This is a genomic window from Methylomonas sp. MK1 (assembly GCF_000365425.1).
Taxonomy (GTDB): Bacteria; Pseudomonadota; Gammaproteobacteria; order Methylococcales; family Methylomonadaceae; genus Methylomonas.
This window is the reverse complement of the sequence record NZ_AQOV01000001.1, coordinates 634,386-748,926: the sequence shown is the minus strand read 5'-3', so window position 1 is coordinate 748,926 and position 114,541 is coordinate 634,386. Positions and strand designations below refer to the sequence as shown.

The window sequence follows — 114,541 nt, the reverse complement described above, 5'->3', positions numbered from 1 at the left end:
TTTCGTACCTTTGGCCTTCGTCTTCGGAATTCCGGGGCTTTTCTTTAAACAGTTTGCGATCACAATTTCTGCTTCCACAATAATCTCGAGTTTTGTATCTCTCACGCTGAGCCCAGCGCTTTGCGCGATACTGCTAATACCGCATAAGACTGGCGAGTTATATGAGAAGCCACGCGGTGTAGCACGCTTTAAGAACCCTCTCTTCGACCGCTTCAATCGTGGATTCGCATGGCTCTCGATCAGTTATGGCAATATGACCAGCCGTTTTGTGCGTGTTACTGCGAGTATTCTTATAGTTTATGTCGGGTTAATCAGCGTAACAGGCTTCCAAATGTCGCGTATGCCAACCGGCTTTATTCCGGATCAGGACATTGGGTATGAGGCGATCATCGTTATGTTACCGCCCGGTTCCAGCCTGTCCCGCACGGACGAAGTAGTACGTGAAGTCAATGATATGGCATTGAGCATACCTGGCATAAAACATACATCGCCCACAGCTGGATTCGATGTGACGACAAATACAATTGCCTCTAATGTTGGGACGATCTTCACGTCACTTCCCTCACTTTACGGTGAGTATATACCCGGTACCACTGCTGCGGAAATGCTGGTGAAAATGCGCGAAAAATTCGCGGATTATAAGAAAGCCTATCTGATCGTAATCAATCCTCCTGCGGTACAGGGGTTGGGGGCGGCTGGTGGTTTTAAAATGATGATCCAAGATCGTGAAGGTCTTGGGCCACAAGCTCTCGCAAAAGCGACCAACGATCTCGTTGCTGCCGCGAATAAAGATAAAACCTTTGCTGGAGTGTTCACGCTATTTAATGCTGGTGCGCCGTCGCTTTATGCCGACATCGATCGCTTAAAGGCTGAAAAAGTCGGGCTCACGCCAACGGATGTGTTCTCGACTATTCAGTTATATCTTGGTTCGCAATATGTGAATGATTTCAATTATTTGGGTCGCACTTATCCCGTATTCGCCCAAGGGGATGCTGAATTCCGTAAAACTCCAGGAGATATTGGCAAATACAAAGTGAGAAATGCTGCCGGTGAAATGGTGCCGCTGAGCGCTGTGACCGATTTCAAAGAGCAATCCATGCCTTATCGCATCCCGCGTTACAACATGTTCCCAGCCGCGGAAATCATGGGCGCTGCTGCGCCAGGAATCGCTTCTGGTACGGCTATGGAGCGGATGGAAGAACTGGCTAAACAAACGCTTCCGCAAGGTATGTCGTTTGAATGGACAGAGCTTTCACATCAACAAGCGCAGCATGGCGTGCCTACACTGGCGATCTTTGCGGCTTCTGCCTTGTTCGTGTTCCTTGTTCTGGCTGCGCAGTATGAAAGCTGGCGTACACCGTTGGCAGTCGTGCTGATCGTACCTATGTGCTTGCTAGCAGCTATTATCGGGCTGGACATGCGGAGTATGCCGATCGACATTCTTGCGCAAATAGGCTTCATCGTACTGGTCGGGTTGGCTGCGAAAAACGCGATCTTGATAGTGGAATTCGCCAAGCACCATGAAGATCATGAAGGGCGGACGCCGGAAGATGCGGCAACGCTTTCGGCAAAAGAACGTCTGCGTCCGATCTTGATGACCTCATTTGCCTTCATCCTTGGCGTATTCCCTCTTGTAGTAGCCAAAGGTGCGGGTGCTGAAATGCGCCAATCCCTTGGAACCACAGTGTTCTTTGGAATGCTCGGAGTAACAGCGTTTGGACTCTTATTCACACCAGCGCTTTACGCCTTTGTACAAAAATTTAGCAAAAAGGAAATTAGTCATGACTAGTATGCTCAAAATATTTGTAGCTTTACTTGCTGGTTTATTTTTCAGCACAACTTTCTCTGGTTGCGCAGTAGGTCCGGATTATGTGGCTCCTAATATCGAATTAGTGCCATTTCACAATAAAGTCGAAGTTGTCGACAAGGAAATGGCTGTCTCACCTAGTTTAGATCGATGGTGGATGGGATTTAATGATTCAGAGTTGCTTAAAGTAGTGCAACGAGTGTTGGATCAGAATCTTTTTCTTGATGTAACGAAAGCAAGGGTAATTCAGGCGCGAGCTATCTCAGATGGAAGTAGCGCAAAGCTTCTGCCAACCATTGAGTTTAATGGCTCCGTTACCCGCCAGACTCTGAGCAAAGAGGGGCTGTTTGGCTCAATTGCTAGAAATTCACCTAACTTTAGCCGCGATTTTACCAATTTTACGATTGGACCTGCAGCAAGCTGGGAAATAGATTTTTTTGGTGGCTTGCAGCGCGGTGAAGCGGCATCAAAAGCGGAATTCCAAGCTTCAGAGGCAGATCAAGCTGGAGCACGAATCCTTGTCGTGGCAGATGCGGCGGATGCTTATTTCCAAATAAGAGGATATCAAGTACGTCTCAATATCGCAGAGCAGCAAATTAAAGATGATGAGCATCTTTTAAGCTTGGTACATGATCGCCATACTGCGGGGAGCGCTACCGGGCGAGAAGTTGCGCAGGCCGAGGCTCTTTTAAAACAGGCTCGCGCATCTGTTCCGTTGCTTCGAATTGGCCTTGAGCAACAGATGAACAGATTAGATGTTTTGATGGGTGTTCAGCCTGGCACATATATGAGAGAGTTGCATCCTGTTACTGAAATAGTGTTTCTTCCGACTATTCCTGGCGATCAACGTCCTGTTGATGTTTTGCGTCGTCGTCCAGACGTTATTGCGGCTGAACGACATCTTGCCGCTTCAAATGAAAGAATCGGTCAAGCTATTTCAGAATATTATCCCAAAATCTCGCTGTCTGGCCTACTAGGCTTCGATAGTATTTCGAGTGCTAATTTATTTACAGGTGGTGCATTTCAGGCTATTGCCAGAGGAACACTACGATGGCGTCTTTTCGACTTTGGCAAAATTGATGCCGAAGTGATGCGGGCAAAAGGGGCTAATGCCGAGGCGTTGACAGTGTACCGACAAGCTATTTTGCGCGCCGCTGAAGACGTAGAAAATTCGCTAGTCGTCTTTGCTCAAACACGAATTCATATTGATGAACAAGAGGGCGAAGTACAAGCGTTGATGAAAGCCCGCGACCTCTCCGAGCAATCCTATAAAGCGGGTTCTATTACGTTGACCGATGTATTGGACGCGGATCGCCTGCTACTAGTAGCTCGTGATCAACTCAGCGCAAAGCAAGTGGATATAGCGCGCGCTGCCGTAGGCGTATTTCGCGCGTTAGGCGGTGGGTGGGATTCATAGTTTCATCAATTCGAAAAAAAACAAAGGGAAACAACCCGTGAAAATCTATGACCGTTAAGGCTTCTCAGACCCTATTTGGGTAAGAGCAAGCACGACTGTTATTAGATCAATCAGCGGTAAACGTTATGCAGATCTGTTATTTAAAAAATAGGAGAACAAGATGAATATGAACGTCATACAACAAGAACACTATGAACAATTCAAAGCCCTTCACGAACGACCAGAAGGCTTCATTATGCCAAACGTATGGGATGGAGGATCGGCTCTGATAATGATGGATGCGGGATTTGAAGCGCTTGCAACATCCTCTGCTGCTTTGGCAACTACGCTCGGACGAATAGATGGAAGGCATGCAGTCAGTCGGGAAGAACACCTTGCGCACGCACGCCTCATAGTGGATGTCACCGGTTTACCGGTAAATGGCGATTTGGAAGATGGATTTGGGCCAGAACCTGAAGATGTTGCAGCTACCGTGAAAGCTGCAATCGCTGCGGGTCTCGCTGGGGTAGGCATCGAGGACACTACTGCTAATCCGGAAAATCCGATTCACGATTTCGATAAAGCAGTAGCTCGCATCAAAGCTGCTGCCAAAGTCGCCAAAGGTCGCATTGTGCTTACTGGTCGTACTGACAATTATATTCAGGGGCGGCCAGATTTGGATGACACAATTCGACGACTGACTGCCTTTGCCGAAGTCGGAGCGGATGTGCTTTTTGCACCGTATCCTTCCGATATTGACGCCGTGCGCGCGATCGTGAAAGCAGTGGCCCCCAAACCCGTCAATCTGCTGATCGGAACAATGCAAGGTATCGTGCCATGGGCGGAGTTACAAAAAATAGGAGTGAAACGATTGAGCCTAGGCTCACGGCTTTATGCCCGTGCTATTTGGAGTGCTTACCAAGCGGGCCTCGATCTGCTGGAAGAGGGAAATATCAATCAAGCAGTCGGTAAAACTTCATCCACATCGATGAATTACGGTCACGAAATTATTGCCAAAAAAATAAAGCTTTCTACCGGTTTATGGGGGCAACCATAAAATATGGTGCAAGCCGATAAATGAAAATATTCAGTATTCGATTTAATACTATTTACAATTATTGAAAAATGTGATTCTGAGACGGATTCTATGTGAATAACTTTAAAAAACAAATGAATAAAAATATAACTAACTTTAGTTATTAGTGCTTTTATTTGAAGTTAGACAGACTATCTCAAAATCAAAAAACAGAGTAATTATTATGAGCATTCAATCTTCGAAAAAACTATTTAGCCCACTAAAAGTTGGCGATATCACTCTTAATCACCGTATTGTTATGCCACCAATTAGCCGATTACGTGCAAATTGGCCTAACGCTATACCGAGCAATATGATGTTAGAACACTATAGTCAGCGTGCTACCGAAGGTGGCTTGATTATCGCAGAAGCCACGGCCGTATCTGCTGAGGCACGTGCGTATCACACAGCTCCAGGTTTATATACGGATGAACAAGTACTAGGGTGGAAACGAATCACTGACTTGGTTCATGAAAAAAAAGGCGTGATATTTGTGCAATTATCTCATGCAGGTCGTGCTACAAATGCACTTTTGACCGAAGGAAAACTCCCTATAACCGCCTCTGTTAATCAAGAATTTTTACAGAATAAAAATATCGTGGTTTCGACTCCGAACGGCTTTGAGCTTCCTTCAGAACATCGAGCATTACAAACCAATGAAATTCCAAATGTTATTGAGCAATTCAGATACGCTGCAGAAAATGCGAAAAATGCAGGTTTTGATGGTATAGAGATACAAGCAGGTCAAGGTCATATCATCGAACAGTTCTTACAAAATAAAAGCAACAACCGGATTGATGAGTATGGCGGATCTATTGAAAATCGCGTACGTTTACTTACAGAAATACTTGAATCAACCATCAGTGTTTGGGGGCAAAATCGTGTTGGTGTGCGTATTTCACCAAGTAGTACCTTTAATGGTATGGGAGACAGCGATCCGCGCGCCTTGTTTCGTTATCTAGCTAGTCGGATGAATAATTATGCCTTGGCGTATCTTCATATTATTGAACCTCGCATTAGCGGGGCGGATACAATAGCCGAAAACCAAGATGCCATTGCGACAAAAGAATTACGTGGTATCTATGAAGGTATTATCATTTCTGCCGGTGGTTTTACACCTGCAACCGCAGAAAATGCAATCGACAACGAGATTGCTGACTTGATTGCTTTCGGCAGACATTTTACTTCCAATCCTGATCTTCCCAACCGAATTTTCCACGACTTTCCATTGACGCATTATGATCGGAATACATTCTATGCATTCGATGCCAATGGGTATACCGATTTTAGCGTTTATGATTTCTCTAAAGGCAATCAAAAGGCATCAGTTGAAGTTTGACCTGCAATAAAAACTGATTTCAATGAAGTTGATTGCAGAAAATGGTACTAAAATCGGGTAGTAAAAATAATTGTTTTTATTACCCGATTCCAGGTGATTATTTCTATTTCTAATGAAAAAAACAGCCGCTTCATTTGAATTACCTAAGGAACCTCTGAAAAACGCCCATTTTGAGCGGCAGTTACTGTCAAAGTGGGTCAAAAACTTCAATATACGCTCGATTTTTGATCAAAACAGCGGTTGTTCTCTACATAAACTGTACCGATTGGTATAGAATGTAATTTCTGGCAGATACGTTTTCCACGCGTCTGCGATTTTATTGATTTGATTAAGAGGTAATTCATGAATATTTTGCTGTTGGGAGCGGCTTTTTGCATAACCGCTTTGATCGTATCCGCTTGGATAATGACATTTGCTCGTTGGTTTCCAATTGAAGGTATAGATGGGAAGTTTTTAGTTGATTACAAGACAATGATCCGAGCACATATAGATTATGCTTTGATGGCATTATTTAATTTGGGATTTTACGGTATCGGGATTGATTTGCCGGCGTTTGCTTGCTGGTGCGTAGCAATTGGAGGTTTTGCTAATCCGACGGTTTTTACTATAGCAGCTTTTGATCCTGATTTTTGGAAAAAGAAACATTGGCGTTTATATACTATATCTTCATTCCTGATAACAACAATTGGATTTTTAGGCATAGGTTATGCGCTATTAATTAATGGCGTTAATTGAAATTAAAAAACTAGACAGTGCTCTTTTCAAAGATACTAAAATTTACAGTTAATATAATATTGTTTTTATTTTAAATATTCCTATTGAAATTTAGAATTAATTTTATATACAACTTTGTTGCATAAATTTATAAGAAAACGAAAACTCGAGACTACAGCCAATATTTGAAGTTGCGAAACTCAATGCTGTTATAAGTTGATTAAGAGATAAGCGATGAAATTCAATAATAGAATGTCGTAGCATATGAAATAGTACTTCTATTAGCTAACTTCTAAAGCGTACCAATTTATGAAACAGAACCTTGTTGAAATTGAATCATGCATTTCTTCGCAACACTCTTTTAGAAAAAATGTTGCAATTGGGCTTTTAACGATCTCTAAAGTTGTGAACAACTGCAAACGCTGCGTTATCGAATTAAGATTGAGCGGTCTCTGAAAGCTGCAGAGCCGGTAGGTTTTTCGACTAGGAAACTGCAAAGTATCGCGAAATGGCGTGGCGTCGTTATGGGAGAGCCAAAGCTTTGATCCCCTTGCTGGGTCAAAGCCGATGTGACGCGGACAATCTGGGGCGTTTCAGGTAATCACGTGGCGGTGTAGGCGCGATTGCTAGTCAGGAATGGCTAGCAATCTTTCCCGCCGGAAGCCGACACTCGCCAGAAATAAGACAAGATAAAACAATTAAATAATTTTAATATGCACAGCTTTAATTATTATGAATGAAAATAATGCACTAAAAAACCATATCTTAAATGTAGCGTCTGATCTTTTTTATAAAAAAGGAATCAAATCTACAGGTGTAGATGCTATAGTTAAAAGCTCAGAAGTTGCCAAAATGAGTTTTTATAAATATTTCCCATCAAAAAATGACTTAATAAAAGAATACTTAGAAAAAGATTGTAAAGTGTTAGAGTATAGATTACGTGCCGAATTGCAGAAAAAAAATATATGCACTGAAAAAGCGCTTGCAATATTTAGTTATTTTGCCGAACTATCTTCCATGGAAGGCTATCGTGGATCAGCTTTTATTAATGTCTTTATTGAAACATCAATGGACCTTGAATTTATTAAAGATCAATCCCTAAAGTTTAACAGTACACTCATAAAATTATTTTATGAGCAGCTTAATTATGATTTCTCTAAAGATGTTTCAACAAAAATGGCTGAACAATTCACGCAGTTACTGATTGGCGCTATAATTCAAGCCCAAATGAAAAATAGTTGCGATCCTGTATTATTTGCACTATCAACTGCTAAAGAGTTGATTGAGAAAAATTATGCGGAAAATTGTTACTGCTCCTGAAGAAAGTATTGTCACATGCCAGCATATTGACACTCAGGGTGTTTAAAGAAAGATTTCACGACTTGGGGGAGTTTCTGTAATCGATGCATGGCGGATTGAACGAGTTTCTTTAATTAGATTTTATTTTCCGGCATCTGCTTGGCGATGCGCGGTTTGATATGGCCCCAGACCTGTTCGTCCGGATTGAGTTGTGGCGCGTAGGGTGGCAGAAAAACCAACTGCAACCGGCCTTGCTGTTGCTCCACAAATGTTTTAACGCTCTTAGCCTTGTGAATCGGATGGCCGTCGACGACCAAGATGATCGGTTGTTCGGCACCGCGTAGTAGACGTTTCAGAAATTCGATAAACACCTCGGCGGTGACGTTGCATTCTTGCACCATGAAGCGAAAATCGCCTCGCGCGCTGACCGCCGAGATCAGATTCAATCCATATCGACGCCCGGTCATCTTCACGGTCGGCGTCCGATCCACCGGCGCCCAGGTCGTACCGGCATGAAAGTCAGAACGAACGCCGGCTTCATCGGCAAAATAAATCACCGCACCCGTGCGTTTCGTTTCAGCCTTCAATGCCGGAAATTCGTCGGCCTGCCACTTTTCCACCAAGACCGGGTCCCTGCGGTAATCTCCCATTTTTAAGCAAATTCAAAAGTAGAGGTTATGCGGCCTGGGCTAATTTTTGTTTCGGTGTCACACTATGGTTATCTTCTGTCTTAATTTTTATTTTGCAGCATTCAGTGGAATGCCGCGCTCTTTAAGACGCTTGATTTTACCTGGCGAATTAGCTGGTCCGCCTGCATAGATGATTTTAGTGAAGTCGATCTCTTTACCAGTTTCTCGATCCACGATAATGGGAACGACTTTTTTGTGCGTCTTACTATCAACCAGCTGCGTATCAATACCATTTGGCGAAGCATGCTTGTTGCCCCACATCATGATGATAGCCAATACTGGCAAGAAATCCTTACCAATATCTGTAAGTACATATTTTGCGCGAGGCGGATTATCTTGGTAGATTTCTTTTGTCAACAGTCCTTCTCCGACCAACGCAGACAAGCGTTTGCTCAGCGTAGCAGGGGGAATTTCGAGGCTATTCTTAAGCTCTTCATATTTTGATAGGCCATTACTCAAGTCACGAAGTATCAAAAGGCTCCAAGAATCTCCAATTTTGTCAATCGATCGAGAAATAGAACACATATCACGGTGTTTTTCACATAATGCGTTATTTTTTTCATTCATAAATTCTCCTTAATTGACTACTTGATCAAATTTATCAATCACAAAAGCATACTACATTCAAAAAGTGAAGTCAATATAGATATTGGCAATGGATTCATAATATATAGTAAGTTTATATCGTGAAGTCACTAACGATATGAGTCAGTTTGATTAGAAAACTTCTGATTAATTCGTAACATTGTCATTGTTTTATAACAAAATCAATTCCTTGCATATAAAACGGTCTTAAAAAACTGAATTAATCAGCGATATAATTTAGAGAGTCAGTCCCCGTTTTGGAGATGACGCGCATGGAACAATACGAGCAGCTCAGTTTCACTGATGCCGAATACGACAACAAAGGCAAAGTCATGCGGCGAGAAAAGTTTCTCAATCAACAAGGACACTTATTGCCGTGACAGGTGATGATGGCGGTGATTAAGCAACTATATGTATCAGGCAAGGGGTCAATGCCGTTAAGTTAAGCAATTCGTGTTACAATGATCCGCATAACACACTGAAAAATAAGGACAAATCAATGAAGCCGACTTAGCAGTATCCATGCCAGTATTCTTACCCATCTTTCAAAGCTTCTCCACTCGCCCGACTTCATCATCGCGCATCGGACTCACGACAAAGCCTTTACCCGGCAGCGCGTTCTTACCTTTCCTGTGTTGGTTTCGTTCCTGCTCTGCGCCTTCAAAGGCAGCTTGCAAACCCTGCTGGACGATTTGTTCGCCACAGTGGATGGCCATTCAGTGCGCGCCGTGAGTAAAAGCGCTGTCTCGCAAGCTCGACAAAAACTCAAGGCCACAGCCTTCGAAGCGCTGAACGACAGTTTGATCGGCTTACTCAGTGATCTGCTACCCGAACCGCGCTGGCAAGGCCTGCGGTTAGTCGCCACCGATTCAACGACCTTACGCTTGCCGCCCTGGCAGGAGAATCAGGCCGAATTCGGCGTCCAAACCGACAGCGGCGGCCAGCCTTATGTGTTGGCGCGCGCCTTATGTGTTGGCGCGCGCCTTGGGGTTGTTTGCCACCACCTCAAAGCTAATGATCAAAACCGTTCTAGGCCGTTTCGACGACGCCGAGCGGGCGCTACTGGTGCAACTGCTGCCTCATCTGGCCAGCGACGATCTATTGGTCATGGATCGCGGTTTTCCGGCGGTATGGCTGTTTACCCTGATGCAACAACGCCAATTACCGTTTCTCGCTCGTATAGACGGCAATCAATGGCCCGCGGTGGAAAACTTTTTACGTTCAAACCTCTCCGAAACCGTGATCACGCAGCCGGTATCGGCCAGCGCCCGCCGTCAAGCACAGGCTGTCGGAATGACTTTGACGGCCAAAACCTTGACTTTTCGCCTGATCAAAGTGGTCTTGTCCACCGGCCACATCGAAGTCCTGGCGACATCGCTCATCGATGCCAACGCTTATCCAAGCCAGGCATTCGCCGAGTTGTACCACGCGCGTTGGAACATCGAAGAAGCCTTCAAAGTCCTCAAACACAGACTCTACCTGGAACAATTCACCGGCGAATTACCCGAATCGATACGCCAGGATGTGCATGCCAAAATCTTCACCGCTAATCTGGCGGAAGCCCTCGCACGCGAGGCTTACGACACGCTACCGGACAATAAAGCGGCGCGTTATTATCCCAACGTCACCTACATCCTCAACTCCCTGAAAACCAAGCTATTCAGTTGGCTTATCCAGCGTGTGCCCCACGATCAAGTGTTGGAACTGATAGCTCTCTACGCCAGAACTCTCGAACGCAAACGCCCCGATCGAAAAGCGTCTAGGCTCAAAAACCGGATCAGTCCCAAGCCCAGGCGGCAGTACCGGTGAGGCTTAACTTAACGGCATTGGGCAAGGGGTGGGGCGTAGGCCGTTTTGAATGCCATGCGACATGTTCGCTTGGCACGGATTGTTTACAACTACCCCGACCCTGGCATGGAAGACGCGTTGTACGAGATTGATTGAATCGTTGCAGCGCTTTTGCGGTATTCGACTGGACGCTGTGCCGTATGAAAGCCCGATTTTGCAGTTTAGGCATTTACTGGAGCAGCGCAGTTTGACCGAAGAAATTTTCCAAGCCATCAGCTGTCGGGGCGTAGCCAAAAACGCCGCCTGTTTGACCTTTCTGACAGCTAATTGCCAATGTCATCCGGGGTGATGGCTATGAACGTCGGCGTATTATTGCATCAGAAATTCAAAAATAGGCTCAGAAAGAGGCTTATTTTGGGAAAAAACAGGCCGTTTTGATGGAAAAATGGTCGAATATTGAAATTATTTTACGGAATTCTAAATTAATATCGTTCAAAACGGCTGTTTTTTAGATGCGTCTTAAGTTTATAATTATTCGCTAACTTTTTGACTTGTATTGATAAAACCTATTTTTTTATAGGAAAAAATTATTTTACAAATGGCGAGATTGGATTCTAATATAAATTGACTTTTAACTCTTTTGGAAAATTTATGAAACAGTCAAAATTAATTGTGATATATCCAGTTCCTAGTAATTTAGAAGATTTCGAGCGTCGTTATGCTGAAGAGCATATACCAATGGCAATTGAAAAATTAGTCGGAAAAACGAAAGTTGTTACTTCACTAATAACCTCTAATGTTAATAACGCGCCAGCAATGTATCATCGTGTAGCAGAGATTTATTTCAATTCAACTGCTGATTTAATAGTATGTTTAGGCTCACCTGGAGGCCAAGAAACTGCGGCTCATGCTATTGAAATATCGAGTGGCGGAGCGCCGTTATTTTTAATGGCGGAAGTGGAAGTTATCGATTTTTAGAATGGGTATAATTATGTGGAAATTACTATTTTAGGAGTATGTTATGCTAGAACTCCGACCCAATTGCGAATGTTGCGATAGAGATCTTCCTGCTGATTCATCGGAAGCTATGATATGTAGCTTTGAATGCACTTTTTGTCGAGAATGTGCAGATACCAAACTGGGAGGGCGTTGCCCAAATTGTAATGGCGAATTTCAACTTAGACCAATTCGTTCTGTCGAGCTATTAGAAAAATATCCCGCTTCTTCAGTACGCATTTATAATCCGCAAGGATGTGACCCGAATAATGAATAAAAAAGATGCACGAATCATTAAACCTATAGTCGGTTTGCTGAATCTGGCCGAGTAATGGAGTAACGTATCTAAAAGCCTACAAAGTCATGGGGGCTGTCGCTAGATACGTTTTATCGCTGTGAAACGGCAGTAGAATCGGGAGATGTCGACAATCTATTTGATAATGATAAAAGCCATTGCCAGTCAAATCTGAAAAATCGGGTTGACGACGTCACCGAACTAGAAGTGTTGTCTTTTGTGCTGGATTTTCCTGTTTACGGTCGATTACGCATCATTAACGAGTTACGTAAAGCGGGGACGACTTTCGTATCGTCGAGTGGGTTGCGTAACTAACACGCCCTGGCTTCGTTGTAACGCGGCCAACGCGTTTTCTAGATGTTGGTGCGCATCATCGTAAAGTCTGATTCATGGTAATGCTCCGAAAAAAGTTATGGAAACACCAGGATCAGGGCTGAAAAAAAATTAACGAGCAAGAATAAATCTTCCAAACACGGTATGTGAATGGGCCACCTTACGCTGTACTCTTTTATTCAGACTATCACCGTCGGCGTCGGCATCTCACCAGATCTGCTGACCTGGATTTCCAATTTCGGAAACTGCGGCGCTCGCGGATTCCCCGGATTGGCCTGGATACCGTTGGTGGGGAATTTCGCCCCGCCCTGAGTACAATCACCGTCATTTAAAGAGAAGTAGGCAGTGTCGCCAAGGTAAATAAGCTCTACTACTGGTATTTATGAGTTCGGTTTTATTGCCAAATATCGAATACGAAGGTCAAAAATTCACGCGTATTTTTTCCAGTAGCTGATTAACTTCAGGGTTTGCTGTCGATGATGGTTGAAAAAAAACTTGTACTGTGCGAAGTATTTCAGGATCGGACAGATAACGAAAATTAAGGTTGTCCGCTTTTTTGGGTATGGTGAATTCAGGCATCAATGCTATACCGATTCCGGCCCGTACCATACTCAATATCCATTCCTCACTATTACTCCTGTATGCGGCATAAAGATTGATTTGTTTATCTTGACAGACGTTTCGTAACTCTTCGCGTAACTCGCAGTTGAGACGATCAAGGTAGGGTTCTTGCTGAATCGCTACCAAATCGATTTGCTCAAATTGATTGAAACGGTGTTTGTCGTTGAAGACCACTACATAGCGTTCTTCATAAAGCTTTAACGAATGATAGTGTCCAATCGGTGGCGTGCTTGGTGCGCTGATGACCAAATCAAGAGTATCGTCATCGAGTAACTTCAACAAATTGCTTTCGCAATCCACTATCAATTCCAACTCTACATGTGGCCGCTCTTGCTGAAAGTCAGTAAAAAAAGGACTCAAATATTGCGCAGAAATGGTATTCATTACGCCGATACGCAACGGTACTGTGTTCAAACGATTGAATCGAATGGCATCGGCTTTGATACTTTGCGTTTCGCGAAATATTTGCCGCATGGTTGGCTCGACGAAACGCCCCAGAGGTGTAAGTTGGCAACCGCTACGATCTCGAATAAACAAATCGCCGCCTAGCTCTTCTTCCAGTTTCTTTATTGCTTGTGTCAGGGAAGGTTGTGCCACATAGGTCGATTGCGCTGCACGGGTAAATGAACTCTTATCACAGACTGCCAGAAAGTAACGTATTTGTTGTATTTCCATGTTAGTGTCCATTGAATAGGAAAAATCTATTATTTCATGGAAAATAGAATTTTGCTAATACAAGCCTGAACAATGCGACGAGTTCTCTTCTAGACATTAATCTGAAAGTGAAAAAGCTGAGACAGAAATGCTTCAATGCTCAGATTAGAGTGATGTTTTCGACAATATCGGTGTGATCCAAACTTAGAAATCACTGAACTGTGAAGATATAAAGAATTAAAAAACCAGGAAAACTGTCGTCGGCATTGAGTTGTAGTGGATAAAGTCAGGTGAATTTACTTTAAAACTGCGCGAGCAGGTGTTAACTCTAACTATCAATGAAAACCTCACCAAACAAAGAGCGTGGAAAGATTGGTTATACCCTGAAAAGTAACGGGTCATTTTGTTAAATGGTAGTTTGGTTTTTGTATCATTTCTTTATATATAGGTTGAATCTATTGATCGATAGGAAATTGGTATTTAACAATCTTGTGGAGTTACAGTAAATTTTAGCCAACTGCTACATCTCGACTCTCTATTAGAAGCGTTAACCATGCCTAGTAGAGGCGATTGATAATCAGTAAAAACAAGTTTAAGAGGCTAAAAATGAGCAAAGAAACGAAATGGGTCATCTGCAGTACCTGCGATATCAATTGCGGACTTCTTGTCACCGTTGAAGACGGTAAGGTGAAATCGATCAAAAAAAACCCAGATCACCCCCTTACTCCGAATTCGATCTGCATCAAGGGAGCTAACGCAAATAAATACATTACCCACCCAGACCGATTAACGCATGCGCTGAAAAGAGTCGGTGAGCGCGGCTCGGGTCAATGGGAACAAATTAGCACGAAACAAGCTTTAGATGAAATTGCCGATAAGATGAAGAAGTTGATAGCCGAAGATGGGCCGGAAACAATCGGCAGCACTTATGGTTGGAGCTCTAATGCTGGTGCGGCCTCACGAAGATTTATGAACTTACTGGGGAGTCCGAACTGGACTTGGACGGGATACGTGTGTTTAGCCAATTCCACAGTGCCCAGTAAAGCGACTTACGGTTTTTGGCAGTTTCCAGACTTTCATAATACCAAATGCATCGTACTTTTAGGCCACGCTCCGGGTCCGCAAAGATGGACGGCTGAGTATCTGTGGATTAAGGATGCCCTGGATAAAGGAGCAAAACTAATCGTTACAGATCCACGCCGTAATAGCTACAGTGATCAAGCGGATATTTTTCTGCAGGTTAAACCTGCTACGGATAGCGCCTATTTACTGGCCTGGATCAATGTGATCATCTATGAAGACCTCTATGACAAAGAATTTGTAAAAAAATGGACGGTTGGTTTTGAACAACTCACTGAAAGAGTGAAGGATTACACTCCGGAGTGGGCATCAGAAATAACTGGAGCACCAGCGGATAAGATTCGTGAGTCTGCCCGTATGTATGCTACTACTGGTCCGGCTGTGATCCCCTGGGGAGCAGTGCCTGATCATCATGCCAATAGCACTCAGACTTTGCGAGCCTTAACCATATTGAGATCCATCACCGGTAATCTCGATGTACCCGGAGGCGAATTGTTGATGGGGTACCATCCGGAAATTTCATCGGATGATGAATTCGAACTCAATGAGAGGCTATCTCCTGAACAACGCAAGAAACAACTCGGTGTAGATCGCTTTAAGCTCTTGAGCTGGGAAACACTCGAAAAGACCGGCCCAGCAATGGAAAAGGTCTGGGGCAAGAAATATTCAAACCAGGTATCCGGCGGCGCAATGGCGCATCCTGCAAGCATGTGGGAGGCAATGAAAACTGGCAAGCCTTACCGCTTGAGGGCACTTATATCGCAATGTAACAACACCTTAAACAGTTACCCCAACACTACTCACATTTACGAAGGGTTGATGAATCTGGATCTGTTAGTTGTCATGGATCTTATTAAGTCACCCACGGCCCAAATCGCCGATTATATTTTGCCGGCCACCCATTGGCTGGAAAGGCCGAACTTGTTTAATTACTGGGATTGGATTCCAATCTATCAAGGAGGAGAGCAAGCGGTGGAGGCGCCAGAAGAGTGTATGCACGACTGGATGTTATGGCGTGAGCTTGGCGTCCGTCTAGGACAGGAAAAAGATTGGCCATGGAAAAGCATGGAAGAGGCCTACGATGAACGGTTGGCACCAGCAGGTTTAACATGGCAAAAATTATCAACCCAAGATCGAGCGTCTGCCCCTGAACTCGGTTTCAAGAAGTACGAACAGACAGGCTTTGGCACTCCTAGCGGGAAAGTCGAGCTCTATTCAAGCATTTTCGAAGAGCTTGGTTATGATCCGTTACCAAGCTGGATTGAGCCACCGGATAGCCATGTAAGGAAACCTGAGTTGGCTAAGTCGCATCCATTGACTTTTTTTACCGGGATGCGAGAAAACTATTGGTTTCACAGTTTTGGCCTTGGCCGGTCTATTAAAGAGCTGCGTGGCCGTGAGCCGGACCCTCGTATGCAAATTCATCCTGATACGGCGTACGATTTGGACCTGTCGGATGGAGATTGGGCATGGGTGGAATCAACTAGCGGAAAAAGAATAAAACTCAGGTCGTGGCTCAGCAACGACACGCATCCTAACGTGGTCAGGGTTCCTCATGGCTGGTGGTACCCGGAAACAACAGGAAGTGAAGAACCAGGAGCGGCGTTATCGAGTCTCTGGAAATCGGCGGATGCGGTCATCCTTCATGACTCTGACGAATACTGTGATAAAGAACAAGGTAACTTCCAACTCAGAGGACTGGCTTGCAAAGTTTATAAAGTGGAGGACGGAACAGAAGGGACAAGTTATGCAATATAAAATTTTTGTAGCACGTACAGGGTAATCAGACTTAAAAGTAGCTTTAAACAAAGCTTTGATAAAGAAGATGAGAGCTATCATTTCGATTTGAATGATAGCCTCTATTCACCGACTATTCTAAATCGTTTTTTCCTATCTTGAAGAGCGTCGAGCCGATAAGTTGTAAGATCATAAATTTACCAACAATAATTGCTTGTCATTAATCGTAAACATTAGCATGAGCTCGATAATTTATCCTTGTTGGCAGCTTATGAAATTCGGACATAAAAAAGTATGTAAAGCCCAAAAAGCCTGACTCTAAATAAAAACAAACAGCATATGACATTGATTTTCTATATTTTTAAGATAGACGATCAGTGAAAATATTTTTGTATAGTTTTACGCACTATTTAAATTAACTTCGAGCCTACCTAAGTATGACTATTAAGTATGACTATTAAGTATGACTATATAGGGTTCATGGCTGATAAGGTTTTGCCGGAAATAGCAAAGCCTCCTATACTAGGAAAGGAGTAACATGAGTGTGACTTACTTACATACAACAAATCCAGAAAATTCAACAGGTTCCCAATTGATTGATCCCCAGGGGCGCCATTTAAATTATTTGCGGCTTGCCGTTACCGACCGTTGCAATTTTCGTTGTACTTATTGTATGCCAGAGGAGGGTATTGATCTTAAAGCGCGTGATGATATTTTGTGCTTTCAGGAAATGGAACATCTTCTTGGACTCTTTCTGGATTTAGGTGTAACCAAGGTGCGTATTACCGGTGGCGAGCCTTTTGTTCGTAAAGGTCTGCCTGATTTTTTAACCAGAATAAACCAATATGAAAAACTGGAAACAATCAATTTAACAACGAATGCCTATTTTTTAGAAGATACCATCCCATTGTTTCAAAAAATAAAATCAGGCAGTATAAACATCAGTCTTGATTCATTGAAGCGAGACGTTTTTTATAACATTACCCGACGTGATGATTTTGAACGGGTGTGGAATAACATTGATAAAATTCTGCTAGCAGATCTGAACGTAAAATTGAACATGGTGGTTCTCAAAGGCGTCAATGACAATGAAATTGTTGATTTTGCGATGTTAGCCAAAAGCAATAAAGTCGAAGTCCGTTTTATTGAACAAATGTCATTTAATGGGGGGTGTTTTTCAAACGAAATATATTCTGCAGAAGAAATTATCAGCACGTTGCAGAATTTTTTCCCAGAAATGATCGAACATCTTAAAATGAGTTCAACTGCCCGAATTTTTGGAATCCCCAGATTTAGAGGAAAAGTCGGCATCATCGCCGGCCATTCCAGAACATTCTGTTCAACATGCAGTCGTTTAAGGCTCACTCCCGACGGTACATTCAAAACCTGTCTCTATGATCATGGCGCCATAAATTTAAAAGACATGCTACGTTCAGGGAAAAGTGATCAGGAAATAAAAACGGCAATTGGAGAGGCCGTGGCCAAAAGGGCAAAAGACGGATTTGAATCGGAACAGCGAACACAGCAAATAGTTCATTTTTCAAAAAAACATCTTTCAATGGCACAGATAGGTGGATGATGAAAAAACTTAAAAACAGATTTTGACTTTTGGAATAGTCTGGCTCTATTGATAACTTGAGAACACTATTACTGTTGGCAGTTGCGATTGCTGTTGGTTTCATTTCTTTTACCACACGAAATCTGACGATCGCGTTGATAGCCGGATTGATATTAGAGTATAGCTATAATTTTTTTAAACAGACAAACAAAAATAGTTTCCATTAAAACGTAAGGAAAAACTATGCAAATTAATGTAATTTTTTTTGGTGTTCTGAGTGATGTGGTGGGGAAGAACATGCTGACGATTCAAGATACGGATAATATGATTGATTTAAAGAGAAAATTAATCACAAATTATCCAGACTTAATAGACTATACCTATAGAATGGCTGTAAATCAGCAAATGGTTGAAGACAATCACCGTCTTTTTGATAACGATATAGTTGCAATTATGCCACCCTTTGCTGGGGGCTGATTTTTTAAAGGCAGCCATGAACCTAAATAAAGAGGAAATTCAGTATTATCATCGCCATTTGATTTTACCCCAAATTGGCAAAACAGGACAACAGGCTTTAAAAAAAGCAAACGTGCTGGTCATCGGTGCAGGCGGATTGGGCTGCCCTATTTTAATGTATCTGTCCGGGGCTGGTATCGGCAGGATTGGTATTGTGGACCCCGATAAAGTTGCGGTTTCTAATTTGCATCGCCAGGTATTGTATGGCTTTTCACAAGTTGGAGAATTCAAAGCTGAAGCTGCGGTAAATCGTTTAAAAGATCTCAATCCTAATATTGTTTTAAAGGCATATGCTCAAAGATTTTCTTCGAAAAATGCCGTCGATTTGGTTTCCCAATATGATGTCGTTATTGATGCGACAGACAACTTTCCAACCCGTTATTTAATTAATGATATTTGTGTTTATCTGGACAAACCTTTTGTTTCAGGATCAGTAGACCGCTTTCAGGGACAAGTGAGTGTATTAAATTTTACAGATGGTCAAGGCAATAAATGGCCAACTTATCGCTGCCTGTTCCCCAAGCCGCCGGCACCCGAAAAAGCACCGGATTGTTCGCAAAATGGCGTGCTTGGAGTTCTGCCGGGAATTATCGGTAACTTACAAGCAAACGAAGTTATAAAAATGATCTGCGGAGTAGGCGAAATTTTATCTGGAAAAATTTTAATATTTGATGCATTGAATAATCAAACGATGCAGTTTTCCATTCAACGAAACGAACAGGCTGTACAGCTAGCTTTGCAAAATGCCTCGGATTTCGGATCATTTGATTATGAATACTTTTGCAGTTCAAATCAGCAAAAAATAAATGAAATCAGCGCTGTTGATTTGTACAAAAAGTTACAAAAAAAAGAAAAAATACAATTGGTTGATACTCGTTCGGCACGTGAATTTCAAATGGAATTGCCGAATTCTGTTCACATTTCACTAAATGATTTGCAGGCTAACATTGATAAAATATCGAGAAACGGCAACAAGGTTGTTTTTTATTGTGATCATGGAATCAGCAGCGCCAAGGTGGTTAGAATGCTGCAGAATCATCATAACCTTAAAAATGTATTTAATCTTAAAGGCGGTTTGGCAGCCTGGCTGAAAAAAGAAAAAATAGAACAATGAGAACAATGAAAGATAAAAATTATTTTGTCCAGGGTGCGATTGATCCGGTTTTTATCGGTGAGCAAATAGCAACACATAACTCTAATCATGGCATAGGTGCCCATTCTATTTTTCTCGGTCAAGTACGTGCGGATGAAAAAGTAGGTAAACATGTAGCTGGAATTGAATACTCAGCTTATGGGGATATGGCCAACAAAGTTTTTGCAAAAATTCGTGAAGAAGCCTTTGAAAAATGGCCATTAAATTGCGTGCACATATTTCATAGTACTGGACTGGTAAAAACTGGAGAGTTATCACTTTTTGTTTTTTGCTCATCTGGGCATCGTAAAGAAAGTATTAAAGCGATGGAACAGATTGTTGAAGATATTAAACACAAAGTTCCCATCTGGAAAAAAGAAATTATGGAAGATAAATCTGTGCGCTGGGTTCAGGATTAGCTTTTTAGAACATTTTTTCAGAAATTGTAAGGTCAGTTGAAAATATAATTTTCTGATCGTTTGTATGTTCAACAAAATGCAAAAAATAAATAATTTAAGAGTCAAGGATTACAAAATGATTGATGTTAGTCCAAAATTTAATACATTAAGATATGCAAAAGCCGAAGGAATTTTGACAGCTAATTTGGAAACAATAAAACGGGTGGCTGAAAAAACTGTCCCTAAAGGGGATGTTTTACAGGTTGCACGGGCAGCAGGTATAACCGCTGCAAAAAATGCTGCATCCTGGATCATCTTTTGTCATACCCTACCTTTAGATTGGGTTGATATAAATTTTGATATCGGAAAAGACACTATAAAAATTTCAGCGGAAGTAAAAGCAATCTGGAAAACCGGTGTTGAAATGGAAGCTATGGCTGCAGTTACGGGCGCGCTATTAAATGTCTATGATATGCTTAAACCTTTAGATGACAATATCTCTTTTTCTTGTATAAGGCTGGTTAAGAAAAAGGGCGGGAAAAGCAGTTTTAAAGAATATTTTGCTGAACCATTAAAATCGGCTGTTCTTGTTATTTCTGATTCAACATATGCTGGAAATCGCGAAGATACATCTGGAAAAATCATCAAATTATTTTTGGAAGATAAAGAGCTCTCGGTTCCGGTCTATGAAATTATACCTGATGATTCAGACCAAATATCAAATCGCTTGCGGCAACTGGCAGATGAAAATATTGATCTGATTATAACAACCGGTGGAACGGGTTTTGGTCCTAAAGATATAACTCCGGAAGCAACGGCTAACGTCATCGAAAAAGAGGCGCCCGGTTTAGTTGAGACTATACGCCGCTATGGTAAAGAACGCACACCTTATGCAATGTTATCACGCGAACTAGCCGGTATCCGCGGCAAAACAGTAATTATTAATTTACCCGGAAGTTCCAAAGGCGCGCAAGAAAGTATGGAAGCGCTTTTCCCTGGTCTCTTACATGCTTTCCCCATGTTGTGGGGTGGCGGACATGATGAAGAAAAACGCTGGGTAAAAAAGTGATATCCATAAACCAAACTCTGATAAGCAGTCTACTCAGAGTATAAGCCTGCCCTGCAAACGTCGATCACGTGCCTGCCGTTATTTTAAGCAATTCTGAAATTAACCGCCAGATATATGCGATTTATTATCTGCAGAATCAGAAAAACACTGAAATTAAGAACTTACTTGCAGTTTTAATCCATAGATAAACCCTATTTTTTCATGGGAAATTAGTCTTTTACAAACACGTCTTATTTAATTTAAAATGAATTTAGGCGCATCAATAAAAGGGTTGCGATTATTAATTTATCTTCCTAAAGCAAAATAAATATGTGTCACTCTAATAGCTATATGATAAACCTATGGTAAGCAGTATAAATAATCTTATTGAATGAATAGGCTTGTGCTCTAATTAAAGTAATTTACAGTGAAACAGGATGTCTGCATCTGAGGTGGTACATAATGAATGATATAAAAAACTCTTGTTAGGGATTGGACTGCTTTTTTATTGGGTCAATTCATAACGTTTATACTAGTTGGAGCCAAAGGTATTTGGTCTGAATTTTGATTTTTAATCAAGTAAACCAAGCATAAACCGAATAGGTAAAATATGTCATGAATTTTAACCGTATTAAGTGACCTAAAAAGCTTGTAAATAATGGTAGCTAACGGTCATAATTCGATATAGTTTTATAAAAAGAGGGGCAGAAATTGGAAAATATCATTAAAAAACAGTATGGTCACTTAACAGAAGCAATTCGCCCAATATTATTATTCGTGTATAAATACAGATATATATTCGCAGTAATTTTGGGGTTTATAATTGCCTTTTTTCCTTCGTTAATGTTTTTTTTCTACAGCGTTTTCGGTTTAAAGGAATAGCTTCCCATTGTTAATTTAGATTTTCGGTGTGTCAACTCGTTAAATATTATCAGACCAATTTATTGATTTGTTTAACATTTAACGAGAGATAGACATCTTAAAAAAAAGTGTCCTCGAAAAGCATAAGTTCGAAAATATTGATATAATTGGCGATACCTATATAGACACACTAAAATAAACCATAAGACTTGAAAACATCTGCATTTTCAGTTTGGTTTATTTATGAGTATCTGACCGCTTCAACCCGTAAAGTATTTGCGCTCCAATATTTGCTTTTTTGCTTCATGAAAGAAGTCACATCACCAAGGCGATCGACTCCCGGACAATAAGGCGACTTATGATACCGTGTTCAGCGAGCAAAACAGGCCTCTCTTTAGCAATTGCAATAAGCATCTGGGTAGCACATTTGCGCGGACTTTTGTGACTTGAGCCGATTCAGAATCCCGCGAGTATATTAAGGTGAAAGCGAATGAAAATATCTCCATCGGGCATTCGACAAAGAAGGCTACACCATAGATTTTTTGTTGAACGCTCGTCAGGACAGGAAAGCGGCACTTCATTTTTTTATGAGGTGATAGTTTTCACGGTCGGAATGAAAAGATAGCACTGCAAAACTCAGGCCTGTTCGCACATTGGCATATTACCTTCGCCGGAATGACTGAACGATAAGAGCGGTATGAATCGAGATATTCACGTACCGTTGCGTGATATGTGATAGCCTGAAGGTGCGATTCCTTTGGGCTACTCGACCAACTAAATATGACGGTTTATGCCCAAATCAGGGGGGCGCCTCTATATTGAATTAATCGGTTCGTACTAGCTCAGTCATTCTATTCAAACTTTATAGCCAACTAGCAAAAGGTTGCACGATTACCGTTGAACCAGCTTCCACTCGGGTTTGATCGGCGGTCAAGACTATGAAACAGTTGGCTTGCGACATAGAACGTAAAATTCCGGAGCCTTGCTCACCTGTCTTGCATACTGTCAACTCGCCATCAGACGCCTGACTCAAAATGCCACGCTGGTACTCTGTTCTCCCCGCTCGCTTCCTTAAAAGTGAACTGGTCACCGCTCGTAAAATTAAAGGCGGACGCGTGATTTCGCCACCAAAACGCTGCAGGGCCGGCTGCACAAACTGGCTAAAACTTACCATTACCGCTACAGGGTTGCCTGGCAAACCAAAAAACAATGCTTGTTGCAGGCGGCCAAAGGTTAATGGTCGTCCTGGCTTCATCGCCACCTTCCAAAAGATAATGTCGCCTAATTCGTTCAACACTTGATATATATAATCGGCTTTGCCGACTGACACTCCGCCGCTGCTGATAATGACATCATGACTCTTCGCAGCTAATTGCAATGTATTGCGTACTTGCATGGGATCGTCGCCAATCACGCCCAGATCAGTTATATCGCAATGCTGGCGGCTCAACATTCCAAACAGCGTATATCGATTGCTATCATAAATCTGTCCTGGCTGTAAGGCTTCCCCAACTGTCTGCAATTCATCACCGGTGGAGAAAAAGGCTACCCGCAAGCGCCGCATTACTGCAACATTATTGATGCCTAAGGAAGATAACAGCCCTAAATCTGCCGCCGTTAATCGTCGACCACAAGTCAACACAGTTTGCCCTAAACGAATATCCTCGCCAACGAATCGGACATTTTCTCCTAGTCTCGCACGACCATCGATTCTAATGCTTTCTGCGCCGAGCAGTTCGACATGCTCCTGCGGGATTACAGTGTTGCAACCCGCCGGAATCACTGCACCCGTCATTATGCGAACACACTCGCCGCTTGTACAACCCTCAAAAAATGGATGACCGGCAAAACTATTTCCAACTACCTTTAATGTGACCGTCCCGTTCTGCGGTATACCATCGGCATGCAAGGCAAACCCATCCATCGCCGAATTGTCATAAGGGGGGACATTCATTTCAGCAATAATATCTTCAGCCAAGACGCGATCAATGGATTGTCGCAACGGTAATCGTTCTTGCTCCGTACTAGCTAATGGTTTGACACAATCTATAATGGACTGCTGTGCAACATCCACAGTTATTGCTGTCGGATCATGCTCGTCACTGCAACCTGGTCTGCTTAGATGAAGAATGTCGTTATCTATCATGTTACGCATAACGCTCTGAAACTATTATGATCATCCACTGCTGCAGATACTGTCCGACTTGTTCCATATTACTGGTATGATTCCTCATATTACCTCTTACTACTTAGCTCCAAAAGCATAACTAAAATTAACTCGATAACGTTGATAAAGCCGACGTTCATTCAAGATATAAACATCCTGCTAACGCCAAATAAAATAAATATTCTGTCTTGTTTTCAAATTTGCAATTTAAATATATCGTTATGCAATTTATTGATTTTAATAATATTATGTTTTATAGATATATTAATGGTCAACATGTATTGTCTATTGAGAATTAAATAGCTAAATGCATTTGTAAAAAAGACCCTCATCACCTATTCGCCACATGGCGAAAGAGTTAGTTCTAGCATTCTTCTCTTGGAGGTAAGAAAATGCTTGGGAGAAACGCCCCCAAACCCAGTACACGCGCATCAAATGTACTGATATTTTGATGATGAAGGTCTGTAAATTGTTTCCAATCTTGACTTTATTGACCAATATATTATCTTTATTTAGTTTACGTAAATAGACAAGATGCATAAATCACTCTCACTCTGTTGATATCTGTGCTCCCAATCGAATGAAATACATTTCAAGAAGCGGGATGGGCGGTTAGCTCCACCAGATCAACCAGTAGCAATTACCTTCATACATCAACCCTTGGGGGAGTTTATATGGCTGGTAGATATTGCTGGTCATATAGTTACTGATGGAGCTAACCGTCCACCCTGTTTACAGAATATAAAATGGTAGCATCTCACCGGATACAAACAAAAGAATGTAATACCCGGCGAAATACTGACTTTTATTTTAAATAATTATTTCTTTTCAATGCGCGCACTTAATTTATCAATTCCATCAAGGTGCTCTGAAGTTACAAAAAACTCAATCATTTGGGTATCCCGCAGAGGCCACTGCGAATGTGGTTGATCACCTTCGCAATATAAGGTTTTTACTCCATTGGCACACCCTGAATAAGAGATGCAACCATCACCTTGCTTATCCGGAATCGGATCACATTTATTACAGGATGCCCACCAACCGGCCGATTGCTGACCAAATCCTGGGAACAGTCGATCTTTACTGCTATGCATGATCATCACCGACAAGGGCTCTGGACATTTGCGGTCACGTAGATCCTCATAAGTAATACCAGCAGCACTAGGTGCAATAGCGTGTGGAATGTGTCGTGTTCCCGTCATAAACGCTAGCGCCATCGCCGAAGTCCCTCCGTCTGAATGCCCTGTGATATAAACCTGCTTTTCATCAATACACCATTTTTTGGCCATCAAATGCGGAATTGTCCCTAATTCCACAGTGGTGCTAGGCGATAACTCCGGATGATCGGCATAGGCGACGATAAAGCCTGCGCGCGTAGCAGGTATCCTTGTCGACGATAGCGATATGCGCCAAGTAATGGCCCGCACCATATTGGCTGAAATCGACCGAACCATTTGTTGTACCAGTTTTAATCAATTGTGGTTCCTGATAAAAAATCCTCGTACCTTCGGGCTCTTTAGTGATCTCAAATTCAACGCTGAAATTACGCATGCTTTTACCTTCATAATCGAACACTAGTTTGGTAGGGCCGACACCAGGAATGATATTGCAATATTCCCTGTCGCCTGACAGGGTTGGTGTATAGGCTGTTAAATGCACGCGCTCGAAGCCAAGCCGAGTGTTGCAGGCATCGACTTCGTCGAGCGCGCCACGATGCGCATTGGCATTGGTTGATATTACTCCCACCATAACAAGGAACAACGCTAACCTTAACCCGTGGCTTTTAATGCTGTATGTTGGCAAGTGCTTTTTAAAACTAGCTTTCATCGGACTCTTCCTTCTACGCTCATCACATTCTGTAAAACATTATATAATTCATGATGTTATGATTATGCAGTCAAAAACGGTGCACTGCCACTGGATATATCGACTGCGTATCCGGCTGTTTCCTGGCATCCAGATGAGTTCAGACAGGCTTCCAACTCTCTGCTCAAAGGGAAATACACCTCGGCGATACGATGAAACGGTGCAGCAATTTGATTGACCTTGGAGTGGAAAAAGGAAGCCACGAAAGAGGTTTTACCTGCCAGTTTTTCGACAGCCATTGAGATATACTCATCTGCGTAGCGACGTTCAAAAGTTTTCATATCGGTCGGCACAGGGTAAATTACAATTAATTTTGCTGAACTCATAAGTTTATTGTATGGCTATCTAAATGGTGGCGCATATAAAACACCAGTTTTTATGATTAGTAAAATACCTATTTTCTATGATTGAATAGGATTATCCTATTCAACAAAATTAGTGTAATTTTATAATGCAATAAATTCGCTATTTCTGACGGTCTGCGATAAGAACTCATTCAACCAACCAGTTTTGGCGTATCTTGTTTTGACCATGTGGATTAGCATATATACATTTGCTGTTTATTGGGCAGGAAGCTTTTTGCTGAACAAGATAATGCATGGCATCAGGCGGCAATTTGGGACAGTATTTTTACTGCTAATCATGTAGTTGAATTTTATTTATGTTTTCTGTTCTACACTATCATGGGTTCTGCATCGTGGTTTTACGCGCGAACTTGTTTACCATTATTTGCAAAAGGAATTTCTCTGCCTTTAACACTTGCCGTTCTCGGGTCATTTATCATTTTTGTTGCCGTTGGCTTCAATGAGTGGGGGCATACATTTTGGTTTCGCGAGGAGTTGTTGCATTACGCTTTCGTCATTAGAGTTTGGTTCGCGCTTGCGGTGGGAGGAATTCTTCCCCAATGCGTTATTCGTATGAGCACATTGATGGAATTGATAAGTCAATAACCCGCTTTGGGAAATACATAACTTTTCCTGATTACCCACGACCCACAGCAACTTTTGACCATTCGGTTAGTCGAGCTGAAGCCTTGACTTGCCTGGAGATCCATGCCATGAAAAAAACCCGATCCAATTTCAAAAAGGCTTCAGCTTGATGGATTTCATGAAGCAGTACGGCACTGAAAGCCAGTGCGCCGAAGCGTTACTTCAGGCCCGATGGCCATCCGGTTTTCAATGCCCAGGCTGCAATCCGCCAAGAAATGTCAATAAGCTTTGGTAATGTAAATGCCCTAAACACTAGGGTTTCACGCCGTAAAAGCCGATCAAGAAAGCCTACGAACAACGTCCGGAAGCCGTCAAAGCTAGGCTGAAGAACACTATCCTGTGATTGCCGCCCAAGCTAAGGCTGAAGGCGGCGAAATCCGATGGTGCAATGAAACGGCGCTGACCAACAAAGACGTTCGCAGCTGCCTGCCGTCGACTTCAATTGACTTATGAACGCCGATAAAAAATGCTCAGATTGATTGACATGGCTGATAATATAGTGTAGATTCTGTACCAAATGGTATATTAAAATTTAAGTTTTATGGCAAGATATCAAGAATTCGATACTCAAGAAGCTCTTACTAGAGCGATGTATGTTTTTTGGGATAAAGGGTATAAAGGAGCTTCTCTGAGTGACCTTTTGAACAACATGGGCATAGGAAAAGGAAGTTTTTATGCAACCTTTGGTAGCAAACATGAGCTATTTTTAGATGCGCTGAAACTTTATAGAAGTAAGCGAGCTATGGTGCGCGAAATAGCCGATATCATGGCAAGTTTACCTGCCAAAAACGCGATTGAGCGGATTTTGGTTAGAGTTATGGATAGGGCCATTGAAGACAAGCGTTGTTGCATGTTTGGAAAAACTGCGTTGGAGTTTTGGCAAACTGACGCAAAAATATCTGAAGAAGTTGAAGGCGGTATCAAACAAGTCGAAGATGCTTTCCGTCAGGTCATCATTCGAGGTCAAAAAGATATGGAAATTGCTGCTGATAAAGATTCCGACTCGCTCGCATATTTTTTTACTGGTATTTTTTATGGTTTGCAAGTTATGGGTAGCGCCAACCCTGATCGTAAAACTTTAGAAAAGGTTATTTCAAATGCACTTATCCTGCTGGATTGATTTTTAATAAACTAAAAAATAGATGTTTTTGTAATAATACTGTACTAGTCGATATAAATAAGCGACAAGGAGATAATCAATATGTGAATCTTAATGAAGTAATACCTTAAAAACGGCATTTATTAACTGAATATTTATATATTTATGCGCACCAAAAAAACCAAACGGTACAGAATGGCGCAATGCGTGAGGACTTTTCGTGACACAGATTTTTTTAGCTAAAGACGCAGTAACTCAAGCTACGATGACGTCCAATCTCTATAACTGTTTTGTTCATTTTTTTTTCTGGCAGAAAGATCCAAAAATTGCTAAGTACTTTGAGCAGGGTCTTGGAGGAATTAAAAAAGGTTTTAAGTCGGCGATTATCAAGGGGCAAAATTCAGGGGAAATTTCAACCGATAAAGATCCTGAATCACTCGCTGATTTTCTAACTGGTCTATTTTACGGTTTACTGGCGACGGGAAGCGAAACTCTTCCCATGAATTCGGTTAGTCATATTATATCTAATGCATTGATTGATTTAGATTAGTAAGTGCTTGTTATATTCAGGCGTTTTTTTTGCGCCAAAATGTACCGAACGGTACAAATAATGTTGCAAATTGCGACGAGGAGTGAATTATGTCAACAATTAGCGTATCCACCGGTTTTGATAAAGAAACCGCCACGGTCTCCAGGATTTATGATTATCTAATCTTGGTGTTAGCCGGATTTTTATATATTGGCTCTTATCATCTGCATTTCATGCTAACGGTGGGCGACTGGGATTTTTGGCTCGATTGGAAAGACCGGCAATATTGGCCGCTTGTGACGCCCGTTCTGATGATTGCCTGGCCCGCAGCAGTGCAATCGGTATTATGGACCCATTTTCGTTTGCCTATGGGTGCAACTTTATCAGTAGTGGGTTTAATGCTGGGCATGTGGATCACTCGCGTGACCGCCTATCAAATTTGGACCAATTACCCACTAAATTTTGTGCTACCAGCCACCATGATTCCTAGCGCCTTAGTTTTGGATGCTATTTTGATGTTGTCACCTAGTTTTCTAGTGACTGCGATTGCAGGGGGCGCTTCTTTTGCGCTTTTATTCTATCCAACTAACTGGCCTATTTTTGCTATGTTCCATGTTCCAATTGAATGGCAAGGTGGATTGCAAACCATCGCCGATCAATTTGGTTTTGAATACTTACGGGCGGGTATGCCGGAATATCTACGCATCATAGAACGAGGCACATTACGAACATATGGCCAGATGGCCGCTCCTTTATCCGCCTTTTTTGCAGCGCTACTCTGCATCCTGGTTTATGCCGCAGGTTGGTATATCGGTAAAGCCTTTGCCACTGTCCGTTACCTGAAACGTGTATAGGAGAAAAAACATGAAACTATTGAAGTTATTTGTTTTTTCATCCATCTGTCTTAGTGGGCTTTTTCTTTCAACGTCAACTGCTTGGGCTCACGGTGAACGTTCTTTAGAGCCTTTTGTCCGCATGCGAACGGTTCAATGGTATGACGTTAACTGGTCAGCTAGTACGGTTGCTGTTAATGATGAACTCACCATAACCGGTAAAGTTCATGTTGCAGAAGATTGGCCTAATAGTCTTCCAAAGCCAGAAGCCGCTTATTTGGGTGTCATCGCTCCTGGTCCAGTATTTCTCCGTAAAGAACGGTGGATCAACGGCGAAGCCCATTTGAACTCATTACCCCTAAAAGTTGGTCGTGATTATGAGTTCAAAATGAAGCTTAAGGCCAGAATTCCTGGGCGTTATCACATTCATCCTTCGTTTAATATCATAGATACAGGTAATGTTGCGGGACCTGGGCAATGGGTTGAGATTACCGGTAATGCCAATGCGTTCACAAACAATGTCGAAACTGTCAAGGGAGAAATGATCAATTTAGAAACCTACGGCACTGCCAACGGTGTTCGTTGGCATATGCTGTGGATGATTCTGGGAATAGCCTGGTTGGTTTGGTGGGTTCGACGTCCGTTGTTTATTCCACGCTATGCCATGGTGAATAAGGGCGAAGAAGATAAATTGGTAACTCCTAAAGATAAAAATCTGGCTAAGGCGATACTTGTCGCGGTTCCTGTCATTGTCTTGAGCGGTTATTTTGTGACAAACAGTCAGTATCCGGAAACCATACCGTTACAAGCTTCATTGGATCTTATCCCCCCGTTACCTGAACAAGCCGATCTGGTTAACGCAAAAATTAAACGCGCTACTTACAATATTCCCCAGCGATCAATGATGATGATGGTGGAAATCAAAAACGATAGTCAAAAAACTTTGCAGATTGGTGAGTTTACCACTGGATCTGTGCGTTTTATTAATTCAAATATGAAAATTGATGCCAGTCATACGCCGCCAGAATATTTGGCGACAAACGGTATGCAAATTGAACCAAACGATTTGATTCACCCCGGTGAAGCCAAAGTTGTAAAAATCATGGCATCTGATGCTGTCTGGGAAATCGAACATCTCTCCAGTGTTATTGGTGATGCCGATAGTCGCTTTGGAGGGTTGTTGTTTTTATTCGATGATCAGGGAAATCGCTATCTATCAAGTATTTCGGCGTCTTTGATACCTGAATACAAATAAAACAACATTTATTTATATCTACATATAAACAGGAAATTATTATGGTTACTGCACCTGATAAAATTATTTCATCATCCAGCACTGAAACCTATGATAGACAGTGGTATCTGAAGGATTTTAAACGATACGCTGTGTCTTTCTTGGCAATTTTGCTTATGTACGTATCGATCACGGCTTATCAATATACTTTTGGTGCTGCTACGGGTTTAGATTCAACCGATCCTCTTTTTGAGGAATACTGGATGAATTTGTTTTATATAGAAGTCATTTTTCAACTCAGTTTGATCGGTGCACTTGGCTATTATTTTTGGAAAAACCGTGATCTACATCTTGATCAACTATCTCCACGCGAGGAATTACGACGTTATTTGAATCTGACGATGTGGATCAGCATTTATACCTTTTCAGTTTATTGGGCAGGTAGTTATTTTGCCGAACAAGATAATGCCTGGCATCAAGCTGCTATTCGCGACAACATTTTTACCGCCAATCATGTCGTTGAATTTTATCTGTGCTTTCCGTTTTATACCATCATGGGAGTTTCATCATGGTTATATGCGCGTACCCAATTACCATTATTTGCCAAAAACGTTTCGCTACCGTTGACTTTGGCTGTTGCGGGCCCCTTTATGATTTTTGTTGCTGTTGGCTTTAACGAATGGGGGCATACATTTTGGTTTAGAGAAGAACTGTTTGGTGCTTATATGCATTATGCTTTCGTTATCGGTGTGTGGTTTGCACTTGCTGTTGGAGGTATTTTGTTGCAACAAGTAACTCGCATGTCCGAACTAACCGAACTAATCAATCAAGACAATTCCAAAAAACGTTAATTAATTACAAAAAATCACATATAAAAGGTCCAGCCAACAATAACAATCTATTGTTGGCTGGGTATATGATCTTAACGAATTTATTTTTATAAAATAAATCATTATGCTATTTAATGACTATATTGTTTATGTATTAACTTTAATGGCTTCATAATAAACTAATGATGACTGCTGATATCTGTGGTTTCTGATTTAAATAAATAGTAGCTATAGTGCATTCTCAGTGTTTTATAAAATAAAATTAACGAGTTATTAATCATGTTGGCAATTGGAGCAATATTTATTGCAGTCTGGTTTTTTAAATCTGCAAAGCAAGCAAAAAAGAATCGGTATTTGTGGATGGCAATCGGTGTTATTAGTTATTATATTTTTAGTATTTTTTGTCTATATGGAATTATAAAACCAGTTTTAGGACATGCGTTTTTTATACATCGAATGAAAACCGGTATTACAATCAAGGCTTTAGCAATGGCCTTCGGGGTTTTGGTGGGGGCATTGATACGTTGGAAGTTTCTGGTTAACAGTGCTGATAAAAGCTGAAATAGCACTCTGCAAATATTTAATAAAATAATATTATGATTATTATTGTGTAATCTGTTTTTTTATAAAAATAGCAAATTTTATAAGCCGATTAACGCTCAGCTCTTACGAACGCTTGCATGTAGAATAATAATTGGCTTGTGGCATATTAACGAAAAATATTTATATCGGTTTCTAGGTAAAACGAATTTACATTGTTTTAACATTAAAGTTTTTGCATAGGGAAAACCTATTTAATCATAGAAAATAAATATTTTACTAGGCATAAAATATGTTGTTATATATGTCTCGAAAGTTGAATAATTATACGAAAAATCTATGAAGTAAAAATATTTTTAATTTACCGTATGACGCTCGAAATGAGAATTTTTAAATGATGATTGGCTAATTCTATTGTGCTCTTGGCTGTAAAAAATAGACAGGGGAAACATCTTTCGTGGTTATCTTGTTCCATTTAACGGATCAAGCAGCTGTTACATATTGCTGAGGCGTATTTCTCTTCTAACGCAAAGCTATATGTAAGTCGAAATTCACATGAATGTCAAAAAACGGTTGGAAACATAGTCGACACGTTTAACGATGGCACCCTTTTTTTTGATTACAGGAGCATAACATCATGCCTTATAAAAGAATTTTTCGAAGTGCGATGAAGATAGAGAGGATAAGCCAATGAAAACTAGTCTTGAAGAATACTTGTCGGCATACGGCATTAAAAGTTCCGGGTTTAAATTAGCGGTTATCCTTGTTTTGTCGGGACTAACGTCAATAAATGCCTATGCCCATCGTGGTGCACAAGAAGAGGTTGACGCCTGTAAAACTCGGCTTGGCTTTGAACGCGTGCATTTTACGGCATATACTCCAACGCTGACGGGTGACGCGGAATATTGCGATATTATTCCTGGACTTGGCCCTACTAAATTGGTTTTCGATTACGAAGGTAAACGTCTGCGAAATCTTAATATCGAATTTGAGATTACTAAAGAGCCCGAAGGTACGAGGATTTTTTATCAGGAACCACAATTGATTAAAACTGGTACAACAAATGGTTCGGTCGATTTCAGCCAATATGGTGCGGGCCATTACTTGGCGCATATCGCTATCGTCGACAAGGATAAGCGCCTAGATTCACATATTCCGTTCTCCGTAGGATTGGAGTCGCTGCCAGGAAAAAGCTATATGCCACAGCTTGTGATAATTGGCAGCCTGTTTTTAATGGTCTATGGATTGTTTAGGGTGGCACAGAAGGAAACGCCCAATCACACTCCCGAAACATAATCCGCTAAAGCTATTTAACCAAATCTAACAAATAAGAGAGGCACGGCTATGAATATTAATCAGTTAAAGTCTTTTCTACTTGAAGGAAATAAGTGGTGGAAGGTGTTATTCGGATTACCTGTCGTGGCTGTGATTTTCATGTTGGGTCTGGATCATAGTGGCGATTCGGTAGAACTGGGGCAAGCCAGCTATCACCCCCAAATGCATCAAGACCGCTGTCAACCTGATCAGCTTAAGGGCGATTCTGGTGCCAGTTATGGCGAATCGACCGAAAACGGCATTAAATACAACGTCCGCACCCCACTTAATTATGACCCTTCTATTGCTCACCCATTATTATTGGTATTTTCACCGGCGGGTTCGAATCGCGCCAAAACGGAGAAGACGACGGGATTGACCTTACCTGCTACGCGCGCAGGCTTTATCGTCGCCTATGCCGATCATCCGGAGTTATCGCCTAGCACCACTGTGGAATTAGGGACAATTCCGCATTTGATGGCCAAAAAATGGTGTATTGATGAAAAGCAGGTTTATATCACAGGGCATTCAGACGGAGGGACTTCGGCGATGGCGCTAGCGTTTATGACGGGAACACGACACATTCCACACGCTATTGCACCTAGTGCTGCTGGTATTACTTATGAGGATCTACGTGACCGCAAATGTCCAGAGCCCTTGTCGGTGATGATCATGCATAGCAGTAAAGATCGACTGTTCCCAGGATTTGGTCAGCAATCGGCCGGTTGGTGGGCATCTTGTAATAAATGTGATCCGATTCCGGATAAGCAAGGTGATGGTTGCATCTCTTATTCAGGGTGTGCCAATGGAGTAAAAACCTTATATTGCGAAGGTGATCAACCACATTCGCAATGGCCTCAGCTTGATACCCAAGTTATCGATTTTTTTATAACTTCTGAGTCCGTTGATAGAGTCGGTAAATTATGAACTCGCGTTGAAAATAAATAGTTATATAAAATAAAAATCAGTTTTCCTAGATGTTTCCTTGTTTTATTTTTATCTAGCGATATGTTGCTATTTTAGATAATTTAAGAAAGATATATGACTAGCTCCATCAGAAACAAAATACCGCTAGTAGATCTATCAGCTATATAAACTCCCCAAGGGTGATAGTTGAAAGTAATTTCTACTTGTGGTATCTGATGGAGCTATTCATGCATCCTATTTCTTAACATTTATTCAAGTCAGTGAGATCAAAGATATTCATAGAATGATAGAGTTATAGTGATATTATAAATTTATATAAAATACACGAAATCAATTAGTTAATTAAAAATTAGAAGAAAACTATAAGCCTTTATTATCACTAATATCAGTGCTCTTGTTAACAAACCTTTGATCATGGCCCTGTTTTGATTTGCCTAGTAGATGACTAATGACAACAGATAATTGATTTTAATGAATATTAATAATGACCTCATAAAGTTTATACATTTAACAGATGTTTTAAAACTCAGTAAGATTTTTCCAAAGTACGCTGAAGTTATGCGATCAGCGATAGCATACAAACCATTTTAATCCGTGTTTAGTGAGTCAGTCATGGCATTAGGCTTTTTTCATCCAATAAGTGTAGTCACAGAAGGCTCTGTTCCAACCTCAGGAGAGTCATTCGTTGATTTATCTAATCAGCCTATAGATATAAAAGTCGGATCTAAGTTGTCTGGCCAGGAACCAACCCTAGCTATCCAAGACTTGGCTTTGGAAATGAAGAAGGCAAAAAATGAACTTCTGCGCTTACTTCTAGAAAATCCTATTGCCTATGGTTATTTGATTGATCAACTATTGGTTAGCAAAGGTGAAAGTGTCGATTATTCATTCAATATTAATGATAAAACCGTTGACGAGGAGATTGTTCAAAATAACGATCTTGTAAAATCCCATTTCACCTCGCACTTCCCCTTACAAAACAAAAATCAGTTTTTTGTTGGTAACGGTTCGGAATCAGTTCGTCTGGAAGATGTACATTTTTTTCCAGCATTTTTGATTCGGATTGCCGATCGAACTTTACATACATATCCCAACGACATCGCCCATAAAGTTGAGTTGGCAACTTCCCGCCGTCATTTGCAAGACATCCGACAAAGAATGATTGGCGCCAATACTGGTCTTGTGGCTTTTCTTGCGTATAAATACAAAACCAGCACCTTAAGTTTTGACGATTTAATGCAGGAAGGGGTAATCGGTTTGATCAGAGCGGTGGACAGATTCGATCCCAGTCGAGGGATACGCTTTTCCACCTATGCGGTGTTCTGGATCAAACAAGCCATATCCAGACTGATCGTCAAGCAGGAAAAAGTGGTTCGCCTTCCGATTGCGATGGCCGAAAAAGCCTCAGTAGTGTTCGAGGCAATGAGAAATTGCTATCTCGAACACCAGCGTTGGCCGAGTCTGGTGGAACTCCAAGCCCGCTGCGAACTATCGCTGGAAGAGATTAAAACCATCAGTAGCTACTATCAGGCTACCCATTCCCTGGATGAATCGCTATCCGGTGAGAAAGACGATCAAACACTGATGTCCGGCCTTATACAGCATCAGTTTCCTCAGCCATTGGACGAACTCGTTGACCAACACCTTAGCCTCTACCTCGGCAAAATCATTGCCAGTCTTCCCGAGAAGGAAGCAGCGATATTGAATATGCGTTTTGGTCTAAAAAATCACACCGAGATGACACTGCAAGCCATCGCCGAACAATTGCACGTCACCCGCGAGCGGGTTCGGCAAATACAGAATAAAGCCCTAAAAAAACTAAAACAAAACTTCGGTTATGACCTGATGCCGTTTCTTGAGCCTAACGATGGCTGAAAAAACCAGGTAAACCAACGATAACGAGAGGAGCGACCATGTCGTCAGAAAAACACAACACCAGCAAACCGACGCTGCCGACCGACTGGAAGACCGAGGCCGACAAATACTGGCAACAAGTCAGCCAACGCGGCGCCGATTTTTATCGCGACCACAAGCACCGGTTATCGTTGCAGAATGTCGGCGCGGTATTGGGCGGCTCGCTGGCCCTGGCCTGGCTGGTCAGCGGCGTATATATCGTCGACCAGGGTAACCGCGGCGTCGTCAGCCGTTTCGGTGCTTACATCGACACCACCCAGCCCGGCCCGCACTGGCATGTTCCGCTGCCGATCGAAACCGTCAAGATCGTCAATGTCGAGCAGCATCGCTTTATCGAAATCGGCTATTCCAGTCGCTTTACCAAATCGGCTACCTTGCCTCAGGACTCCCTGATGCTGACCAGCGATGAGAACATCGTTACCGTCCGCCTGGCTGTGCAATACCAGATCAACAACGCCAAAGACTATCTGTTCAACGTCAAGGACAGCGAGGCCACCCTCAAACAACTGACCGAAAGCGTGGAGCGGGCGGTGATCGGCCGCAACCACATGGACTTCATCCTCACCGAAGGCCGCAGTGAAATCGTCGCCGAAATCAAACGCGAGATTCAAGCGGCGATGGACGATTACCACGCCGGCATCACCATCGCCAGCGTCAACCTGCAGGATGCCCAGCCGCCGGAAGAAGTGCAAGGCGCCTTTGAAGACGCCATCCGCGCTCGCGAGGACAAGCAACGGCTGATCAACGAAGCCGAAGCCTACAGCAACGAAATCATCCCCAAGGCCCGCGGTGCCGCCGCTCGTTTGTTGCAGGAAGCCCAAGCCTACGAGGCGGAAAAAGTCGCCAAGGCCAAGGGCGAAACCGAGCGTTTCGACCAGTTGTTGGTGGAATACGAGAAAAACCCGGCCATTACCCGCAAACGCTTGTACCTGGAAGCCAAGGAAAAGCTTTACAGCAGCAGCAACAAAATCATGATTGAAGCGGAACGCAACGCGCCGCAGTTTTATATGCCGTTGCAATCGACCCCAAGCCATAGTGCAACCGCGAAAACGCCCCAAGCTCCCGAGGTCAACAACGACAGCGAGGCTAACGACAAAGGCGTTTCTCATAAAGCGGCTACCAACACTGAACTGCGCCCCAGCCGGAGTAGACCATGAACAGTAAAACCATAACGCTATTGCCGGCTTTTGTACCCCTTCTGGTACTGGCTTACCTGTCGGTTTTTCATGTCAACCAGCATGAAAAGGCTATCCTGTTTCGTCTCGGTGAAATGGTCGCTTCAGAGTTTACGCCGGGACTCCACTTTAAGACCCCCATCATCAATAACGTTAGTACATTCGATGCGCGTGTACTGACCTTGGACACCAAGTCCGAGCGTTTTCTTACCTCCGAAAAGAAGAACGTGATTGTCGACTCGTTCGCCAAGTGGCGAATCGGTGATGTGGGTCTCTTTTACACCACGGTTGGAGGCGATGACTATCAAGCCAATCTGCGTCTCGAGCAAGTCCTGAAAGATGCAATGCGCGGCGAATTTGGTCTCCGTACCATCAAGCAGCTAATCTCCGAAGACCGCACCGAACTGCGGCAAACCCTGTTGACCAAACTGACGCCGGTAGCCGGTAAATTCGGCATCGAGCTGATCGATATCCGTATCAAACGCATCGATCTGCCGCCGGAAGTCAGCAGTTCGGTTTACCAAAGAATGCGCGCCGAGCGCGAACGGGTCGCGCGGGAATTCCGCTCGCAAGGCTCGGAAAGCGCCGAATCGATCAGTGCCGAAGCCGACAAGCAGAGGCAGGTACTGTTGGCCAACGCCCGACGCGATGCAGAAAACATCCGCGGCCGTGGTGACGCTCAATCGGCGGATATTTACGCCAAAAGCTTCGGCAAGAATCCCGAATTCTATGCCTTTTACCGCAGCCTGCAGGCTTATCAGACGGCGTTCGAGAAGACCGACGACACCTTGGTATTGAAGCCGGATTCTGACTTTTTCAGATATTTCAATAATGAAAAATAGGTCCGTACACAAGGTACAAGACTCAAAACATCCACATTGTTGACCCAATTTTTTTGAACGTTGAACCCTGGACACTGAACCTGATGCGGAGCATTTCCATGAAAAAACTTTTAATTTTTCTGACGATCATTACCGCCATCGGTCTGGTTGTTTATGCGATTTTCAGCCGCAGTCTGCCGAATTACGATCCGCATTACGACATCTCCTATTCGGATTTTATAGAGGATGTGCGAGGAAAAGCCGTCACGGAAGTGACCATCAACGGCAACTATGTCGATGGCCACCGCCAGAACGGCACCCGGTTTGCCACCTATAACCCCAACGATTCGCGGATGATCGACGAATTACTGGAATATGGCGTCAAAATCAAGGTCGAAAAACCGCCCGTGCAGTCCACCTTCATGACTATCTTAATCTCCTGGGCGCCGACTCTGCTGTTTATCGCGGTATTGATTTACTTCATGCGCAAACAGCAAATGGGTGCGAGTGGCGGCGCCAACAGTTTCGGTAAAAGCCGCGCAAAACTGATGGCGGAAGATCAGGTGAAAGTCCGTTTCAAGGATGTGGCCGGCGTCGAGGAAGCCAAGGAAGACGTGGTGGAAATGGTGGATTTTTTGAAAGATCCCGGCAAATACGAAGCACTTGGGGGGAAGATTCCGCGCGGCGTGCTGATGGTCGGCCCACCGGGTACCGGCAAAACCCTGCTGGCGCGCGCTATTGCCGGCGAAGCCGAAGTACCATTCTTCTCGATCTCGGGTTCCGATTTCGTGGAAATGTTCGTCGGCGTCGGCGCCTCCAGGGTGCGGGACATGTTTGAGCAGGCCAAGAAACGCGCGCCCTGCATCATCTTCATCGACGAAATCGATGCGGTGGGCAGGCAGCGCGGCGGCGCTGGCATGGGCGGCGGCAACGACGAGCGCGAGCAGACCTTGAACCAGTTACTGGTGGAAATGGACGGTTTCAGCGGCAACGAGGGCATTATCGTCATCGCCGCCACTAACCGCGCCGATGTCCTGGATAAAGCCCTGCTCAGACCGGGTCGTTTCGATCGCCAGGTTCAGGTCGGCTTGCCGGACATCAAAGGCCGCGAGCAAATCCTCAAGGTTCATGCTGACAAGGTTCCCCTGGCCGACGACGTCAACATCAACGACCTGGCCCGCGGCACCCCCGGTTTTTCCGGCGCCGAGCTGGCCAACCTGATCAACGAAGGCGCGCTGTTCGCCGCTCGCCACAACCAGCGGGTGGTGACCATGAATGACCTGGACAAAGCTCGCGATAAGATGATCATGGGTGCGGAAAAGCGCACCATGGTGATGGGCCGCGAAGAGTTGTTGATGACCGCCTATCACGAAGCCGGCCACGCCATCGTCGGCCGCATCGTTCCCGAGCATGATCCAGTCTACAAAGTCAGCATCATGCCGCGCGGCGGCGCCTTGGGCATCACCATGTTCCTGCCCGAGCGCGATCAGTACAGCGCCTCGAAAGACAAGCTGGAAAGCCAGATATCCAGTCTGTTCGGCGGCCGGGTCGCGGAAGCCTTAATCTACGGTAAAAACAAAGTGACCACCGGCGCCTCCAACGACATCCAAAGAGCCACGCAACTGGCCCGGAATATGGTCACCAAATGGGGTTTGTCGGAGCGGCTAGGGCCTATGGACTATGGCGATAGCGAAGGCGGTTACATGGGGGCACAAGCCAAGCCGATGTCGGAACAAATGGCACAGATCATCGACGAAGAAATCCGGCATATGGTGGACAGCAACTACCAACGCGCCGAAACCATTCTCAAAGCGCATATCGAGATCCTGCACAACATGGCGTATACGCTTCTGGATTGGGAAACCATCGACAAATTTCAAATTGATGAATTGATGCAAGGAAAAATTATTGCGCCGCCTATATTTGAAATTCATGAATCGAGCATTGATGACATAAAAACAAATCAGAATTCAGAAGAAGTTGAAAACGACCAATTAGCTCAAAATATATTTGCATTATCTTGAGTCTAATTTTAATTAGATAATTTTTGGTAAAACCAATTTTTATAAATTTCATTATCTATATGTACATGGCTTTTTTTATATTGATGAAAATTTACATTGGTTTATTTTTTACTTTTGATTATTCCATATTGGGCTTGAGTGATTCGGCTCGATTAATAGCAGTAACTAACGTTTAGGAGAAGGTCTATGAAAACCACACAAATATTCAGAAAGAGTTTCCTTGGATTTCTGGGGATGATTTTTTCAACCATTCTTTGGGCGCACGGCGGTGCGGCCGGCACAGATACCGACCAATGCAAGTTCGAACTGGAAAAAGATCATTGGCTGCATTACACGGCTTATCAACCGAAAGCTTATCCGGCTAAAGATTTTTGCGGCAGCCTTCCCGATATCAACACGCTGACGCAGTTGGTATTCGACTACCAAGATCAGCGTTACCGCAACATGGCGATCGAATTTGAAGTCACCAAGGAGCCTGAAGGAAAACGGGTTTTCTTTTCGGAAGCCGAGAAACACAAGTCCGGAACCGTGGTATTAAATATGCCGGATGGAGTAGCTGAACAAGGCAAATATCTGATTCATATTACCTTGCTGCAAGATAACGGCGATAGACTGGATGCGCACATGAACTTTAAGGCAGGGGTAGGGCAACCAGCCAGCAAAAGTAAAATCGGTATATACATAGTCGCGTTCTTGACTATTCTTTATTTAGTATATTTAACCAATGCGCGCTTCAAACGCACAATAGGTAAATTAGTCAGAAGAACTCACGCCGAATCTAAAATCTAAGCCTTTAAAGGTTAAGGAACCTCTGATTAATTACCGGCGAGCGATATAATTCAGCAACAGCCCTGATTTCGAGATAACGCGCATGGAACAGTATCAACAACTTAGTTTTGCGGATGTCGAATACGCCAACAAAGGTAAACTCACACGGCGGGAAAAGTTTCTGAACCAACTCGAAGAGCTGTTGCCGTGGTCAGTCATGGGAGCGGTGATTGAACCGCATTACGCATCCGGTAAAGGGTATGGCCGCAAGCCGTTTGCCTTGAATGCCATGCTTCATGTTCACGTAGCGCAGATTGTCTACAACTACTCCGATCCTGGCATGGAAGACGCGCTGTACGAGATTGAGTCCCTGCGACGTTTTTGTGGGATTCGCCTGGAAGCCGTGCCCGATGAGAGCACGATTTTGCAATTTCGGCATTTGCTGGAACAGCACGGCTTGACCGAGCAAATCTTCCAAGCCATCAACCAAACGCTGAGTGAACGCGGGCTGTTTTCAAGAGCCGGCACCATCGTCGACGCCAGCCTGATTGCCGCGCCGACCTCGACCAAAAACACAAGCCAGTCACGTGACCCCGAAATGCATTCCAGCAAAAAGGGTAATCAATGGTTTTTCGGCAGCAAATTTCACATCGGCGTCGATAGCGAAACCGGCTTGGTGCATACGCTCAAAGTCACCGCAGGGAACGTAAGCGACGTAGCCGAAGCGGCTGCCTTGCTGCACGGCGAAGAGCAATTCGTGCACGGTGACGCCGGTTATCAAGGCTTGGACAAGCGCCCCGAGATGCCCACCGAAAATCCACCGATCTGCGTGATTGCGATGCGCCCTGGCAAACTGACTAAGCTAACGAAAGACGACAGCGAAGAGGCTCAGTTACTGCGGGCGGCAGCCAGAGAGTTGGCAAGCCGCCGCGCCAAGGTCGAACACGTGTTTCGAGACATTAAGATCCGCTTTGGTTACGCCAAGAATCGCTATCGTGGTATAGCCAAAAACGCCGCCCGATTAACCTTTTTAACCGCGATTGCCAATGTGCTGCGCGGTGATGCGTATGAGCGTCGATGCCTCATTGCGCCTGGAATTTGAAAATAGGCTTGGAAATGGGCTTGTTTTCGAGAAAAACCGGCTCGTTTGATGAAAAAACGGTCGATTATTGAAATCTTTGACCAATCTTGGAAATTACTGCCGCTCAAAATGGCAGTTTTTCAGAGGTTCCTTAAGAGAAAGATGAGCGCATTGTTAGATTTATCTGTTCGAATTGCAAAAGCGAGAATAATCTTTCTAAAAATACGCGCCCAATATCGCGAAATATCCTACTCAGACCGGCAGATGCTTTGTCCTTAAATCCGTTTTTGTGTATTGGCTAGCAACACATTGATGGCGTAAGCGACAACAAAAAAAACCACCGGGACGGCGCGTGGCGGAATCGGAAACGGCAAGGTCAAACTGACCAGCAACAGATACAGCGCTCCCAGGATCAGATAGAGGCTGTAGCGATGCGCCATGGGACTGGGGTAATCGAAATTGGTCTGGCTGATCTTGCGCCGCACCAGTCCGTCGACGACAAACGGCAGCAAGGCGGCCGCCAGGTACGGTAACCAAATACACGCCGTGGTCAGGCGCTTGATCATTTGAAAGATCGTGTCCCACAGCACGTTGAGCCGGCTTTCGATGAAGGGAAACAAATCGTTACGGCCCACATCCTCGAAACCTTTGGACATCTGCCGTTCGCGCTCGGTCGGGATGAAGTAGCGGAACACGCTTTCTCGGATGCCGGTGGTAACGAATAAGCGATCAAACCAGCGTTGCGCGGTTTTACTGATCTGTGATTCTTTATCGGCGCCAAAATAGGCGATCATCATCCGGTCTTCGGCCCGTTGCAGTTCACGCGTCCAGCGGTCGGAAACGAAACTGGCCACCAGGATCACTTCCAGTAGCCAAAGCATCAGGCTGAACAACAGATTGCGGGTCATGAGCTGGCACCTTGGTGATCCCGTTGTCGATTCAGTTCCGACCGCAGTATCGGCAAGCGGCCTTTGACAATGCGGCCGCCGGATAACTTGGCGATGTAATGCAAGTCAGGCAATTGTCCGAGTAACTGCGGCGCAAACAAGTCACCTTCTTCTTCCATCAGGCGCTCACCGACATTGCCGGAAAACACCGTGGGATTGGTTGCGCTGGTGGCCACGCCTTGGGTGCGCATGATGTATTTCAAGCGGGTTTTGGGCAGATTGTCGGTGATGTACTGCTGAGTCTCGCTGTCCATGATCCTGAGCGCGATCAGGTTGTTGACGTTGCCCAGCACTTGCCGGGCTTTGTCCTGAGAACCGGTGCGGGCGGCAAAGTCGGCAAAGGTCTGGGTGGCGATGAACAGTCGAATCTTGGCGCCACGGCCTTTGTTCAACACTTGAATGAAGGGGTCGTTAATGACTTCAGCCGCTTCATCGACAAACACATTCACCGGTCTATCCGAGACGCCGTAGTTGTAACGATCACCGGCAACGGCGGCCAAATCGGCCAACAGAATCGAACCAATGGCGCTGCCCACCATGCCATCCGATAACGAGTCCAAGCCAATGTAAGCGACCTGGGCTTTTTCAATGATGTGGCCGGTATTGGTAATGGGACGCAAATCATCCACGTCATGCGGATTGGGCGATAGCAGAGGCCCCAAGGAACCGGAGGTCAGCATGTTCATGATCGGAATCAAGGAGGCGACCATCTTGCTGAAATGTGCCCGGTCATGTTCGAACAAGGACAACAGGCCTTCCAAATCCAAATTGGGCAATTGGTACTGCACGACTTCTCTGTAAAACCGCACCAGACCCACGGCTTTGGAATCGATGTCCTTGGCGTTCTTCAGGTAAGGCCGCGCCTCTTGGCGCCAATGGCCCAGGTTATTGTCGAAATAGCGTTCCAGGGCCTGAATCACCAATGTCGAAGGACCGCCTTCCAAATAACGACGCAGCTTGACCAAGGTTGGCCGTTCTTCGATCACCATCAAGCCTTGAATCACGTTATCCAGCGATTTTTGGCCAAAGGCTTTGAACGGGTCGTTACTGCTTTCGCTAGGCGAAATGGCGCTGATGCGGCTGGCGATTTCCGAAGGCCGGTTGAAATTGTGCAAGGGATCAAGGCGCACGCTGTCTTCCGGAAACGCCGGGTGGAAATACACGAAGCGATCCGGGCGCTTGGCCAAGGCGCAAGCCCGTTTGGCGCAGGCCATCAAATCCTTGTCGCCTTTGGGATCGATGATGATCACCGCTTCGCCGCGCAATACAGCTTGTGTCACCAACACGTCGAAGGCGCGGGTTTTGCCGGCGCCAGTGGTACCGACCAGTAATGTATGGCCGGCGGTATGTTGCAAGGGTTGGCGAATGTCGCCTTCGGAGACTTCCAGTCCATGAATCCAGGCCGAACCCATACGTTGATGATCGCTGGGAATCAGCGTCGAGACATCGCGTTTCAAAATCTCATAGGCCAATTGCGCATGCTTTTGCACCCAATCGAATCCCCAGCCGAACCACAAGGCCTCGGGATGATGTTTCACCATCGCTACCAGCTTTTCGGCATCCAGATATTGGAACCGAAACTGCCGCAATCGGTGTTTGCGGTACCAGAGACTCAACGCCGGCGACAGCCGCCAACACGCCATCACTCCACACGCCGTCATCAGCCAATCGAAGGGTTCGCGCGGCAAGCCCGACCAGCGATTGGTCCAATATGCCAATCCGGCACCGCCCAACCAACCCGAGATGGCATACACCTCGAAGATCGGCCGCCAGGGAAACTGGTAGTCGTAATCGGATTTCATGGGCGTAACCGAACCTGGATGCCTTCCGTGGCGCTGACCGAGCGGCAATCCGGATGGTTGGCGATATCGAGCATCAGGCGAGTGCGCTTGATCGTAGGATGTTGCGTTAAAAATTGTTCCAGCGCGGTATTGGACACTGTGTGCCAGTGACCGTCTGGCGATGATTCATTGGGCGGAATGTTTTGTTGCCGCACATGTGTTATCAGCAAGTCGATTGTTCCGGGTTTTGCCGGTGGGGTTGTTAGGGGAGCGCTTGCCTTATCAGGTTCGGAATTGACCGAACTGTCTGACGCCTTGCTGCTGATTGATTTTTGCTTGCCGATCGCTTTTGATTTGGGCTGGACAGGCTTAGTCTCCAGAGGCGTCGCGTCTTGAGACTGAGAAGCCTTAAGTTGATCTCCGGTCTTGTCAGTATTGCTACTTGGAGATTGCGGAGATGACGCTGTAAGCGTGGCTTTGGCTTGGAATTTCAATAATGCCTTCAACGCCAAACTCGGTTCCAATGCCAGCAGGATGCCGCGGACCGATTGGATGGTTTGTACCTTACGCATCGGCGACAGGACGTCGGTCACCAGCCAACCATTGTCCTCCAGGATTTTGATGAACTGGGGCGGATCGACGGCGAGTTTTTCAGCCGTCGCCGGAAACGGCAGCAAGTATTTGTCCTGAACTTCCAGAATATCGCTGCCTAATTGCCATTGGCCTTGATTGAGCATGCTGGCGATGTCCATTAGCCATTGGCCGGCATCGCCGTGGTTTTCGAACCAGCACTTGGCGCTGTCGACCGGATTAGAAATGCTTTTCGTATCCGTCGTGGCGAGATCGGGTTTTGTCGCTGAATCAGATTTTTCTGTGATGGGCGTTTTGGCTGGCGTTTTGTTTTTCGGTTTTTTTGTCTGACACAACGAAGAGGCGTCATCGGTTGATTTGGATTGCGACAGTCCTTGATCGGGATCTGATGGCAAGGAATTCAAAATGCCTGGCGCCGATTCGAGGATCGGTAGCTCGAGTTCAGCGCTGGTTTCATGAGCAGGTTCTATTTGGGGTTCTTTTGGCTCAACTGGCTTCGGATTATCAGTGCGTTGGGATTGCTTCAGAGCCGCGACATTCTTGGCTTTTGCCGGTTTGCTGATTTGCCGTGCCTGATTCGTATCGGGGTCGGCTTTAACGATGGTCGCATCCGGTTCGTTGATTTCGCGCGCTACAACAACGAGCGGCGGCTCGCCGCTGAAAATGAGTTCCGCGGATTTCAGGCGCAACAGATACAGCGTATTTTCCAAGCCTTCAGGCTGCATCTGCCAATAACGGTATTGCCGGCCATCCGGCCAGGACTTAGGGATTGCCAAGCCGCGTTCGATCAGAATGTCCGCCAAGGTATCTTCGTCACGCGGAATGCCGGGCACTTTGTCCTTGGCCAGCAATGTGACGATGTCTTGCGCACCGGCACGCCAGACAATATGCAGGCCATCCTCAAAACGCCATAGCCGAGCGCCTTTTTCGTTGACGGTCCATTGTCCGGACTTGACCAATCGGCGCATGGCGTCGAACAGGTACTTTTCCACAGGCATGCCCAAGGCCGAGTCGATGTTTTGGTAGTGCGCTTTCAGATCCCGTTCCACGCTTTTGCAGTCGGCGGTTATCACCAGTGCGTAAACTTTGGAGCCGCGGTCCAAACCGTTAATGGTTTCCAGCATGGCCTGCATGATGTCGGGGCCGGACTCCAGAATGAATGTGCGCGCTTCGCGAGTCAGCACGCGCTCGATCACCAAGGCAGAAAACTGTTCATGGCGTTTATGGCGGTTGTCCCGCCAGCGCAGAAAGTATCGGGAGATCTCATTTCGTACAGCCCAGTCGGTGATGTTTTCATCGCAAGGGTTCCAGGTATGTTGCCCCTGTGTGTCGACCACGGCGATATCGGCAACCGGTTTGCCGATGTCATGCAATAGCCCGGCAAAACAGACCGCCAGACGCCAGCGTAATTCTTGTGCTTTTCGTTCCTTGGGTGATGCTGATGTGGCAAACAAACTGCCTTGAGAAGCCAAAGTGGCCCAATGGGCAACTTCCAATCCGTGCCGAAACAAGCCTCCGGCGCCGCGATGATGATGCGATTCGGAAGCCGGCAACAAGTGGCTGAAGGCGGCATAGCGGCGTATGACCGGCGCAGCTATGGTTTGATAAAGACTATCCGGCAGGGCCAGCGCCTGTTCGATAGCAGCAATCAATTCCGTTTGACCGGACAGGATGCGTTCCACAGGCGCAGCCGGCAGACCCTTCATGAACGGTGGGTAACGCGGCACGTCTTCATCCATCGTTGTCGCAACCGGAGCGACAAGCGCGGACTCGACGCCAAACAGACGTTGGCGGATGCGAGTAATGAGCGTCGAAGGCGTATTTTCCATAACGCCGCATCTTGCCGGGAATTTCTCAATCGTCGCTTGCAGCTGGCGACGAATTCGACGTCAGCTGCAAGCAGGCTTCGCAAAAGAGTGTTTAGTGTAACGAGCTCCCTTTAATTACCCCTGGAGCTCTCATGAAATCCAAATCGCTCGCAATCCATTGTCTTGTGTCCGCAGTGTGCGGCACGGCCTGTAATTCGCTGAATCGGCCCAATGCCGCCGAACACGTGAGCGAGACCGTCATCGAATCGATTGTGCCGGTTCAACCCGAACAACCCTGGCGCCTGGATAATGCCTGGCAGACAGGTGGATTGGGCGGTTCGGTATTACGGTCTGCATCAATTGAACACGTCGTCAGGCAAGTCGATCAGCCGCTTGGCGTTTACGTGGCAAGTGACGACTCATCGGATCGCGTTCTCGATGTCAGCGCGTCGCACATTCCCGATCGCCAGGATGACGATACACTGGTCATAGAACGTGCTTGGCGAAAATATTGCCATCATCAGCTCGATATGACATCGGAGGAGCAGGCGTTAGTCAAAACCATGCCAATTCCGCACAACGTAATGAGTCATGGTTGTCATCCAGGCAGCTTGAAGAAGTGAGGTGGCTGTCATGGACAGAAATACCACCAACCATTCGCTCGATAATCTCACCGAACGTTTTCAATCTCTGACGGAGCGGAAAAAGGCCAAATTGCGGGTCGTCGAACCCTTGACGTCTTTGCCCAATTGGCCGTCGGCGATACGCGGTACGCCCAATGCTTGCTTACGGAGCGCATTGTTCGCCGGCATCCAAGGCAAGGAGCGCATTGCCTACAAAAAACGCACTTTGCTGGCTGCGGTCGATGGGATCGAGGTTCGTTACCTCGGCATACAACTCAATCAATCGGACCTTGATGTCTGGATGCAGATCGTGCACTTGTCCCGGCAACAATTACCGGGATTTAGCGTGACCTTCAGCGCCCATGCCCTGTTGACGGCATTGGGTCGCGGTAGCGGCAAAAGCCAACATGAATGGTTGAAAGAATCGATGGCGCGCTTGGGCGGCGCCTTTGTCGAAATCACCTTTCACGGCCGGGATGCCTTCGGTGAAAAAGGCTTTTTGCGCTATTACCGTGACGAACTGACGCAGCGCTACGTGGTGGAATTAACCGAATCCATGCTGCGCCTGTTCGAGGAGGGCTACACCTACATTGAATTCGAACAGCGGCAGAAATTGCGCAAACAACCCTTGGCCTTATGGTTACACGGTTTCCTGTCGTCCCATGCCGCGCCGTTCCCGATGAAAATTATCACCATTCACCGACTGAGCGGTAGTGGCTCAAAAACCCTGCGCGATTTCAAATATCGGTTGGGTAAAGCGTTGGAGGCTTTGGTTAGCATTGATACTTTGGCTAGCTTTGAATTCGCTGACGATATGGTGAAGATCAAACGCCAACCGACGCCCAGTCAGCAACGTTTTTTGGAAGATAAACAACACTAAAAAAGCACGGCATTAGACCGACGCTATTTTGGGTCGGTCGAAGCCTCTCGATACGGCATTAGGCCGACGCGGATACGGCATTAGACCGACGGAGGCACGGCATTCGGCCGACAAGGTAACGGCATTAGACCGACGGGCACGGCATTAGACCGACAAAAAGCACGGCATTAGGCCGACGTTTGACACGGCATTAGACCGACGCTTCGAGCAAAATTGGAAATCGCCGCAGGCCAAGCTATTCGCGGGCTTCAGCGATTTTTTCACGCTGAAAATCGAAGGTGCTAATCTATATATAATCTTTATTTAATCTATATATAGGGACTGGTGATAGCCAGGATTTCGTTTTTGAAACAAATGCTAGTGAGGCGTTTGTCACTGGGCTTATATGGAACGCCCTCGGTCGTCTTATGACGACCCTTTGTCGCCAGATAAGATTTAATTTGCGGTGACAGTAAAAGGCCAATTAGCTGTCATTCAGAATGTAGGTGCGATTAGCTTGCGTAATCGCACATTTCGAAGTCAACATTCCTCCGATTACGCTTTCGCTAATCGGAGCTACACGGGCTAAAATTTGATTTGAGGCTAATAGCTCCCAGTTGGTCATAGGGGACTTCTAGCTCACTCGATATCATGGATGACTTAACTCGACCCGTTTGACTGCAAAGATAAAAGTATGTAGTTGACACCTGGTTGTGAAGTAGAATAAGCGTTAGGTTATTTTGGTGCCCATGACCGCTTAATCTAAGACATTTTCACAGAACCGGGGTTAGTTCCTTCCAATTATGCCGTGCGAACCATTCAAGCTAGAGCGCCCCAACTAGGTGTTGGGAAATCCAAGGATGGGAATTTGTGTCAGGGGAAGGTGATGTTCCAGCCCATTATTTTAAAAAACTAATATTGAGGTATGTATGTCTTATTCTCTAGATCTAAAATCATTCAAACGATTGGTTATTAGCAGAGCCTTAATAGCCAGCTTGTTTGCCTTTACTTCAGTCGTGCAAGCTTCGGCTTATAACTTCACTACTTTTGATGCTCCATCTGTTAGCTGGACCTGGGCTGAGGGCATTAATAATCAAGGACAGGTCGTAGGAGGTGTTCTTACAAATAACGGCACTCATGGCTTCGTTTACAACGGCAACACTTATGCTGCTTTAGCCGTTCCTGATGCAGTGAGTGACACCATTGCCAGAGATATCAGCAATACAGGAGAAGTCGTTGGAGATTTTGATAATACTACTGGTAGCCATGGTTTCGTATATAAAGACAGTATCTATACTACTCTCGATGCTCCTAATGGAAATAATACCCAGGCCTTCGGCATTAATGATAGTGGACAAGTAGTGGGTCACTTTTACGACGTCACTGGTAGCCATGGTTTTGTCTACAACGGCAGCACCTATACTACTCTCAACGCCCCTAACGCTGATTATACTTGGGCTTTTGGCATCAATAATATTGGACAGGTGGTGGGAGACTTTCACGACGCTACGGGTACTCACAGTTTCGTCTACAACGGCAGCACCTATACTACCTTCGATGCCCCTAATGGATATAACATCTCGGCCCGAGACATCAATGATAGCGGACAGGTGGTTGGAATTCTCAACGACACCAATGGGTGGTCACATGGTTTCGTCTTCAACGGCAGCACCTATACGATTCTCGATGCTCCGGGGGAATATAATACTTGGGCTGATGGCATCAATGACAGCGGACAAGTAGTAGGGGGTTTCTACGCTAATAGCGTTCTCCATGGTTTCATTGCGGCTCCGGCTGCCGTGCCGCTACCAGCCTCCGCCTGGCTGTTTATCTCAGTTCTGGCTGGGTGGGGCAGATTGCAGTCTGCAAACCTAGGCAACAAACGGGTGCTAAACGGTCCAAATAGAGATTGACACAATATATGGACCATAAATGTGGTGAATAACGAACCAAATCAATTTAGTATCCTTGCCTAACTTTTCGTGCCACTCACCACGGGGCAGCAAGCTGTTTCGTGTTTTCTTGGTCCGCCGTGAACACGAGCGGGTGAGCGTTCACGTTAAATGTCTGCTTTCGGGACCGTTAGGGATTTGATTTGATGATACTGTCAGACCGCTATTGGCCGTTATGACACAGTGATAATTTCAATTTGCTCGCCGAATTCCAGACATTCGAATGGATTTCAGGATGTATTAATCGTTGAAATTGAATGGCCATCCCGACCGACAGGTAATCGCCGTATCGGGGTCTATCTTTCTAGCAAGCCGATTGGAACAATGCTCGTAATCTTGCAATCATCAACCGATGAATTTGTTATTGGCTTCGGCTTCAATTACCCTGCAATAACGCTGCAGAGCATCCCGAATTTTTCCCAATCGATCGAGCTGTTGCCGGATATGGGCAAACTCGGTTTCCAGTTCTTCGACTAATTCCGTCTCCCAGGCGGGTTCCCCCTTCAGCAGGTTGCCGAGCGGATAACGATAGCCGCGGCCTTTCTTAACGTACTGCGCAATTGGCTTGGTTTGACCGTTTTGTCGTAACGTGGCCATGCGATACCACTCAATGCTGAAACCGCGTTGGTTTTCCCGGCAGCGGATGCGGACGCCGATTCGGCCCGATTCGCTTTTGCTGTGTTTCTGGCGCTGGCTTTTCAATTGGCGCCAATAATCATCGACCAATACTTTGGCTTGCGCCTGGAGATGATCGCACCGGGTTTCGATCCAATGCAATATGTCTTGTTCGGTGAGAGTGGACTGAGCGTTGACGGGTCGTTCGCTGGACATGAATTTTCCTATTACTTAACTGTAGGGATAGACATGGACAATGCCTAATGGAGTTTTCTGTTCATTGCGAACCTTGGAAAGCGCCTTAGTGCATAGGTATTTGCACCTTAAATCCCTAACGCAGTAGGCATATCACTGTCATTTTCTCGATGGTTCATTTAGGCATTGCCTTCGCAAAACGGCGTGATTCATGCCTACCTAGGAAATAACTTCGGATTAGGGGCCGGTTAACGGTTGCCACCTTTCCCTACTACAGTAGGGAAATCGAAAGTCGAATTCCTATTGGGATTTGCGGGCTATCGTCCGTTCGCAATAACGCCAGCATTTTAGGCAACCGATATGGGATACCGATTGCAGTTGACGCCGAATTTGCGATCGTCTGCCGTTCCGGTCGCGATCTGCGATCGCTTTTCGAATCATCTTGCAGCTGATGGCGTTTTCGTCGTCAGCTGCAAAAGTCGCTGGGAAGATCTGACGGACAATGGCGCGATGAACCGAAACGCCATTTCTTTGCCAATCATCATAAGCTTGTGTCTCAGAGCCTCACTGGCGATGGGAAAAGACAGCGCGCCCGAGATTTCCTATTTCTCCGACAAGCAACGCGGCTGGTTTTGGTATGAGGTGCTGCCGGAGCCGGTTAAAAAAGCCAGACCCGAAATTCAAGCCGCCCAGGAAAAGCCCAAGCCTGACATCAAACCGCCCAGCGTCGTTGAAACCGAAGTTGTAGACACAACTCAAGTACAGCCTTCTGCAGAACCCCAACCGCTCTCCTCGGCCTGGTTGAAGCAAAACCTGGAGCATTACCTGAACCAGGCGCTCGACGATCCCAGTCCCGAGAATGTGGCGGCGTTTTACTACCTGCAGCGGGTGATGATGGACAAAGCTGAGCGTTTTACCAACGCCGCGCGTTACGTGGTGATGTCCGATCCGCAATTGGATGAAACCGTGCGCCGTCCGGTGGCGACCTATGCGGCCAATGAAGCCAATCATCAGGCCAACGTGGTGGCGGAAATGGCATTGAAGTCGATTGCCGCCCAAGCCGGCATTTTGTTTTTCTTTCGATCCGATTGCCCTTATTGCCATGTGCAGGCACCGATTCTGGCGATGCTGGAAAACGCTTACGGTTTCAAAATATATCCCGTGTCGTTGGATGGTTTGCCGACGCCGAACGGCTTTTTCAGCCAGTTCAAACGGGATAACGGTCAAGCGGCGATGTTGGGCGTCGAACAAACCCCGGCGCTGTTCCTGATGAAACCGCCCAAGCAAATTGTGCCGTTGGCGCAAGGCGCGTTGTCGTTGGAAGAAGTCACCGGACGGATTCTGCTGGCCGCCAAGGAAGCCGGTTGGATCGATGCCTCGCAATACCAAACCACTCAGGGCATCCGTAACACACCGATGTTGTTACCGGCCGCCGGTAGCATCAGCCCTGCGGTCACTCAAGATCCACTGTCACTGATCCAGGCATTGCAACGCAGTGCGCAAATGGGGAGCTCACCATGATTTCGCTTTCATTGTCTCTGCGCTACCGCCAGGTGCTGGTGTTGATTCTGTTGATCGAGAGTTCCGTTCCAGCCTATGCCGACCTGCAACAGGAAATGGACAGCATGTTCGGCACCATGACCAACTTCACGGCACCCACCGCGCATCTGGGACAGCGCCGTGGCGTGATTACCGGCGGCAGCCTGGTGGCGCGCAATGGCATCACCAATACCAACCTGGTCTCGTTCGTGCCGCCGTCATTTAGCGCGGGTTGTGGCGGTATCGATTTGTTTGCCGGCAGCTTCAGTTTCATCAACTTCAACCAGTTCGTGCAATTGCTGCGCAATGTCGCCGCCAATGCCTCAGGCTATGCATTCCAACTCGCCGTCGGCGCCATGTGCCCCTGGTGTGCGTCGGTGATGACCGACTTGCAAAAGAAAATCCAGGAAATGAACCAGATGTTCAGCAACTCCTGCCGGTTGGCACAGGGCTTGGTCAACGACACTGTCAAAGCCTTCGACCTGCAAAGTAAAACCAACCTGTCCAATGCCTCGTTTACCCAAGGCATTTCGGATGTGTTTTCCAGCTGGACCAACACCAGTACCTTGGGCGATCCGGTACAGCAGGTGAAGCAAAACGACCCGGCCGACATGACCAAGATCATTCAGGGCAATCTGGTCTGGCGGGCTTTGGTCAATCAAAATGCCGGCGGTTGGTTTCGCTTCGGTGGCAACAATTTGCTGGAAGCGGCGATGAGTATTTCCGGTACGGTGATCGTCGATGCGCCTCAAGCCGCGCCCGACGGCAAAGGCGAAAACAATGCGGTCAGCGCGCCGCCGCCGGTGCTGCGGATCAAGGATCTGATGTACGGCAATGACGCCGGCAATAGTTATCAAACCGTCAGGATGTACACCTGTTCGGATGGACACGATGCCGATCAGTGCCTCAAACCCATCGTCCAGAACGTCAATCTGGTGGGCTTGAAGCAACGGGTGATGGATATCCTGCTGGGTTCGGCCAATACCGGCAACGGCCTTATCTACAAATTCTCGACCAACAGCGGTCAAATCACCGACAGCGAAAAAGCCTTCATGCAAACAGTGCCGGATGCCATCGGCGGCATGATCCATAACTTGGCGAGGGAAGATGCCGGCATTGCCAGGATGTGGGCCGAAGAAGCGGCACCGGTGATTGCCTTGGAACTGGCGCAACTAATTGTCAATGATTTACTGAATGCCGTGCAAACCGCCGCGCACATGAACGACCATGCCTACGCCAAATTGCTGATGGATGCCTTGAAAGATGCCCGTGAGCAGATTCAAGACGAGTACGTCACCATCGCCGGCCGCTACGGCAATCCGCAAACCCTGATGGCGTTTTATCAGCAATTGATGAATACCGTAAAGCCAAAACATTACGGTACCGTGGCGCAATTGCCGGCTTCCGGTACCGCCTGGCCGACGCCTTAGTCCTTATCTTTTCTCTACAGGCCATCTCCTATGTTTGAAATCTTTTCCGTAGGCGATTCTGCCTATCTGCAAGCTGTACTGAATGCCGTGGCGATGATCTCTGGCACCGGCGATTATCGCACCGCTGCTGCCGTGGGTGGTTTGATTGGTGTCATCATCGTCATGCTTAGAGCCTTGTTGCAATGGGACGGCCGGGGCATCCGTTATCAGGATTTACTGTTGGCGTATGTGTTGTGGTTGATGCTATATGCGCCGTCGGTGCGGGTGTCGATTGAGGATGCTTATAGCGGTAGCGTGGTGGTGGTCGACAACGTGCCGCTAGGTCCGGCCGTGGTCGGCAGTGTGATGTCGAACATGGGCTATCGAACCACGCGATTGTTCGAACAAGGCTTTGGCACACCGTCGATGACCGGCAATGGCTTTGCCGACAGTTTGCAGACTCTAACGGCGGTACGGAAGAATTTGTTGTCGCGGGTGAATTTAGGCGCGGCCAATGTACCCAATGCCGGCAGCGACATGGAAACCTCGTTTGCCAATTACGTGCGGGAATGCACGTTGACCGGTGTCGATCTGAATCAGAAATCGGTGGATGCCATCTTGCGCGACGCCGATCCGTTGAATGCCATCCGCTTCGATTCCGACATCTACATGACCCAAATCTTTGTCGGCGGCCAACCACAAACCAAAACCTGCACCGAAGCCTGGGCCGATTTGAGCGTGGTGGCCACCGGTAATTTCGCGACGGCGCTGGAGGGTTTGTTGCAGCCCACCCTGGGTGTGCCGGCAGCAGCCGATACGGTGCCGAAAATCCAGGATGCCTTTGATGCGCTGGCAGGGCCGGGTGTTATTGATGCCGCCGATTACATGCTGATGTCAGCGATCATGCCCATGTTCGAGAAAGGCGTGATTGGCCGGCATGAAGACGGTTTGCACTGGAACAAAGCGGCCATGGTGGAACAAGCCATTCAGCAACGCAATACTCAATGGGCGGCCGAACAAACGCTGTTTTCCAAGATCGTCCGACCCATGATGGCCTTCATCGAAGGTTTGAGTTATGCCATTGCCCCGATCATGGCCTTCGTAGTGATGCTGGGCAATGTCGGTATCCGGATGAATATCGGTTATTTCTCGATGTTGCTTTGGATCCAATTGTGGATGCCGATTCTGGCGGTGATCAATCTGTTCATCCAGATGTCCGCCGCCGGTAAAATGGCCGCGCTAACCACGGCGACCTACAACCTGCCGTCGATGATGGGGATTTACCAACTGGACATGGAGTTACAGCAATGGTTGTCGATTGGCGGTATGTTGGCGGCGTCCACACCGGCGATCACATTGATGCTGATCTATCGTGGAGCGGTAACCGCCACCCATTTCCTGGGACGCATGGACGGCGGCGATTACGTGAATGAAAAAATTGCCACGCCCGATGTGATCAGCCCGGCGCCGGTCTTGAATGCCCAATCGCAGCATCAATACAGTCCGTTGTCGGCGGTTACCCAAACTGGCGTCGACAAAGTGCTACCCACCTTTACCGCCGGCAAGGACATGAGTTCGGCGGTATCGTCGGCTTATAGTGCTTCGGAACAGGCTACCAGCAGCTTCATGCACAGTGTGTCGTCCACGGCCTCGAAGTCGGCCAACATCAGTAACGATGCGTTTGACAGCCGGTCGCTTGGCAATCAGATTGCCAGCAGTTCCAGTTATACCGATGCCTATAATCGTCAGTTCGGTGAAGCCTTCGCCAAGAAGCATGCCGATACTGGCATATCCGCCGATCAGTTCTCGGCGTTGGTGGCCGGCAGTGCCAATGCCGGGGCCAAGCTGGGAAGCGACCAACTCAGCGGCGCAATATCTGGCCGCTTGCAGAACGATTTCAAAGTCAGTCAGGACAAGTCCGATGCGATTGCCGCGGACATCAGCCAAACGGTCAACGACAGCCAAGGCTATCAGGCCGGATTGGCGAAAAGCCTAGCAATGGATGCACAAACCGGCACCCGAAACGTCGCATCGATGGGCTTACAAAATCAATCACTGTCCTCGCTACAACACAGCGCAACCGATGCGGTATCCGCCAGTGAATCCTATCAACAAACTTTATCGGCTCAACAACGCTTCGGAACACAAGCCAGTTTCGGTGCGGCGGAAACGGGATACAAAATCGCGCATGATTCTGGCTTGATGGAACGTCTGGATCGCACACTTGATCAATACGGCTTGCGCGGCGATACGCAACGGCTAGCCTCGCAATGGAAAGCGTCGGGTTGGATCAGCAATGCCGATCAAGCCTATGCGGCCGCCGGCATGTCGTTATTGACCGGATTTTCGTCACCCAGCTACCGCACGCTGGACGATCAACAATCGTACCAGGCGCAAATCTCGGGTTACCAGCTGCTCGGCGATGCGTTTAATGCGCCGCAAGCCGATCAAAGCTGGAATGCCAGCCGGAATGAATCCCTGAAAGCCAGCGCTCCGGAAGCTGGCAGGGTTCAGGCATCAGTCGAACAGGCCAATCTCAAAGACCCACGCGCTGAAACCGAATCGCTAAATCAGCGTGCTCAGGCGCATATTGGTTCAGCGACGGAAAAAATTGCCGGCGGCGAAGCCCATATCGACGCACAACATGATCGTAATTTGGCAGAGCGTGAACAAAATTCAAGAGAAGGTTTCGGTCAATTGGCGAATGTCAAAGCGGAGCACTTTAGGCAATCGATTGCGGCAGCGGCCAATGACACGCCTTCGGTAGCGGAGGCAACATACGATTACCTGGGAGGGAGTATTTATAATACCGCCAAGAATATCGAAGCCGTGGGTTCTTCTGGTGCTGAAAGCATTAAAGAATTTACTTCAAATACTACAGAAGCTTACTCGAACGGAGCAAGCTTTTGGGATTCCGTAAAATACGGAGCCTCTAAATCTTACTCCGGTTTTATTCAAACTACCCAGGCTTGGGCAGACCAAAGAATTAATGAAATCGGTGACAAATTAACGCCAAGTCAAAAAACATATTACCGAGCAGCAATGTTTGAAGCATTCGCTGGAATATCAGTTGGTGGAGGATATAGCGGAAATTTGGCCGCAGCAAAACAACAATTGATCAAAGAGGAAGGAGACATTGATGGCAACAATATTTCAAAGTTATTGATGAGTGCAGCCGGCCAAAATCGCATGGATCTCATAGATCAGATTAGTAGCTTTAATCGAGCTAGAGGACTAATTAATTATTAAGAACCATGAATTATTTGTTGCGAAGAATTTGTCCAAAACCAACAATAATCCCTCGCAGAATCATGGCAAATGAGAGCATGATAATTGGTACGGTAAGTTCATTGTTAATACTCCCCAGTACCCAGGCTACAAACACTAAGGTAGCCCAATAGTAATTACTTTCATGGGAAAGACGATTTGCCAATTGTTCAATACACTGAAAAACTAATTCTGCTAATGCTAGGGCAGTAAAAGTAACGAAACCAAATAGGGCAAATGTAGAAAGTGTTTCAGGCAGCATGCCTTTTGAACTGCCCATGAATGTTAATCCAAATAATCCAGCTGCCAAGCTAAAAAAATTAAAGTGCTTTTTAGTTAATGTGCGGGTGTGAAAACGCTGCAAAAACTTCTTCAATCCACTCGGAAACCGCGCAAACGTCACGCCACAGAAAGGGCAAACCGACTTGGTTGGTCTGCCATAGTAAACGACTACTCTAGGCACCATGGATCGGCTACATTCGTTGCAAATCACGGTAGCATGATGTCCGGCAAAGACTGAGGGTTTGGAAGTGTCTTTTCGGCTTAATTGGGATGAGAATGTCGCCATTGGTGGACTCCACTTCGAATATTCGGCAGATCCTGAATTCTAGTGGCTACTATCCCAATATTCTTGGAAAGAATCAATTAGCCAATGAGGTATTTGGATTTACGCATCTGGTTTAGCACGCACATTTGGCAGACCTGCTGGTATTTGCAGCCATGAATAACCAAATAGGGCAAATGGCAGCTTGTACAGTAAGGTAGTTCAGCGAGTCCGTCTTTCATTGCTTCGGTGATAATCCAGGCTTCATCGAAATTTGCAGGTCGTATGCGGCCAAACGGTCGGCGTTCTAGAATATGGTTGGGATAGATTGTGCAAAAAGTATCCCAGGCAAAAATCATAGCGTTCAGATCTATTTCCGATCTGATATCACCCGGACAAGCGCTTCGATAGATTGAAGCAAATAGGGCCATGTACAGAAACGACTCGCGCGCTTGCGGCATCGACGTAATGCTGGGAACTAGCCCAGATACTGGACTTTCTCGGTGCAGCGAAAAATAAAGGTTACACAAGTCTTTGGGGCGCAAGGTTTTGATGGCCCGGCAGGCCAATTTTGTACGCAACTTTCGTCTCAGTAATTGATAGGCCCAATACTGATCATTGAGCCGAGTAGCAAAGGCGCAATGACTGCTCATGACTCTGGAGGGTGGGCGGACAAAAGCATCAGTAAGTCGATCGCTCGTGCGTCGAGTACATCCGGGACTTCGGCTTTTGGGGTTTTTAGGAATTCGCTCCATTTATGGGAGTTGAAACGGGGAACAAAGGTCAGGCAATCGCTTCGTGCCAGGCTCTTCAGTTGTTCGAGCGGCATCTTTCTGAGCAATGAAACCGCGTCTGCCGTTAAGCCCAGGCAGAACATAGCTTTCTGTTCGCTTTCGGAAAAAATTAAGGATTGAGCGACGATGAGGTAGTCGAGATTCAGTTTGTAGAGATTCTCATCCATGGTGGAATCCTTTATTGGCTAAAGAATTTCGCGGATTTGATCGGCCAAGGCAATCACTTTTTGCCCGTACTGGATGGCTGCCGACTCATTTTTCCAGCTGTAATATCGCCCAATACCATGAGCGAGATTGTTTGGCACCGATTGGATGGCCTCTGAGAGTACGCTAGCGCCAATTTCGAGATTGGTGCTCGGGATCAAGAGTTGTTCGGGTTTCGCAACGCGGTGGCCATGCCATCGCAGATTCACTTGCATGATGCCGACGTCGATATTGCGTTTGCCTTGATCCAGCATTTGATTGAGCAAAGCTTTGGCCTCCTGCTGACTGCTAGGAATAAAGGAGTTGCCAGCGTTATTGATGGCCCAGGGCCAGGGCACGACACAATTCTGTTCACCGTTTTTTCGCGACTCCGTCAGCGCAACGGCATACAGAATATAGGGATCAATGCGATGTCTACGGGCAATTTGTCCCCACTGCGTGTTTTGTAATTTAGCTTTAGATGCTGGGGAGTGTAGGCTGTAGCCATTGGCTTGAATGGGATCGGCAGCCATTGATTCCATGGGTTGGCTGATGAGGTAAAGGCCACTGAACAATCCAATCCAAAGATGCTTAATAGGGTTTTGGATTGAAACGCCAGGGTGCTTAACCCCGTGTTTTTTTATGTGAATAATTAACATCGCGAGCTCACCGTTATGGTTTTGAAGCGAGTTTACGACGTTGCCAAAAATTCTATATGTTCGAAAAACCTCTCTTTAAGTTGTTTTTCGCCGATCCTCTGAGTTTGGCCTTGCTTTTTTACTTGATCTTATGATCGGAAGGAATGTGACTTGGGTGTGCTGATGGTGGCTGAGGATTATGTGTACCACCAAGAGCATTTTTATGGCGCGACTTTTAGTTTAGTGACAAATTAAATGGCGCTATATAGTCAATAGCGACACAAAGCTTTGAATGGCTTCTGGGTCTTGACCAAAATCGACAGTGAGGTGTTACTTTAATTTGATAAAACCGCTCGTTGGCTAGCTGAGCTGTATTGACTCGAAGGCTTGATTTTGGATGACTCAGGGCATTTGGGAATTACAATCCGGACTATTCCTCGCCGACCATCTGCCCCAACCTGACCAACGCTTGATTGACCCGCTCGTCCCAATCGACAGCACAGTTGAGACGGATGAAATTGCGGTATTTTTGCGTCGCCGAGAACATCGGGCCGGGCGCGATGCTGATGCCTTGCTGCAACGCGCGCCGGCTCAGCGCCGTCGCATCGACAGTTTCCGGCAGCTCCACCCAGATCACGAAGCCGCCCTCCGGCTGAGTAACGCGGGTGCCTGACGGAAAATAAACGCCGATGGCCGCCGTCATTCTCTCCACCGCTTGCCGGTATTGGTTGCGCGCCTGGCGCAGATGCCGTTCGTAGCCGCCCTTGGCCAGCATTTCCGCGACTGTCAATTGCGCGTGAGTCGGCGTTGCCAGATTGCCGACGTATTTCAGATATTCGGTTTGTTCCAGGTACGGCCCGGCCACCAGCCAACCCACCCGTAAACCGGGACACAGGGATTTGGAAAACGACGAGCAATACAACACACGTCCCTCGCTGTCCCAGTTTTTCGCCATCGACGGCCGTTGCGGGCCGAAACCCAGGTCGCCATAGATGTCGTCCTCGATCAGCGCGATCCGGTAGCGGTTGACCAACTCCAGCAGCGCGCGTTTGCGTTCGTCGCTCATGCAATAGCCGAGCGGATTACTGTAGTTGGGCACCGCGATGCATGCCTTGATCGGCCATTGCTCGCAGGCCAGTTGCAGCGCGTCCAGCGCGATGCCGTCGCGCGGATGGGTCGGAATTTCGATTGCGCGTAGCGACAACGATTCGATAACTTGCAGCAGCCCGTAAAAGGTCGGTGATTCGACGGCGACGACGTCGCCCGGCTTAGTAACCGCTCTCAAGGCCAGCGTCATCGCTTCCTGGCAGCCGTTGGTGATCAGGATGTCGTTGGGATCGACCGGGCAGCCCTGTTCCGACATGCGCCGGGCGATTTGCCGGCGCAATTCCGGCGCGCCCGGCGGAAACTCGTAATTGGCAATGCGTTGGCTGTAACGGCGGGCGACGCTGGCCGACAGCTGAGCCATTTTTTGCGTCGGCAAAAACGACGCCGCCGGCACCGCCGCGCCCAATTGCACGATGTTCGGGTTGTTGGCGGCTTTGACCAACCGCAATACCAATTCCTGACCCGTCACCAATGACGGTTCGCGGGGCGGCGCCGAAATCGCCGGTTCCTGCAGCGAACAGCGCGGACGCGGCCTGACGTAATAACCCGAGCGCTGGCGGGCTTCGAGATGGCCCTGGTCCTCCAAAAGCCGCAATGCGCTGACCGCCGTTGCGGTGCTGACCTGATGTTGCTGACTGAGCTGACGAACGCTGGGCAGGCGTGCCCCTGGTCGGTACAGATTCTGCGCGATGGCGTTGAGCAAATGTTCGGCGAGGTTTTCGTAACGAAGATTCATGGCAGTTGCAATACAGTTTCGGCGTTTAGGTATCGATACAATTTATCATCAGTCAAAATTGTATCGATGTAATTTACAGAATTTGCATCTGTATCGATAGTCTGATCATAGTCTAAAGTAGCCCCTCCAATCAAACAGGGCAAGACTATGAAATTCCGCTTGTTGAACCGCGCCAAGTTTTCCGTTGGCGGCCGTAACCCTACGACGCTTCCCCAACCTTCCGAGCTGACGCGCGGTTATTGGTTCGGCTGCGCCGGCATCCTCGGTTTTAGCCTGACCTTGCCGGCTACCCGGCTTGCGGTGGCGGAACTCGATCCGGTATTTGTCGGCTTGGGCCGAGCGGTCGCCGCTTCCCTGCTGGCGGCATTCGCGTTGTGGTGGCGAGGCGGCCGTTTGCCAAAAGGCAGTCAATGGCTGAGGTTGGCCGCAACCGCCGGCGGTGTGGTGATTGGCTTTCCGCTACTGTCGGCATTGGCCTTGCAACAAGTTTCGGCGGTGCATGGTGCCGTGGTGGTCGGCTTGACGCCGTTGTTGACCGCCGGTTTCGGCGTGCTGTTATCGGGCGAGCGGCCGGCATGGCGATTCTGGCTGGCAACGGCATTGGGTAGTATGGCCATCCTGGTCTTCGTCTATCTTTCCGGTTCGGCAGGGCTGCAGCAAGCGGATCTGTATTTACTGGCGGCCATTGCCTGCGTCGCCTACGGTTATGCCGAAGGCGCGAGGCTGGCGAAACAGCTAGGCGCTTGGCAAACCATCAGTTGGGCGCTGTTGATGACTGCGCCGCTGTTATTGCCGTGGGTGGTGGAAGCCGCGCCGTCGCGCATCGAGCTGGTCGGCTGGCCTAGTCTGTTGGGCTTCGCCTACGTCAGTGTGGTCAGCATGTATCTGGCATTTTTTGCCTGGTATCGCGGTTTAGCGCTGGGCGGCACCGCGCAGATCGGCCAACTGCAATTGCTGCAGCCGTTTCTCAGCATGGCAGCCGGTTCGGGGTTGATCGGTGAAAGTGTCGAGATTGAACAATTGGCAACCGCCTCTGTAGTCGTCGCCTGCGTCTTGGCCGGCAGAAAATCTTCATGCCAACGTTAACATCAGGAGCATTTTATGAGTACCCATTCGCTAACTTGGCTGAACGGCCAATTGCTGCCAACCAATCAAGCGTGTATCCCGGTCAACGACCACGGACTACTTTACGGCGACGGCGTGTTCGAAGGCATACGTTTTTACCGGCGCCGGGCTTTTCGTCTGCAACGGCATTTGCAACGCCTGGCGCTGTCGGCGCGGGCGATTGCGCTGGAAATATCATACTCCACCGAGGAATTGGAGGCTGTCATCGAACGGCTGATCGAAGCGTTTGCAGACGACGACGGCTATATCCGGCTGACGGTGACGCGCGGCGCCGGGCCATTGGGCTTGAATCCCAAAATCTATTCGCAGCCCAATGTCATCGCCATCGCCGACCAATTGACGATGATAGCCATCGGCCAACAACAGGCCGGGGCGCGGCTGATCGTATCGTCGGTGCGCCGCTTGCCGGCCGACGGCCTGGATCCGCGCATCAAAAGCCTGAATTATTTGAACCACATTCTCGCCAAAATCGAAGCCAACCATGCCGGTGCCGACGAGGCGATACTGCTCAACGGCCAAGGTCGGGTGGCCGAAGGCACCGCCGACAATGTGTTCATCGTCCGCAATGGCCGCTTGCTGACGCCGCCTTGCAGCGAAGGCGCACTGGAAGGTATCACCCGCGATTTAGTGCTGGAATTGGCGCAAGCCGAAGGCATCGACACTAGCGAACAGCCGTTGGGCGTGTATGATTTGTACGCCGCCGACGAATGTTTGTTGACCGGCACCGGCACCGGCGCCGAACTGATAGCGGTGGCCAGTATCGATTGCCGTGCATTGCCTAGTTGCCCAGGACCGGTGTTCCAACGCTTGCAACAGGCCTTTCGGCGGACCATAGACCAAGAGTGCGGAGGCGAGAGATGAATTTATTGGAAAATTTGCAGTTGCAGGCGCGTTACAGCCAGTGGGTCAACCAGCGTTTGTACGTCGCCTGCGCCAGTTTGACGGACGACGAACGCAAACGGGAGCGCGGCGTATTTTTCCATTCCATCCACGGCACCTGGAACCATTTGCTGCTGGGCGATCGCGTCTGGCTGGCGCGGCTGCAAGATCAAACGGCGCCATACCAACGCTTGGACTTGGAACTTTACGCCGATTTCGGCGAATTGCGGGCGGCGCAAGCCGATTGCGACCAAGCCTTGCTGGATTGGATCGAAGGCTTGCAAGCCGACGATTTGCAACGGCGCATCGCCTTCTGCAGCCTGTCCACCGGGCAGGATAGAAATCTGGCTGTAGCTACCATGCTGACCACCTTGTTGATCCACAAAACCCACCACCGCGGCCAAATCACCGCGTTGCTAAGCCAGTGCGGTTGCGACTACGGCGCCATCGATTATATCTGTGCGCCGTTTGTCGACTAAGCTTGCATTTTTTAACCCTTTTAGGATGGTTCCGAATGACTGAGTCAACGTTCCCAATTGCCATCGTAGCGGAGCAAGTGCCGCCACGGGCGAGAAAATCTTTGTATCCGCAAGCCATTTTGGACGTGCATGGCGCCCGGTTGGAAGGTCGGGAAAAGCGGGCGTTAGGCGATTTGTTCGGCCTGCAAAACTTCGGTGTCAATCTGACCAAGTTGGAACCCGGCGCGATTTCCGCGTTGCGCCATGCTCATGCCAAACAGGACGAGTTCATCTACATCTTGCAAGGCTGCCCAACCCTGTACACCGACGCCGGCCCCACGCCCTTGTCGCCCGGCATGTGCGCCGGTTTTAAAGCCGGCAGCGGCGACGCCCACCGGCTGGTCAACGAAACGGCGAGCGACGTCGTCTATCTGGAAATCGGCGACCGCAGCGCGGGTGACCAAGTCGTCTACCCGGACGACGACTTGCTGGCTGCGTTTGTCGATAATAGCTTCCGCTTCGCCCACAAGGACGGTACGCCATATTGAACGCTTTGAAATTTTTCGCCGCCAGTCAAATTGTCAGGGAACGCTATCGCGAACCCTGAGCTATTAGGCTGGATGAATTAAAAAGTGGTGTTAATCGGTTATAGCCAATTTAGAAACAACGAATGGAATGTCTCTTCTTGTTTTTTAACCTCATATGAGGTCTAATAACCGGAAGTCAATTGCGACGATTCCTTCAAGGATATTTATTGTGCTAGTACCTATTCGTACCGAGTTTTCCGATGTAACTAACCGCCTTTCGCAGCTCGATCTGACCGTGACCACTTTATCAGAAGCAGTTAGGCAGGGATATTTGGCTAGAACCCTGCTAACTGCAAATCATCCTCGAATATTCTTTGGTTATTCTATGTGGGCGCAGACAGTTGCAGCATTGCGCGATAATTTACGTCCTGATGGCTGGCTTAAGTCTGATCAGGGTAATTATGAATTAACGATCAATTCAATTGGTAATCTTGCGATTGCCGTTACAACTGGCGATGAATGCACAGGCCTTGCTCACCTTAGCCCTTCGAACAAATGTCCTAAAGGTATCAATACGATTGATGCTATTAGTGCTAACAATCAATTTGATTTATTTGCCGAGTTTTTGCCTCCAGTAATCGAAAAAGCGGGCTTAAGCACTTGGGTATTACTGATACATTTATCTGATGAAGAAGTCCGGGCTGAATTATCATTGCCCTCTCTGATTTCAAATGGAAAAATAAAGGCTTGGAAGGAACGCATAATCCTTCCTGTCATTCCGCGCGAAGGTGATTTTATTGATGTCAACATGCCTGATGTTCCGGAAATTGACGTTCCAATCCGACGTAAGGCTTCATGATGTTTAATTCCACTCGCTTTGCCTTGGCTAGAAAGCGCCGTGGCATTACAAAGCGCGCACTCGCAGAGCGAATTGAAGTTTCAGAACGTTCGGTATCCGCTTATGAATGTGGAGCTACCATTCCCGAACCTGAAACCGTAAATCGAATATCTCGCGTCTTGGGTTTTCCCGTGGCCTTTTTCTGTGCTTCGGATGTGGATGAACTAAAACCGGATATTGCGAGTTTTAGAGCTTTGACAAAAATGACATCATCTCAACGAGCTATGGCGCTTGGTGCTGGAAGCATTGCTCTCTTGTTGAGCGAATGGATTGAACAACGCTTTGACTTACCTCAAACCAAGATGCCTGATTTCGACAGAAATGGATTACGAGCGAGCTCAATTTCACAAGCGGCTCCCAGGTCGGATCAAGGCGATCTATATCCAGCAGCAGGTGAAGAGCATGATCCAGAAGCCTACTCCGATGCACTCAGGCATTATTGGGGGCTAGGAGAATTGCCAATTAGGAACATGATTTCATTGCTGGAGTCAAATGGTATACGCGTATTTTCGTTGGCTATTGATGCCAGGGAAGTTGATGCATTTTCGATGTGGTATGGCGGTAAGCCGTACGTGTTTCTTAACACCAACAAGACAGCGGAACGCTGCCGTTTCGATGCCGCGCATGAACTGGGACATTTGATTATGCATAGGCACGGCGCGCCACAGGGGCAAGAGGCGGAAAGGGATGCAAATGCGTTTGCCTCAGCGTTCCTTATGCCTAGAAAGAGCATTTTGGCAAACGCACCACGTTCGGCTACGCTACCCAGCCTAATAGCTCACAAGAAATATTGGACGGTTTCCGCTGCTGCCTTGAACTACCGATTGCACTCACTTGGTCTCACGACGGATTGGACCTATAGAACTCTTTGCGTGCAACTATCCCAATATGGGCGTAACAAAGAACCGGATGGATCGTCTTTTGAAACTTCGCAAGTCTTATCGAAGGTATTTGCAGCATTACGAGCGGAAGGGGTTTCTAAAAATGATGTCGCTAGTGAATTGATGGTTTTACCTCAAGAAATAGATGAACTGACATTCGGACTAATGCTTACAGCACTTGGTGGTCGAAAGGATCGTGATCTCATTGCGGATGGCAAGTCGGCGAGGCGACCAAATTTGACTATTGTCAAATAATTCTCCAGGTAAATAGACCGTGCGAATACCGAAGCATATTCGCACGAACAAAGTCCTCTCACACCTCCAAATATGCTTCGCTATTCAGGGAAACGTCGGCTTAAGTTTTGCCGATTTCTCCGCTTCGACCTCGAGCAAGACCATCGCCACATGGGCTTGGCCGTCCGCACACAACGGCACTTGATCTAGGTAACTCGAACAGACCGCTTCGATAAACGATTCTCTATGGTTTTCGGGAATCCTGTGCGTGTACGGCAGCCAGGTGGTTCGAATCCAGCTCGCCAGACCTTCCCGTCCGTCGTGGTTCATGTCCTTGGCGACGAGTTCGAGCCGTTTGACATTAAAGCCGGCGGCGTCCAGCATCACCGGGTATTCATCGACCGCTGAAAAGGTATACGGAAACTCGAAGCCGACAAAATACTGCGACCATGGCGCCGAATCCTTGACCCGGTCAATCGCCGCCCGCATGTTGGCCGCATCGCCTTTGCCGCCCATGTGCAGCAGGATTTTGCCGCCGGTTTTCAGGCTTCGGTATAAGCCGCCGATCACAGGTTGATGTTGCTTGACCCAATGCAGCGCCGCGTTGGAGAAAACCACGTCAAAACAGTCAGCAAAGCTTAAGTTCACCGCATCCATGACTTGGAACGACAGGTTGGGATATTGCTGCTTCGGGTATCGGCTTTGGGCCAGCGCTATCATCGCTTCCGAGTTGTCGATGCCGACCACTGCGCCGCGATTGACGATTCTGGCGATTTCAGCCGTGACTTTGCCATCGCCGCAACCCAAGTCCAGTACATTTTCGTGGCCGCTTAACTGCAATTGCGTGATCAGTTCCTTAGCCCATTGCTGTTGGGCTTGCGAGTTTTGGGCATAATCCTGGGCGTTCCAGCGGTAAGTGTTCAATTTTCCTCCTGTTTCACTTCGTAGGGTTTACGGCTGGCGCGCTAGCGCGGTAAAACCGCCTCTTTCTAACTCGTGATATCGCTGAAAGCCTGTATCTTTGGTCAAACGGTTGTAGCCTCCGAGTAGGGCTTTGATCGATGCGGTGACGATGTTAGCGTCCATGCCGACGCCAAAGACGGTTGGGCCGTTCGCAGCCGTTAGTTCGACAAAGGCGCAGGCTTGGGCATCGCCGCCACTGCCGACCGAGCGTTCCTCGTAGCTGCACACCGACACTGCGCCGCCGAGCGAGCCTAAAGCCTGGACGGCCGCGGCTATCGGTCCGTTACCCACGCCGGTTAAATCGCGCGGTTCACCGTCACACTCGATTTGCAGCTGTATGCCTTGCCCTTGCGCATGCTCGAACAATTGATGGTCGAGGTAACGCAAGGGCTTTGCCACATCGAGATAAGTCTGGGCAAATAGCTGCCACAACTGTTCCGCGCCGATTTCGCCGCCTTGGCAGTCGGTATGGCCTTGCACCACTTGCGAAAACTCCACCTGCAGACGGCGCGGCAGCACCACACCATAATGACTTTCTAGTAGGTGCGCGATGCCGCCCTTGCCGGACTGGCTGTTGATGCGGATCACCGCATCGTAACCGCGGCCGACGTCGGCCGGATCGAACGGCAGATACGGCACGTTCCAGATGCTACCGGGCTGCTGGGCGGCAAAGCCTTTCTTGATGGCGTCCTGGTGCGAGCCGGAAAACGCGGTGAACACCAACTCGCCGGCATAGGGTTGGCGCGGCGGCACGTTTAGGCCGGTACAGGCCTCGAACTCACGCACCACCGCATCGATGTCGGAAAAATCCAAGCCCGGCGTCACGCCTTGGGTATACAGATTCAACGCCAGCGTCACCAAATCCACGTTACCGCTGCGTTCGCCGTTGCCGAACAAGCAACCCTCGACGCGCTCGGCGCCGGCCATCAACGCCAGTTCGGCGGCGGCTACCGCGGTGCCGCGGTCGTTGTGCGGATGCACGCTGAGGATAACGCTGTCGCGGCGGCCGATATGACGATGCATCCATTCGATCTGGTCGGCGTAAACGTTCGGCGTCGCCGTTTCCACCGACGCCGGCAAATTCAAGATGATCTTGTTGTCCGGCGTCGCGCCCCAGGCGGCGCTGACCGCATCGCAAAACTCGACGGCGAAATCCGGCTCGGTGGCGCTGAAGGTTTCCAGGCTGTATTGCAAGCGCCACTGGGTTTGCGGCTGGTCGGCGGTCAATTGTTTGACCAGCCGCACCGCATTGACGGCCATCGCCAATACTTCGGCCCGGCTCATGCCCAATACCAATTCGCGAAACGGTAGGGATGTGGCGTTGACGATATGGACGATGGCCGAGCGCGCGCCGTGCAAAGCTTCGACGGTGCGGCGCAACAATGGCTCACGAGCGTGGCTTAGCACTTCGATGGTGACGTCGTCGGGGATCAACGCGTTGTCTATCAAGCGGCGCACGAAATCAAAATCAGTCTGCGAAGCCGACGGAAACGCCACTTCGATTTCCTTGAAACAGATGCCGCACAAGGTGCGGAACAGGCGCAATTTGCGTTCGGCGTTCATAGGTTCGAACAAGGCCTGGTTGCCGTCGCGCAAGTCGGTGCTCATCCAGATCGGCGCTTGAGTCATCGTGTGGTTGGGCCATCGGCGGTCGGCAAGCGCCACAGGTGGGAATGGATGGTGTTTGCAAGAAGGATTGGTCAACATGGCTGAATGCTCTCGGTAAATGGGATGCCGATAAGATAAGCCAAACCGTCCGCTAGGCGATTGCGTTTATGCTATCTAAAATGCCAATCATTGATAGAATGTTGCCAATGTTTATAGAAATACGATGGTTAGTTGTTTTGCTATGACAATAGGGGATATTTTATGGAACTGGATCGATACGACAGACAAATTTTGAACATCCTGCAAGCCGACGGCCGCATCAGCAATCAGGAGCTGGCCGATCGCATCGGCTTGTCGCCGTCGCCTTGCTTACGACGGGTGCGGGCATTGGAGGAGGGCGGCTTGATCGTCGGCTACCGGGCGCTGCTGGATGCCAAAGCCTTGGGTCTGACGCTGATGGCCTTGATCCACATCTCGATGGACCAACACACGCCGGAACGTTTCAGCGCCTTTGAAGCGGCGGTTGCCGGGATTCCGGAAGTGATGGAATGTCTGTTGATCACCGGCCAGACCGCCGATTACCAGCTCAAGGTTATGGTCAAGGACTTGGACGCCTACCAGGAATTGCTGCTGAAACGTATCACTAGTATTCCGGGCGTGACCGGGGTGCATTCCAGCTTCGTGTTGCGGCGCGTGGTGGATAAGACGGCGTTTCCGGTCGGGGTAGGGCTATGATTGTTCCGAACCCATTGCCGGCCGAGTTTGCTAACATGGCAAAACACTGACTCAAACCGTTACCCAAAAAATGAACACTGCAATCATCACTCAACGCGCAACTACTTCCGATGTTAAAGTCTGCCATCGCGTAGGCTCAAGGCCGCACTGTTAAAACGTTTGACTGTAATTGGCTCGCCAAATACTATCCTCGTACCCCATTAGCTTTGGTAAAAGCCTCGCAGCCCCAGCCACACGGGCTTAAAATCTTGCTGGCCGACTAATCGATGATCACCCCTTCAAGGACCAGATGAAAACCTATTTGACCTATTTAAGCGCGATATTGCTTTTGCTAAGCGGTTGCGCCGGTTCCCCGCCGTTAAAACCGGATAACGTGCAACGCGGCGATTACAGTTACCTCAAGGCTCATCTTTCCTGGCTGATTGAACAGGAAATGTCCGAACAGGATGTGGAAGGCTTAAGCATCGCCGTGGTGGACGATCAGCAGGTCGTCTGGTCGCAAGGTTTCGGCTACGCCGATCAAGCCAGGCAGATTGCCGCGACACCGGAAACGGTTTATCGAGTCGGCTCCGTCTCCAAACTCTTCACCGATACGCTGGTGATGCAACTCGCCGAGCAAGGCAAGCTGGATATTGATCAACCGTTGCAAACCTATCTGCCAAATTTCGCGATCAAAAGCCGCTTCCCGGACGCCGGACCTATTACAGCGCGCAATGTCATGACCCATCATTCCGGTTTGCCGGGCGATAGAGGCAATGGCATGTGGACTAAAACTCCGGCGCCGTTCAGTCAGCTTGTCGGCAAGCTGAAAGACGAATACGTCGCCTATCCGCCCAATCGTATCTGGGCCTATTCGAATCTGGGCATCACCTTGTTAGGGGCGATGTTGGAAAGGCTTACCGGCCAGGATTTCAGCAGTTATGCCGACTGGCAGCTGTTAAAACCGCTTGGGATGACGAATGCGGCATTTTCGCTTGGCATCGAGGGGGAACTGGCCTCGAAAGCCTATAAGAATGATCACGAACAGACGGAAGTGGCACTGCGCGATATGCCGGCCGGGGGCTTGAACGCGAATGTCTTGGACCTAAGCCGCTTTATCGCCATGGTCTTGGCGGACGGCAAAACCAATGGCCGGCTCATATTGAAACCGGAAACCCTGCATGAAATGCTGCGGCAGCAAAACCAGGATGTGGCGCTGGATGTGGGTACCAAAACCGGTTTGGGTTGGTTCTTGACCAGCAAGCCCGGTATCGGCGAAGTGGCCGCACACGGCGGCGCAACACTGTTTCACCGTAGCCTGCTGACGGTGGCGCCGGAACACAAGCTGGGCGTGGTCCTGTTGGCAAATTCCCCGCCCACCGGCGACTTGATCGACAAAGTCACCGATAAAGCCCTAAAACTGGCGGTTGCGATAAAAACCGGTATGCCGCCGCCGGAGGAAACCGAAACACCCGTGGTCGAAACCCGCGGCTTAACCCCGCAAGAACAGCAGTTGGCGGCCGGGCACTATGCAACCGCGCTGGGCTACATCAAGTTAACGGCGGATGGCGATACCCTGTCCACGGAGTTGAACGGTAACAGCATGGATTTGGTCGGTAGAGCCGATGGTAAATTCGGCATTCGCTACAAGCTGTTGGGTTTGATACCGCTACAACCCAAGCAACTGGCCGAAGTGGGCGTGTCGGTGCGCCATGTCGACGGCCATGACCTGGCGCTGGCCCATTGGCACGGCCAAACCTTTGTGTTGGGAGAAAAAATTCAACCGGTAGCGATTCCCGACTCCATGCGTAGTCGTCTGGGCGAATACGAGATTGTGAATCTTGCCGAAGGTGCGGCGATGGTTCCGGAAAAATGCGCGCTACGCGAACGGGACGGTTTTTTGATGCTGGAGTATTCCATCCCCACTTTCGACATGAATAATCTGACTTTTCCCATTGCACCGGTATCGGAAAATGCAGCCGTCATTCTTGGGCTGGGACGAGGCATGCAGGAAACCGTTCGGCTGGAGACGATCAATGGCCAAGATTTTGTCGCCTATTCCGGATATTTATTGCGGAAAAAATAAGCAAACCCTTTAGGTCTAACAGACTCTCAAACAATTGGCATTCTTCAACATTTTCACACGCATGGACGTTTTATCAATGCGTAAGCTTTGCCATTAGCGGCCGCCGCCAGTCAAAACGGGTTTTATGAGTGTTTCTAATCGTGCCATCATCCATCAAGAGTTATTCCGATGAGCGAGTTTATCGCCTATCTGCCGGAAGTGTTCGAACTGTTCGGGAGCATTCAGATCCGCAAGATGTTCGGGGGCTATGGGGTCTACCACGATGGCTTGATGTTTGCCCTGGTGGCCGACGAGACCCTTTATCTCAAGGCGGATGCTGAAAATGCAAAGTTTTTCGAGGAACAGGGGCTTGCGCAATTCGCCTATCAGCGGGAAGGCAAGATGGCGAAAATGTCGTATTACAAGGCACCTGCTGAGTTTATGGAAGAGCGCGAGCAGGCCGCTATCTGGGCGCGCCGCTCGTACGATGCGGCATTACGGGCTCAGCGTAAAAAACGCAAAAGCAAAACGGACACGACAGTGATACGCCATTTAGACTGATTCAGAACATCTAATATCGAATAATGTTGAAACCCTCTTCCTGCTGAGGGGCTACGAAGTAACTCGTGATTAGGTCAAATTCGGTATCAGCCACTACAAAAGCGTGAGTGCCAGACGTGTTTCTCGCACGTAAACGTGTCAAGCATTTGTCATCCGACACATCAAGAAAATGCAGTACATGCTCCGATTCGACTCTGTCGATAAGAGATCTCATCCATTTTCGGTTTGCGACGGTGTTGGCTGGAAAATCTAATACCACGGACACACCTATACGAAGTAAATCGGTCACGTGTGGCCCGATCGCGCCACGCAAATTTGAAGCACACCGAACATAGTCCGCCACAGTCTTGATGTCGTCTGGATATAGATGTGCAAGCCAAGTGTCCTCGCTGAGGATCACCGTGTCCGGAGTCTTGGCCAGTTCCTTTGCCAATGTCGATTTGCCAGAGGCGATTTTTCCGCAGAGCAGATGCAGTGTTGGCAGTAGTTTTGACATTTTACATGGCTCCCAGTAAGTCAGTGCCATACGAATTATCAATAACACAAAGCCACTTGCCGGCAGGGTCCTCCCGGAATACATAGGTGGCGCGTCGTGAGATGCAACTCGTCACACCTGTGTTATCGGTCGTTTCCAGAACGGTTTCCATGATTACTAGAGCCGTATTCCCGCTCCGAATGACATGCATCGCGCCTTGCTTGACCACAAGACTATGGTTGAAATATTCGGCAATTGCGAGGAACGCCTTATGGATTTGTTCCTTGCCTGTTGCAATCAAGCCTGGCTTGATGACATGCGTTGCATCGTCTGCGTAGAAAGCCATCAATGAATCGAAGTCCTCTTCAGTGATTGCTTTGTCAGCAGCTTCGATAACTTGTTTAAGTGGATGGTATGCCATATCGATCTCCTTGGTAGGATAAGTCACCAAGAGACAGGCAATAAAAAACCCGCCTCAGGGCGGGTTGCAGTAGAAAGTAAACGTGCTAACCCACCATTGGTGAAATGGTGGTAATAATAGCCAGCAGGGTTGGGAACACGTTAATCATGATGGGATGTTAACAGAGGTCATGGTGCCGATCAAAGGATAAACTAGCAGTGCTCGATTTTTTAGAAATACAACACCGGCTCCCTAAAGCTGCCGATCAATAAAATCCGCGCGAGTAAGATTCGCTGCGGAGAATCCCGCCTTTTGCATGCCAGCTTGGTTCGGATGTTGATAGCGGCGTTTCAATTTCTCGCCAAATGCATCTTCCATGCCGCCCGCGCTATCAGCACAATAGCCCCAAGAAAACCGATCGTGGTCAACGAAAAACTCAGCGCCGCCTGGAGCGGAAAGTGCGGTTCGACCGGGATTGTCGCAACGGCCTTGGGCGTCAGGCCTCTTAGCAAAAACGCCAACGGATTGAAGAATGCGCCGAAGCAACAAGCCGCGATTAGCCAATACGGCGGGTCTATGGCGAATTGGCGGAAGCCCAGGAAAAAAAGCAGTAAAAACTGCGCCATCATCAGGTAATCGACATGGGCGCGGATGATGTCGTCGCGTTCCGCCAGGCGGGCGGCCAACGCACCGCCCGGGAAAAACAGGGTGACGCCCAGCACCCAGGCGATGGCCAATGCTATGAGCAGACACAGTCCGCCAAAGCTTAACAAAATCAGATTGGCGGTGGAGACAGGGTTTTGTGCGGTCATGGTTTTCCTCGTCGGATTGTTTATGGATAAGCGCTGGCGGAACGTAGATTGTCCGCGCTACCGGCTTTGGGCTAGACTTCGCCTAAATTTTGTGGCTGGCAGCGACGAGGAGTGTAAACAATGAAGGAAACACCGCGCTTGTACAAACGTGCTGCACTCGGCGATAACCCGTTCGACGCACTATGGGATATTCGCGACGGCCGTACGTATTTCACCGGTCCTTTGTACTACAACGCCAGCCACCAGCACGGCGCGCCGGTATTTCTGGCTAGCCTCTACGGCAAGTTTCGCTTGCGTCTCCAAGGCGGCGATTGGCTGTGGTGCTGCACTGCCGTTATTCCGGCCGGAGTGTTGCATGAACTGGATGTCGGCGGCGAGCCGATTACCGTACTGTATATCGAGCCTACCGTCGCCGGCGCCGACGCCTTCAAGCCGCTGATCAACAATAGCCGGGCGCTCGACGGCGCCTTGGTCGGCAACGGCGGCGAAATTCGTTTCATGCGCGACTTGTACGAAGACCGCTACAAGCCGGACTGGACGACGGAACCGCTGCTGGACCTACTGGGATACGCCAAGCGGCGCGCCCACTCCGCCGTCATCGATCCGCGCCTGACGCGTGTCGTCGATTATTTATCCGAATACGGCGACGACCTAACACCGGTGATGACCTGGGCCATGCAAGCCGGTTTGTCGCCGTCGCGCTTTCAGCACCTGTTTACCGAACAGATCGGTGTGCCGTTCCGGCGTTATCGCGCCTGGAACCGGATGCGCAAGGCGATTCGTAAAATCATACGCGGCCAAAACTTTACCACAGCGGCACACGCCTCCGGCTTTACCGACTCCGCGCATTTCAGCCACGAATTTCGCAAAACCTTCGGCGCACCGGCTACGATAGGCCTGCACCGATTGGCGAGGTTGCAGCCTTAAGTCTTGCAAGCCTGTTGCGGCAAAGTGAAGTAGCCCATAAGCAGAAACGAGTATCGCGTACAGGGACGCGGGAACGTTCGAAATGCGTGGCGGGTTACAAACCTTCGTTCCGGTTAGCAAGTCAATCCGTCAATGGCAATTTAACTTGACGCTCAGACCTGTTTTTCATTAAATGACCGCGCTTGTACTCAGGGCGGGGCGGAATTCCCCACCGGCGGTATCTCGGGTTTGACTCGAGGAGCCCGCGAGCGCCGCAATCGCAGTTGTTGAGAATGCGGGTCAGCAGATCTGGTGAAACGCCAGAGCCGACGGTCATAGTCCGGATGAAAGAGAACAGCGCCAAGTATTCCACACGTTTTGTCGTGTCCGGAAGGCTTGTTTCTGCTCGTAAATATTATCTTTCAGCCCTGATTCTGGTGCTTCCATAACTTATTAGGAGTTTTACCATGAATCAGACTTTATTGACCCCGTTCGGCGATGCGAACGAACGCGTGGAATACGCGTTAGCCGCTTTGCGTCGAGGGCAGGGAGTGTTAGTCACCGATGACGAGGCGCGCGAGAACGAGGGCGACCTCATATTTGCCGCCGAAACCCTCAGTGTGCCGCAAATGGCTATGCTGATTCGACATTGTAGCGGCATTGTTTGCCTTTGCTTGCCGGAAGAAAAAACCCAATCTTTAGGGTTACCGATGATGGCGGAGCATAATTCCAGCCGCTACAGTACGGCTTTTACCGTCTCAATCGAAGCGGCACACGGTGTCACCACTGGCGTCTCAGCGGCTGATCGGGTTCGGACTGTGCAAGCGGCGATTGCGGCCGATGCCAAAGCGGATGATTTACGCCGGCCCGGCCATGTATTTCCATTAAAGGCCCGGCCGGGCGGCGTATTGGAGCGCGCTGGTCATACCGAAGTGACGGTGGATTTAATGCGGTTGGCTGGGCTTAAGCCTTACGGCGTGTTATGCGAACTGACCAACCCCGACGGCTCGATGGCGCGCCTGGCGGAAATCGTCGAGTTTGGCCGTTGCCATCAGATGCCGGTATTGACCGTCGCTGATGTGATTGCCTACCGTTTGGCACGCGAATCGCCGGCGTTATCTTTGGTATCGGAACGTTTGACAGCTATCGCTTGACGCTATTCAGCAACTCTAGCCGTCGCGCTGGGGTTGCTGTTTTTAATCGGATAGTCGTGGTTATCTAATTTAACCGCAAGAATCTGAGATTTCAGTATCCAAATTAAGCGCCTATTGTTTGCCGATTTGATCTGGTGAACGCGCGAAGTCATTGCGGCCTTACGCTTGGTTTCGCTGAAAAGTGCGGTGGTCCGCAATCCATTTTGTAGCAAAGCTTCGATAACTTTTAACCAATTTTCCACCTATTAGGATGTCACTTGGCGCTAACCTTAATCATCGGCAACAAAAATTATTCGCCCTGGCCCTTACGTCCTTGGCTGGCAGAGGCGCAAGTAGAAACTGAAATTAGTCAGGCGTTCGAAGAATGAATGCGAAGATTTGGGCGGCGTTGTTGGCCGTTTATCTGGTGTGGGGATCGACTTATTTGATGATCCGTTTTGTGGTCGAGACGCTGCCGCCATTTTTGTCGGCCGGAATGCGTTTTGTGGTGTCCGGCGTCATTTTGCTGGCTTGGCGGCGTCTGGCCGGCGATGCCTCGCCGACTTTGCGGCAGTGGCGTTCAGCCGCCATTGTCGGCACTTTGTTATTGCTCGGCGGCAACGGTTTGGTCTGTTGGGCCGAACAAACCGTTCCGTCCGGTGTCGCCGCGCTGATCATCGGTGCCGTGCCTATGTTTCTGGTGATTGCCGACGCACTCAGGCCTAACGGCGTCAGACCTACGCTACGCGTATTGATCGGCCTGGTCATTGGTTTTATCGGAATTTACCTGCTAGTCGGTCCGTCGGTGTTTTCGGACGGCATGCCGTTAAACATGTCCGGTGTGGTGGCGCTATTGCTCGCCAGTTTGCTTTGGGCCGTTGGTTCTATCTATAGCAAGACCGCGGATTTGCCGAAGACGGCGCTGATGACAACCGGCGCGGAAATGCTGGCCGGGGGATTTGCGTTGTTGGTTGTCAGTGTTCTAAGCGAACAATGGAGCATCTTCAGTCTTACCCAGGTATCGACCGACTCATGGCTGGCCTTGGTGTATCTGATAGTGTTTGGCTCGATGATCGGTTTCGCATCTTATGCTTGGTTGCTGCAGAATGCGCCGATTTCGCTGGTTGCGACCTATGCCTATGTTAATCCGCTGGTGGCGGTGTTTTTAGGTAACTGGTTCGTGCAAGAACCGCTCACGCCGCGCATTCTGAGTGCATCGACTGTCATCATCGGGGCTATCATCTTTATGAACAGCGAGCACAGTTCACGGGTCAAGCCGGCAGCGGCGCGAGGCGTGAGCAAATGATGCACCTCGACACAAGTGAACCCACTTGAGTCTCGGCGCTGAATGCAAAAGACGAAATACCATGAGGTTGTGTGCCCATAATCGAACGGTCGATGTGGCAGGTTTTAACGGCATGAAGAGTCGAATTGACGTGCTGTTCCGGCTGTTGCCGGTCTTGTTGATGACTGGTATTTGCGATCAGTCCAAAATTTCCGGGGAATGGGCGTTGTAAAAATGCCTTACAAAATTTTGATCTGGCAAAAGGGGTAGAAAGCCACATCCAAATTTTCGTTTTTGTTGCAAACACGATCAGGTTTGCCGGACCCGTGCCGCTTCCTGCAAATCTGCTATTAGCTGCTGCGGCTCTTCTTGATAGCGGCGCATGAGTTCCGGTGGTGCTGCCGTATGTTTGTCGTAAATCACGCTCCAGCGGCTAATTTCGAGTAGCACAGGGACTAGATCAAGTGCTTTGTCCGTTAGTTCATAAAACACTTGGCGTTTGTCTTCGGGCTTGTGTTTGCGGATAACGAGTCCGTCCGCTTCCATTTTCTTCAATCGCGAAGCCAGAATGTTAGTTGCGATTCCTTCTTTCGACGTCATCAGCTCTCGGTAGTGCCGTTTGCCACTTAGCATCAGATCGCGGAGTACGAGCAGCGTCCATCGGTCTCCGAACACTTCGAGGGCATAATCAATTGGGCATCTATTTTCGAGCTTCAAGTCGGACATCTGGCTTATTTACTTGCGTTTTGCAATTGAAATGGGATAATTAGTTGCATATTGCAAGTATATCAGCCGGGGCTTATTCCGCAAACCACGTTCATAAGGAAATCGTATATGTCGCCAATAAATTCTACTGCCACCAATATCTCGTTGCTGCGGATTTACGCAGCTCCTTGCATAATTGTCGGCTCGGTCGTAGCTTGGTTATTCTGGCTATTAGCCGGTGAACATCACTCTGTGCGACCGGAGTTGCTTGTTTCTCCCATGGCTGCGCTCTTTACGCTGACGGCTTTGGTATGGCTGATTATGGTCGTCGCACGCAATGTTGCCGTTATTCGAGGACATGCATCGATCGGGTATTTCGCGGATTACAAGTCGGATATCCCGGCTGATGATCGATTAGAGCGTCCGGCTCGAACTTTCAATAATCTGATGCAAGTACCACCGCTTTTTTATGTGATTTGTCTATTGATGTTGGTAGTGAAAGAAGCTGACAACGTTCAAATCGCTCTTGCGTGGGCTTTTGTTGTACTCAGGTATGCCCATGCATTTATTTATATGGCGGTAAACTGGGTGCCGTATCGCTTCGCGACTTGGGCGTCAAGCTGCATCATTCTAGGTACTCTTTGGTTTCGCTTTGTGACGGTGGTTGGATTTGGCTAAGCGTGTATGGAATCCGGGCGGATTGATGACCGTTAGAAATTAATCCAGTGCTCCTGTATTGCTTGCGAAAATCAGTGTCATTTTCCAGCTGGACCGCGCCTTCTATTAGATCAGGGGTTCCCGATCGCTGAAAGACGCTTTACAGGTCCGAAGTTCGTTTCCGCAATGATCACAAGGATTCGGTAATCAGATTCAACAGCGTGGTTTTTATAAAAAACCGAGCATCGCCGCTTTGACGGCTGCCGAGGTTTTGTTGGCCGCATTTAATTTCGTCGCGGCATTGCTAATATGAAAATTAACGGTCCGCTCTGTTATTTTCATGATGCTGGCTATTTCGCCGGAAGTCTTGCCATCGGCAGTCCAGCGTAGTACTGCAACCTCGCGGTTCGATAATTTGGTATCCGCTTCCGGCAGCAATTTGGGTAACACGCTGCGCGACAAGGCAATATGCGCATTTTGGGTCAACCAAGCCATTTTGAAAGCCTTGGCCGTAAGCTCGGTTTCGCTAAGCGGCTCATCGGATCGCGCTAAAGAGAGCATGCCGGTTGCGCCAGGGACATCCCGCATGGATTGCGCCCAACCATAACGCAATCCGAACGAACGCGCTTCCTCCCAAAACGCCGCCGTCGAAGCGAACAAACCGTCCGTCCACAGGATAGGCAGAGGCGAACGCAGAGCGTGTTTGACGGTGGGATCGATCGCACAATAGTTTTTTGTCTGATATTGCGCTTGCCAAGCCGTTGGATAATTACTCTTTTTCACGATCTTCGGATTGCTCAGCGGCAGCGCCAACCTGAGTCCGTAGGCACAGTAGTCAAAACCCAACTCCGCAGCCAACGAAACAATGGTTTGAAAAAGCTGATGTTCACTATCGCTAGTTTGTAACGCTTGAAGTTGAATTTCTTGCCAAGCTTTCATGGGCCTACCGTCGTTAGTACTGTTCGAAAGCTTATCCTAAATGGTGAACATACCGAAACTCTATATGTCCTGAAGCTTTACCAGCAATATAAGCTGTCAATATTGACAGTTGTTAGGCGGTTGTAAATAGCGTCTAATCTAGCAAAGCTGGTATAGGTTTCAGCTATGCCTTGTATTTTGTTTTTAAGCCAACAGCCACCTTTTTGATTGTTAAGCCGTAGCCATGACTCTCGATATTTTCATTGCCGATACCGACGCCGAAATTCAAGCCTGTTTTCCGGTGTTTAGCGAGCTGCGCCCGCATCTCGAGCAGGACCGGTTTCTGGCCCAGGTTCGCCGCCAGCAAGCGCAGTCCTACCAAATTCTGGCTGTTAGACAACAAGGCGTCGTTAAAAGCGTGGCGGGTTTCCGTTTCGCCGAGTTTCTGGCCTGGGGCAAAATACTGTATATCGACGATTTAGCCACGCTCAGCGGCGAGACTACACAAGGTTTTGCCGGCGCCTTGCTCGATTGGCTGATCGAACATGCGCAAGCGCACGGCTGTCTGGGCGTGCATTTGGATTCCGGCTATCAGCGCCATCATGCGCATCGATTGTATCTTAACAAGGGTTTGCAACTGAGCAGCCACCACATTTCCCTAACATTCAACACCTAGATTCGGAATGAGAATATTGGCTTTATCCGGCAGCTTGCGGGCAGCGTCCATCAATTCCGCCGTGCTACGGGTCGTAAGACAGTTGGCGCCGGCCTCAATCGAAGTCTGTTTGTTTACCTCGCTTGGCGAACTCCCCTTATACAATCCGGATTTGGAAAGTGCGCCTCCGCCCGTCGCGGCGAAATTACGCAACGAAGTGGCCTCGGCGGATGCCTTGCTGATCGCCAGTCCGGAATATGCCCACGGCGTTACAGGCACCATCAAAAATGCGCTGGATTGGTTGGTGTCATTCGAGGGCTTTGCGGATAAACCGGTAGCGGTATTGAACGCTTCGCCACGCGCCAATCATGCCGATTCCGCACTCCGGGAAACTTTGATCACGATGTCGGCAACACTGATCGAAGCGGCATCGATCACCTTGCCGTTGCCGAGCGCGAACATCGGCGAAGCAGACCTGCTGGCTACGCCGGAAATAGTCTCTTTACTCACCGGCGTATTAGTGGAAATCGAACGCGCGGCGATGAAGCCATACCTGAACAGTAGCCTTTATATCGACAGCCAACATCCCGCCATCGTCGCGCAAGCCGCAAAGTTGGCGGACGGCTGCGCTGACGAGGAAGAAATCGCCGAACGCTGTTTCGAATTTGTCCGCGACGAGATCAAGCATAGTTGGGACTATCGGCTGAATCCGGTGACCTGCAAAGCTTCCGAGGTATTAATCCACGGCACCGGCTACTGTTACGCCAAAAGCCATTTGCTGGCGGCGCTGTTGCGCGCCAACGATATTCCGGCCGGACTTTGTTATCAGCGGTTGACCATAGACGGCGACCAGCCCCCTTATTGTTTGCACGGTTTGAACGCGGTTTATCTACAGCAATACGGTTGGTACCGGATCGATGCGCGCGGCAATAAGCCCGGTGTGGAAGCGGACTTTTGCCCGCCGCTGGAAAAATTGGCGTTCCCGATTGTAAATGCTTTGGAACAAGATTTACCCGGCATCCGGGCGGAACCCTTGCCTGCAGTCGTCAGAGCCTTAACCGAGAACCAAACCGTCGAACAGGTTTACAACAATTTGCCGGACTTTATCGCTACAAACCAATGAACGTCGAAACGACCGCGTATTCATGAACTCGCCGTTGATCATCCGTCACGCTGTGCCGACAGATGCCGACGCAATCAGCCAGCTGATTCACAGCGTTGCCGGTTTTTGTACGGTTAACCCAAGCGGCGAAGGCGCAGAGATGTTTTTTTCGAGCATTTCCGCCCAAGCTATTGGCAGTTACATCACCAACGCCGATTTCCTTTATCTGCTGGGTTTGTTCGGCGATACGCTGGCCGGAGTAGTTGCCGTCCGCGACGCGCGGCATGTTTTTCATCTGTTCGTGGCGCCCGCGTTTCAATACCAAGGCATCGGCACGGCATTAGCGTTAACAGCAATCAAATCATCGTTGGCCGCAAAACCGTCGGAAACCTTCACGGTTAATTCTTCTCTACCCGCCGTGCCGTTTTATGCGCGGCTTGGCTTTCAGCCGCAACGCCCTGGCATCGAAGAAAATGGCGTGGCGTTTGTCCCCATGCAATTGGCGACCGCACACCTAATTCATCCTGTACCACAACCGCTGGTCAATTTGTCTTCGTTTTGCATGAGTGTGCAGTGATGGAAATCACATTAATCAGGCACGGTAAGCCCACGGTCGAGCTAAAAGGCAAAGCCAAAGCGCGGGACATAGGCGAGATTATCAGCCGTTATGATTTATCCGGTATAGCGGACGAACCGCCGGAAACCGCCAAGCAGCGCGCTTCGGCATGCCATGTTGCCGTATGTAGCGATTTTACTCGTTCTTTAGAGTCGGCCAAGGCATTAGGATTTAGCGATATTTTACTGAGCGATCCACTATTTCGGGAAATTGCTATCCCTCATTTCAAACAGGGTACATTGACGATGTCGGTCGAAGCCTGGGGCATACTGTTGCGGTGTCTGTCGGTAATTGGATTCTCGCGAAACGGCGAATCGCTCTACATGGCAAAAAAGCGGGCGCAAGTTGCCGCATCGACATTAATAGACATGGCGCGTGAGCATAAAAGTGTCTTGTTGGTGGGACATGGTTTCGTTAATTACTTCATCGCCCAGGAGTTGTTAGCCAGAAACTGGGTTGGTCCCTCAAAGCCGGGCGGCGGCTATTGGAAATATGGAGTATATCAATATCATCCAACATGACATGCAAAGGGACAACGCCTCACTTTTATGCAGAATCGAAAATACATGCTTGCCTCGATTACCGGGAACACCAAAATACTTGGCGTCATCGCCGACCCCGTCAGCCAGGCTAGAACGCCCGCCATGGCAAACGCATTACTGCAAGACAGCGGGCTTTTGGGTTCGTTCGTTATGTTGCCGATGCACGTGTCTGCCGAAGGCTACCTGTCATTTTTTGCAGGCCTGCGAACTTTAAACAACTTTGGCGGCGCAGTCGTCTCCATGCCTCACAAAGTCGTTACTGCTCGTTTAGTCGATGAACTTACCCCGGAGGCACGCCTGGTCGGCGCCGTGAATGTGGTTCGCCGAAACCGAGACGGCCGCCTCATCGGCACCATGCTGGACGGTGAGGGTTTTATTGCCGGATTAGCCGGAGCCGGATACAGCGTGAAAGGTGCGCGCGTCCTTCTGGTCGGGGCCGGAGGTGCGGCATCGGCTATTGCTTTTGCCCTTGCAAAACACGGCTGCGCTTCACTCTGCATACAGAATCGAACACCGGAAAGAGCCAGCGGTCTGTTGGAGCGAGTCACTGATGTTTATCCTCAAGTTGAGGTAACAACAGCAATCCAGGCAACTTCGCACTACGACATCGCGATCAACGGCACTTCTCTCGGCATGAAACCAAATGATGATCTGCCGATTGCCAAACAGATGATAAGACGTTGTGATCTGGTAGCCGAATGCGTTATAGCACCGGAAATGACGCCGCTACTCCAGGAAGCGTCCGGACAAGGGAAAGTCATCCACACCGGCGTTCCCATGTTGGCTGCGCAAATGAATTTAATGTTGGCATTCATGGGGGCCGAGTGAGATGCAATATGCCAAGAGAGCTTGTCGATACATAGCAAATCCTGGATTGCAGTTATAGCCGGATAATAAGCGGGCTGCGCGCCGGAAATTACAAGTTTCAAACCATACCCTGTCAACACTGACAGTTGTTGCAAGACATCAACCTGAGTTGTAATTAACCCAAAACAATCAGTTTCTATGCAGGAATTGCTGGAGTCAAAATGCTAGGTGAAACAACAGGTGCCGTTCGTGTTTTATTGCGGCTGGAGGGATTTTGCATGCTAGTTGCAGCCTGTATCGCTTACGCAAAACTCGATCTGGACTGGAGTACTTTCGCAATCTACTTCCTGGTGCCCGATCTATCTTTGCTTGGTTATTTCGCCGGCGCCAAAGTTGGCGCCATTAGCTATAACACCGCACATTCCTACATCGGTGCCATTACCAGCCTGGTGATAGGTTTTACGGTTCCGTCTCCGGCACTGCAATGTGCCGGTTTAATCTGGTGTGCCCACATCGGCTTCGATCGGGCGCTGGGTTACGGACTCAAATGCCCGGAGGGATTTGGCTTTACCCATCTTGGCCGCATCGGGCGATTTGCTGTCAAACATTCAGAAGCGCAATAACCGGGTTAGAAACCCGAAACATTTAGGGAACATTGGATGGCTTTTACACTGGACAAGGTCGTACCTTGGGGACGTTCATACACCGAATATGTCGACATGTTTGGTCTGACCGAGGCCGATCTTGGCAGACATATTCTGGGCTGTGGTGACGGGCCTGCAGGGTTTAACGCTGAACTGACCAAACGCGGCGGTGCAGTGGTTTCTGTTGATCCTGTCTATATCTTTGATGTCGAGCAGATTAAAAGCCGCATAGCGGAGACCTATGAAACTGTCATGGCTCAAATGCGTTACAACCAAACCGACTACGTATGGTATGTCATTCCATCAATAGAAGCGCTCGGAGAAATCCGCATGTCGGCCATGGACACTTTCCTCGCCGATTTCGAATCGGGCAAGCAAGAAGGCCGATACATAGCCGGAGAGTTACCAGCACTGCCTTTTGCAAACGGACAATTCGATATTGCCTTGTCGTCGCATTTTCTGTTTTTGTATAGCGCACACTTGTCGGCAGAGTTTCATCTTCAGGCACTACAGGAAATGTTGCGCGTAGCTCGGGAGGTGCGGATATTTCCGCTGCTTGCGCTTGATGGATCAATTTCGCCTTATCTTTCCCTCGTCAGCGAAGAATTGGCTAGCCGAGGTTTTGACGTACAGATCGTTAAGGTTGATTACGAATTTCAACGCGGCGGTAATCAAATGCTGCTCATCAAGCCTAAATAACGAACTTGGATTAAAGCAACTGTCGCATGTGAGTACGCGAATGAAATTGGAGTTTATACAAGCAACACCAGACCACGCAGAAGTTATTGGTTCACTGGTTGTCCAGTTGACTCAGGAAATCTGCGAGCGTACTCATGCGCAGCATTTCGATATTGATTTGGAAGGTACGGTTCAGCGCTGTGAAGCCTTGTTATCCGCTGGTCACTACGCGGCTATTGTTGGCTGGTCGGATAATATCCCAGTTGCTGTTTCGACCATCACCGAAACGTATGCGTTATATGCCGGCGGCAAAATAGGCGTCATTCAAGAGTTTTACGTTATTCCTGAATTTCGCTGTTCGGGGGTCGGCGCTCTGTTGATTGAGCAGATTAGAATTTATGGGCAACAGCACGGTTGGTCGTGCATTGAGTTATGCACGCCGCCGCTCCCGGAATTTGAGCGGACATTAAGTTTTTATCAGCATAATGGTCTTTTTCCGGTTGGCGGTCGGAAAATGAGGCAGAATTTAGCGACAAATGGCTAAGCAATCGAGTACTTTGCGTTAGATGCCATGGAGAAAGGTGGATGAAATACCGTAGATGGTTAGTCGTGATTTTCCTGCTGTTGCCGATTTCTGCGTTTGCTTTTTTCAAACCGGTTCGGGTGTTGATTCCGGAAGCATTTGGCGTCCGTTGCAACGAACAAAACCTATGTGTAGACGATTTTTCTCGGCTGGCGGCGGCGGAATCACTACTCTATGACTCGAAAAGTTATCTTTCAACGCAATGGGGCTTGTCTATCGGCGAGCCGAAGATTATCTTTTGTAGCACGGAGCAATGCCGGTCTGCATTCGGCCTATCGAACAAGGCTGGATTCACCTTGGGCAGTTTCGCTATCGCCATTGCGCCGCGAGCTTGGCAACAACACTACGTGGCGCATGAGCTCATCCATCATTGGCAGGCCGACCGCTTTGGCAGCTTGGCGCTGCTAACCGGTGAGCAGTGGCTGATCGAAGGCATGGCCTACGCCCTTAGTAACGATCCGCGTATGGAACTGCATGAGCCCTTCGAATCCTATCGTCAGCGGTTCAATGACTGGTACAGGCTGAATACCAATATCCCACTCAAGGAATCGCTGGCTGGAGCGCTCTAAATGGCAACAAATATTCTTACGCTATTGCGCACCATTGGACGCTGGACGTTACGTACCATAAAGACTGGGCTGGTATTGTTAACCGCATTGCTACTAACCGGGTCCATTTACCAACACTTCGCGGTAAAGGCCGACTTGGCAAAATACCCTCCTCCTGGCCGGATGGTCGAAGTGGACGGGCATCCATTTCATATTGATTGCACGGGTTCAGGACCATTGACGGTGATTCTCGAAGGCGGCGCAGGCGCTTCCTCACTGGCTTGGGCCTGGATACAGCCGGAAGTGGCAAAAAGCGCGAAGGTCTGCTCTTATGATAGAGCCGGATACAGTTGGAGTGCGCCAAGCGATCTTCCCATGGATGCCGTTAACACCAGTCGGCAACTCCACCGCTTATTGAGCGCGGCGAATATTCCCGGACCCTACATTCTTGTTGGCCACTCTATCGGCGGTGCGTATGTGCGCATGTTCGCCGCCAATTACCCTCAGGATGTGGCAGGCTTGGTTCTGGTCGATGCGACCAACCCGTCGGTACTCGAAACCTATGCCGAGATCGATTTGCCCAGGGTCGAAGACTGGACGCCGCCCACCGTCCAGGTATTTCCCTATCTGGCTTCAGTCGGGGCAATGCGCGCGGTTCTCGGTTTGGGACTTTTCAATCTTGCCGCGGGACTTCCCCCCGATACGGAAGCGACCGCCAACGCCTTCCTGTCCCAAACCGATTACCTTAAAACTGTCGTTTGGGAATACCGCTTTCTACCGGACACATTGAAGCAAATTCGTTCATTGAAACCTCTAAGTAATCTGCCGGTAGCGGTAATCGTAGCAGGACAATTTACTGGGCTGGATGCGGAGACCGCCGCAAAATTCATTCATTGGCATCAGAAACAACAACGTAATTGGTTGGATTCATCAAAGTATAGCTCGTTGCGAACCATAGAAGAAGCCGATCATATATCCCTGATGACCAATCATCGTCATGCCCACGAAGTGGCGAAGACGATTTTACAAATGGTCGAGACTATTACCCCGAGTGCTGTACAAAATACTCCCATTTTCCGAAGTCCTAACGATTCTGCCTCGAACTCCGCATCACTAAACACATACGCTACGTCTAAGGAAGCCGAGTGAATTCCAATAACCCGGTAGCGCCTGTCGATACCCAGCAAAATGCATGGAACAAAATAGCCGGTGAAATCTCATTTTCGCTTGAGCCGGACTGGGATAGGTTAGCAACGCTAATTAGCAAGAATGCAAAAATCCTGGATTATGGTTGCGGCTATGGCAGGGTGACGAGCGAGCTGCACGCCAGAGGATACGGCTGTTTAACAGGCGTAGATACGTCAATCGAAATGATTAGGCGTGGCTTAAAACACTATCCAACGCTCGACCTGCGTTACATAGATAGTCATGAAATACCGGTCGATATTGGAAAACTCGATGTCATTTTATTTTGTGCCGTACTGACCTGCATTCCCATTCAGGCACAGCGCATGAAAATCATCGAATCGGCATATGATTCGCTGAATTACGGTGGCATCATTTATTGCGTCGAATTTCATCAGTCGGAAAACATCCAATATTCTTCATCAGGCACATTCACAGCATCTTTCAATGTGGCAATGAAACATTTTGTTCCTACAGAGATTGTTGAAGAATTATCGCTATTTGATGAAATCAGCCATTTTGTAGCTGAGGCCACGACCGTTTCAGGTGCAAAAACCCATGCCATTCATTATTTTGGAAAAAAACTCTAAATCGTCAAACAGATGCGCAATTCAATGAGTGGCGCACTATATTTTCGCAAAGTAGCAAAACTCAAATTTCACGATGTATTGGGAATCGAATAACTGAAAGACCACAGGAAATAGCATGACCGCAAAAGAACACTACGACCGGCATCTTGGCGATATTTATGCATGGATGGTTGGAGACTTCGATGCCAGGCAAAAAGAACATCAACAATTTTTGGTAGCCAGCGGCCTATCGCCACATAGCACTTCAATCGCCTTAGATCTGGGGGCAGGGCATGGTATACAAAGTGTTTCCTTGGCCAAATTGGGATATACGGTAAAAGCGATTGATTTTAACCAACAGCTTTTATCCGAATTATTCGACAATACGCAGAGACTTTCCGTTACCGGCTTTAATGACGATATTCGTCAGGTAAAAAAATATGCTGATCCCCAACCTGAGCTAATTATTTGCTGGGGAGACACCCTGACACATCTTGAAAGTTTGGATGACATTCGGCAATTGGTTATCGCTTGCTGCGAATCATTAATCGAAGGCGGAAAACTGATCCTATCTTTTCGTGATTATTCAGCGGCACTCTCGGGCGATCAGCGCTTCATCCCCGTAAAAAGTGACGACACAAAAATTCTGACGTGCTGTTTGGACTATGAAGCAGACAGGGTGCGGGTGACGGATTTGTTGCAGGTTAAAACGGAAAACGGCTGGCAGCAAAAAGTGAGTTCCTATTATAAAGTCCGTATTTCACCAAACGACGTTGTGAAAATCCTTGCCGACTGTGGCTTGAGGATGGCGTTTAACGAAGTCGTCAACCGAATGACTACCATAATAGCGATTAAGGCAGTGTCTAGGTAAATCATCATGAGTAAATTAACAGGCAGTTGCCTATGCGGTGCCGTCCAATATGAAATAGCGAACCCGCTGCGGTTTGCCCGCAATTGCCACTGCACTATGTGCCGAAAAGCAACAGGGGCGGCATTTGCCACTTGGGCATACGTAGAATATCGAGATTTTCGATGGATTCACGGGAGTGACCTACTGGGAGAGTATTGCTCATCCCCTGATGTCAGGCGAACATTTTGCATGGTGTGCGGTTCTACCTTGCAGTACATTGCAGATCAGGCGTTTCCAGATGCTTTTGGGTTAGCATTGGGTACGGTAAATGGTGACCCAGGCTGTAAACCGATGCGCCATGTCATGGTCGGCTCAAAAGCGCCGTGGTTTGCAATCGCCGACCATCTGCCTCAGTCAGCGGAAGCCGCACCTAGTCAATAATGCTAGCTTAAAATCATATTCAACTGCTAATCATGGGATATTGAATGAACCTATCCAAACGTATGGTCTTGACCGTTATTGTGCTGATTTCTTGCGTCGGCTGCGACCAGGCCAGTAAATCAGTGGCCCAGTCGTTATTGTCCGAAACCGAAGTCTGGTCGTTTTGGGGTGATGTTGTACGCTTGCAGGTGGCCCATAACCATGGCGCATTTTTGGGACTGGGACGTCATTTCCGGAAAATTTGCGCGACGGCTTATTCTCGCTTGGCGTAGCCGGAATGTTGATCGCTTTGCTGGGTTACGTCCTGTTTTCCAAGTCGGGCTCGCCGTCCTCGCTCCTGGCATACGCGTTGTTGTTGGCGGGCGGCTTGGGCAATCTGATCGATAGATTGATATACGGCGGCTATGTGGTGGATTTTATCAATATCGGCATCGGGCCAATCCGCACCGGTGTGTTCAACGTGGCCGATGTGGTCGTGGTCGTTGGCGTGTTGATGTTGTTTACTGGCATGCCCCGCGCTAACAAACCGCTGTCTGAGCGATGAATCCATTCAGCGAATATCCGCAATACGATGCGCTAGGCTTGGCACAGCTGGTGCAAGCCGGCGATGTTTCGGCTGGCGAATTACTGAAGGCCGCTCAGGCGCGATTGGCTGAGTTCAATCCGTTACTGAATGCCGTGGTCACGCCGATGAACGAACGGGCGGAATCGCTGGTGAAAAACCTGGGCAAGCGTGGACCGTTTACCGGTGTGCCGTTTCTGGTCAAGGACCTGATGCTGCGTTTCGCAGGTGTCCCGATGTCGAACGGCAGCCTGGCGATGAAGGATTATTGTCCCGCCGCCGACAGCGAGATGGCCGCCCGGCTCAATGCCGCCGGTTTGATTACCTTCGGCAAGACCAACACCTCCGAGCTCGGCGCATCGGCGCTGGCCAACAACGCCGTGTTCGGTAGCACCCGCAACCCCTGGGATTTACGCCTTAACTCCGGAGGCTCCAGCGGCGGCAGCGCCGCAGCCGTAACGGCCCGCATCGTGACGATGGCCTATGCCAGCGACGGCGGTGGTTCAATCAGATTGCCGGCTTCTTATTGCGGCATCTTCGGTTTCAAGCCGTCCCGAGGCTTGAATCGCTTCGAAGATTTATCGAAGGCTTGGGGTGGGGCGGTGGTCAGCCATGTCTGCACGATCAGTGTACGCGACAGCGCCGCCTATCTGGATTGGGTGGCCGGCAATACCGATCAGGTGTACTCTGCGACCAAGCCGCCGTCCCAGTCTTATCTATATGCCACCACGCAGCCACCGCAACGGCTGAAAATCGCGCTGATCAACCAGGCGCCTGTCGAGACATTGATACACCGCGACTGTCTTTCTGCCGCAACCAAAGCCGCCAAACACTGCGAAGCGCTCGGCCACGATGTGGAGGATGCGGCCTGGAATTTCGACGGTCGCGAATTGATGCGCGCCTTTCTGACAGTGGTTTTTTACTATACCACGCGGGATGTCGCCAACATGGTGCAGTGGCTGGACTTGACCGAGCCTCAACTGGCCATCGAGTTGAATACCCGGCTGATGGCCGGCATCGGCAAAGGCGTGAGCGACGAACAGCTACATCAGGCGCTGGCAGTCTGGCAGCGGATTGCCAGGCGCTTGGCGGATTTTCATCGCCATTACGATGTGATCCTGACGCCGACGGTCGCCACGCCACCATTGGCGTCCGATGCGCTCGATCCCAATGTTTTGGAACAATGGCTGATGCGCGGATTGCTAGCGAGCGGATTGGCCGACAAACTATTCTCCAACTGCTTGCTGGATGCGATCATCACCAAAGCCGTGCAGCAAACGCCGTTCACCCAGCTTGCCAATATCACCGGCCAACCGGCCATGTCGCTGCCGCTGTATTGGAGCGACGACGGCTTGCCGCATGGCGTGCAGTTCATGGCCGCAACAGGTAACGACCGGCTACTGTTCCAACTGGCCGCCCAGCTCGAACAAGCCGAGTCTTGGAAACACAGGGTGCCGCCGTTATGCCATCGTTAGAATTTAGCCAATTCGGCGCCGCCGACGGCCAGCCGGTGATCTATTTCCACGGTACGCCGGGTTCGCCTGACGAATGCGAAATTTTTGACCTTCATGGCAAACAACATCATCTGAACATCATTTGTTATGATCGCTCGACCATCGACCCTCGGTTGCAAGGCTGCGCTTATTACCAATGCATAGCCGATGAGATTGCCAAGAAGGTTGGCGATAAACCCGTCGATTTTATCGGTTTCTCCATCGGCGCTTTCATTGCCTTGCAAGTTTGTCGCGCGATGAACGGTCAGGTACGCAGCCTGCATTTGGTTTCCGCGGCTGCGCCGCTGGATGCCGGCAACTTCATCGACGCGGCGGCGGGAAAAGCCGTTTTCCGGCTGGCTCAAAATCACCCGTCGGCATTTCAATGGTTGGCTAGTGTGCAAGGATGGCTGGCGAGTAGGTTTCCCGGCCTGTTGTTGCGAATGTTATTTTCCAGCGCGGCCACCAAAGACCAAGCGTTGGTGGCCGATCAGGTGTTTCGGACCACTATGATCCGAACGCTCAAAACCTGTTTCAAGCGCGATTCGCTACGCTATGCTCGCGACATCATCGCCTACGTGCAGCCCTGGAAAGCGACGCTGGCCGATATCAGCGTCGATACTCATATTTGGCACGGCGCCGAAGACGACTGGTCGCCAGTTGCCATGGCGGATTATTTTGCATCGGCGTTGCGCGGCTGTTCGAACATCACGGTACTGGACGGACTTTCCCATTATTCCTGCCTGTATCGAGCCGCGCCGACGATATGTATGTCGATCAAAACGTTAAGTTAAACAAGGAGGTTACCCATTCATGACCGTATCAATCGCATTACTCGGAGAATACACCCCGACTTTTCCGCCGCATCTGTCCACCAACACCGCCATCGAACATGCCAAGGCAAAATTGGAGTTAAAGGTCAATGCCGACTGGATTTCGACCGCCGACATCGATCATGCGTTGTTCGAACGTTACGCCGGCATCTGGATCGCCCCCGGCAGCCCGTACAAAGACATGGACAAGACATTGGCTGCGATTCGCGATGCCAGAGAAAACAACATTCCCTGCTTCGGTACCTGCGGCGGCTTTCAGCACATGATTATCGAATATGCCCGTAATGTACTGGGCTTTAAAGACGCGCAGCATGCCGAATACGATCCGTATGCCTCGAATTTATTTATCTCGCAGCTGGCTTGTTCGCTGGCCGGGCGTGAGATGCAACTAAGCTTCGAGCCCAATTCGCGCGTGGCAGCCATTTACGCTGCAATGACGGCTACCGAGCAGTATTACTGTAATTTCGGTATCAACCCGGACTATGTCGATGCGCTGAAACAAGGTCCCATGCAAATCAGCGGCGCCGAAGCCGAAGGCGAGATTCGGGTGATCGAGTGGCCGGGGCATCCGTTTTTCATCGGCACTTTGTTTGTGCCGCAAGCCCGATCCACGCCGCAACAACCGCATCCTTTGGTTTCGGCTTTTTTAAGGGCCGTGGCAAACCTATGAATGCCTATCTCATTTTGGATCTAACGATTCATGATTTTGATCGATTCCGAGAATACATCTCGAAAATACCGGCATTGATAGAAAAACATTCCGGAAGGTACGTGGTCCGGGGCGAACCACCTACCGTTATAGAGGGTGATTGGAGGCCTGAAAGAGTTGTTGTCATCGAGTTTCCATCACGAGAACAAGCTAACGGCTTTCTTCAAGACCCCGAAGCACAAACGCTTTTTTCATTACGCCATCAAGCGACCACCAGTAAACTCGTTTTAGTAGATGGATGTTTGTAACGTAATACTAAAGTCCAACATATCAACGGTTATCATCAAAATGGCACAAATCAAAATATACGGCATCAAAGATCATCTCAATCCCATCAAGCGGCAACTGTCCGACGTGATTCATGACTGCGTCGTCGACGCGTTGCATTTTCCGGTGGATAAAAGAGCCCATCGCTTTTTTCCGATGGAAAAGGAGGATTTTTTCGCACCCAGCGGCAGAACCGACGCTTATACGATTATCGAAATCAGCATGATCACGGGACGGGAAACGGCTACCAAGAAAAAGCTCATCCGCTTTCTGTTCGATCGCATTCAGGAACAGATCGGTATTGCTCACCAGGACATCGAAATTTGCATTGTTGAAAGCCCGGCCTGCAATTGGGGATTCCGCGGTATGCACGGCGACGAAGTGAGCTTGAATTACAAAATCAATGTCTAGCGGCATCAACACTTAAACAGTAAGCATCCAGCAAGCACTCATGTATATCCCTAAGCATTTCGACGAACCCAGAATCGATGTCATGCAGACATTGATACGCGATTATCCGCTGGCGACGCTGGTTAACTTATCAGCCGACGGCCTCAACGCCAACCACATTCCGCTGCATTGGGCGGAGGAGGGCGGTTCACCTTACGGCAGCTTGCGCGGCCATGTTGCCCGATCGAATCCGCTATGGACAGATTTCGGTCAACAGACGGATGTGCTGGCGGTGTTTCAAGCGGAAAATGCCTATATTTCGCCATCCTGGTATGTGACCAAACCCCAAACCGGCAAGGTGGTGCCTACCTGGAATTATGCCGCCGTGCATGCTTACGGCACGCTAAAGATTATCGATGATCCAGCCTGGATTCGCCGGCAATTGGAGGCTATGACGGCGGAATTCGAAGCCGGTTTCCCCGAGTCCTGGTCTGTATCGGACGCCCCGGCTGATTTTACCGAACGCTTGATAGCACAGATTGTCGGCATCGAAATCAGCGTGACGCGGCTGCAAGGCAAGTGGAAAGTCAGCCAAAACCAGCCGCCGGAAAACCAAAATAGCGTGATCAAGGCTTTGCGCGAATCAGTACAGCCGGCCATGGCAAACATGGTCGCTGATGCAGCCAAACCCTGAGTACAACCATTGAAGGAAGCCGTCATGAAGCCATTTGCCGTTCGTCAAGGCACGCTGTCCGACCTGGATGCACTCGTTCCGTTATTCGACGGTTACCGCCGGTTTTACGGTAAACCCAGCGATCAGAATGCGGCGAAATCGTTTTTGCGGGATCGATCCGAACACGGCGAATCGGTATTGTTCCTGGCCGAGCAAGACAATAGAGCCACCGGCTTTGTTCAGCTTTACCCCAGCTTTTCGTCCGTCTCGCTGGCTCGAGCCTACATTCTCAACGATCTATTCGTCGATCCCGGATTTCGTAGACAAGGCATTGCAGTCAGGCTCATGGCTGCGGCAGTCGAATATGCGGCCGCCTTGGGCGCTGTTCGCCTGACTTTGTCGACGGCGGCAATCAACACCGAGGCTCAGGCACTCTATCGAACAACCGGTTGGACGCGCGACGAACAGTTTTATGTTTACCATTTGCCGATCCCGGCCATTGAAACATTAAGCGAATAAACCATGAATGCTCTGTATGATTGGTTCGGCATGAACCAGGAAATTTTTTACGCCGTTAATAGCTGGCATGGGCCTTTGATTGATGCGCTGATGTTGACCGGTACTGCGGTCGGCGACTTCAGAAATATACCTTGGATACTTGGTGCAATACTCCTTGCGATCGCGTTACGGCAACTGTTTCCGGTTAATACGGAGCGGCTCCCATCGCTGCAAGGCATGAAACAGCTGCTAATGCGTTTAATGCTCGGTTATATGGTGACAGCGGGAATTGTGGCGCTGTTGAAGATCGGTTTCGACATGCCAAGACCTAGTGCCGTGCTGCCCAGGTCGTGTTACCGTTTTGGCTTTGCCGGAATCAAGACACAGTTTTCCCAGTGGCCATTCGGCGTTTGCGATGCTGATCATGACGATGTTTTGGCCGTTATTAAAAATTCGCGATCGGTTTTTGTTGGCTGTTATGGCGCTATGGGTAGGCTTGTCGCGAATCAATGTGGGAGCCCACTTTTTTCCTGATGTGTTGGCTGGGTATGTATGTGGAATAGCCGGCGGCTTGCTTGCCACTAAGGCCGTTATGAACTGGCTAAGATGAAAGTACTGTAGATATAGGAGAGTGCAGATATGAAGCATCACATCATAACCGTAATGATTTTAGCGGTAGCCGTGGCGTGTTATCTGGCCGGCTATTCCGGTGTTGGTAACACCGCCTTCATCGTTGGAGCAACCTTCGAGACGTGGTTTTGGATTCGGCTCTTGATCAAACGACCGTCCGCTTAAAGCAGATTAATCTTTTACGCTGATTGGCAGCCGGATACGTGCCGCGCGGCGGATAGTCCGCCGGTGGGCACAAACTGAAGCGCCTCTTACTAATTGCCAAAACAGAGCGCCTATGAACCATTCAAACGAAACGTTAAGCCAGGAACTCGTGGCAATGGCAAAAAACGACCTCTCGGTACGGGAGGCGTTGGTCGCCGATAGCTCTCTGGGTCGCTATGGTTATCACCCGCGCATGGAAGCCGTACATATCGCCAATGCTGCTCGCTTGGCGGCCATCATCGAGCAATATGGTTGGCCCGGAAACCGTCTTGTCGGCGAGGAGGGGGCTTGGGCCGCATGGTTGATCGCGCAACATGCCATTGGCAATCCTCCATTCATGCGGCATTGCCTGTCGTTGCTGAAGCAAGCCGCCGCCAACAACGACGTGATGCCTTGGCAGGTGGCGTTTCTGGAAGACCGTGTTCGCATGTACGACGGAAAGCCGCAAATTTACGGAACTCAATTCCAGCCGAATAAGAACGGACAACTCGAACCTTATCCAATCGAGAATCCCGAATCCGTCAACGATCGACGGCTTGCGGTCGGCTTGAATACCATTGAGGAAAGAACCACCGAATTAACCGCGCAAAGTGCTCGCGAGAATATTCCGACACCGCCCGATCTGAACGAGCAATATCAAAAATGGCTTTATTCCGTGGGTTGGAGGAACGCAAGTTGAAGCCCGGAAACCAGTTCGGAAATTGTCCGCAACGCCCGCACCATCCAATCTTCCGTTCGTTGATATGAAATTCGCATGGCGGCGGCGTTCGCGCTATTGGCTCTTCGGCTTGGCGATCGCCTGTCTTACCACCTTGGCGGGAGTCGTTTACCAAACCGAAAGAACCGCTGCCGACCTGGCCGCATTCCCGCCGCCTGGGCGCATGATTTCGGTGAACGGCATGAATCTCCATCTTTACTGCCTGGGCTCAGGCACGCCAACGCTGGTTCTCGAAGCGGGCCTTGGCGAAAATGTGTTGAGCTGGCATCCGGTTCAGACCAAACTTGCACAGACCATGCGCGTTTGCGCCTATGATCGCCCCGGACTGGGCTGGAGCGATCCCATAGATACTGCCATCCAGCCGGAAGAGGTAGCCAAAAACCTGCATACATTGCTGAACAATGCGGGCATTGCCCCGCCGTTTATATTGGTAGGTCATTCGCGCGGCGGCATCTACGTGCGCGCTTTCTATCACCAGTTTCCCGATGATACGCAGGGTATCGTTCTTGTCGATTCGACGCACGAGCAAAGCCCCATGCACCAGTATCTTTATGCTGCATGGGATTATCGGAAACAAGCCATGCAGATTGCAGTGGCCGAGCCGTTATCGCGAATTGGTCTCGTAAGGCTGCTGGGGATTGCCGATGCCGACCGCCGGCCTTCTCCGCTGCCGGCGGAAATCCTGGCCGCGAAAACGGCGCTACAGAACCGCACTGATACCGCACGTGCGGTTGTCAATGAAATTGCCGTGATGCGCGAAGGACTCGATCCAGCCACGCCGCCTCCAGACAGCTTAGGCAATCTCCCGTTATTGGTGCTAACCGCCGGTAATTTGGTGGACCCGGATTTAATCGCGCGCGAAGCGGCTAGATCGGGCAAAGTTGTCGAAGCGGAAAAAGCGCTTGCCCGAATTCAACAGGCCGAGCAGGACGATCTAGCTCGTCTGTCCAGCAATTCTTGGCATATCCTTGTCAGGAACAGCGGACATTTCATCATGCAGGACCAAGCCGATGAATTTGTCGGCGCCGTAAGCGAATTTGCCAAACCCTTCAGTCTGAAATCAGGCGGCGAAGGCCAAACCAATGATAACGCCGGGCTTGCGCAAACTGCCGTGCAGGCGGGTGAATTCAAACCTTAATCGTTTAGAGTTTCCATTGACCATACTGCGCGATTTTCAGCAAGGCGACGCGATGCAGGTCAATGCGCTAGCGCTTGATGCTTTCGAGCAGTTTAAGGACGTGTACTTGGATTGGCTCGCGTTTCAGGCAAAGATCGGCAACATGTCTGCTCTTGCCGATGTTGGGGAAATTATTGTTGCCGAAGTGGGGGGGCAGATTGTCGGTGCCGTTGCATACATTGGCCCCAGCGCCCCGAAAGCGAACTTTTTTCGGCCCGAATGGCCTATCATGCGGATGCTCGTCGTCGCCCCGAACTCTCGTGGTCTCGGTATCGGACGTGCATTGGCCGAAGAATGTATCCACCGTGCCCAGCGAGACGGCGCATCCGTGTTCGCTTTACATACCAGTAAACTCATGGAAGTCGCCATGCCCATGTACCAACGGATGGGGTTTAGGTGGGTATCCCATACTCCCGAAATTCACGGAGTGGAATATGGCGTCTATGTTAAAGAACTTAACGGCTAATAATCGCTTCAAACGGTTCTATCTGCCGCCCTGTGTAAGTCTGCGCCGCTTGGCCCTTGCGAGCCTGATTTCCCCCAGCCGAAGGATTGCACACTATGATTGAGTCCCCGAAAACCATCGCATTGCATGGCGGATACAGTCCCAGCTTCGAGCCGCATGCCTCCGCCGCGTTGGGCTTGAATATAGCTGCCGACAGGATTTCGCGGCATGCACGGCGAAAGAATTACAAAATCAACGTTTAAAAAACACAGAGGATACACCGCTCATGTCCGACATGATCAAAAAAGTAGGCAACACAATCATTAATGCCAAACACCGCGCCACCTGCCATTGCGGCGCGGTGGAACTCGAACTCGATCTTCCCGACGGCATCGTCGATCCGCGCCGCTGCGATTGCTCGCTATGCCGGCGCAAAGGGGCCATTATGGCATCGGTTCCGCTTTCGGGTATCAGAGTCGTTAAGGGTCAAGAGGTCTTAAAGCTTTATCAATTTAATACGATGAGCGCCAAACATTATTTTTGTTCGAATTGCGGCATCTATACCCACCACCAACGCCGATCGGTGCCTAGCCAGTACGGCTACAACGTCGGCTGCCTGGAAGGCGTTAATCCGTTTGAACTGGGCGAAGTGCCAACCGGGGATGGTGTCAATCATCCGGCTGATCGCCAACGCTGATAAACGGCTAATCATGCCCAATACGCCGTTAAATCCGACGCTCGCCGCCATGGATGCCGAAAACGTGCATCAGGTATTCGATTGGTTGTGGTGTTCCGGCCAGCTGCCTGAAAGCGACATTGCCAAACTGCCTGTTTTTGGCATTGATGTGGTGATTAATCTGGCACCGCCGACAGCCAGTAACGCGCTGCCCGGCGAGGCCGAATTGATTACCCGGCAAGGCATCGCCTATATTCAAATTCCCGTGGCATGGGAACAACCAGAATGTGATCAACTGAAACAATTTTTTGGCGTTCTTAAGGCATTCGATGGTAGTAATATCTGGGTACATTGCGCCAAAAATAAGCGTGTATCCGTTTTTATCTATCTGTATCGCCGGTTGTATCTGGCGGAAAACGAAGAGCACTAGAGTTATCCAATGCGGGAAATCTGGACGCCAAACCCGATCTGGCAAGGGTTTATTAACAATGTACTGGGTACGACATGATTAAAATTTGGGGAAGATCTAGCGCATACAACGTGCAGAAGGTGTTATGGACTATTGGTGAGCTGGAGTTACCTTATCAACACATCAATGCCGGCGGTAGTGTCGGCGGGCTCGACCAACCCGAGTTTCTGGGCATGAACCCCAACGGGCGGATTCCGGTAATAGTCGACGACAACATCACGATCTGGGAATCCAACAGCATTGTTCGCTATTTGTGCGCCCAATACAGTCACGATTGGTTATGGGCTAAAACACCTGCCAAACGCTCATTGGCGGAACGCTGGATGGACTGGGAGCTGGCGACACTGCAACCCGATTTTCTGGATTTGTTCTGGAGCTTTTACCGAACACCTGAGGCGCTACACGACCATCAAAAAATTCAAAATGCCTCGGAGCGCTGCCAAAAACATTTGGCCATGTTGGATGCGCATCTTGCTGAGCAGACTTTTTTGGCGGGTGATGAATTTTCGATGGGCGATATTCCGGTTGCCACTTCGCTATATCGTTATTTTGAAATGGGCATTCCCACGCCACAGATCCCTAATGTTCGCAGATGGAACGGTGCGTTAGCCGAACGTAAACCCTACCGCGAACATATCATGACCCCGTTTGACGAACTCTGTGGTCGACAAACGTTTTGATGCAGCCTTTGTCAAATCGAGGAAAAATGATCTTAGAAATTGCAACGCTTAACGTCATCGCCGGTCGGGAACTGGCCTTTGAGGCTGCCTTTCATAAGGCATCACTCATTATTGCAACGATGAACGGCTACATTTCGCATCAATTGCAACGCTGCATCGAAAATCCCAGCCAATACGTGTTGTTGGTGAATTGGGCTTCGTTGGAAGATCATACGACGGGTTTTCGTGGCTCCACCCAATACGAAGAATGGCGGTCATTACTGCACCATTTCTATGATCCGTTTCCAATTGTCGAACATTACACGCTGGTAACCGAACACGGAGTTTAACCGATATGGCTTCCGTCGCTATGAACAATAGCAACCCGTATCAGCCTAACGATACTGGACGCGCCCGTCTTCGCGGCCTTCGCAAACGATGCATCGGTAATTGCAAAGCTGGTGACGCCGAATGTCTGCCGTTGACTTGCCGCTAGACTATTGCCGATGACGGAAGCGATGGCAATCGCCCGAATTGTGGAAGCGTGCTAAGCAATAATCGACGGTACAGCGCTTCACTTTTTGATCGAACGTCTTCAAGACCGGAAACAACACTGTGTCCTTGCGCTGCAAACCAAGCGGCATCCACACCAGTACCGGCGCCAATGTCCGGCACGTGCCCCGGAGTCGTTGTTATTAGGTGAGGTTCGGCACGGTGTTGTTCCTCGAACACCATGGCTTCGTACTGGGGAATCAGTCACGCCGCATGCTCTGTGTAGCCTTTAGTGCACGGGAGCCTAGATGTACTGTGTATTGGAGTGGTTTCTAGTCGGGCTTAACGTTTGAATTCGCCGGCGTGCGGCTTTTTGCGCCGGCTCAGCGGAATACTGGGTGTGGCGCACATCGTTGCTAGGCTCGCACGACGGTGGCCTGGCCAGCGATGACTTGCCAAGTATTGTTCGGAGACAGTTGCCATACGCGTGAAAACCGGATGTCATCGTGAAAAGGCGAACCACCGAAGATTCCGGACAATCGCACACGAACGGTGACATAGGCTATGTGGCCAATAGTCAATATTTTCTGTTCCGACGGTTCGATAGTCTGGAATTTAAGTGTACCGGAACGGTGCATCTCAAGATCATCTTGTTTGGAAATCACCGAGCCGAAATGAGTGGTAAAGATGAGGTTCGGTGAAATCAGAGCATCAAGTGATTCGACATCAGAAGTAAGCATGGCAAGCCTTAGCTGCGCCTCTGCGGTCTCAATTTGACTTGCGACATTTTCAGGCATTGAAAAGACTCCATGGGTGAAGTTGTGCGGCCCAATGCGGAAATGAGCGGTCCGAGCAGCTTTTCGCAAAGGTCCGTTCTATTGAAAGTTCTTGCCTCAGTGGCGGGTTCATTGGTAGTAAGACTCGAAGTAGGACAGGGGAGGGATGTTTTGCCGAACGTCCTTGTCGAGCTTGCCGTAGAAGACATCGAAGAGACCGCGAGGAACGTACTCGCCACTGACGACCCGCTTGATCCGTTCGACTCGCTCACGGTTGCGCTCTGGGTACCGCTTGACGTCGAACGAAGCCGGAGCGATCAACGTTGCCACAAGGGCGATGTATTCGTCTTCGGTGAGGTTCGCAAATGGCTTGGCGAAGAACGTTTCCGACGCCTGGGCAAAACCATGCGCGCTGGGACCGAGATAGGCAGTATTGATGAAGAGTCGCAGTTGATCGCTCTTCGGCATTAAAGGATCGAGCGCGAATTTGGCGATGGCAGTTTGCTTCAACTTAGCAACGCCCGGACGGAATTTCTCGAAATAGAGGTGTTTGACCAGCGCTTGCGTGATTGTGGTAATGCCGGCGCCTGGCGTTGTTAGATCAACGCCGCTGTGCTCGAAGAAGCGTGGGTCTTCGACTTTGAGCAATATCTCGATTTGTCGTGGGGACAGGTCGGATACCGCCAGCGGGTATTGGGTTGCGTGATAGCGAGGAATTACGGTGTTCGCAGTGTACTCCCGAGCCGAGTAGATGACCCAGGCGAAGTAGATGACCGCGATGAGTGTAGTTGTCAACGCAACCAAACCAGTGAGATGGAATAGCCTAGCCACGTGCGCGACTCCATGAGGCATAACTTGGAGTTGAGGTACCTGCGCGTTTTTTTGTGCAGGTCGCCTCAAGTACAGAGTTAGTGATCACGGCTGCCAACTCCTGTTTTTGTCGTTGGGTTGGACGCGGCCTCCTGTTTGGTTGCCGACGGCTTTTCTTTGCTCTGGCGTTGAGGCTTGCGCTAAGAGAAGACAAGCCCCCTGACTGCCAGTTGGTTTAACAACCACCCATCTCTTATTTTGCGCGGGCACATGAGTATCGTCGACTAGCTCGAAGTCTAGAAGAAGAGCTAAGCCGGTTACAGCAAGAGTTGCTGAACTGGACTTACAAACCATCGCCGGTACGCCGAGTGGAAATCCCTAAGCCGCAGGGCGGGGCAAGACTGCTGGGGATTCCGACGGTGCGGGATCGCGTGGTGCAAACAGCGCTAAAACTGCAGCTAGAACCGATCTTTGAGCCGCATTTTTCGCCGCATAGTTACGGCTTCCGTCCTGGACGAAGCCCACAGCAAGCGGTGCAGACGGCGCAATGCATCATCAACAGTGGTAAGCCGTATGTGGTGGATATAGACCTGGAGAAATTCTTTGATGGAATCCACCATGACCGGCTGATAGCCCGAATGGGACAACGGATCACCGACAAACGCATACTGCGCCTGATCGGGCTGATGCTGCGTAGCGGCATCATGATCAACGGCGTGGTGGTACGGAGCGAAGAAGGCACGATGCAATGCGGGCCGCTAAGCCCCCTGCTGAGTAACATTGTGCTGGACGAACTGGATAAAGAACTGGAGAAACGCGGCCTGGCATTTTGCAGGTTCGCCGATGATTGCAATATCTTCGTGAAATCGCAAAAAGCGGCGGAACGCGTGATGGAAACGGTTAGCCAGTTTATAGAAAGTAAGCTCAAGCTCAAGGTGAACCGGGAGAAAAGCCAGGTGGCGAGATCAGAAGGGGTAAAGTTTTTGGGCTTTACGGTAGTGAACGGGACGATAGCGATAGCGCGAAAAGCCCTGCAAACGGCCATGGATAAAGTCAAAGCCCTAACGCCACGCGGCACCAATAAGGATATAGAAACCAGCCTAAAGTCGATCAATCAATGGTATGTAGGCTGGTCGAATTATTTCAGTCTAAGCCACTATCCAGCGCAATTAGTGAAGATAGAGGCGCATATCCGACGACGACAGAGGGCGAGGTTGGTTGATCAGCAGAAGTCTAAAAGGAATCTCTATCGGACGCTGGTTAAAAGAGGGGTATCACGAAAGGCTGCGATGGTTGCGTTTACAAACCGGAAACGATGGGCACTCAGCAAGACGATAGCAGTATCGAGAGCCTATCCCAATGACTGGTTTATAAAGGGTAAGGGCCAAGCTGTCCGATCCGACCAAAAGCAAGCGCACTGGTTTGAAGTGTCTCAATGGGTCTATCTTGCGTGAGGAGCCGTGTACGGACCCGTACGCACGGTTCTGTGGGCAGACGGAGGCTTCGGCCTCCTCTGACCCGATGCAATATTATGCCTTCCGCTGATAACATCCACGGAACCTACGCACTGGGGGTTGTTCCCCGTCGAAATAATCTTCGGCGTACCTTTCGACAAAGCCTTGTGAAGTCAATATTTCAATTTCTCTTCGTACAAGCGGCCAAGGCATCAAGCCTGTTGATTCCAATTCCTCCCTCAATCGGGCGATGAGCATAAGATAACCCCCGAACGAAACAAACCCGGAAATTTGCTTTAGTGCTTTAGCGCGTAACTCAGGCGGAAGCACTTGAAGTGTGTACGATTCGAGCACCAAATCAAAAGCCCCTAGCCAATTTTCCGGAGATTGAAAAAGGTCGCAAATCACATATGTGACTTTGGAATTGGGGAATCGATTCCCGCATTCGGAAATAGCGGTAGGCGAAATGTCAAAGGCGGTTACTTCAAAGCCAAGATCGGAAAGCCATTCCGCATCGTCACCCAAGCCGCACCCAACCTTCAACGCCCTTCGACCAAAAGAGATTTGACCATCAACCTGTTGAAAAAGCTCAATCATATTCGGATTGGGTGTGTGATCCGCCCAAGGGATAGAAACTCCATCCAAACGAGCTTTGGCATATAGCTGTTCAAACCAGTCAAGAGGGTTCCCGGCAGCGATCGATGTCTGGGCTAACTGTCTTGCTATAGTGCGATGATTATCCATGAGCGTATTTTCTATGGAGCCTAACGTAAAAGTCACCGGTGCTGCGCGGCTTTATCGCGCAACGTCCGTGTGGACTGCCGGGTTATGCCTGCGCTCAGCCTCATATTGGAGAACCTGCGCTCTTGGCAAGCTTGGAAATTTCTGCAACATCCACTTCACTCAAGGAGTCAATTAACGCAATCTTCTTCCCGAGGCCGTTTAGAGATGTGCCGATGACAATGCCTTTATTGTTCGGCCAAAATCAGGCTAAAGCATCCCAAAAAGCGGCCTTCCGATGCCATCGAAGCGATAGGTCGCCACTCCTATGCGAGTTCTGGGTCTTGAAGCGGTAACCAGGCCTTCGCGACCCAAGAACTCCGAAAAGCTATTTTCTTAAATCAAGAATACCGTTAGCACTGTGACCACCGGGCTTGTCCAACAACCGGTTCAGATTGTGGTTCGCGTTGCTCACACAATCTAACCTTATTCGTTAGAGCGCAAACTACACCTCGACCTTGAAGCCAAGCTCAACATCACAGCCCGCTTGCCCACCGCGAATGCCCCTGTTTTCCTGCGAGATTTCTCTGAGAAGAATCTTTACATGATCTTTGGGGATGCCAAATGGCTCAAGGTTATTCACAATTGCCTTATACAGATTTCGTTTTGTATCAAGTGAACGACCGGCAAACGCATCAATACTGATGTGCGTATAAAAATCCGGTTTTTCACGAGCAGGGGGATAAGCGAAGCGGTGAGGTTCGTGCATGATAAGGCGAACGTTTTTGTAACCAGGCACAATTTTGAATGCCTCACGCAAAGCCATGTGAATTGCCTCCATGACAGCAACCTCTTCCTCTTGTGTATATTGCCGCCGTACTTCAATTAAGACACTTGGCATTCCTACTCCTTTTCGTGTTTGCGCTCTAACAATTAGATGGTTAACCGCATATCTACTGCTAAATTTACTTCGACAGATAAAATCTTGTTCCGCATTTGTTTTTCCTTTTCGTATATGATCAGCACGAAGTAACGATAGTCAGTAAGGTTTCAGCCGTAGCGATTCAATCAGATGGACCGACGGCAACGGACCGTATTTATCTGTTCATCTATTGTGCTGAACAAACCTCTCGAGTATTGTGCGGAACAGCCTAGTTTCCCGAGTACTGTTTTAATCGGATTTTACACAGAAACAAGAAGTCGTCCGATCTTTATTCGTTCGATTTCCAAGCTTGAATGTCTGTAGCCGTTTAATGATTTATCGCCTCGCTTTCCAGCCAGTCGACTTGGGAAAGTAGCGATAACCGGTCGGTTTTGGCTTCGTCTTGCCAATTGCGCTCGGTTAACGCACCTTCCAATGCCCATAGCAAATTGGCGCTAGGTTTTAACCCCGTACGTTTTACGGCCACGAATGCCGTCGCCGCGCCCATTGCTTTCAACGCGTCGGCGGACGGAATGCCAGCCGCGGTCAGCATTGCCCACGACGCTTTGCCGAGATTTCTCATACTGTTTGACCAAACTTTATAGGCTATGAGTCAAGCAGCGATTGGGAGACATAGCCGGGCATCGCGAAAATCAGCGCCGAGGTTTGGGCAAACGCCGTTTCGAACTTGGTTTTGCAACCCTGGGTATATAACGGTTTGTCGTACATGGTGTTCACGGTGTTCTCCTCGATAAGACGCAATCGAATTCTGAGTTGTTGGTCGAAGTGAGCTGGCTAACGTTTTCATTGAGGCCAGTGCGGCTTTTCGCGTAAGTCCGGTGGAGCGCCATGTTAAACCGGGTGTGTTTGCAAAACCTAATTCCCTTTAATTGCCCGCTTCTTCGCCTAAAATAAAGTCCAGCAGCCCTTGGAAATTATTGGCTGTTCCGTCTGCCTGAATACCTAATTTCTCCGTTGGCAAGTTGAAGCGATTGACCCAATAAGTAGGATAACCGAAACTTTTTGCACCGTAGGCATCCCAACCGCCAAAAGCCGCGAAGACAATATCGTCTTTCTTCAAGCCAAGATGCTGTATTCCCAAGGCATACGCTTCCGGATCCGGTTTGTATGTGCGGTTGATTTCAGAACTTAATAGCTCATCAAAAAAATCGGCAATTCCAGCGTTATCGGCATTGGACTTGAGCATCATTTTGCTGAAATTGGAGATGGTGATGATTTTTACGCCGGAAGCCTTTAACTTTTTTAAAGCGTCTACGGAGTCAGGCCACGGTTTCAGCGAAAGATAGGCACTAAGAAGTTGTTTTTTCTGGGCTTCGGTGGTTTCTAGCTTCATGTTCTCCATGGTGTAAAGTAAGGCATCTTCCGTAACCTTGAAAAAGTCCTCGTGATTTTTCGTGATGGAGCGCAAAAAGCCATATTCAAATTGTTTGGCGCGCCACGCCTTGGTGAAATCCATGCCTTTGCCTGGAAAAACTTTTTCAACCTCGGCAACGACTGAATTGGGATCAAAGATTACGAAATAATCGAAAGCTACCGCTTTGTAGCGAGGTTCCGGTGTCTGGGCGTACCCAGGAAAACTGGAGGAAATAGCTATCAATAAAATTGATGCTAACGTCCTCATAAGAAGTGTACGGTTCATATTGTTTGCTCCGTTGTTTACAGGCTTTTGCCTAAGTATAACCAGCTAAGGATCGGGCGCGAGAGCCTCAGTCCCGCTTGCACACCCGATGTTATACGACTCCAAAAGTTATCCATCGCGGCACGCCCGGAGAGCTGCAATATCAGCCGAGACGATAACGGCCAAGTGCTTGGATATTTTTTCAATCGGCCAGTCCCACCACGTGATTGCTTCAAGTTCGGAAATGACCTCTGTAGAAAAACGTTGCTTGAGTTGTCTTGCGGAGTTTCCTCCGACAACTGTGTAAGCAGGAACATCGGAGACGACAACTGAACGTGAGGAAATGATCGCGCCATTGCCTATCTTTACGCCCGGCATGATGAGGCTGTCGTATCCGATCCAAACGTCGTTTCCGATAATGGTGTCGCCTTTGAAAGGTAGCTCATTTGGCTGTGGTATGACGCTTTCCCACCCGTTACCGAAAATCTGAAAGGGAAAGGTAGAGAAGCCGGAAAGCTTGTGGTTTGCGCCATTCATGATGAACTTTACCCCACGGGCGAGTGCGCAGAACTTGCCGATGATCAAGCGGTCGCCAATGAACGGATAGTGATAAAGAACATTCCGTTCAAAGTTTTCCGAATCTTCCGGGTCGTCATAATAGGTGTAGTCCCCGATAACGATATTCGGATTCGCCACAGTGTTCTTTATGAAGCATACCTGCGGGAAACCGGTCATGGGGTGTTTGTTTAATGGACTCGGGCCGTTCAATTGGGCTCCTTCAAGACAGCTAACGTTACGGTAAGGGGCGCGTCTTTTTGATCGGCTTGATAGGCCGATGACTTGCCTAAATTACGAACCAAGCAACTGGACCAATAGCTTTAACCACATTACAGCAATAACTGATGTACCCGCCAAGAAGGCAAGGCGTCCGTGTTTTAAACCGTTATAGGTCGTATGGATGAAAGCATGGATATACCTAGCGCCAACAAAAAGCCAAGCTAAACTAATAAAGACAGTATCGGTGTTACTAGTGACAAGAATGGACAAACAGGCCACATAAAACAACACGGGCATTTCAAAAAGATTGTCATAGTGCTGAGTTACTTTTGCCAAACCGTATGGAAGCTTAGCGCCACGGTTGAGCAGAAAATAGGCTGGATTTAAACCTTCTTCTTTAACTGCTTTGATTCTGAGCCTAAGCATCCAGATACCAATTATGAAAGTGAGTAATACGACCGCGAAAACAGGGTAAATAATTAACGCTTGCTTCATTCTCTATTCCTGATGTGTGATTTGCTGTAATTCGGCGATCCAATCGTTGATTGGTTTAGCATGTCCAACGAAAGCGAAGGGGCGAGCATGATAGTGACCGTCCCGCTTGAGCGCCATGTTTTTGAAGCCGATTTCACTTGGCGTCTCTCTGTGCAAGAGTAATGATTGCCTTGATGGCGTTTCTTGCTTGAGGGCTGTTGTACCAGCAGGTTGACCCCATCATTTGAGAGATTTGTTTGGTGACAAAGGCCGGGTCTTCGTCGACCAACTGCGACAGTGATGAGAAACCAATTTGCTCCAAGCGTGCGATGACGGTTTCACCAACGCCTTTGAGCGAAAGCAATTTCTCTTTTTCGGTTACGGGAAAGCCCATGCCTCAAACCTTGCTTATGACAGTAATGGAAACAGTTTCTGGTTGAACCAAGGAAAATAGCCGGCTAAAAGTTTCTTTACCTGCCATCCGTTCATTCGAAAGGTGTGCATCTTCCGTAGTTTCCCAATAGTAAATATTGACCCACTCGTCGCCATTTTTGTATAGCGTCTTGGCGATGAAGCCACCTATGGATTGAGATCAGGGACAAGGCCCAGGACTTCAATCATTGCTTGGCCGGTAATGCCAAGTGCGCTTTTCCATCTGACGATTTCGACGACATTGGTGTTCATGATTTTTCTCCAAGAAAATATCAGTAGTACATAGGGGGCTGCTGATAACGTGGTGTACACAGTAACGATCAAAGAATCTTTTATGGCAGCAATTGGCTGTTTGGCACCGGTTCAGAATCAGGGGCAAAGAAACGAAATATCTGTTCTAGCAAAAATGCCGGAGCTTCTTCGGGTACAAAATGCCCACTTGCTTCTGCAATCATTCCTTGGAGGTTATCGGCCTTTGGCTTCATTGCTAAGAAAAGGTTATCGGCCACACCATGGCGTCCTGCTAGGGTAAGAATGGGCATGCTGAACTTTTGTCTGCATAGCTGGATGCCAGCTTGGCATCATCCGGCAACGCGCGGTAGTAATTAAATCCAGCGGTCATGCCCCCGGGACTGGCATAGTGCTTGGCGTATTCGTCTATCGCCTGCGAAGTAATGGCCTCTTTTCGATAAGCCCATTTTCTCATTTGCGCTGTGATGTATGCCCGCTCCCGATTTTTGGTCAACATTTCCGGGAAGTCTTCCGCCATATGAAATCCATAGTGCCACATGCCGCCTTTGGCAGAGTCCATGTTCTCCGTTCCTGGTGGCATGCAATCCACCAGAATTAGTTTGGCGACCAGTTCGGGGTGTAGCAGACTGAGGACATAAGCCGTTTTACCGCCCATGTCGTGACCAACGACAAATGCCGAATTGGCGTTAAATTGCTTAATGAGTTCGGCTATATCGTTAGCAATTGTTTGTTTGTCATATCCGGTTTGAGCTTTTTCTGAGCGCCCTAAACCACGTAAATCCGGAGCGACAACGGTAAACTTTTCAGCAAGACTAGGCATTATGTTATGCCATTCATACCAGGTCTGCGGCCAGCCATGTAGGAGAATTAGCAAAGGTCCATTACCCATTTTGACGTAATGCAGACGTATACCGTTTACTTGCGCAAATTCGCTCCTTGCGCCTTTAGGCAAAATACCGGCTTGACTTGGCAAAGTCAGGCTTAACAGGACGACTAAAATCAATAGATTGTATTTTTTCATGATTGATGGTGGGTAAGAAAGCAAGGAATGGATGTATGGCTAACTTTTAGTCTAGAAACGCATGGTGCCTATTTTGCAAATATTCCCAAGATTCCCTAATCAGCGATCAAGTGATGATGGGGTATTACCCGATTAAATGTCATCGCGGTAAATAAGGTTCTATGTTACTAAATGCTCTGGCAACGAAAGTGTCCTTCTCGCCTACAGGTGCGACGTAATGAAGTGCTTCGGCAGCTGCGTCCGTGCCTATACTTCTGGCAATAATCCACCCCGCCAAGTAGCTGGATGCTAAACATCCGCCGGCAGTTGCGATGTTGCCTTGGGCAAAGAAAGGCTGATTGAGAACGTCCACCCCAGCTTCTTGCACCCAAGGCTTTGTCGTTAAATCGGTACAGGCTGGAATCTTGCCTAATAGTCCAAGCTTTGCCAAGACCAGTGTGCCTGAGCATTGCGCGGCGATCAGTTGGCGTTCCGGTTGCAACGTAATTCGATTCATCAATTCAGCGTTGTTGACGATCTGTCGTGTTTGAACGCCACTACCGATAATGACGGCATCAGCTAAGTGTGTATCTTCAAGGGTTGACTGTGCATGTACCGTGACACCGTTCATAGACGTAACTTGCAGCTCAGGGCAACAAATTGTAACCCTCCAATCCGGCTTTTTGATTCGGTTTAAAATGCCGAGCGCAATCATGGAGTCCAGTTCATTGAATCCCTGGAAAGTGAGTATAGTGATGTGCATTGTCAAATAATCCTTATTAAATCAAGCGATCTCGAACCCCGGGGTGCGATTCAAACTGATGCGTCCAATCAAGCAGCCTTCCTCGCTTGATTCCAATAGTTGTCCCATTGCCGGTTAGCGCGATTCAAGCGCAAGGCCAGCATGTGATCGGCGTTAGCGGCGCACCACCACGATCCCGGAAGCTTAAGCCGTTTCTGGACAATATAGCGATGCGCACTCTCAATTTCCCCCGAGCCAATCGGCAAGTTGTTCGCCAATGCGGTTGGGTAGTCGAGCTGATCCTGGCGGCGGCTCAAATAGCGGTGACAAGCCCTTATCGACGCTTGGCTATCCGTCACGTCACCGACCTCAAGGTGCTCTCGCAGGGACGCGGTGACATCGCCACAACGCCCGGCTTTGAGCGCGTCCTTCTGTTGGTTGAGCCATGCATTGGCCGCATCTGCATTCGGATGGATCGCTGCGGCGGCGGCACTCAGGTAGTCGCAGACATGATAGAAATCGACCAGATATCCGCCCCGACTGCCGAAGCGCTCTGCCACTTGTCGCGCAATCCATTCGGCACCATCGCCAACGGTATGCACCTGACTCGTCTTGCCGAAGCCCGCGCTTTTGGCACAGCTAAACAGTTGTTTGCCTGCCACCTCCACATCGCCTTGCAGCGTTCCGCCATAGCTCAAGGTTTGACTGCCCGCCGCGTGCGCCAGGCAAAGCTTGGCTTCTTTCCACAGCAAGGTCTTGCCTTTGCGCCGGTCTGTTTGCGCGGCTTCGACAATCGGCACCATGCCGCCATCCATTTCCACGACGACCGCCCGGCACCCCGCTGCATCAGGCCAGGTCTCATCAACCGGTGTCGTCGTATAGATGATTTGGGCGTGCGCTTCGGTCACCCGTCGTATCGTGCTCTCGGCAAGGAGGAGTCCGTAATGCTCGACCAATTTGTCCTCGACCTGGGCGAAGGCGACATCGGCCCCAAAGTCGGTCACCACCCGTTGTAAAGGCCGCGAACAGCCGCGGTTACGCACTTTGGCCCGATTCACAAAAGGACGAATGTGCCGGTTTCCGCGGCGATACTGAATCTCTTCTACGCTGATTTCACCAAAGGTGCTGTGCCATTGGAGTTTTTTTTACCTGCGCGCCGCACCCCGGTCTCTCGTCCAGTCACCGCTACGGCCTTGCTGGCTTGTCCGCTTGCCCAGGCCTGTAACGACTCCTGACCCATCCGCCTCATCTGTTCGATCAGCTGCATTTCCGCCGCGTCAGCTTCTTGCAACTCGCCTTTCTCGTCTGCGACAACCAGTAACATCGATTCAACCCGGCTACGTAGTTCTGGATGTTCGTTCAGGCGTTCCAACAAGGCTTCATCACTCAGTACCATGGTATCTCCTCTTAGCAAATCAGTGGCAAAGATGAATAGATTACCCCGCCTCAGTTTGAATCGCACCCCGAACCCCGTTGTCAAGCGTCGAAGCTCTGGTGTATCGAGCGTTCTGCAGGAGAGGCTGATTTTAGTGCATTTTCACCAAAACTACCCATGATGCCAAGATGGGTAAAACCAAATCCTGTGACTCACGGAGGGCTATTCCCGCAGGACGTAATGTCCGATGAGCAGGCTCAGCATAAATGTCTTGGTCGATAAGCGTAAAAGGCCTAATGCAAATCGGAATACATATAGCTGCTTCGGCAATATAAAATGGCCCGATTAACCTGCGGGAAACCTCTGCTGCAACGGAGCAGGGTCTGCGGCAAACGAAATGCAGGCAGCCGAGACGGTTGTGGGCACTTTTGTCATGGCTCGAGGAAGTTCGGTTGATGTGCTTGCTCAAAGGCGCCGGTAATTTGTAGGCACACTGGCCAGGTTCCCGGAAAGCCTTTCGGTTCGTCCGGCGCTTGGTATGTAACCATGGGAAAATACGGAAGTAGGGCCTATGTGAAAGTCGTCCAAAGCCGGTTGGTTCGCCGGAGGGCAACGTGTTTTGGCGGTTACTTAATAACGACATAATCTGGAATTGAAATGACTAAGCACACTTCTAAGAATTCGGAAATCAAAAACGACACAAAACGTCTGGCGAGCCGGATCAGTATGACACTTCCGGAAGATCTGTTGACCGAACTCGACACTATGGTCAACGAACGCGGCTTTGCCAATCGTTCTCAAGCCATCGCCAAAATCCTCCACCGCTCGCTCGTTGAACATCGTAACGAAGTCGGCGATCACGTGATGGTCGGCACCATAACGCTGTTTTATGACAATTTGGCGACTGGCGTACAACAAAAGTTGTCCGACTTGCAGCGTCAAAATATTGCGGAGGTCATTTCATCGCTCCACGTGTTGCTCGACGGCGAGCGGACGTTGGAGGTGATCCTGGTGCAAGGGCCGCCGGCGAAAGTACAGCAAATCGCCGACGCTATGATCACACTTCGCGGTGTGCTGTGGGGGCGACTGGAACTCGTTGCAGCACTCATTCCGCAATTGCATCCTTTTTCACATCCGCCGGAAAAGTGATGGCGCCCGTTGAGTGTTCACTTAAACAACAAATTTAGAGGTCCAATACCACATCCGAAATTGGTATGGTGCAGCAAATAAAGGTTTCCTCGGGTGACAGAGGGTCGACGAGTTCCAGATAATCGACGGAACCGGAAAGAATTGTTGTCGTGCAGGATTGGCAGGTGCCGGCGCGGCAAGCGAATGGTGGACGCAGTCCGTTGGCTTCGGCCAAATCGAGTAGTGTCCCTTGATCGGCCGTCCATCGAACGGAAACACCGGATTTATTGAAGGTCACGGTGTATTCTGCACCTGCTGCGTCGATTGCGAGCTGGGTTGTATTTTTAGAACGCGCTGCAAAGGCTTCGATATGAATTCGGCTTTCCGGAATTCCCGCGTGTTTCAATATCCCTTCGACTTCGTCCAGAAACCCCAAAGGTCCACACAAGAAAAAGCTTGCTGCCTCTAAATCCAGCTCTGTCAGCAGCTCCTCGTCTATGCGGCCTTGTTTCGTGTATTCCGACGGCCCAGCTTCGAACGCGGTTTCGGCTAGAAAAATCGCCTTCAGATGGCGGTGCATTTTGCAAAGCGCTTCGATAGCGTGTGCTGGAAGCAACGTTCACTATCGTTACGGACGGCATAAACCAGCGTGGTCTCGCACTGCGAAGCGGCGGCGTGTTCAAACATGGCAAACAGCGGCGTAATGCCAACGCCGCCGGCGAATAGCACGCGAGGCGAGTCGTCGGTTTCCTCGATAAAGAAGCGCCCACCGGGCGCCTTGACCTGCAGTTCGTCGCCGACTTGCACAGAATCGTGTAAATAACGCGACATTGACGCGCTTTGATTTTTTTCCTCAATAGCCTGCATTCGTTTGACCGTTATTCGGAAAGTATTGGCAACCGTCTGGCATGAAGACAGCGAATAGGGTCTAACCAGCGCACCGTGCTCCGGGAGTTTCGCGCGTAGTGAAATATGTTGTCCCGGCAGGTACGCTGGTAATTCCGCGCCGTCGTTCGGTGTTAAATATAACGACAAGATGCCTGCAGCTTCCGTTTTGCGCTGTGTTACGGTAAAGGCCTTGAAGCCGGACCACCCCTTGCCTTGGCGGGCCAGCGTCAGCGCCGAAGCACGCTTGCTCAGCAACGCTTGCCATTCCGGCGATAAATCCACGGCATTTCGCGCAAATTTCAGCGCCGCCAGCGTCGTATTCGGATCGTAACAAGCGCGAACGAACTCGCGGATCGTCGGCGATGGCGTGGAAACGGGTTCGTGTATCAAGCGATCGCCGGCCGTCACGGTCCCCGCATGCAATACCCGCGCATAAAACCCAACCCGGCCGTCTTCCAAAAACGTTTTTGAAAATCCTGGGTCTTCCTTGAGCGTCATCGCCAATTTAAAGCAGGATATGCGCGGCTCGCTGATTTGCATCACTAACTTCCCGCAAATCAAAAGATCGCCGATACGGATGGTGTCTTCGGTCAGATTGTCTACCGTCAGGTTTTCTCCAAAGGTACCCGACGTCAGTTTTCTCCCCAAAAAGGACTCCCAATAGGCATATCCTGGCAATCCGTAAATATATACGGCTTTATGCGAGCCACCGTGGCAGCGTAAATCGGCTTGCTCGTCGTCTTCTACGCCGTTCGTGCCGATGTGAACCAAGCCGCTGACCGCTAGCTTAAAAATACCGGTCGGCACGGTTTTACCTTTAAAAACGACGTTCGTGACTTTACTCACGTTGATGGAAGTAATACAGGCGTCAGCCGACTGGTTCGGCTGGCGCTGGCCGGTAAATTCGGCATGCGGATTCATTTTGTATCGGTTGGTCATGGTTTAGCCTTCGGTTGAATTGACAATTGATTCATGTCGAGCGGCATCCTTATCGGCGTCGCCGATAAGCTTGGTGTTCGGGCATGGAAGCGGCTCAATTACGCCAAATAAAGTATCACGAATATAAAAAAAAGTAATACTTTTTTCTAACCTATTGCCTCGGTTTTGATTCTTGTAATAGCCGACACATACCAGTCAGCATGCAGGTCTGACCGGAGCGCAGACAAAGAGCGGCGTGGATGCGTGGAAAAATTTGTCGCTTCAGATTTGTGAT

At 48.8% G+C, this 114,541-nt stretch carries 124 protein-coding genes, 3 pseudogenes and 3 riboswitches (1 of these 130 running past the window's edge); of the genes and pseudogenes, 88 read left to right on the top strand and 39 right to left on the bottom strand.

Annotation, left to right across the window (positions count from 1 at the left end; all coding sequences use genetic code 11):
- From G006_RS0103480 to G006_RS26875, 6 genes are all read left to right on the top strand, one after another.
- Positions 1–1,789, top strand: partial view of an efflux RND transporter permease subunit gene (locus G006_RS0103480; RefSeq protein ID WP_020481773.1) — the 3' portion only. It extends 1,358 nt beyond the left edge of the window; only the last 1,789 of its 3,147 coding nucleotides appear in the window; its start codon lies off the left edge, out of view; its stop codon occupies positions 1,787–1,789.
- Positions 1,782–3,224, top strand: coding sequence for an efflux transporter outer membrane subunit (locus G006_RS0103475; protein ID WP_020481772.1), 1,443 nt, complete (start codon positions 1,782–1,784; stop codon positions 3,222–3,224). The genes G006_RS0103480 and G006_RS0103475 overlap by 8 nt, the downstream gene beginning before the upstream one ends.
- A gap of 160 nt (positions 3,225–3,384) precedes the next feature.
- A complete protein-coding gene (locus tag G006_RS0103470) occupies positions 3,385–4,260 on the top strand; it encodes an isocitrate lyase/PEP mutase family protein (RefSeq protein ID WP_020481771.1) in 876 nt (291 codons plus the stop codon).
- A gap of 202 nt (positions 4,261–4,462) precedes the next feature.
- Positions 4,463–5,617, top strand: a complete 1,155-nt coding sequence (locus G006_RS0103465; protein WP_033193894.1) for an alkene reductase — start codon at positions 4,463–4,465, stop codon at positions 5,615–5,617.
- Between the two features lie 342 nt (positions 5,618–5,959).
- A complete protein-coding gene (locus G006_RS0103460; RefSeq protein ID WP_020481769.1) occupies positions 5,960–6,352 on the top strand; it encodes a hypothetical protein in 393 nt (130 codons plus the stop codon).
- Positions 6,353–7,063: 711 nt separating this feature from the next.
- On the top strand, positions 7,064–7,651 hold the full coding sequence (locus tag G006_RS26875; protein WP_020481768.1) for a TetR/AcrR family transcriptional regulator: 588 nt from the start codon (positions 7,064–7,066) through the stop codon (positions 7,649–7,651).
- Between the two features lie 113 nt (positions 7,652–7,764).
- Here the strand turns inward: G006_RS26875 and G006_RS26580 are convergent, their stop codons facing one another.
- From G006_RS26580 to G006_RS28595, 3 genes are all read right to left on the bottom strand, one after another.
- Positions 7,765–8,280, bottom strand: coding sequence for an IS630 family transposase (locus tag G006_RS26580; protein ID WP_020481767.1), 516 nt, complete (start codon positions 8,278–8,280; stop codon positions 7,765–7,767).
- Between the two features lie 87 nt (positions 8,281–8,367).
- Positions 8,368–8,886, bottom strand: a complete 519-nt coding sequence (locus G006_RS24850) for a winged helix-turn-helix transcriptional regulator (RefSeq protein WP_020481766.1) — start codon at positions 8,884–8,886, stop codon at positions 8,368–8,370.
- 563 nt (positions 8,887–9,449) lie between these two features.
- Entirely contained in the window at positions 9,450–9,620 is a 171-nt protein-coding gene (locus G006_RS28595; protein WP_020481764.1) for a hypothetical protein, read from the bottom strand.
- A gap of 232 nt (positions 9,621–9,852) precedes the next feature.
- Between G006_RS28595 and G006_RS0103430 the strand changes: the two genes are divergently transcribed.
- From G006_RS0103430 to G006_RS29490, 4 genes are all read left to right on the top strand, one after another.
- Positions 9,853–10,713 (top strand): transposase, encoded by an 861-nt coding sequence (locus tag G006_RS0103430; protein ID WP_020481763.1) that lies wholly within the window; start codon positions 9,853–9,855, stop codon positions 10,711–10,713.
- 49 nt (positions 10,714–10,762) lie between these two features.
- Positions 10,763–11,041, top strand: coding sequence for a transposase (locus G006_RS24845; RefSeq protein WP_327036668.1), 279 nt, complete (start codon positions 10,763–10,765; stop codon positions 11,039–11,041).
- Positions 11,042–11,343: 302 nt separating this feature from the next.
- The gene (locus G006_RS0103420; protein ID WP_020481762.1) at positions 11,344–11,670 is read left to right on the top strand and encodes an EthD family reductase; all 327 of its coding nucleotides are present in this window, start codon (positions 11,344–11,346) and stop codon (positions 11,668–11,670) included.
- 43 nt (positions 11,671–11,713) lie between these two features.
- A complete protein-coding gene (locus G006_RS29490) occupies positions 11,714–11,965 on the top strand; it encodes a DUF1272 domain-containing protein (protein ID WP_081607878.1) in 252 nt (83 codons plus the stop codon).
- A 514-nt stretch (positions 11,966–12,479) separates the two neighbouring features.
- Positions 12,480–12,636: riboswitch (FMN riboswitch) on the bottom strand.
- A gap of 100 nt (positions 12,637–12,736) precedes the next feature.
- Here the strand turns inward: G006_RS29490 and G006_RS0103415 are convergent.
- Positions 12,737–13,612 (bottom strand): LysR family transcriptional regulator, encoded by an 876-nt coding sequence (locus tag G006_RS0103415; RefSeq protein WP_020481761.1) that lies wholly within the window; start codon positions 13,610–13,612, stop codon positions 12,737–12,739.
- A gap of 585 nt (positions 13,613–14,197) precedes the next feature.
- Here G006_RS0103415 and G006_RS0103410 point away from each other — a divergent pair.
- The 7 genes and pseudogenes from G006_RS0103410 to G006_RS29020 all read left to right on the top strand — a co-directional run.
- Entirely contained in the window at positions 14,198–16,429 is a 2,232-nt protein-coding gene (locus G006_RS0103410; protein ID WP_020481760.1) for a molybdopterin-containing oxidoreductase family protein, read from the top strand.
- A gap of 386 nt (positions 16,430–16,815) precedes the next feature.
- Positions 16,816–16,958: riboswitch (molybdenum cofactor riboswitch) on the top strand.
- A complete protein-coding gene (moaA, locus tag G006_RS0103405) occupies positions 16,947–17,987 on the top strand; it encodes a GTP 3',8-cyclase MoaA (RefSeq protein ID WP_081607877.1) in 1,041 nt (346 codons plus the stop codon). It overlaps the preceding riboswitch by 12 nt.
- A 222-nt stretch (positions 17,988–18,209) precedes the next feature.
- A complete protein-coding gene (locus tag G006_RS0103400; RefSeq protein ID WP_020481758.1) occupies positions 18,210–18,443 on the top strand; it encodes a MoaD/ThiS family protein in 234 nt (77 codons plus the stop codon).
- Between the two features lie 16 nt (positions 18,444–18,459).
- Positions 18,460–19,596, top strand: a complete 1,137-nt coding sequence (gene moeB / locus G006_RS0103395) for a molybdopterin-synthase adenylyltransferase MoeB (RefSeq protein WP_020481757.1) — start codon at positions 18,460–18,462, stop codon at positions 19,594–19,596.
- A gap of 5 nt (positions 19,597–19,601) precedes the next feature.
- Positions 19,602–20,033, top strand: a complete 432-nt coding sequence (locus G006_RS0103390; RefSeq protein ID WP_200860424.1) for a molybdenum cofactor biosynthesis protein MoaE — start codon at positions 19,602–19,604, stop codon at positions 20,031–20,033.
- A 76-nt stretch (positions 20,034–20,109) separates the two neighbouring features.
- Positions 20,110–21,081 (top strand): bifunctional molybdenum cofactor biosynthesis protein MoaC/MoaB, encoded by a 972-nt coding sequence (gene moaCB, locus G006_RS0103385; RefSeq protein ID WP_200860423.1) that lies wholly within the window; start codon positions 20,110–20,112, stop codon positions 21,079–21,081.
- Positions 21,082–22,427: 1,346 nt separating this feature from the next.
- Positions 22,428–22,517: pseudogene (locus tag G006_RS29020) on the top strand (IS6 family transposase); the annotation flags it as partial.
- 266 nt (positions 22,518–22,783) lie between these two features.
- Here G006_RS29020 and moeA read toward each other — a convergent pair.
- From moeA to G006_RS0103360, 4 genes are all read right to left on the bottom strand, one after another.
- Positions 22,784–24,067, bottom strand: a complete 1,284-nt coding sequence (moeA, locus tag G006_RS0103380; RefSeq protein WP_152428790.1) for a molybdopterin molybdotransferase MoeA — start codon at positions 24,065–24,067, stop codon at positions 22,784–22,786.
- Between the two features lie 839 nt (positions 24,068–24,906).
- The gene (locus G006_RS24840) at positions 24,907–25,377 is read right to left on the bottom strand and encodes a hypothetical protein (RefSeq protein WP_020481752.1); all 471 of its coding nucleotides are present in this window, start codon (positions 25,375–25,377) and stop codon (positions 24,907–24,909) included.
- Positions 25,378–25,411: 34 nt separating this feature from the next.
- A complete protein-coding gene (locus G006_RS24835; RefSeq protein WP_020481751.1) occupies positions 25,412–25,915 on the bottom strand; it encodes a hypothetical protein in 504 nt (167 codons plus the stop codon).
- A 62-nt stretch (positions 25,916–25,977) separates the two neighbouring features.
- On the bottom strand, positions 25,978–26,280 hold the full coding sequence (locus tag G006_RS0103360; RefSeq protein ID WP_026146817.1) for a hypothetical protein: 303 nt from the start codon (positions 26,278–26,280) through the stop codon (positions 25,978–25,980).
- 237 nt (positions 26,281–26,517) lie between these two features.
- Between G006_RS0103360 and G006_RS26575 the strand changes: the two genes are divergently transcribed.
- The 17 genes and pseudogenes from G006_RS26575 (at position 26,518) to G006_RS0103285 (ending at position 42,053) form a co-directional block, all read left to right on the top strand.
- Positions 26,518–26,904 (top strand): methane monooxygenase/ammonia monooxygenase subunit C, encoded by a 387-nt coding sequence (locus G006_RS26575; RefSeq protein ID WP_020481749.1) that lies wholly within the window; start codon positions 26,518–26,520, stop codon positions 26,902–26,904.
- A gap of 148 nt (positions 26,905–27,052) precedes the next feature.
- Positions 27,053–27,145 (top strand): annotated as a pseudogene (locus tag G006_RS27540) (transposase); the annotation flags it as partial.
- Between the two features lie 54 nt (positions 27,146–27,199).
- Positions 27,200–27,363: pseudogene (locus tag G006_RS28755) on the top strand (IS630 family transposase); the annotation flags it as partial.
- 121 nt (positions 27,364–27,484) lie between these two features.
- Positions 27,485–28,063 carry a TetR/AcrR family transcriptional regulator gene (locus tag G006_RS24825; protein WP_020481748.1) on the top strand — a complete coding sequence of 193 codons (579 nt, stop codon included), beginning with the start codon at positions 27,485–27,487 and terminating at the stop codon, positions 28,061–28,063.
- A 199-nt stretch (positions 28,064–28,262) separates the two neighbouring features.
- Positions 28,263–28,592, top strand: a complete 330-nt coding sequence (locus G006_RS0103345; RefSeq protein ID WP_020481747.1) for a hypothetical protein — start codon at positions 28,263–28,265, stop codon at positions 28,590–28,592.
- An 89-nt stretch (positions 28,593–28,681) separates the two neighbouring features.
- Complete coding sequence (gene amoA / locus G006_RS0103340; RefSeq protein ID WP_020481746.1) at positions 28,682–29,425, top strand: bacterial ammonia monooxygenase, subunit AmoA; 744 nt, start codon at positions 28,682–28,684, stop codon at positions 29,423–29,425.
- Between the two features lie 10 nt (positions 29,426–29,435).
- The gene (gene amoB, locus G006_RS0103335) at positions 29,436–30,659 is read left to right on the top strand and encodes a bacterial ammonia monooxygenase, subunit AmoB (protein ID WP_020481745.1); all 1,224 of its coding nucleotides are present in this window, start codon (positions 29,436–29,438) and stop codon (positions 30,657–30,659) included.
- A 41-nt stretch (positions 30,660–30,700) separates the two neighbouring features.
- Positions 30,701–31,489 (top strand): bacterial ammonia monooxygenase, subunit AmoC, encoded by a 789-nt coding sequence (amoC, locus tag G006_RS0103330; protein WP_033193892.1) that lies wholly within the window; start codon positions 30,701–30,703, stop codon positions 31,487–31,489.
- Between the two features lie 258 nt (positions 31,490–31,747).
- Entirely contained in the window at positions 31,748–32,029 is a 282-nt protein-coding gene (locus G006_RS0103325; RefSeq protein WP_020481743.1) for a hypothetical protein, read from the top strand.
- A 669-nt stretch (positions 32,030–32,698) separates the two neighbouring features.
- Positions 32,699–33,304, top strand: a complete 606-nt coding sequence (locus G006_RS0103320) for a hypothetical protein (protein WP_020481742.1) — start codon at positions 32,699–32,701, stop codon at positions 33,302–33,304.
- Between the two features lie 48 nt (positions 33,305–33,352).
- The gene (locus tag G006_RS0103315) at positions 33,353–34,249 is read left to right on the top strand and encodes an alpha/beta hydrolase family esterase (RefSeq protein ID WP_020481741.1); all 897 of its coding nucleotides are present in this window, start codon (positions 33,353–33,355) and stop codon (positions 34,247–34,249) included.
- Positions 34,250–34,861: 612 nt separating this feature from the next.
- Complete coding sequence (locus tag G006_RS0103310; protein ID WP_152428789.1) at positions 34,862–36,124, top strand: sigma-70 family RNA polymerase sigma factor; 1,263 nt, start codon at positions 34,862–34,864, stop codon at positions 36,122–36,124.
- A gap of 38 nt (positions 36,125–36,162) precedes the next feature.
- Positions 36,163–37,320: an FtsH protease activity modulator HflK gene (hflK, locus tag G006_RS0103305; RefSeq protein ID WP_020481739.1), complete on the top strand. Its 1,158-nt coding sequence runs from the start codon at positions 36,163–36,165 to the stop codon at positions 37,318–37,320.
- Positions 37,317–38,180: a protease modulator HflC gene (gene hflC, locus G006_RS0103300; RefSeq protein WP_020481738.1), complete on the top strand. Its 864-nt coding sequence runs from the start codon at positions 37,317–37,319 to the stop codon at positions 38,178–38,180. Before hflK ends, hflC begins: the two co-directional genes overlap by 4 nt.
- A gap of 98 nt (positions 38,181–38,278) precedes the next feature.
- The gene (gene ftsH / locus G006_RS0103295) at positions 38,279–40,183 is read left to right on the top strand and encodes an ATP-dependent zinc metalloprotease FtsH (protein WP_020481737.1); all 1,905 of its coding nucleotides are present in this window, start codon (positions 38,279–38,281) and stop codon (positions 40,181–40,183) included.
- Positions 40,184–40,369: 186 nt separating this feature from the next.
- Positions 40,370–40,972 carry a hypothetical protein gene (locus G006_RS0103290; protein WP_033193891.1) on the top strand — a complete coding sequence of 201 codons (603 nt, stop codon included), beginning with the start codon at positions 40,370–40,372 and terminating at the stop codon, positions 40,970–40,972.
- 82 nt (positions 40,973–41,054) lie between these two features.
- On the top strand, positions 41,055–42,053 hold the full coding sequence (locus tag G006_RS0103285; protein ID WP_020481735.1) for an IS5 family transposase: 999 nt from the start codon (positions 41,055–41,057) through the stop codon (positions 42,051–42,053).
- Between the two features lie 254 nt (positions 42,054–42,307).
- On the opposite strand, the gene G006_RS0103275 is transcribed toward G006_RS0103285, so the two are convergent.
- The 3 genes from G006_RS0103275 to mobH are packed head-to-tail and all read right to left on the bottom strand — an operon-like array spanning position 42,308 to position 47,180.
- Positions 42,308–42,940, bottom strand: a complete 633-nt coding sequence (locus tag G006_RS0103275) for a DUF4400 domain-containing protein (protein WP_020481733.1) — start codon at positions 42,938–42,940, stop codon at positions 42,308–42,310.
- A complete protein-coding gene (gene traD / locus G006_RS0103270) occupies positions 42,937–44,781 on the bottom strand; it encodes a conjugative transfer system coupling protein TraD (RefSeq protein ID WP_020481732.1) in 1,845 nt (614 codons plus the stop codon). The genes G006_RS0103275 and traD overlap by 4 nt, the downstream gene beginning before the upstream one ends.
- Entirely contained in the window at positions 44,778–47,180 is a 2,403-nt protein-coding gene (mobH, locus tag G006_RS26870; RefSeq protein WP_020481731.1) for a MobH family relaxase, read from the bottom strand. The genes traD and mobH overlap by 4 nt, the downstream gene beginning before the upstream one ends.
- 131 nt (positions 47,181–47,311) lie before the next feature.
- On the opposite strand from mobH, the gene G006_RS0103260 reads away from it, so the two are divergent.
- From G006_RS0103260 to G006_RS0103250, 3 genes are all read left to right on the top strand, one after another.
- On the top strand, positions 47,312–47,782 hold the full coding sequence (locus G006_RS0103260; protein WP_020481730.1) for a hypothetical protein: 471 nt from the start codon (positions 47,312–47,314) through the stop codon (positions 47,780–47,782).
- Between the two features lie 10 nt (positions 47,783–47,792).
- The gene (trfA, locus tag G006_RS0103255; protein ID WP_020481729.1) at positions 47,793–48,662 is read left to right on the top strand and encodes a plasmid replication initiator TrfA; all 870 of its coding nucleotides are present in this window, start codon (positions 47,793–47,795) and stop codon (positions 48,660–48,662) included.
- A gap of 908 nt (positions 48,663–49,570) precedes the next feature.
- The gene (locus G006_RS0103250) at positions 49,571–50,554 is read left to right on the top strand and encodes a hypothetical protein (RefSeq protein ID WP_020481728.1); all 984 of its coding nucleotides are present in this window, start codon (positions 49,571–49,573) and stop codon (positions 50,552–50,554) included.
- Between the two features lie 384 nt (positions 50,555–50,938).
- On the opposite strand, the gene mobI is transcribed toward G006_RS0103250, so the two are convergent.
- Complete coding sequence (gene mobI, locus G006_RS0103245) at positions 50,939–51,424, bottom strand: conjugative transfer protein MobI(A/C) (RefSeq protein ID WP_020481727.1); 486 nt, start codon at positions 51,422–51,424, stop codon at positions 50,939–50,941.
- Between the two features lie 489 nt (positions 51,425–51,913).
- Between mobI and traF the strand changes: the two genes are divergently transcribed.
- Genes traF through G006_RS0103230 form a run of 3 tightly spaced genes read left to right on the top strand, consistent with a single transcriptional unit; the run spans position 51,914 to position 57,600 of the window.
- Positions 51,914–52,924: a conjugal transfer protein TraF gene (gene traF / locus G006_RS0103240; RefSeq protein ID WP_026146814.1), complete on the top strand. Its 1,011-nt coding sequence runs from the start codon at positions 51,914–51,916 to the stop codon at positions 52,922–52,924.
- Positions 52,921–54,372: a conjugal transfer protein TraH gene (locus G006_RS0103235; protein WP_020481725.1), complete on the top strand. Its 1,452-nt coding sequence runs from the start codon at positions 52,921–52,923 to the stop codon at positions 54,370–54,372. The genes traF and G006_RS0103235 overlap by 4 nt, the downstream gene beginning before the upstream one ends.
- Before the next feature lie 30 nt (positions 54,373–54,402).
- Positions 54,403–57,600, top strand: coding sequence for a conjugal transfer protein TraG N-terminal domain-containing protein (locus G006_RS0103230; RefSeq protein WP_020481724.1), 3,198 nt, complete (start codon positions 54,403–54,405; stop codon positions 57,598–57,600).
- A 10-nt stretch (positions 57,601–57,610) separates the two neighbouring features.
- Here G006_RS0103230 and G006_RS0103225 read toward each other — a convergent pair whose 3' ends face one another.
- The 4 genes from G006_RS0103225 to G006_RS0103205 all read right to left on the bottom strand — a co-directional run bounded on the left by G006_RS0103225 (position 57,611) and on the right by G006_RS0103205 (position 61,620).
- Positions 57,611–58,186 (bottom strand): hypothetical protein, encoded by a 576-nt coding sequence (locus tag G006_RS0103225; protein ID WP_026146813.1) that lies wholly within the window; start codon positions 58,184–58,186, stop codon positions 57,611–57,613.
- A 625-nt stretch (positions 58,187–58,811) separates the two neighbouring features.
- Positions 58,812–59,123 carry a flagellar transcriptional regulator FlhD gene (locus G006_RS0103215; RefSeq protein WP_020481721.1) on the bottom strand — a complete coding sequence of 104 codons (312 nt, stop codon included), beginning with the start codon at positions 59,121–59,123 and terminating at the stop codon, positions 58,812–58,814.
- A gap of 18 nt (positions 59,124–59,141) precedes the next feature.
- Positions 59,142–59,681: a transglycosylase SLT domain-containing protein gene (locus G006_RS0103210; RefSeq protein ID WP_020481720.1), complete on the bottom strand. Its 540-nt coding sequence runs from the start codon at positions 59,679–59,681 to the stop codon at positions 59,142–59,144.
- Positions 59,682–60,207: 526 nt separating this feature from the next.
- Positions 60,208–61,620, bottom strand: coding sequence for an aminotransferase-like domain-containing protein (locus G006_RS0103205; protein WP_020481719.1), 1,413 nt, complete (start codon positions 61,618–61,620; stop codon positions 60,208–60,210).
- Between the two features lie 147 nt (positions 61,621–61,767).
- On the opposite strand from G006_RS0103205, the gene G006_RS0103200 reads away from it, so the two are divergent.
- The 6 genes from G006_RS0103200 to G006_RS24815 all read left to right on the top strand — a co-directional run bounded on the left by G006_RS0103200 (position 61,768) and on the right by G006_RS24815 (position 66,643).
- Positions 61,768–62,706, top strand: coding sequence for a DMT family transporter (locus G006_RS0103200; RefSeq protein ID WP_020481718.1), 939 nt, complete (start codon positions 61,768–61,770; stop codon positions 62,704–62,706).
- Positions 62,707–62,721: 15 nt separating this feature from the next.
- Positions 62,722–63,606 carry a branched-chain-amino-acid transaminase gene (ilvE, locus tag G006_RS0103195; RefSeq protein WP_020481717.1) on the top strand — a complete coding sequence of 295 codons (885 nt, stop codon included), beginning with the start codon at positions 62,722–62,724 and terminating at the stop codon, positions 63,604–63,606.
- Positions 63,603–64,103, top strand: a complete 501-nt coding sequence (locus G006_RS0103190) for a DinB family protein (protein ID WP_020481716.1) — start codon at positions 63,603–63,605, stop codon at positions 64,101–64,103. The genes ilvE and G006_RS0103190 overlap by 4 nt, the downstream gene beginning before the upstream one ends.
- Positions 64,104–64,138: 35 nt before the next feature.
- On the top strand, positions 64,139–64,630 hold the full coding sequence (locus G006_RS0103185; RefSeq protein ID WP_026146810.1) for a cupin domain-containing protein: 492 nt from the start codon (positions 64,139–64,141) through the stop codon (positions 64,628–64,630).
- Positions 64,631–64,838: 208 nt separating this feature from the next.
- On the top strand, positions 64,839–65,468 hold the full coding sequence (locus G006_RS0103180; RefSeq protein ID WP_200860422.1) for a hypothetical protein: 630 nt from the start codon (positions 64,839–64,841) through the stop codon (positions 65,466–65,468).
- Positions 65,465–66,643, top strand: a complete 1,179-nt coding sequence (locus tag G006_RS24815; protein WP_020481713.1) for a helix-turn-helix domain-containing protein — start codon at positions 65,465–65,467, stop codon at positions 66,641–66,643. The genes G006_RS0103180 and G006_RS24815 overlap by 4 nt, the downstream gene beginning before the upstream one ends.
- Positions 66,644–66,727: 84 nt before the next feature.
- On the opposite strand, the gene G006_RS0103170 is transcribed toward G006_RS24815, so the two are convergent.
- Positions 66,728–67,546 carry a methyltransferase domain-containing protein gene (locus G006_RS0103170; protein ID WP_020481712.1) on the bottom strand — a complete coding sequence of 273 codons (819 nt, stop codon included), beginning with the start codon at positions 67,544–67,546 and terminating at the stop codon, positions 66,728–66,730.
- A 27-nt stretch (positions 67,547–67,573) separates the two neighbouring features.
- Positions 67,574–69,292, bottom strand: a complete 1,719-nt coding sequence (gene leuA, locus G006_RS24810) for a 2-isopropylmalate synthase (RefSeq protein WP_051067665.1) — start codon at positions 69,290–69,292, stop codon at positions 67,574–67,576.
- Positions 69,293–69,454: 162 nt separating this feature from the next.
- Here leuA and G006_RS0103160 point away from each other — a divergent pair, with 162 nt between their 5' ends.
- From G006_RS0103160 to G006_RS0103150, 3 genes are all read left to right on the top strand, one after another.
- Positions 69,455–69,928 carry an Lrp/AsnC family transcriptional regulator gene (locus G006_RS0103160; protein ID WP_020481710.1) on the top strand — a complete coding sequence of 158 codons (474 nt, stop codon included), beginning with the start codon at positions 69,455–69,457 and terminating at the stop codon, positions 69,926–69,928.
- 289 nt (positions 69,929–70,217) lie between these two features.
- On the top strand, positions 70,218–71,993 hold the full coding sequence (locus G006_RS0103155) for a serine hydrolase domain-containing protein (protein ID WP_020481709.1): 1,776 nt from the start codon (positions 70,218–70,220) through the stop codon (positions 71,991–71,993).
- 168 nt (positions 71,994–72,161) lie between these two features.
- Positions 72,162–72,533 carry a TfoX/Sxy family protein gene (locus G006_RS0103150; RefSeq protein WP_020481708.1) on the top strand — a complete coding sequence of 124 codons (372 nt, stop codon included), beginning with the start codon at positions 72,162–72,164 and terminating at the stop codon, positions 72,531–72,533.
- Positions 72,534–72,543: 10 nt separating this feature from the next.
- On the opposite strand, the gene G006_RS0103145 is transcribed toward G006_RS0103150, so the two are convergent.
- The 3 genes from G006_RS0103145 to G006_RS0103135 form a co-directional block, all read right to left on the bottom strand.
- Positions 72,544–73,029, bottom strand: a complete 486-nt coding sequence (locus G006_RS0103145; RefSeq protein WP_020481707.1) for an AAA family ATPase — start codon at positions 73,027–73,029, stop codon at positions 72,544–72,546.
- 1 nt (position 73,030) lies between these two features.
- A complete protein-coding gene (locus G006_RS0103140; protein ID WP_020481706.1) occupies positions 73,031–73,429 on the bottom strand; it encodes a YybH family protein in 399 nt (132 codons plus the stop codon).
- Between the two features lie 329 nt (positions 73,430–73,758).
- Positions 73,759–74,220, bottom strand: coding sequence for a hypothetical protein (locus tag G006_RS0103135; protein WP_020481705.1), 462 nt, complete (start codon positions 74,218–74,220; stop codon positions 73,759–73,761).
- A 120-nt stretch (positions 74,221–74,340) separates the two neighbouring features.
- On the opposite strand from G006_RS0103135, the gene G006_RS0103130 reads away from it, so the two are divergent.
- The 4 genes from G006_RS0103130 to G006_RS28590 all read left to right on the top strand — a co-directional run bounded on the left by G006_RS0103130 (position 74,341) and on the right by G006_RS28590 (position 77,776).
- A complete protein-coding gene (locus G006_RS0103130; protein WP_020481704.1) occupies positions 74,341–75,147 on the top strand; it encodes a helix-turn-helix domain-containing protein in 807 nt (268 codons plus the stop codon).
- A gap of 180 nt (positions 75,148–75,327) precedes the next feature.
- Positions 75,328–75,486: riboswitch (FMN riboswitch) on the top strand.
- Positions 75,487–75,593: 107 nt separating this feature from the next.
- Positions 75,594–76,280: a 3,4-dihydroxy-2-butanone-4-phosphate synthase gene (gene ribB / locus G006_RS0103125; protein WP_020481703.1), complete on the top strand. Its 687-nt coding sequence runs from the start codon at positions 75,594–75,596 to the stop codon at positions 76,278–76,280.
- Positions 76,281–76,644: 364 nt separating this feature from the next.
- Entirely contained in the window at positions 76,645–77,565 is a 921-nt protein-coding gene (locus G006_RS0103110) for an EamA family transporter (protein WP_020481700.1), read from the top strand.
- Positions 77,566–77,626: 61 nt separating this feature from the next.
- Positions 77,627–77,776, top strand: coding sequence for a hypothetical protein (locus G006_RS28590; RefSeq protein ID WP_020481699.1), 150 nt, complete (start codon positions 77,627–77,629; stop codon positions 77,774–77,776).
- Positions 77,777–77,853: 77 nt separating this feature from the next.
- On the opposite strand, the gene G006_RS0103100 is transcribed toward G006_RS28590, so the two are convergent.
- Positions 77,854–78,270, bottom strand: a complete 417-nt coding sequence (locus tag G006_RS0103100; RefSeq protein ID WP_020481698.1) for a winged helix-turn-helix transcriptional regulator — start codon at positions 78,268–78,270, stop codon at positions 77,854–77,856.
- Positions 78,271–78,378: 108 nt separating this feature from the next.
- On the opposite strand from G006_RS0103100, the gene G006_RS0103095 reads away from it, so the two are divergent.
- The gene (locus G006_RS0103095) at positions 78,379–78,927 is read left to right on the top strand and encodes an MAPEG family protein (RefSeq protein WP_020481697.1); all 549 of its coding nucleotides are present in this window, start codon (positions 78,379–78,381) and stop codon (positions 78,925–78,927) included.
- 207 nt (positions 78,928–79,134) lie between these two features.
- Here G006_RS0103095 and G006_RS0103090 read toward each other — a convergent pair whose 3' ends face one another.
- Positions 79,135–79,845: an autoinducer binding domain-containing protein gene (locus G006_RS0103090; protein ID WP_020481696.1), complete on the bottom strand. Its 711-nt coding sequence runs from the start codon at positions 79,843–79,845 to the stop codon at positions 79,135–79,137.
- Between the two features lie 223 nt (positions 79,846–80,068).
- Between G006_RS0103090 and G006_RS0103085 the strand changes: the two genes are divergently transcribed.
- The 32 genes from G006_RS0103085 (at position 80,069) to G006_RS0102935 (ending at position 99,797) form a co-directional block, all read left to right on the top strand.
- A complete protein-coding gene (locus G006_RS0103085; protein ID WP_020481695.1) occupies positions 80,069–80,500 on the top strand; it encodes a GNAT family N-acetyltransferase in 432 nt (143 codons plus the stop codon).
- Positions 80,501–80,507: 7 nt separating this feature from the next.
- Entirely contained in the window at positions 80,508–81,602 is a 1,095-nt protein-coding gene (locus G006_RS27535; RefSeq protein ID WP_020481694.1) for an NAD(P)H-dependent oxidoreductase, read from the top strand.
- A gap of 22 nt (positions 81,603–81,624) precedes the next feature.
- Positions 81,625–82,158 (top strand): GNAT family N-acetyltransferase, encoded by a 534-nt coding sequence (locus G006_RS26865; RefSeq protein ID WP_020481693.1) that lies wholly within the window; start codon positions 81,625–81,627, stop codon positions 82,156–82,158.
- Entirely contained in the window at positions 82,158–82,718 is a 561-nt protein-coding gene (locus tag G006_RS0103070; protein ID WP_020481692.1) for a histidine phosphatase family protein, read from the top strand. The genes G006_RS26865 and G006_RS0103070 overlap by 1 nt, the downstream gene beginning before the upstream one ends.
- A gap of 45 nt (positions 82,719–82,763) precedes the next feature.
- Positions 82,764–83,567 carry a shikimate dehydrogenase family protein gene (locus G006_RS0103065; protein WP_020481691.1) on the top strand — a complete coding sequence of 268 codons (804 nt, stop codon included), beginning with the start codon at positions 82,764–82,766 and terminating at the stop codon, positions 83,565–83,567.
- Positions 83,568–83,767: 200 nt separating this feature from the next.
- Positions 83,768–84,169, top strand: a complete 402-nt coding sequence (locus G006_RS0103060) for a DUF4260 domain-containing protein (RefSeq protein WP_026146806.1) — start codon at positions 83,768–83,770, stop codon at positions 84,167–84,169.
- Positions 84,170–84,205: 36 nt separating this feature from the next.
- The gene (locus G006_RS0103055; protein ID WP_020481689.1) at positions 84,206–84,889 is read left to right on the top strand and encodes a hypothetical protein; all 684 of its coding nucleotides are present in this window, start codon (positions 84,206–84,208) and stop codon (positions 84,887–84,889) included.
- A gap of 40 nt (positions 84,890–84,929) precedes the next feature.
- On the top strand, positions 84,930–85,412 hold the full coding sequence (locus tag G006_RS0103050; protein WP_020481688.1) for a GNAT family N-acetyltransferase: 483 nt from the start codon (positions 84,930–84,932) through the stop codon (positions 85,410–85,412).
- Positions 85,413–85,453: 41 nt separating this feature from the next.
- Complete coding sequence (locus G006_RS0103045) at positions 85,454–86,020, top strand: hypothetical protein (RefSeq protein ID WP_020481687.1); 567 nt, start codon at positions 85,454–85,456, stop codon at positions 86,018–86,020.
- A complete protein-coding gene (locus G006_RS24800) occupies positions 86,021–87,148 on the top strand; it encodes an alpha/beta hydrolase (protein WP_020481686.1) in 1,128 nt (375 codons plus the stop codon).
- Positions 87,145–87,774: a class I SAM-dependent methyltransferase gene (locus tag G006_RS0103035; RefSeq protein WP_020481685.1), complete on the top strand. Its 630-nt coding sequence runs from the start codon at positions 87,145–87,147 to the stop codon at positions 87,772–87,774. Before G006_RS24800 ends, G006_RS0103035 begins: the two co-directional genes overlap by 4 nt.
- 115 nt (positions 87,775–87,889) lie before the next feature.
- Positions 87,890–88,624 (top strand): class I SAM-dependent methyltransferase, encoded by a 735-nt coding sequence (locus tag G006_RS0103030; RefSeq protein WP_020481684.1) that lies wholly within the window; start codon positions 87,890–87,892, stop codon positions 88,622–88,624.
- 6 nt (positions 88,625–88,630) lie between these two features.
- Positions 88,631–89,044 (top strand): GFA family protein, encoded by a 414-nt coding sequence (locus G006_RS0103025; protein ID WP_033193890.1) that lies wholly within the window; start codon positions 88,631–88,633, stop codon positions 89,042–89,044.
- 44 nt (positions 89,045–89,088) lie between these two features.
- Positions 89,089–89,316, top strand: a complete 228-nt coding sequence (locus G006_RS26860) for a hypothetical protein (RefSeq protein WP_020481682.1) — start codon at positions 89,089–89,091, stop codon at positions 89,314–89,316.
- A gap of 5 nt (positions 89,317–89,321) precedes the next feature.
- The gene (locus G006_RS26855) at positions 89,322–89,588 is read left to right on the top strand and encodes a signal peptidase II (RefSeq protein WP_020481681.1); all 267 of its coding nucleotides are present in this window, start codon (positions 89,322–89,324) and stop codon (positions 89,586–89,588) included.
- Positions 89,585–91,081: an amidase gene (locus tag G006_RS0103015; RefSeq protein WP_020481680.1), complete on the top strand. Its 1,497-nt coding sequence runs from the start codon at positions 89,585–89,587 to the stop codon at positions 91,079–91,081. Before G006_RS26855 ends, G006_RS0103015 begins: the two co-directional genes overlap by 4 nt.
- Complete coding sequence (locus G006_RS0103010; protein ID WP_020481679.1) at positions 91,069–91,893, top strand: alpha/beta fold hydrolase; 825 nt, start codon at positions 91,069–91,071, stop codon at positions 91,891–91,893. The genes G006_RS0103015 and G006_RS0103010 overlap by 13 nt, the downstream gene beginning before the upstream one ends.
- 19 nt (positions 91,894–91,912) lie before the next feature.
- Complete coding sequence (locus tag G006_RS0103005) at positions 91,913–92,602, top strand: CTP synthase C-terminal region-related (seleno)protein (protein ID WP_020481678.1); 690 nt, start codon at positions 91,913–91,915, stop codon at positions 92,600–92,602.
- On the top strand, positions 92,599–92,889 hold the full coding sequence (locus tag G006_RS0103000) for a DUF1330 domain-containing protein (RefSeq protein WP_020481677.1): 291 nt from the start codon (positions 92,599–92,601) through the stop codon (positions 92,887–92,889). Before G006_RS0103005 ends, G006_RS0103000 begins: the two co-directional genes overlap by 4 nt.
- Positions 92,890–92,929: 40 nt before the next feature.
- Positions 92,930–93,319, top strand: a complete 390-nt coding sequence (locus tag G006_RS0102995; protein WP_020481676.1) for a tautomerase family protein — start codon at positions 92,930–92,932, stop codon at positions 93,317–93,319.
- Positions 93,320–93,359: 40 nt separating this feature from the next.
- Entirely contained in the window at positions 93,360–93,992 is a 633-nt protein-coding gene (locus G006_RS0102990; protein ID WP_020481675.1) for an FMN-binding negative transcriptional regulator, read from the top strand.
- A 24-nt stretch (positions 93,993–94,016) separates the two neighbouring features.
- The gene (locus G006_RS0102985) at positions 94,017–94,490 is read left to right on the top strand and encodes a GNAT family N-acetyltransferase (protein ID WP_020481674.1); all 474 of its coding nucleotides are present in this window, start codon (positions 94,017–94,019) and stop codon (positions 94,488–94,490) included.
- A 310-nt stretch (positions 94,491–94,800) separates the two neighbouring features.
- Entirely contained in the window at positions 94,801–95,079 is a 279-nt protein-coding gene (locus G006_RS29485; RefSeq protein ID WP_081607876.1) for a phosphatase PAP2 family protein, read from the top strand.
- A 29-nt stretch (positions 95,080–95,108) separates the two neighbouring features.
- The gene (locus tag G006_RS28750; RefSeq protein WP_020481672.1) at positions 95,109–95,264 is read left to right on the top strand and encodes a hypothetical protein; all 156 of its coding nucleotides are present in this window, start codon (positions 95,109–95,111) and stop codon (positions 95,262–95,264) included.
- A 112-nt stretch (positions 95,265–95,376) separates the two neighbouring features.
- Positions 95,377–95,982, top strand: coding sequence for a DUF6624 domain-containing protein (locus tag G006_RS0102970; protein ID WP_020481671.1), 606 nt, complete (start codon positions 95,377–95,379; stop codon positions 95,980–95,982).
- Positions 95,983–96,046: 64 nt separating this feature from the next.
- Positions 96,047–97,159 (top strand): alpha/beta fold hydrolase, encoded by a 1,113-nt coding sequence (locus G006_RS0102965; RefSeq protein WP_020481670.1) that lies wholly within the window; start codon positions 96,047–96,049, stop codon positions 97,157–97,159.
- Positions 97,160–97,175: 16 nt separating this feature from the next.
- On the top strand, positions 97,176–97,664 hold the full coding sequence (locus tag G006_RS0102960) for a GNAT family N-acetyltransferase (protein ID WP_200860421.1): 489 nt from the start codon (positions 97,176–97,178) through the stop codon (positions 97,662–97,664).
- A 95-nt stretch (positions 97,665–97,759) separates the two neighbouring features.
- Positions 97,760–97,906 carry a hypothetical protein gene (locus G006_RS28585; RefSeq protein WP_020481668.1) on the top strand — a complete coding sequence of 49 codons (147 nt, stop codon included), beginning with the start codon at positions 97,760–97,762 and terminating at the stop codon, positions 97,904–97,906.
- Between the two features lie 23 nt (positions 97,907–97,929).
- Positions 97,930–98,340: a GFA family protein gene (locus G006_RS0102950; RefSeq protein WP_020481667.1), complete on the top strand. Its 411-nt coding sequence runs from the start codon at positions 97,930–97,932 to the stop codon at positions 98,338–98,340.
- Complete coding sequence (locus G006_RS26565; RefSeq protein ID WP_020481666.1) at positions 98,306–98,749, top strand: protein tyrosine phosphatase family protein; 444 nt, start codon at positions 98,306–98,308, stop codon at positions 98,747–98,749. Before G006_RS0102950 ends, G006_RS26565 begins: the two co-directional genes overlap by 35 nt.
- Before the next feature lie 74 nt (positions 98,750–98,823).
- Complete coding sequence (locus G006_RS0102940; protein ID WP_020481665.1) at positions 98,824–99,468, top strand: glutathione S-transferase family protein; 645 nt, start codon at positions 98,824–98,826, stop codon at positions 99,466–99,468.
- A 26-nt stretch (positions 99,469–99,494) separates the two neighbouring features.
- The gene (locus G006_RS0102935; RefSeq protein WP_020481664.1) at positions 99,495–99,797 is read left to right on the top strand and encodes an antibiotic biosynthesis monooxygenase family protein; all 303 of its coding nucleotides are present in this window, start codon (positions 99,495–99,497) and stop codon (positions 99,795–99,797) included.
- Between the two features lie 558 nt (positions 99,798–100,355).
- Here G006_RS0102935 and G006_RS0102925 read toward each other — a convergent pair.
- Together G006_RS0102925 and G006_RS26850 are read right to left on the bottom strand one after the other, a co-directional pair.
- Positions 100,356–100,736, bottom strand: a complete 381-nt coding sequence (locus G006_RS0102925) for a nuclear transport factor 2 family protein (RefSeq protein WP_020481662.1) — start codon at positions 100,734–100,736, stop codon at positions 100,356–100,358.
- A 108-nt stretch (positions 100,737–100,844) separates the two neighbouring features.
- On the bottom strand, positions 100,845–101,510 hold the full coding sequence (locus G006_RS26850) for a transglycosylase domain-containing protein (protein WP_160167654.1): 666 nt from the start codon (positions 101,508–101,510) through the stop codon (positions 100,845–100,847).
- 263 nt (positions 101,511–101,773) lie between these two features.
- Between G006_RS26850 and ltrA the strand changes: the two genes are divergently transcribed.
- The gene (gene ltrA / locus G006_RS24775) at positions 101,774–102,979 is read left to right on the top strand and encodes a group II intron reverse transcriptase/maturase (RefSeq protein ID WP_081607875.1); all 1,206 of its coding nucleotides are present in this window, start codon (positions 101,774–101,776) and stop codon (positions 102,977–102,979) included.
- Between the two features lie 75 nt (positions 102,980–103,054).
- On the opposite strand, the gene G006_RS0102905 is transcribed toward ltrA, so the two are convergent.
- The 12 genes from G006_RS0102905 to G006_RS0102850 form a co-directional block, all read right to left on the bottom strand.
- Positions 103,055–103,723, bottom strand: coding sequence for a class I SAM-dependent methyltransferase (locus tag G006_RS0102905; RefSeq protein ID WP_020481658.1), 669 nt, complete (start codon positions 103,721–103,723; stop codon positions 103,055–103,057).
- Between the two features lie 481 nt (positions 103,724–104,204).
- Positions 104,205–104,600, bottom strand: coding sequence for a tautomerase family protein (locus G006_RS0102900; protein ID WP_020481657.1), 396 nt, complete (start codon positions 104,598–104,600; stop codon positions 104,205–104,207).
- A 349-nt stretch (positions 104,601–104,949) separates the two neighbouring features.
- Positions 104,950–105,204, bottom strand: a complete 255-nt coding sequence (locus G006_RS24770; protein WP_033193889.1) for a TfoX/Sxy family DNA transformation protein — start codon at positions 105,202–105,204, stop codon at positions 104,950–104,952.
- 23 nt (positions 105,205–105,227) lie between these two features.
- On the bottom strand, positions 105,228–105,359 hold the full coding sequence (locus G006_RS29310; RefSeq protein ID WP_268743563.1) for a hypothetical protein: 132 nt from the start codon (positions 105,357–105,359) through the stop codon (positions 105,228–105,230).
- A 148-nt stretch (positions 105,360–105,507) separates the two neighbouring features.
- Positions 105,508–106,281, bottom strand: coding sequence for a haloacid dehalogenase type II (locus G006_RS0102885; RefSeq protein ID WP_033193888.1), 774 nt, complete (start codon positions 106,279–106,281; stop codon positions 105,508–105,510).
- A 108-nt stretch (positions 106,282–106,389) separates the two neighbouring features.
- Positions 106,390–107,028, bottom strand: a complete 639-nt coding sequence (locus tag G006_RS0102880) for a Vat family streptogramin A O-acetyltransferase (RefSeq protein ID WP_026146803.1) — start codon at positions 107,026–107,028, stop codon at positions 106,390–106,392.
- 81 nt (positions 107,029–107,109) lie between these two features.
- Complete coding sequence (locus G006_RS0102875) at positions 107,110–107,532, bottom strand: MAPEG family protein (protein ID WP_020481652.1); 423 nt, start codon at positions 107,530–107,532, stop codon at positions 107,110–107,112.
- Positions 107,533–107,665: 133 nt separating this feature from the next.
- Positions 107,666–107,905 (bottom strand): hypothetical protein, encoded by a 240-nt coding sequence (locus G006_RS0102870; protein ID WP_020481651.1) that lies wholly within the window; start codon positions 107,903–107,905, stop codon positions 107,666–107,668.
- 370 nt (positions 107,906–108,275) lie between these two features.
- Complete coding sequence (locus tag G006_RS28745) at positions 108,276–108,452, bottom strand: hypothetical protein (RefSeq protein WP_200860420.1); 177 nt, start codon at positions 108,450–108,452, stop codon at positions 108,276–108,278.
- Positions 108,453–108,466: 14 nt separating this feature from the next.
- Entirely contained in the window at positions 108,467–109,216 is a 750-nt protein-coding gene (locus tag G006_RS26555; RefSeq protein ID WP_051067663.1) for an alpha/beta fold hydrolase, read from the bottom strand.
- Positions 109,217–109,355: 139 nt separating this feature from the next.
- The gene (locus tag G006_RS0102855; RefSeq protein ID WP_020481649.1) at positions 109,356–109,958 is read right to left on the bottom strand and encodes a DJ-1/PfpI family protein; all 603 of its coding nucleotides are present in this window, start codon (positions 109,956–109,958) and stop codon (positions 109,356–109,358) included.
- A gap of 68 nt (positions 109,959–110,026) precedes the next feature.
- Positions 110,027–111,333 (bottom strand): ISKra4 family transposase gene (locus tag G006_RS0102850; protein WP_442785757.1). Its coding sequence is split into 2 segments (ribosomal slippage): positions 110,027–111,082 and positions 111,085–111,333, totalling 1,305 coding nucleotides; the frame shifts between segments, so codons are not numbered across the junction.
- A gap of 636 nt (positions 111,334–111,969) precedes the next feature.
- On the opposite strand from G006_RS0102850, the gene nikR reads away from it, so the two are divergent.
- A complete protein-coding gene (gene nikR, locus G006_RS0102840) occupies positions 111,970–112,461 on the top strand; it encodes a nickel-responsive transcriptional regulator NikR (RefSeq protein ID WP_020481646.1) in 492 nt (163 codons plus the stop codon).
- A gap of 34 nt (positions 112,462–112,495) precedes the next feature.
- Here nikR and G006_RS0102835 read toward each other — a convergent pair whose 3' ends face one another.
- Both G006_RS0102835 and G006_RS0102830 read right to left on the bottom strand, forming a co-directional pair.
- A complete protein-coding gene (locus tag G006_RS0102835) occupies positions 112,496–113,020 on the bottom strand; it encodes a flavin reductase family protein (protein WP_020481645.1) in 525 nt (174 codons plus the stop codon).
- Positions 113,005–114,267, bottom strand: coding sequence for an MOSC domain-containing protein (locus tag G006_RS0102830; RefSeq protein WP_020481644.1), 1,263 nt, complete (start codon positions 114,265–114,267; stop codon positions 113,005–113,007). Before G006_RS0102830 ends, G006_RS0102835 begins: the two co-directional genes overlap by 16 nt.
- Positions 114,268–114,541: the final 274 nt, after the last annotated feature.

Bases quoted from the DNA above. Each gene is read 5' to 3' on its own strand.
- G006_RS26580 (WP_020481767.1), bottom strand. From the start codon at position 8,280: ATGGGAGATTACCGCAGGGACCCGGTCTTGGTGGAAAAGTGGCAGGCC.
- G006_RS26855 (WP_020481681.1), top strand. From the start codon at position 89,322: ATGTTGATCGCTTTGCTGGGTTACGTCCTGTTTTCCAAGTCGGGCTCG.
- ribB (WP_020481703.1), top strand. From the start codon at position 75,594: ATGAATCAGACTTTATTGACCCCGTTCGGCGATGCGAACGAACGCGTG.
- moeB (WP_020481757.1), top strand. From the start codon at position 18,460: ATGAACCTAAATAAAGAGGAAATTCAGTATTATCATCGCCATTTGATT.
- trfA (WP_020481729.1), top strand. From the start codon at position 47,793: ATGGACAGAAATACCACCAACCATTCGCTCGATAATCTCACCGAACGT.
- G006_RS0103235 (WP_020481725.1), top strand. From the start codon at position 52,921: ATGATTTCGCTTTCATTGTCTCTGCGCTACCGCCAGGTGCTGGTGTTG.
- amoB (WP_020481745.1), top strand. From the start codon at position 29,436: ATGAAACTATTGAAGTTATTTGTTTTTTCATCCATCTGTCTTAGTGGG.
- G006_RS0102950 (WP_020481667.1), top strand. From the start codon at position 97,930: ATGTCCGACATGATCAAAAAAGTAGGCAACACAATCATTAATGCCAAA.
- moaCB (WP_200860423.1), top strand. From the start codon at position 20,110: ATGCAAAAAATAAATAATTTAAGAGTCAAGGATTACAAAATGATTGAT.
- G006_RS0103135 (WP_020481705.1), bottom strand. From the start codon at position 74,220: ATGACCGCACAAAACCCTGTCTCCACCGCCAATCTGATTTTGTTAAGC.
- G006_RS0103015 (WP_020481680.1), top strand. From the start codon at position 89,585: ATGAATCCATTCAGCGAATATCCGCAATACGATGCGCTAGGCTTGGCA.
- G006_RS0103140 (WP_020481706.1), bottom strand. From the start codon at position 73,429: ATGGCATACCATCCACTTAAACAAGTTATCGAAGCTGCTGACAAAGCA.
- G006_RS0103185 (WP_026146810.1), top strand. From the start codon at position 64,139: ATGACTGAGTCAACGTTCCCAATTGCCATCGTAGCGGAGCAAGTGCCG.
- G006_RS0102875 (WP_020481652.1), bottom strand. From the start codon at position 107,532: ATGAAGCAAGCGTTAATTATTTACCCTGTTTTCGCGGTCGTATTACTC.
- G006_RS0103095 (WP_020481697.1), top strand. From the start codon at position 78,379: ATGTCGCCAATAAATTCTACTGCCACCAATATCTCGTTGCTGCGGATT.
- G006_RS0103215 (WP_020481721.1), bottom strand. From the start codon at position 59,123: ATGGATGAGAATCTCTACAAACTGAATCTCGACTACCTCATCGTCGCT.
- G006_RS26865 (WP_020481693.1), top strand. From the start codon at position 81,625: ATGAACTCGCCGTTGATCATCCGTCACGCTGTGCCGACAGATGCCGAC.
- ftsH (WP_020481737.1), top strand. From the start codon at position 38,279: ATGAAAAAACTTTTAATTTTTCTGACGATCATTACCGCCATCGGTCTG.
- G006_RS0103085 (WP_020481695.1), top strand. From the start codon at position 80,069: ATGACTCTCGATATTTTCATTGCCGATACCGACGCCGAAATTCAAGCC.
- G006_RS0103130 (WP_020481704.1), top strand. From the start codon at position 74,341: ATGAAGGAAACACCGCGCTTGTACAAACGTGCTGCACTCGGCGATAAC.
- G006_RS0102940 (WP_020481665.1), top strand. From the start codon at position 98,824: ATGATTAAAATTTGGGGAAGATCTAGCGCATACAACGTGCAGAAGGTG.
- G006_RS0103210 (WP_020481720.1), bottom strand. From the start codon at position 59,681: ATGGAATCAATGGCTGCCGATCCCATTCAAGCCAATGGCTACAGCCTA.
- G006_RS0103005 (WP_020481678.1), top strand. From the start codon at position 91,913: ATGACCGTATCAATCGCATTACTCGGAGAATACACCCCGACTTTTCCG.
- amoA (WP_020481746.1), top strand. From the start codon at position 28,682: ATGTCAACAATTAGCGTATCCACCGGTTTTGATAAAGAAACCGCCACG.
- G006_RS0102965 (WP_020481670.1), top strand. From the start codon at position 96,047: ATGAAATTCGCATGGCGGCGGCGTTCGCGCTATTGGCTCTTCGGCTTG.
- G006_RS0103325 (WP_020481743.1), top strand. From the start codon at position 31,748: ATGTTGGCAATTGGAGCAATATTTATTGCAGTCTGGTTTTTTAAATCT.
- mobH (WP_020481731.1), bottom strand. From the start codon at position 47,180: ATGGAAAATACGCCTTCGACGCTCATTACTCGCATCCGCCAACGTCTG.
- G006_RS0103190 (WP_020481716.1), top strand. From the start codon at position 63,603: ATGAATTTATTGGAAAATTTGCAGTTGCAGGCGCGTTACAGCCAGTGG.
- G006_RS28750 (WP_020481672.1), top strand. From the start codon at position 95,109: ATGAAGCATCACATCATAACCGTAATGATTTTAGCGGTAGCCGTGGCG.
- G006_RS0103230 (WP_020481724.1), top strand. From the start codon at position 54,403: ATGTTTGAAATCTTTTCCGTAGGCGATTCTGCCTATCTGCAAGCTGTA.
- G006_RS0103310 (WP_152428789.1), top strand. From the start codon at position 34,862: ATGGCATTAGGCTTTTTTCATCCAATAAGTGTAGTCACAGAAGGCTCT.
- G006_RS28595 (WP_020481764.1), bottom strand. From the start codon at position 9,620: ATGGCCATCCACTGTGGCGAACAAATCGTCCAGCAGGGTTTGCAAGCT.
- ilvE (WP_020481717.1), top strand. From the start codon at position 62,722: ATGAGTACCCATTCGCTAACTTGGCTGAACGGCCAATTGCTGCCAACC.
- traF (WP_026146814.1), top strand. From the start codon at position 51,914: ATGAACCGAAACGCCATTTCTTTGCCAATCATCATAAGCTTGTGTCTC.
- G006_RS0103050 (WP_020481688.1), top strand. From the start codon at position 84,930: ATGAAATTGGAGTTTATACAAGCAACACCAGACCACGCAGAAGTTATT.
- G006_RS26565 (WP_020481666.1), top strand. From the start codon at position 98,306: ATGGTGTCAATCATCCGGCTGATCGCCAACGCTGATAAACGGCTAATC.
- G006_RS0103475 (WP_020481772.1), top strand. From the start codon at position 1,782: ATGACTAGTATGCTCAAAATATTTGTAGCTTTACTTGCTGGTTTATTT.
- G006_RS24770 (WP_033193889.1), bottom strand. From the start codon at position 105,204: ATGAGAAATCTCGGCAAAGCGTCGTGGGCAATGCTGACCGCGGCTGGC.
- G006_RS0103430 (WP_020481763.1), top strand. From the start codon at position 9,853: ATGTGTTGGCGCGCGCCTTATGTGTTGGCGCGCGCCTTGGGGTTGTTT.
- G006_RS0103065 (WP_020481691.1), top strand. From the start codon at position 82,764: ATGCTTGCCTCGATTACCGGGAACACCAAAATACTTGGCGTCATCGCC.
- G006_RS0102905 (WP_020481658.1), bottom strand. From the start codon at position 103,723: ATGGATAATCATCGCACTATAGCAAGACAGTTAGCCCAGACATCGATC.
- G006_RS0102925 (WP_020481662.1), bottom strand. From the start codon at position 100,736: ATGCCTGAAAATGTCGCAAGTCAAATTGAGACCGCAGAGGCGCAGCTA.
- G006_RS0102835 (WP_020481645.1), bottom strand. From the start codon at position 113,020: ATGCACCGCCATCTGAAGGCGATTTTTCTAGCCGAAACCGCGTTCGAA.
- G006_RS24815 (WP_020481713.1), top strand. From the start codon at position 65,465: ATGATGTTTAATTCCACTCGCTTTGCCTTGGCTAGAAAGCGCCGTGGC.
- G006_RS0102985 (WP_020481674.1), top strand. From the start codon at position 94,017: ATGAAGCCATTTGCCGTTCGTCAAGGCACGCTGTCCGACCTGGATGCA.
- G006_RS0103100 (WP_020481698.1), bottom strand. From the start codon at position 78,270: ATGTCCGACTTGAAGCTCGAAAATAGATGCCCAATTGATTATGCCCTC.
- hflK (WP_020481739.1), top strand. From the start codon at position 36,163: ATGTCGTCAGAAAAACACAACACCAGCAAACCGACGCTGCCGACCGAC.
- G006_RS0103315 (WP_020481741.1), top strand. From the start codon at position 33,353: ATGAATATTAATCAGTTAAAGTCTTTTCTACTTGAAGGAAATAAGTGG.
- G006_RS24825 (WP_020481748.1), top strand. From the start codon at position 27,485: ATGGCAAGATATCAAGAATTCGATACTCAAGAAGCTCTTACTAGAGCG.
- G006_RS0103045 (WP_020481687.1), top strand. From the start codon at position 85,454: ATGAAATACCGTAGATGGTTAGTCGTGATTTTCCTGCTGTTGCCGATT.
- G006_RS0103030 (WP_020481684.1), top strand. From the start codon at position 87,890: ATGACCGCAAAAGAACACTACGACCGGCATCTTGGCGATATTTATGCA.
- G006_RS27535 (WP_020481694.1), top strand. From the start codon at position 80,508: ATGAGAATATTGGCTTTATCCGGCAGCTTGCGGGCAGCGTCCATCAAT.
- G006_RS0103470 (WP_020481771.1), top strand. From the start codon at position 3,385: ATGAATATGAACGTCATACAACAAGAACACTATGAACAATTCAAAGCC.
- nikR (WP_020481646.1), top strand. From the start codon at position 111,970: ATGACTAAGCACACTTCTAAGAATTCGGAAATCAAAAACGACACAAAA.
- G006_RS0103055 (WP_020481689.1), top strand. From the start codon at position 84,206: ATGGCTTTTACACTGGACAAGGTCGTACCTTGGGGACGTTCATACACC.
- G006_RS0103285 (WP_020481735.1), top strand. From the start codon at position 41,055: ATGGAACAGTATCAACAACTTAGTTTTGCGGATGTCGAATACGCCAAC.
- G006_RS0103060 (WP_026146806.1), top strand. From the start codon at position 83,768: ATGCTAGGTGAAACAACAGGTGCCGTTCGTGTTTTATTGCGGCTGGAG.
- G006_RS0103070 (WP_020481692.1), top strand. From the start codon at position 82,158: ATGGAAATCACATTAATCAGGCACGGTAAGCCCACGGTCGAGCTAAAA.
- G006_RS0103320 (WP_020481742.1), top strand. From the start codon at position 32,699: ATGAAAACTAGTCTTGAAGAATACTTGTCGGCATACGGCATTAAAAGT.
- G006_RS0102830 (WP_020481644.1), bottom strand. From the start codon at position 114,267: ATGACCAACCGATACAAAATGAATCCGCATGCCGAATTTACCGGCCAG.
- G006_RS0102990 (WP_020481675.1), top strand. From the start codon at position 93,360: ATGTATATCCCTAAGCATTTCGACGAACCCAGAATCGATGTCATGCAG.
- G006_RS0103155 (WP_020481709.1), top strand. From the start codon at position 70,218: ATGAAAACCTATTTGACCTATTTAAGCGCGATATTGCTTTTGCTAAGC.
- G006_RS0103420 (WP_020481762.1), top strand. From the start codon at position 11,344: ATGAAACAGTCAAAATTAATTGTGATATATCCAGTTCCTAGTAATTTA.
- moaA (WP_081607877.1), top strand. From the start codon at position 16,947: ATGAGTGTGACTTACTTACATACAACAAATCCAGAAAATTCAACAGGT.
- G006_RS26860 (WP_020481682.1), top strand. From the start codon at position 89,089: ATGAACCTATCCAAACGTATGGTCTTGACCGTTATTGTGCTGATTTCT.
- G006_RS24840 (WP_020481752.1), bottom strand. From the start codon at position 25,377: ATGGCCAAAAAATGGTGTATTGATGAAAAGCAGGTTTATATCACAGGG.
- G006_RS0103160 (WP_020481710.1), top strand. From the start codon at position 69,455: ATGGAACTGGATCGATACGACAGACAAATTTTGAACATCCTGCAAGCC.
- G006_RS29490 (WP_081607878.1), top strand. From the start codon at position 11,714: ATGCTAGAACTCCGACCCAATTGCGAATGTTGCGATAGAGATCTTCCT.
- G006_RS28590 (WP_020481699.1), top strand. From the start codon at position 77,627: ATGAGGTTGTGTGCCCATAATCGAACGGTCGATGTGGCAGGTTTTAAC.
- G006_RS0103415 (WP_020481761.1), bottom strand. From the start codon at position 13,612: ATGGAAATACAACAAATACGTTACTTTCTGGCAGTCTGTGATAAGAGT.
- G006_RS0102900 (WP_020481657.1), bottom strand. From the start codon at position 104,600: ATGCCAAGTGTCTTAATTGAAGTACGGCGGCAATATACACAAGAGGAA.
- G006_RS0102870 (WP_020481651.1), bottom strand. From the start codon at position 107,905: ATGGGCTTTCCCGTAACCGAAAAAGAGAAATTGCTTTCGCTCAAAGGC.
- G006_RS0103290 (WP_033193891.1), top strand. From the start codon at position 40,370: ATGAAAACCACACAAATATTCAGAAAGAGTTTCCTTGGATTTCTGGGG.
- G006_RS0103225 (WP_026146813.1), bottom strand. From the start codon at position 58,186: ATGGCGACATTCTCATCCCAATTAAGCCGAAAAGACACTTCCAAACCC.
- G006_RS0103390 (WP_200860424.1), top strand. From the start codon at position 19,602: ATGAAAGATAAAAATTATTTTGTCCAGGGTGCGATTGATCCGGTTTTT.
- G006_RS0103025 (WP_033193890.1), top strand. From the start codon at position 88,631: ATGAGTAAATTAACAGGCAGTTGCCTATGCGGTGCCGTCCAATATGAA.
- G006_RS0103460 (WP_020481769.1), top strand. From the start codon at position 5,960: ATGAATATTTTGCTGTTGGGAGCGGCTTTTTGCATAACCGCTTTGATC.
- G006_RS0103200 (WP_020481718.1), top strand. From the start codon at position 61,768: ATGAAATTCCGCTTGTTGAACCGCGCCAAGTTTTCCGTTGGCGGCCGT.
- G006_RS24845 (WP_327036668.1), top strand. From the start codon at position 10,763: ATGCCATGCGACATGTTCGCTTGGCACGGATTGTTTACAACTACCCCG.
- G006_RS0103260 (WP_020481730.1), top strand. From the start codon at position 47,312: ATGAAATCCAAATCGCTCGCAATCCATTGTCTTGTGTCCGCAGTGTGC.
- G006_RS0103410 (WP_020481760.1), top strand. From the start codon at position 14,198: ATGAGCAAAGAAACGAAATGGGTCATCTGCAGTACCTGCGATATCAAT.
- G006_RS24835 (WP_020481751.1), bottom strand. From the start codon at position 25,915: ATGAAAGCTAGTTTTAAAAAGCACTTGCCAACATACAGCATTAAAAGC.
- G006_RS0103090 (WP_020481696.1), bottom strand. From the start codon at position 79,845: ATGAAAGCTTGGCAAGAAATTCAACTTCAAGCGTTACAAACTAGCGAT.
- G006_RS0103205 (WP_020481719.1), bottom strand. From the start codon at position 61,620: ATGAATCTTCGTTACGAAAACCTCGCCGAACATTTGCTCAACGCCATC.
- G006_RS0102855 (WP_020481649.1), bottom strand. From the start codon at position 109,958: ATGCACATCACTATACTCACTTTCCAGGGATTCAATGAACTGGACTCC.
- moeA (WP_152428790.1), bottom strand. From the start codon at position 24,067: ATGATAGATAACGACATTCTTCATCTAAGCAGACCAGGTTGCAGTGAC.
- G006_RS0103400 (WP_020481758.1), top strand. From the start codon at position 18,210: ATGCAAATTAATGTAATTTTTTTTGGTGTTCTGAGTGATGTGGTGGGG.
- leuA (WP_051067665.1), bottom strand. From the start codon at position 69,292: ATGTTGACCAATCCTTCTTGCAAACACCATCCATTCCCACCTGTGGCG.
- G006_RS0103110 (WP_020481700.1), top strand. From the start codon at position 76,645: ATGAATGCGAAGATTTGGGCGGCGTTGTTGGCCGTTTATCTGGTGTGG.
- G006_RS0103150 (WP_020481708.1), top strand. From the start codon at position 72,162: ATGAGCGAGTTTATCGCCTATCTGCCGGAAGTGTTCGAACTGTTCGGG.
- traD (WP_020481732.1), bottom strand. From the start codon at position 44,781: ATGAAATCCGATTACGACTACCAGTTTCCCTGGCGGCCGATCTTCGAG.
- G006_RS0102935 (WP_020481664.1), top strand. From the start codon at position 99,495: ATGATCTTAGAAATTGCAACGCTTAACGTCATCGCCGGTCGGGAACTG.
- G006_RS0102885 (WP_033193888.1), bottom strand. From the start codon at position 106,281: ATGAACCGTACACTTCTTATGAGGACGTTAGCATCAATTTTATTGATA.
- G006_RS0103275 (WP_020481733.1), bottom strand. From the start codon at position 42,940: ATGACCCGCAATCTGTTGTTCAGCCTGATGCTTTGGCTACTGGAAGTG.
- hflC (WP_020481738.1), top strand. From the start codon at position 37,317: ATGAACAGTAAAACCATAACGCTATTGCCGGCTTTTGTACCCCTTCTG.
- G006_RS0103360 (WP_026146817.1), bottom strand. From the start codon at position 26,280: ATGAGTTCAGCAAAATTAATTGTAATTTACCCTGTGCCGACCGATATG.
- G006_RS0103145 (WP_020481707.1), bottom strand. From the start codon at position 73,029: ATGTCAAAACTACTGCCAACACTGCATCTGCTCTGCGGAAAAATCGCC.
- G006_RS0103250 (WP_020481728.1), top strand. From the start codon at position 49,571: ATGTCTTATTCTCTAGATCTAAAATCATTCAAACGATTGGTTATTAGC.
- G006_RS24800 (WP_020481686.1), top strand. From the start codon at position 86,021: ATGGCAACAAATATTCTTACGCTATTGCGCACCATTGGACGCTGGACG.
- G006_RS0103000 (WP_020481677.1), top strand. From the start codon at position 92,599: ATGAATGCCTATCTCATTTTGGATCTAACGATTCATGATTTTGATCGA.
- G006_RS0103465 (WP_033193894.1), top strand. From the start codon at position 4,463: ATGAGCATTCAATCTTCGAAAAAACTATTTAGCCCACTAAAAGTTGGC.
- G006_RS26875 (WP_020481768.1), top strand. From the start codon at position 7,064: ATGAATGAAAATAATGCACTAAAAAACCATATCTTAAATGTAGCGTCT.
- G006_RS24850 (WP_020481766.1), bottom strand. From the start codon at position 8,886: ATGAATGAAAAAAATAACGCATTATGTGAAAAACACCGTGATATGTGT.
- amoC (WP_033193892.1), top strand. From the start codon at position 30,701: ATGGTTACTGCACCTGATAAAATTATTTCATCATCCAGCACTGAAACC.
- mobI (WP_020481727.1), bottom strand. From the start codon at position 51,424: ATGTCCAGCGAACGACCCGTCAACGCTCAGTCCACTCTCACCGAACAA.
- G006_RS28585 (WP_020481668.1), top strand. From the start codon at position 97,760: ATGATTGAGTCCCCGAAAACCATCGCATTGCATGGCGGATACAGTCCC.
- G006_RS26555 (WP_051067663.1), bottom strand. From the start codon at position 109,216: ATGAAAAAATACAATCTATTGATTTTAGTCGTCCTGTTAAGCCTGACT.
- G006_RS0102995 (WP_020481676.1), top strand. From the start codon at position 92,930: ATGGCACAAATCAAAATATACGGCATCAAAGATCATCTCAATCCCATC.
- G006_RS0102970 (WP_020481671.1), top strand. From the start codon at position 95,377: ATGAACCATTCAAACGAAACGTTAAGCCAGGAACTCGTGGCAATGGCA.
- G006_RS0103010 (WP_020481679.1), top strand. From the start codon at position 91,069: ATGCCATCGTTAGAATTTAGCCAATTCGGCGCCGCCGACGGCCAGCCG.